General features: G+C 67.1%; 101 protein-coding genes, 1 tRNA gene and 2 pseudogenes (2 of these 104 cut by a window edge). 39 read left to right on the forward strand and 65 right to left on the reverse strand.

All coding sequences use genetic code 11. The features are described 5' to 3' along the window. From speD to speE, 6 genes are all read left to right on the forward strand, one after another. Positions 1-382, forward strand: the 3' portion of a protein-coding gene (gene speD, locus BMZ25_RS00525; RefSeq protein ID WP_092686824.1) for an adenosylmethionine decarboxylase. 128 nt of this gene lie to the left of the window's left edge; only the last 382 of its 510 coding nucleotides appear in the window; its start codon lies off the left edge, out of view; the stop codon is at positions 380-382. Between the two features lie 231 nt (positions 383-613). Further along, positions 614-877, forward strand: a complete 264-nt coding sequence (locus BMZ25_RS00530; protein ID WP_092686827.1) for a PepSY domain-containing protein — start codon at positions 614-616, stop codon at positions 875-877. 25 nt (positions 878-902) lie between these two features. After that, on the forward strand, positions 903-1,427 hold the full coding sequence (locus tag BMZ25_RS00535; protein ID WP_092686830.1) for a cytochrome b/b6 domain-containing protein: 525 nt from the start codon (positions 903-905) through the stop codon (positions 1,425-1,427). A 12-nt stretch (positions 1,428-1,439) separates the two neighbouring features. Beyond that, positions 1,440-1,949, forward strand: a complete 510-nt coding sequence (locus tag BMZ25_RS00540) for a helix-turn-helix transcriptional regulator (RefSeq protein WP_235859741.1) — start codon at positions 1,440-1,442, stop codon at positions 1,947-1,949. 44 nt (positions 1,950-1,993) lie between these two features. Next, positions 1,994-2,500, forward strand: a complete 507-nt coding sequence (locus tag BMZ25_RS00545; RefSeq protein ID WP_092686833.1) for a 2'-5' RNA ligase family protein — start codon at positions 1,994-1,996, stop codon at positions 2,498-2,500. Continuing rightward, positions 2,497-3,354: a polyamine aminopropyltransferase gene (gene speE / locus BMZ25_RS00550; protein WP_092686836.1), complete on the forward strand. Its 858-nt coding sequence runs from the start codon at positions 2,497-2,499 to the stop codon at positions 3,352-3,354. The genes BMZ25_RS00545 and speE overlap by 4 nt, the downstream gene beginning before the upstream one ends. A 93-nt stretch (positions 3,355-3,447) precedes the next feature. Here the strand turns inward: speE and BMZ25_RS00555 are convergent, their stop codons facing one another. Continuing rightward, a complete protein-coding gene (locus tag BMZ25_RS00555; RefSeq protein WP_092686838.1) occupies positions 3,448-3,717 on the reverse strand; it encodes an usg protein in 270 nt (89 codons plus the stop codon). Positions 3,718-3,908: 191 nt separating this feature from the next. On the opposite strand from BMZ25_RS00555, the gene gyrA reads away from it, so the two are divergent. The 4 genes from gyrA to gluQRS all read left to right on the forward strand — a co-directional run bounded on the left by gyrA (position 3,909) and on the right by gluQRS (position 9,622). Continuing rightward, positions 3,909-6,671 carry a DNA gyrase subunit A gene (gene gyrA, locus BMZ25_RS00560; RefSeq protein ID WP_092686841.1) on the forward strand — a complete coding sequence of 921 codons (2,763 nt, stop codon included), beginning with the start codon at positions 3,909-3,911 and terminating at the stop codon, positions 6,669-6,671. Positions 6,672-6,768: 97 nt separating this feature from the next. Further along, a complete protein-coding gene (locus BMZ25_RS00565) occupies positions 6,769-7,266 on the forward strand; it encodes a hypothetical protein (protein WP_092686844.1) in 498 nt (165 codons plus the stop codon). 40 nt (positions 7,267-7,306) lie between these two features. Next, positions 7,307-8,662, forward strand: coding sequence for a methylenetetrahydrofolate--tRNA-(uracil(54)-C(5))-methyltransferase (FADH(2)-oxidizing) TrmFO (trmFO, locus tag BMZ25_RS00570; protein ID WP_092688135.1), 1,356 nt, complete (start codon positions 7,307-7,309; stop codon positions 8,660-8,662). Between the two features lie 96 nt (positions 8,663-8,758). Then, on the forward strand, positions 8,759-9,622 hold the full coding sequence (gene gluQRS / locus BMZ25_RS00575; protein ID WP_092686847.1) for a tRNA glutamyl-Q(34) synthetase GluQRS: 864 nt from the start codon (positions 8,759-8,761) through the stop codon (positions 9,620-9,622). A gap of 7 nt (positions 9,623-9,629) precedes the next feature. Here gluQRS and hisI read toward each other — a convergent pair whose 3' ends face one another. Next, entirely contained in the window at positions 9,630-9,989 is a 360-nt protein-coding gene (hisI, locus tag BMZ25_RS00580) for a phosphoribosyl-AMP cyclohydrolase (RefSeq protein ID WP_092686849.1), read from the reverse strand. A gap of 66 nt (positions 9,990-10,055) precedes the next feature. Here hisI and BMZ25_RS00585 point away from each other — a divergent pair, with 66 nt between their 5' ends. Beyond that, the gene (locus tag BMZ25_RS00585; RefSeq protein ID WP_092686851.1) at positions 10,056-10,517 is read left to right on the forward strand and encodes an iron-sulfur cluster assembly scaffold protein; all 462 of its coding nucleotides are present in this window, start codon (positions 10,056-10,058) and stop codon (positions 10,515-10,517) included. Between the two features lie 201 nt (positions 10,518-10,718). Here the strand turns inward: BMZ25_RS00585 and BMZ25_RS21260 are convergent, their stop codons facing one another. The 5 genes from BMZ25_RS21260 to sciP all read right to left on the reverse strand — a co-directional run bounded on the left by BMZ25_RS21260 (position 10,719) and on the right by sciP (position 16,693). Further along, entirely contained in the window at positions 10,719-10,841 is a 123-nt protein-coding gene (locus tag BMZ25_RS21260; RefSeq protein WP_268874170.1) for a hypothetical protein, read from the reverse strand. A 113-nt stretch (positions 10,842-10,954) separates the two neighbouring features. After that, entirely contained in the window at positions 10,955-13,042 is a 2,088-nt protein-coding gene (gene recG, locus BMZ25_RS00590; RefSeq protein WP_092686854.1) for an ATP-dependent DNA helicase RecG, read from the reverse strand. Then, positions 13,039-15,426: an NAD-dependent DNA ligase LigA gene (ligA, locus tag BMZ25_RS00595; RefSeq protein WP_092688138.1), complete on the reverse strand. Its 2,388-nt coding sequence runs from the start codon at positions 15,424-15,426 to the stop codon at positions 13,039-13,041. Before ligA ends, recG begins: the two co-directional genes overlap by 4 nt. A 184-nt stretch (positions 15,427-15,610) precedes the next feature. Then, positions 15,611-16,324, reverse strand: a complete 714-nt coding sequence (gene ctrA / locus BMZ25_RS00600; RefSeq protein ID WP_092686857.1) for a response regulator transcription factor CtrA — start codon at positions 16,322-16,324, stop codon at positions 15,611-15,613. Positions 16,325-16,414: 90 nt separating this feature from the next. Further along, positions 16,415-16,693, reverse strand: coding sequence for a CtrA inhibitor SciP (gene sciP, locus BMZ25_RS00605; protein ID WP_092686860.1), 279 nt, complete (start codon positions 16,691-16,693; stop codon positions 16,415-16,417). Between the two features lie 129 nt (positions 16,694-16,822). Between sciP and mnmA the strand changes: the two genes are divergently transcribed. Continuing rightward, on the forward strand, positions 16,823-17,965 hold the full coding sequence (gene mnmA, locus BMZ25_RS00610; protein ID WP_092686863.1) for a tRNA 2-thiouridine(34) synthase MnmA: 1,143 nt from the start codon (positions 16,823-16,825) through the stop codon (positions 17,963-17,965). A gap of 79 nt (positions 17,966-18,044) precedes the next feature. Here the strand turns inward: mnmA and lpxB are convergent, their stop codons facing one another. The 13 genes from lpxB to pyrH form a co-directional block, all read right to left on the reverse strand. Beyond that, on the reverse strand, positions 18,045-19,184 hold the full coding sequence (gene lpxB, locus BMZ25_RS00615) for a lipid-A-disaccharide synthase (protein WP_092686866.1): 1,140 nt from the start codon (positions 19,182-19,184) through the stop codon (positions 18,045-18,047). Then, positions 19,181-20,005: an LpxI family protein gene (locus BMZ25_RS00620; protein ID WP_092686869.1), complete on the reverse strand. Its 825-nt coding sequence runs from the start codon at positions 20,003-20,005 to the stop codon at positions 19,181-19,183. Before BMZ25_RS00620 ends, lpxB begins: the two co-directional genes overlap by 4 nt. Beyond that, a complete protein-coding gene (lpxA, locus tag BMZ25_RS00625) occupies positions 20,005-20,802 on the reverse strand; it encodes an acyl-ACP--UDP-N-acetylglucosamine O-acyltransferase (protein WP_092686872.1) in 798 nt (265 codons plus the stop codon). Before lpxA ends, BMZ25_RS00620 begins: the two co-directional genes overlap by 1 nt. A 1-nt stretch (position 20,803) precedes the next feature. After that, the gene (fabZ, locus tag BMZ25_RS00630) at positions 20,804-21,256 is read right to left on the reverse strand and encodes a 3-hydroxyacyl-ACP dehydratase FabZ (RefSeq protein ID WP_092686875.1); all 453 of its coding nucleotides are present in this window, start codon (positions 21,254-21,256) and stop codon (positions 20,804-20,806) included. Positions 21,257-21,328: 72 nt separating this feature from the next. Continuing rightward, positions 21,329-22,024: an OmpH/Skp family outer membrane protein gene (locus BMZ25_RS00635; protein ID WP_092686878.1), complete on the reverse strand. Its 696-nt coding sequence runs from the start codon at positions 22,022-22,024 to the stop codon at positions 21,329-21,331. 4 nt (positions 22,025-22,028) lie between these two features. Continuing rightward, on the reverse strand, positions 22,029-24,299 hold the full coding sequence (gene bamA / locus BMZ25_RS00640) for an outer membrane protein assembly factor BamA (RefSeq protein WP_235859742.1): 2,271 nt from the start codon (positions 24,297-24,299) through the stop codon (positions 22,029-22,031). 205 nt (positions 24,300-24,504) lie between these two features. Then, positions 24,505-24,630, reverse strand: coding sequence for a hypothetical protein (locus BMZ25_RS21265; protein WP_268874172.1), 126 nt, complete (start codon positions 24,628-24,630; stop codon positions 24,505-24,507). A gap of 71 nt (positions 24,631-24,701) precedes the next feature. Beyond that, positions 24,702-26,045, reverse strand: a complete 1,344-nt coding sequence (gene rseP, locus BMZ25_RS00645; RefSeq protein ID WP_092686883.1) for an RIP metalloprotease RseP — start codon at positions 26,043-26,045, stop codon at positions 24,702-24,704. A gap of 10 nt (positions 26,046-26,055) precedes the next feature. After that, positions 26,056-27,225 carry a 1-deoxy-D-xylulose-5-phosphate reductoisomerase gene (gene dxr, locus BMZ25_RS00650; protein WP_092686886.1) on the reverse strand — a complete coding sequence of 390 codons (1,170 nt, stop codon included), beginning with the start codon at positions 27,223-27,225 and terminating at the stop codon, positions 26,056-26,058. Further along, on the reverse strand, positions 27,222-28,013 hold the full coding sequence (locus BMZ25_RS00655) for a phosphatidate cytidylyltransferase (protein WP_092686889.1): 792 nt from the start codon (positions 28,011-28,013) through the stop codon (positions 27,222-27,224). Before BMZ25_RS00655 ends, dxr begins: the two co-directional genes overlap by 4 nt. Beyond that, complete coding sequence (gene uppS / locus BMZ25_RS00660; RefSeq protein ID WP_092686891.1) at positions 28,010-28,726, reverse strand: polyprenyl diphosphate synthase; 717 nt, start codon at positions 28,724-28,726, stop codon at positions 28,010-28,012. The genes BMZ25_RS00655 and uppS overlap by 4 nt, the downstream gene beginning before the upstream one ends. Positions 28,727-28,771: 45 nt before the next feature. Further along, entirely contained in the window at positions 28,772-29,338 is a 567-nt protein-coding gene (frr, locus tag BMZ25_RS00665) for a ribosome recycling factor (protein WP_092686894.1), read from the reverse strand. A 107-nt stretch (positions 29,339-29,445) separates the two neighbouring features. After that, positions 29,446-30,183 carry a UMP kinase gene (pyrH, locus tag BMZ25_RS00670; RefSeq protein WP_092686897.1) on the reverse strand — a complete coding sequence of 246 codons (738 nt, stop codon included), beginning with the start codon at positions 30,181-30,183 and terminating at the stop codon, positions 29,446-29,448. Between the two features lie 90 nt (positions 30,184-30,273). On the opposite strand from pyrH, the gene miaA reads away from it, so the two are divergent. From miaA to BMZ25_RS00690, 4 genes are all read left to right on the forward strand, one after another. Beyond that, entirely contained in the window at positions 30,274-31,161 is an 888-nt protein-coding gene (miaA, locus tag BMZ25_RS00675; RefSeq protein ID WP_092686900.1) for a tRNA (adenosine(37)-N6)-dimethylallyltransferase MiaA, read from the forward strand. 68 nt (positions 31,162-31,229) lie between these two features. Next, positions 31,230-32,042: a helix-turn-helix transcriptional regulator gene (locus tag BMZ25_RS00680; RefSeq protein ID WP_235859743.1), complete on the forward strand. Its 813-nt coding sequence runs from the start codon at positions 31,230-31,232 to the stop codon at positions 32,040-32,042. Positions 32,043-32,153: 111 nt separating this feature from the next. Further along, positions 32,154-33,812 (forward strand): ABC transporter substrate-binding protein, encoded by a 1,659-nt coding sequence (locus BMZ25_RS00685; RefSeq protein ID WP_092686906.1) that lies wholly within the window; start codon positions 32,154-32,156, stop codon positions 33,810-33,812. A gap of 72 nt (positions 33,813-33,884) precedes the next feature. Next, positions 33,885-34,748: a DUF1206 domain-containing protein gene (locus BMZ25_RS00690; protein WP_092686909.1), complete on the forward strand. Its 864-nt coding sequence runs from the start codon at positions 33,885-33,887 to the stop codon at positions 34,746-34,748. Between the two features lie 4 nt (positions 34,749-34,752). Here the strand turns inward: BMZ25_RS00690 and BMZ25_RS00695 are convergent, their stop codons facing one another. Then, on the reverse strand, positions 34,753-35,340 hold the full coding sequence (locus BMZ25_RS00695) for a lytic transglycosylase domain-containing protein (RefSeq protein ID WP_092686912.1): 588 nt from the start codon (positions 35,338-35,340) through the stop codon (positions 34,753-34,755). 146 nt (positions 35,341-35,486) lie between these two features. Here BMZ25_RS00695 and ssb point away from each other — a divergent pair, with 146 nt between their 5' ends. Further along, positions 35,487-35,981, forward strand: a complete 495-nt coding sequence (ssb, locus tag BMZ25_RS00700; RefSeq protein WP_092686915.1) for a single-stranded DNA-binding protein — start codon at positions 35,487-35,489, stop codon at positions 35,979-35,981. A gap of 116 nt (positions 35,982-36,097) precedes the next feature. Here the strand turns inward: ssb and BMZ25_RS00705 are convergent, their stop codons facing one another. The 10 genes from BMZ25_RS00705 to chvE all read right to left on the reverse strand — a co-directional run bounded on the left by BMZ25_RS00705 (position 36,098) and on the right by chvE (position 49,406). Continuing rightward, entirely contained in the window at positions 36,098-37,753 is a 1,656-nt protein-coding gene (locus BMZ25_RS00705) for a BCCT family transporter (RefSeq protein WP_092686918.1), read from the reverse strand. A 294-nt stretch (positions 37,754-38,047) separates the two neighbouring features. Further along, a complete protein-coding gene (locus BMZ25_RS00710) occupies positions 38,048-40,225 on the reverse strand; it encodes a xanthine dehydrogenase family protein molybdopterin-binding subunit (RefSeq protein ID WP_092686921.1) in 2,178 nt (725 codons plus the stop codon). Beyond that, complete coding sequence (locus tag BMZ25_RS00715; protein WP_092686924.1) at positions 40,222-41,199, reverse strand: FAD binding domain-containing protein; 978 nt, start codon at positions 41,197-41,199, stop codon at positions 40,222-40,224. Before BMZ25_RS00715 ends, BMZ25_RS00710 begins: the two co-directional genes overlap by 4 nt. Further along, the gene (locus BMZ25_RS00720; RefSeq protein ID WP_092686927.1) at positions 41,196-41,705 is read right to left on the reverse strand and encodes a 2Fe-2S iron-sulfur cluster-binding protein; all 510 of its coding nucleotides are present in this window, start codon (positions 41,703-41,705) and stop codon (positions 41,196-41,198) included. The genes BMZ25_RS00715 and BMZ25_RS00720 overlap by 4 nt, the downstream gene beginning before the upstream one ends. A 120-nt stretch (positions 41,706-41,825) precedes the next feature. Next, the gene (locus BMZ25_RS00725) at positions 41,826-42,752 is read right to left on the reverse strand and encodes a Gfo/Idh/MocA family protein (protein ID WP_328586825.1); all 927 of its coding nucleotides are present in this window, start codon (positions 42,750-42,752) and stop codon (positions 41,826-41,828) included. Beyond that, on the reverse strand, positions 42,739-44,481 hold the full coding sequence (gene araD / locus BMZ25_RS00730; protein ID WP_092686933.1) for an L-arabinonate dehydratase: 1,743 nt from the start codon (positions 44,479-44,481) through the stop codon (positions 42,739-42,741). The genes BMZ25_RS00725 and araD overlap by 14 nt, the downstream gene beginning before the upstream one ends. A 13-nt stretch (positions 44,482-44,494) precedes the next feature. After that, positions 44,495-45,484 (reverse strand): AraD1 family protein, encoded by a 990-nt coding sequence (gene araD1 / locus BMZ25_RS00735; RefSeq protein WP_092686936.1) that lies wholly within the window; start codon positions 45,482-45,484, stop codon positions 44,495-44,497. Between the two features lie 4 nt (positions 45,485-45,488). After that, on the reverse strand, positions 45,489-46,700 hold the full coding sequence (gene mmsB, locus BMZ25_RS00740) for a multiple monosaccharide ABC transporter permease (protein ID WP_092686939.1): 1,212 nt from the start codon (positions 46,698-46,700) through the stop codon (positions 45,489-45,491). Continuing rightward, positions 46,697-48,226, reverse strand: coding sequence for a multiple monosaccharide ABC transporter ATP-binding protein (gene mmsA / locus BMZ25_RS00745; protein WP_092686942.1), 1,530 nt, complete (start codon positions 48,224-48,226; stop codon positions 46,697-46,699). The genes mmsB and mmsA overlap by 4 nt, the downstream gene beginning before the upstream one ends. 109 nt (positions 48,227-48,335) lie before the next feature. Next, positions 48,336-49,406, reverse strand: coding sequence for a multiple monosaccharide ABC transporter substrate-binding protein (chvE, locus tag BMZ25_RS00750; RefSeq protein ID WP_092686945.1), 1,071 nt, complete (start codon positions 49,404-49,406; stop codon positions 48,336-48,338). A gap of 199 nt (positions 49,407-49,605) precedes the next feature. Here chvE and BMZ25_RS00755 point away from each other — a divergent pair, with 199 nt between their 5' ends. Together BMZ25_RS00755 and BMZ25_RS00760 are read left to right on the forward strand one after the other, a co-directional pair. Then, positions 49,606-50,574 (forward strand): LysR family transcriptional regulator, encoded by a 969-nt coding sequence (locus BMZ25_RS00755; RefSeq protein WP_092686948.1) that lies wholly within the window; start codon positions 49,606-49,608, stop codon positions 50,572-50,574. Positions 50,575-50,636: 62 nt separating this feature from the next. Next, positions 50,637-52,097 carry an NAD-dependent succinate-semialdehyde dehydrogenase gene (locus BMZ25_RS00760; protein WP_092686951.1) on the forward strand — a complete coding sequence of 487 codons (1,461 nt, stop codon included), beginning with the start codon at positions 50,637-50,639 and terminating at the stop codon, positions 52,095-52,097. A gap of 33 nt (positions 52,098-52,130) precedes the next feature. On the opposite strand, the gene BMZ25_RS00765 is transcribed toward BMZ25_RS00760, so the two are convergent. Further along, complete coding sequence (locus BMZ25_RS00765; protein WP_092686954.1) at positions 52,131-53,054, reverse strand: ornithine cyclodeaminase family protein; 924 nt, start codon at positions 53,052-53,054, stop codon at positions 52,131-52,133. A gap of 64 nt (positions 53,055-53,118) precedes the next feature. Further along, positions 53,119-53,388, reverse strand: a complete 270-nt coding sequence (locus BMZ25_RS00770; protein ID WP_092686957.1) for a hypothetical protein — start codon at positions 53,386-53,388, stop codon at positions 53,119-53,121. A gap of 227 nt (positions 53,389-53,615) precedes the next feature. On the opposite strand from BMZ25_RS00770, the gene BMZ25_RS00775 reads away from it, so the two are divergent. The 6 genes from BMZ25_RS00775 (at position 53,616) to BMZ25_RS00800 (ending at position 59,703) form a co-directional block, all read left to right on the forward strand. Then, positions 53,616-54,236, forward strand: coding sequence for a CDP-alcohol phosphatidyltransferase family protein (locus BMZ25_RS00775; RefSeq protein ID WP_092686960.1), 621 nt, complete (start codon positions 53,616-53,618; stop codon positions 54,234-54,236). Next, positions 54,233-55,447 carry an ABC transporter substrate-binding protein gene (locus BMZ25_RS00780; protein ID WP_092686963.1) on the forward strand — a complete coding sequence of 405 codons (1,215 nt, stop codon included), beginning with the start codon at positions 54,233-54,235 and terminating at the stop codon, positions 55,445-55,447. Before BMZ25_RS00775 ends, BMZ25_RS00780 begins: the two co-directional genes overlap by 4 nt. Before the next feature lie 27 nt (positions 55,448-55,474). Continuing rightward, positions 55,475-57,202 carry an ABC transporter permease gene (locus tag BMZ25_RS00785; protein ID WP_092688141.1) on the forward strand — a complete coding sequence of 576 codons (1,728 nt, stop codon included), beginning with the start codon at positions 55,475-55,477 and terminating at the stop codon, positions 57,200-57,202. Then, the gene (locus tag BMZ25_RS00790; RefSeq protein ID WP_092686966.1) at positions 57,195-57,833 is read left to right on the forward strand and encodes an ATP-binding cassette domain-containing protein; all 639 of its coding nucleotides are present in this window, start codon (positions 57,195-57,197) and stop codon (positions 57,831-57,833) included. The genes BMZ25_RS00785 and BMZ25_RS00790 overlap by 8 nt, the downstream gene beginning before the upstream one ends. A gap of 74 nt (positions 57,834-57,907) precedes the next feature. Continuing rightward, on the forward strand, positions 57,908-58,873 hold the full coding sequence (locus tag BMZ25_RS00795; RefSeq protein ID WP_092686969.1) for an ATP-binding cassette domain-containing protein: 966 nt from the start codon (positions 57,908-57,910) through the stop codon (positions 58,871-58,873). Continuing rightward, positions 58,870-59,703 (forward strand): ABC transporter permease, encoded by an 834-nt coding sequence (locus BMZ25_RS00800; RefSeq protein ID WP_092686972.1) that lies wholly within the window; start codon positions 58,870-58,872, stop codon positions 59,701-59,703. The genes BMZ25_RS00795 and BMZ25_RS00800 overlap by 4 nt, the downstream gene beginning before the upstream one ends. A 134-nt stretch (positions 59,704-59,837) precedes the next feature. Here the strand turns inward: BMZ25_RS00800 and BMZ25_RS00805 are convergent, their stop codons facing one another. From BMZ25_RS00805 to BMZ25_RS00825, 5 genes are all read right to left on the reverse strand, one after another. After that, on the reverse strand, positions 59,838-60,311 hold the full coding sequence (locus BMZ25_RS00805; RefSeq protein ID WP_092686975.1) for a Dps family protein: 474 nt from the start codon (positions 60,309-60,311) through the stop codon (positions 59,838-59,840). After that, positions 60,304-60,759, reverse strand: coding sequence for a hypothetical protein (locus tag BMZ25_RS00810; protein ID WP_092686978.1), 456 nt, complete (start codon positions 60,757-60,759; stop codon positions 60,304-60,306). The genes BMZ25_RS00805 and BMZ25_RS00810 overlap by 8 nt, the downstream gene beginning before the upstream one ends. 106 nt (positions 60,760-60,865) lie before the next feature. Next, entirely contained in the window at positions 60,866-61,033 is a 168-nt protein-coding gene (hemP, locus tag BMZ25_RS00815; protein ID WP_092686981.1) for a hemin uptake protein HemP, read from the reverse strand. 177 nt (positions 61,034-61,210) lie between these two features. Next, the gene (locus tag BMZ25_RS00820) at positions 61,211-63,307 is read right to left on the reverse strand and encodes a pyrroloquinoline quinone-dependent dehydrogenase (protein WP_235859744.1); all 2,097 of its coding nucleotides are present in this window, start codon (positions 63,305-63,307) and stop codon (positions 61,211-61,213) included. 5 nt (positions 63,308-63,312) lie between these two features. Next, positions 63,313-63,687 (reverse strand): hypothetical protein, encoded by a 375-nt coding sequence (locus BMZ25_RS00825; protein WP_092686984.1) that lies wholly within the window; start codon positions 63,685-63,687, stop codon positions 63,313-63,315. Positions 63,688-64,021: 334 nt separating this feature from the next. Here BMZ25_RS00825 and cls point away from each other — a divergent pair, with 334 nt between their 5' ends. Together cls and BMZ25_RS00835 are read left to right on the forward strand one after the other, a co-directional pair. Beyond that, entirely contained in the window at positions 64,022-65,431 is a 1,410-nt protein-coding gene (gene cls / locus BMZ25_RS00830; RefSeq protein ID WP_092686987.1) for a cardiolipin synthase, read from the forward strand. Beyond that, positions 65,431-66,171, forward strand: coding sequence for an endonuclease/exonuclease/phosphatase family protein (locus tag BMZ25_RS00835; RefSeq protein ID WP_177190342.1), 741 nt, complete (start codon positions 65,431-65,433; stop codon positions 66,169-66,171). The genes cls and BMZ25_RS00835 overlap by 1 nt, the downstream gene beginning before the upstream one ends. On the opposite strand, the gene BMZ25_RS00840 is transcribed toward BMZ25_RS00835, so the two are convergent. Further along, positions 66,113-66,736, reverse strand: coding sequence for a TetR/AcrR family transcriptional regulator (locus tag BMZ25_RS00840; RefSeq protein WP_092686990.1), 624 nt, complete (start codon positions 66,734-66,736; stop codon positions 66,113-66,115). The genes BMZ25_RS00835 and BMZ25_RS00840 overlap by 59 nt on opposite strands. A gap of 138 nt (positions 66,737-66,874) precedes the next feature. Between BMZ25_RS00840 and BMZ25_RS00845 the strand changes: the two genes are divergently transcribed. The 6 genes from BMZ25_RS00845 (at position 66,875) to minE (ending at position 73,332) form a co-directional block, all read left to right on the forward strand. Continuing rightward, the gene (locus BMZ25_RS00845; RefSeq protein ID WP_092686993.1) at positions 66,875-68,911 is read left to right on the forward strand and encodes an NADH:flavin oxidoreductase; all 2,037 of its coding nucleotides are present in this window, start codon (positions 66,875-66,877) and stop codon (positions 68,909-68,911) included. Positions 68,912-68,936: 25 nt separating this feature from the next. After that, positions 68,937-70,172 carry an aromatic ring-hydroxylating oxygenase subunit alpha gene (locus tag BMZ25_RS00850; RefSeq protein ID WP_092686996.1) on the forward strand — a complete coding sequence of 412 codons (1,236 nt, stop codon included), beginning with the start codon at positions 68,937-68,939 and terminating at the stop codon, positions 70,170-70,172. Between the two features lie 5 nt (positions 70,173-70,177). Continuing rightward, the gene (locus BMZ25_RS00855) at positions 70,178-71,251 is read left to right on the forward strand and encodes an FAD-binding oxidoreductase (protein ID WP_092686999.1); all 1,074 of its coding nucleotides are present in this window, start codon (positions 70,178-70,180) and stop codon (positions 71,249-71,251) included. Between the two features lie 171 nt (positions 71,252-71,422). Beyond that, positions 71,423-72,232 (forward strand): septum site-determining protein MinC, encoded by an 810-nt coding sequence (gene minC, locus BMZ25_RS00860; protein ID WP_092687002.1) that lies wholly within the window; start codon positions 71,423-71,425, stop codon positions 72,230-72,232. Next, positions 72,229-73,047: a septum site-determining protein MinD gene (gene minD, locus BMZ25_RS00865; protein WP_092687005.1), complete on the forward strand. Its 819-nt coding sequence runs from the start codon at positions 72,229-72,231 to the stop codon at positions 73,045-73,047. Before minC ends, minD begins: the two co-directional genes overlap by 4 nt. A 3-nt stretch (positions 73,048-73,050) precedes the next feature. Further along, a complete protein-coding gene (gene minE, locus BMZ25_RS00870; protein ID WP_092687008.1) occupies positions 73,051-73,332 on the forward strand; it encodes a cell division topological specificity factor MinE in 282 nt (93 codons plus the stop codon). Positions 73,333-73,374: 42 nt separating this feature from the next. Here minE and BMZ25_RS00875 read toward each other — a convergent pair whose 3' ends face one another. From BMZ25_RS00875 to BMZ25_RS00945, 15 genes are all read right to left on the reverse strand, one after another. Then, entirely contained in the window at positions 73,375-74,526 is a 1,152-nt protein-coding gene (locus BMZ25_RS00875) for a DUF8173 domain-containing protein (RefSeq protein ID WP_092687011.1), read from the reverse strand. 86 nt (positions 74,527-74,612) lie between these two features. Further along, entirely contained in the window at positions 74,613-75,764 is a 1,152-nt protein-coding gene (locus tag BMZ25_RS00880; protein ID WP_092687014.1) for a helix-turn-helix transcriptional regulator, read from the reverse strand. A gap of 407 nt (positions 75,765-76,171) precedes the next feature. Then, positions 76,172-77,089 (reverse strand): hypothetical protein, encoded by a 918-nt coding sequence (locus tag BMZ25_RS00885; RefSeq protein WP_143071471.1) that lies wholly within the window; start codon positions 77,087-77,089, stop codon positions 76,172-76,174. Next, complete coding sequence (locus BMZ25_RS00890; protein WP_092687020.1) at positions 77,086-78,003, reverse strand: ankyrin repeat domain-containing protein; 918 nt, start codon at positions 78,001-78,003, stop codon at positions 77,086-77,088. Before BMZ25_RS00890 ends, BMZ25_RS00885 begins: the two co-directional genes overlap by 4 nt. A gap of 167 nt (positions 78,004-78,170) precedes the next feature. Continuing rightward, a complete protein-coding gene (locus tag BMZ25_RS00895) occupies positions 78,171-81,311 on the reverse strand; it encodes a DEAD/DEAH box helicase (protein WP_092687023.1) in 3,141 nt (1,046 codons plus the stop codon). Continuing rightward, entirely contained in the window at positions 81,304-82,599 is a 1,296-nt protein-coding gene (locus BMZ25_RS00900) for an EH signature domain-containing protein (protein WP_177190343.1), read from the reverse strand. Before BMZ25_RS00900 ends, BMZ25_RS00895 begins: the two co-directional genes overlap by 8 nt. 14 nt (positions 82,600-82,613) lie before the next feature. Next, positions 82,614-83,795, reverse strand: a complete 1,182-nt coding sequence (locus tag BMZ25_RS00905) for an OmpA family protein (RefSeq protein WP_092687028.1) — start codon at positions 83,793-83,795, stop codon at positions 82,614-82,616. Continuing rightward, complete coding sequence (locus tag BMZ25_RS00910) at positions 83,795-85,864, reverse strand: hypothetical protein (RefSeq protein ID WP_092687031.1); 2,070 nt, start codon at positions 85,862-85,864, stop codon at positions 83,795-83,797. The genes BMZ25_RS00905 and BMZ25_RS00910 overlap by 1 nt, the downstream gene beginning before the upstream one ends. A gap of 236 nt (positions 85,865-86,100) precedes the next feature. Next, entirely contained in the window at positions 86,101-87,351 is a 1,251-nt protein-coding gene (locus BMZ25_RS00915) for an McrC family protein (protein WP_092687034.1), read from the reverse strand. Continuing rightward, the gene (locus BMZ25_RS21020) at positions 87,348-90,044 is read right to left on the reverse strand and encodes an AAA family ATPase (protein ID WP_218142501.1); all 2,697 of its coding nucleotides are present in this window, start codon (positions 90,042-90,044) and stop codon (positions 87,348-87,350) included. The genes BMZ25_RS00915 and BMZ25_RS21020 overlap by 4 nt, the downstream gene beginning before the upstream one ends. Further along, positions 90,044-90,712, reverse strand: a complete 669-nt coding sequence (locus BMZ25_RS00925) for a HEPN domain-containing protein (RefSeq protein ID WP_177190344.1) — start codon at positions 90,710-90,712, stop codon at positions 90,044-90,046. The genes BMZ25_RS21020 and BMZ25_RS00925 overlap by 1 nt, the downstream gene beginning before the upstream one ends. After that, positions 90,709-94,023: a TM0106 family RecB-like putative nuclease gene (locus tag BMZ25_RS00930; RefSeq protein ID WP_177190345.1), complete on the reverse strand. Its 3,315-nt coding sequence runs from the start codon at positions 94,021-94,023 to the stop codon at positions 90,709-90,711. Before BMZ25_RS00930 ends, BMZ25_RS00925 begins: the two co-directional genes overlap by 4 nt. Further along, positions 94,020-96,632, reverse strand: a complete 2,613-nt coding sequence (locus tag BMZ25_RS00935) for an AAA family ATPase (protein ID WP_092687037.1) — start codon at positions 96,630-96,632, stop codon at positions 94,020-94,022. Before BMZ25_RS00935 ends, BMZ25_RS00930 begins: the two co-directional genes overlap by 4 nt. Next, positions 96,629-97,759 carry a metallophosphoesterase family protein gene (locus BMZ25_RS00940; RefSeq protein ID WP_092687040.1) on the reverse strand — a complete coding sequence of 377 codons (1,131 nt, stop codon included), beginning with the start codon at positions 97,757-97,759 and terminating at the stop codon, positions 96,629-96,631. The genes BMZ25_RS00935 and BMZ25_RS00940 overlap by 4 nt, the downstream gene beginning before the upstream one ends. A 190-nt stretch (positions 97,760-97,949) precedes the next feature. Beyond that, positions 97,950-98,948: a helix-turn-helix transcriptional regulator gene (locus BMZ25_RS00945; protein WP_092687043.1), complete on the reverse strand. Its 999-nt coding sequence runs from the start codon at positions 98,946-98,948 to the stop codon at positions 97,950-97,952. 881 nt (positions 98,949-99,829) lie between these two features. Between BMZ25_RS00945 and BMZ25_RS00950 the strand changes: the two genes are divergently transcribed. Further along, positions 99,830-100,717: a hypothetical protein gene (locus BMZ25_RS00950; RefSeq protein WP_143071472.1), complete on the forward strand. Its 888-nt coding sequence runs from the start codon at positions 99,830-99,832 to the stop codon at positions 100,715-100,717. Between the two features lie 30 nt (positions 100,718-100,747). Here BMZ25_RS00950 and BMZ25_RS00955 read toward each other — a convergent pair whose 3' ends face one another. Continuing rightward, positions 100,748-101,680: an IS5 family transposase gene (locus BMZ25_RS00955; RefSeq protein WP_092687049.1), complete on the reverse strand. Its 933-nt coding sequence runs from the start codon at positions 101,678-101,680 to the stop codon at positions 100,748-100,750. Positions 101,681-101,769: 89 nt separating this feature from the next. Here BMZ25_RS00955 and BMZ25_RS00960 point away from each other — a divergent pair, with 89 nt between their 5' ends. Continuing rightward, positions 101,770-102,138: a hypothetical protein gene (locus tag BMZ25_RS00960; protein WP_218142502.1), complete on the forward strand. Its 369-nt coding sequence runs from the start codon at positions 101,770-101,772 to the stop codon at positions 102,136-102,138. A gap of 235 nt (positions 102,139-102,373) precedes the next feature. Here BMZ25_RS00960 and BMZ25_RS00965 read toward each other — a convergent pair whose 3' ends face one another. Beyond that, positions 102,374-103,048: a hypothetical protein gene (locus tag BMZ25_RS00965; RefSeq protein WP_092687052.1), complete on the reverse strand. Its 675-nt coding sequence runs from the start codon at positions 103,046-103,048 to the stop codon at positions 102,374-102,376. Between BMZ25_RS00965 and BMZ25_RS00970 the strand changes: the two genes are divergently transcribed. The 3 genes from BMZ25_RS00970 to BMZ25_RS00980 all read left to right on the forward strand — a co-directional run bounded on the left by BMZ25_RS00970 (position 103,020) and on the right by BMZ25_RS00980 (position 105,223). Then, a complete protein-coding gene (locus tag BMZ25_RS00970) occupies positions 103,020-104,063 on the forward strand; it encodes a hypothetical protein (protein ID WP_143071473.1) in 1,044 nt (347 codons plus the stop codon). The genes BMZ25_RS00965 and BMZ25_RS00970 overlap by 29 nt on opposite strands. Before the next feature lie 363 nt (positions 104,064-104,426). Continuing rightward, a complete protein-coding gene (locus BMZ25_RS00975) occupies positions 104,427-104,819 on the forward strand; it encodes a hypothetical protein (RefSeq protein ID WP_092687057.1) in 393 nt (130 codons plus the stop codon). Further along, a complete protein-coding gene (locus BMZ25_RS00980; RefSeq protein WP_092687060.1) occupies positions 104,819-105,223 on the forward strand; it encodes a hypothetical protein in 405 nt (134 codons plus the stop codon). The genes BMZ25_RS00975 and BMZ25_RS00980 overlap by 1 nt, the downstream gene beginning before the upstream one ends. Before the next feature lie 118 nt (positions 105,224-105,341). Here BMZ25_RS00980 and BMZ25_RS00985 read toward each other — a convergent pair. From BMZ25_RS00985 to BMZ25_RS01020, 9 genes and pseudogenes are all read right to left on the reverse strand, one after another. Then, positions 105,342-105,713: pseudogene (locus BMZ25_RS00985) on the reverse strand (transposase); the annotation flags it as partial. A 49-nt stretch (positions 105,714-105,762) separates the two neighbouring features. Further along, positions 105,763-106,131, reverse strand: coding sequence for an IS66 family insertion sequence element accessory protein TnpB (gene tnpB / locus BMZ25_RS00990; RefSeq protein ID WP_092687063.1), 369 nt, complete (start codon positions 106,129-106,131; stop codon positions 105,763-105,765). A gap of 10 nt (positions 106,132-106,141) precedes the next feature. Next, the gene (locus BMZ25_RS00995; protein WP_143071474.1) at positions 106,142-106,546 is read right to left on the reverse strand and encodes a transposase; all 405 of its coding nucleotides are present in this window, start codon (positions 106,544-106,546) and stop codon (positions 106,142-106,144) included. A gap of 112 nt (positions 106,547-106,658) precedes the next feature. Next, positions 106,659-106,898, reverse strand: a pseudogene (locus tag BMZ25_RS01000) (transposase); the annotation flags it as partial. Between the two features lie 84 nt (positions 106,899-106,982). Continuing rightward, entirely contained in the window at positions 106,983-109,424 is a 2,442-nt protein-coding gene (locus BMZ25_RS01005) for an SIR2 family protein (RefSeq protein WP_092687066.1), read from the reverse strand. 247 nt (positions 109,425-109,671) lie between these two features. Beyond that, on the reverse strand, positions 109,672-109,872 hold the full coding sequence (locus BMZ25_RS20360; protein WP_143071475.1) for a hypothetical protein: 201 nt from the start codon (positions 109,870-109,872) through the stop codon (positions 109,672-109,674). Between the two features lie 281 nt (positions 109,873-110,153). Beyond that, positions 110,154-112,016: a site-specific integrase gene (locus BMZ25_RS01010; RefSeq protein ID WP_177190346.1), complete on the reverse strand. Its 1,863-nt coding sequence runs from the start codon at positions 112,014-112,016 to the stop codon at positions 110,154-110,156. Positions 112,017-112,355: 339 nt separating this feature from the next. Continuing rightward, positions 112,356-112,430 (reverse strand) — tRNA-Asn (locus tag BMZ25_RS01015). 58 nt (positions 112,431-112,488) lie between these two features. Then, positions 112,489-113,388, reverse strand: a complete 900-nt coding sequence (locus BMZ25_RS01020) for an MBL fold metallo-hydrolase (protein ID WP_092687072.1) — start codon at positions 113,386-113,388, stop codon at positions 112,489-112,491. A 44-nt stretch (positions 113,389-113,432) separates the two neighbouring features. On the opposite strand from BMZ25_RS01020, the gene BMZ25_RS01025 reads away from it, so the two are divergent. Next, positions 113,433-113,462: the start of an ATP-binding protein gene (locus BMZ25_RS01025; protein ID WP_092687075.1), read on the forward strand. It continues 1,290 nt past the right edge of the window; 30 of the gene's 1,320 nt are visible here — the first part of the coding sequence; its start codon is at positions 113,433-113,435; its stop codon lies beyond the right edge, outside the window.

The following is a 113,462-nucleotide window of genomic DNA, read 5'->3' on the forward strand; positions in this document are numbered from 1 at the left end:
CTTCATCCGCCGCGACGGCCGTGTCTTTGCCGGGACGCACCTCATCATCGAGGTGGTCGACGGCACCGGGCTCGACGACGAGGCCCGCATCCAGCAGGCGTTCCGCGACTGCGTGGACGAGTGTGGCGCGACGCTGCTGCACATCCACACGCACAAGTTCTCGCCCCAGGGCGTGAGCGGCGTGGCGGTGCTGGCCGAGTCGCACATCTCGGTCCACACGTGGCCGGAAATCGGCTATGGCGCCTTCGACGTGTTCATGTGCGGCGATGCCGAGCCGTGGCGCGCGGTCGGCGTGCTGAGCGCGGCGTTCGACACCCCCGACGTGCGCGTCAAGGAACTGTTGAGGGGCGATGGCTTGGTCGCCGAGTCCGAAGCGGCCTGACACGACCGACATTCGCAGGACATTTCCAAGGGGCCGCATCGCGGCCCCTTTTTTCGTTCCGGATCGATCACTTGGGGCAATCTGAACCGAAGTTGCAGGCAAATGAACCGGCGTCGCAGCCCGCGCCCCCTGCCACCGGGGTGCAATTCGAATGGCCCTCTCGGCATGTCAGGTCGGGGCTGTCGCCGCACGACGCGGCGCACGGTCACAGACACTGAAAGGGACCTTCTCATGCGCAAGACCATCACCGCTTTCGGCCTCGCGTCCGCCTTGCTGCTTCCCGCCGGATTGGCACTCGCCAGCGATGACGGCGTGACGCTCGACGACGCGACACGCGCGCGGATCGAAACCATGCTGACCGAGCAGGGCTACGAGGTCGCCAAGATCAAGACCGAAGACGGGCTCTACGAGGCCTACGCGAAGAAGGACGGCAAGCGGATGGAGATCTTCCTCGACGCCGACCTCTCGATCGTGCGCACCGACGTCGACGAGTGATCCCATCAAGCTGCAGGAGACGGAGATGACCCATCTCAAGGTCTGGGATCCCTTCGTGCGGTTCTTTCACTGGTCAGTCGTGGCGCTGTTCACCGCGAACTCGCTGTTCGTGGACGACGACGGCGCGCTGCACCAATGGTTCGGCTACGCGATCGGTGCGCTCGTCCTCGTGCGAATCCTCTGGGGCATCGTCGGCCCGCACTACGCCCGCTTCCGGAGCTTTCCGCCAAGCCCCGCGGGCATTCGCGGGCAGCTGACGGACATCGCGACCGGCCGGCCGCGCATCCATGCCGGCCATACGCCTCTAGGCGCACTGATGATCTACAACCTGCTGCTCACGCTGCTCGTCATCGTGATCTCGGGGTACCTGATGACGACGGACGCCTTCTGGGGCACCGAATGGACGGAAGGCCTGCACGAGGCGGCCGTCACGTGGGCTGAGATCTCGGTGCTGGCCCATGTCGCGGCCGTGCTGTTCGAAAGCGTTCGCATCCGAGTGAATCTTCCAAGGGCGATGGTGACCGGCTACAAGAAGCTGCCGGAACGGTAACGAGGGCGGCTCTTGGACAGGGCGATCAATCTTCCGCACGCGGATGCCAGGCCCTATGGCCTGGCGCTCCTGATCCTGGCGCAGGTCGTCTGCGCCGGGTTCTTCCTCTGGGACGTCGCCGAGGACTGGGCGATGTCCACCGACCCGCTCTGGCACCTATCGACCGAGATGGGCGCGACCCTGGCGCTTGCCGCCGCGATCATCTTCGAGACGCGGTCGGTGCTGCGCCTGCTGGAGCGCAAGGCACATCTCGAACGGAGCGCGTCCGTTGCGGCCAAGGCGATGACCGAGGTGATCGAGGCGCATTTCGACGCCTGGTCCCTGACACCGTCCGAACGGGACGTGGCGAACTTTCTCGTCAAGGGCATGTCGATCGCGGAAATCGCCACGCTGCGCGGTAGCGCCGAGGGGACGGTGAAGTCGCACCTGAACGCGGTCTACCGGAAATCCGGCACGCGCAACCGCGGCGAGCTTCTGAGCCTGATCCTCGAAAGCCTGATGGACCGCCCGCCGCCGGGCTGAGGCCCGCGCTTGCCGGCGGCACCGCCGGCGCCTAGATCGCGGCGATGGCCCTGATCCTGACCCTTGCATTCGATGCCGCCTCCGCGAGCCGGTTCGAGCACGCGCGGCAGGCGCACTTTCCGCCCGACCGGAATCTGATCCCGGCCCACCTGACACTGTTCCAGCAGCTGCCCTCGGACCGCATCGACGAGGTCGCGACGCGACTCGGGGCCGTGACCGCGGAGACGCCACCCCTGCCCTTCACCGTGGACGGCATCCTGGATTTCGGGCGCGGCGCGGCCTACCGGCTCGACATGCCCGGCTTCGCCGCCTTCCACGGCGCGTTGCGGGCGGCGTTCGGCGGGCTTCTGACCGCCCAGGACGACCGCCGTCGCAAACCCCACGTCACGATTCAGAACAAGGTCGACCGCGCGACGGCGGAGGCGACGCAAGCGGCCCTTCGCGAGGGCTTTTCCCCGTGGCGGGGTCTGGCGCACGCCGCGCTGCTCTGGCACTACCGCGGCGGCCCGTGGGAGGCCGCCGGAGAGTTCCAGCTGGAGGGACAGCGATGACCGACATGACCGGATGGAGCGTCGAGCGCCTGCACGACGACCACAGCCAGGCCCTGCGCGAGACGCGCGTGCTTTACGACAGCCAAACCGACCACCAGCGCTTGCGCGTCTTCGAGAATCCGACCTTCGGGCGCGTGCTGACACTGGACGGCGTGGTGCAGGTCACCGAGCGCGATAATTTCATCTACCACGAGATGCTCACCCACGTTCCGATCCTGGCCCACGGCCGCGCGCGGCGGGTGCTGATCGTCGGCGGCGGCGATGGCGGCATGGCGCGCGAGGTCCTCAAGCACCGCAGCGTCGAGAGCGTCACGATGGTCGAGATCGACGGCGGCGTCGTGGAGTTCTCGAAGGAATACCTCCCCTCGATCTCGGCCGGCGCGTTCGAGGATCCGCGGCTCGACCTCGTGATCGCCGACGGGGCGGCCTTCATGCGCGAGACCGAGGGCGGGTTCGACGTGATCATCGTCGATTCCACCGATCCCGTGGGTCCGGGCGAGGTGCTTTTCACCGATACGTTCTACGACCATGCGCGGCAGGCGCTGACAGAGGGCGGCATCCTGGTGACGCAGAACGGCGTGCCCTTCATGCAGGGGGACGAGCTGAGCGGCACGATGCGGGCGTTCCGGGCACTGTTCGAGGACTGGACCTGCTATCTCGCCACCGTCCCCACCTATGCCGGCGGCCCGATGGCCTTCGGTTGGGGCAGCACGGGGACGGCGGCCCGCCGCACGGACGCCGAGACGCTGCGGGCCCGGTTCGAGGCCGCGGCGATCGAGACCGACTATTACACGCCCGAGGTCCATCTCGGCACCTTCGCCCTGCCGCCCTATGTCAGCCGGCTTCTGCCATGACGCCGCGGCTGACGCCGCGACACGATCATTGCGCCGCCCTCCGGGCGGCGCGGTGCCTCCGGCGGGGATATTTCAGGGGCCGAAGAGGACCGGTCAGTGACAGGTGAATTCGCCGGTGACATTGCGCCATTCCCCCGGCCCGATCTGCCGGCGGTGGACGAAGCGCACGGAGTGGAGCGGCCCCTCGATCTCGTCGTGCCAGAACTCGATGAACCGGAACAGCCGCGGGTGGTCCGGCGCGAGGTCGTAATCCTGCCAGATGAAACTGTTGAGGACGCTCTGGTAATCGGGCATGCGGTAGAACATCTCGGCCGTGGTCAGGCCGTAGCCCTGCAGCATCAACTCGGTCTCGGTCATACTCATCGAAGGCTTCCTTTCCTCACCCATTGGTAAAGGATGCGCCAATCCGGCGAGTATGCAACGAAAACAGTGTGTTAGCACTCGCGGCCTGTGGCTGCCGGGTTGTGGCGGCGCCCCCCATTGCACGCTATATCCACGACAGTGTATAGTCGGTCCAACAATATATAGATGCGCAAGGCAGAGGACACGTCCAGGTGAGCGATACGCCCGAACCCCCTGAGAATGATGACGAAATGGGCGGACAGCCGCCCTCGGCACCATCGGGACCGTCGATTTCGATCTCGGACGAGATGCGGAACTCGTTCCTCGACTACGCGATGTCGGTCATCATCAGCCGGGCGATCCCGGATCTGCGCGACGGGCTGAAGCCGGTGCATCGCCGCATCCTCTATGCGATGCACGAGACCGGGAACACCCACGACAAGGCGTACCGCAAGTCGGCCCGGCCCGTGGGCGACGTGATGGGCAAGTACCACCCCCACGGCGACAGCGCGATCTACGACGCGCTGGTGCGGATGGCGCAGGATTTCTCGATGTCGCTGCCGCTGCTGGATGGCCAGGGCAATTTCGGCTCGATGGACGGCGACAACCCGGCGGCCATGCGCTATACCGAGGTGCGGATGGACCGTCCTGCACAGTCGCTGCTGGCGGACATCGAGAAGGACACCGTCGACTGGCAGGACAATTACGACGGCAAGGACCTGGAGCCCAGCGTCCTGCCCGCGCGGTTTCCCAACATGCTGGTCAACGGCGCCGGCGGCATCGCCGTGGGCATGGCGACGAACATCCCGCCACACAACCTGGGCGAGGTCGTCGACGCGACCCTGGCGCTGATCGCCGATCCGGACCTGTCCAGCGAACGGCTGATGGAATACGTGCCGGGGCCGGACTTTCCCACCGGGGGCATCCTGCTGGGCCGCTCGGGCGCGCGGAAGGCCTACATGGAGGGCCGCGGCAGCGTCACCATCCGCGCCAAGACGCGGATCGAGGAGATGCGCAAGGACCGCTATGCCATCGTCATCGACGAGATCCCCTATCAGGTGAACAAGGCGGCCCTGGTCGAGCGCGTCGCCGACCTTGTGCGCGAGAAGAAGATCGAGGGCATCTCGGGCGTGCAGGACGAGTCCGACCGGGTCGGCGTCCGCGTGGCGATCGAGCTGAAGAAGGACGCGACGCCGGACGTCGTGCTGAACCAGCTCTACCGGTTCACACCGATGCAGACCACGTTCGGCTGCAACATGCTGGCGCTGCATGGCGGCCGGCCCGAACAGCTGACGCTGCGCGATTTCCTCACCCATTTCATCGCCTTCCGCGAGGACGTGGTCGCCCGGCGCACCGCGTTCGAATTGCGCAAGGCGCGCGAGCGCAGCCACATCCTGTGCGGCCTCGCCGTGGCGGTGTCGAATGTCGACGAGGTCGTGGCGACGATCCGGGCCTCGACCGACGCGCCGGAGGCGCGCGAAAAGCTGATGGAGCGGCGCTGGCCCGCGGCCGACATCGCGCCCTACATCCGGCTGATCGACGATCCGTCGCACACGATGAACGACGACGGCACCTACAACCTGTCCGAGCGGCAGGCCCGCGCGATCCTGGAGCTGCGGCTGCAGCGCCTGACCCAGATCGGCGTGAAGGAAGTCACAGACGAGCTCGAGGAGCTTGCCGCGAAGATCAAGGACTACCTCGACATCCTGCGCTCGCGCGAGCGCATCATGGAGATCATTTCGGACGAGCTGACCGAGGTTAAGACGAACTATGCCGTCGCCCGCCGTACCGAGATCGTCGACTGGGCCGGCGACACCGACGACGAGGACCTGATCGAGCGCGAGGACATGGTCGTGACGGTCACCCAGTCCGGCTATATCAAGCGCACCCCGCTGGACGAGTTCCGGGCGCAGCGCCGGGGCGGCAAGGGCGTCGGCGGCATGGGGATGAAGGACGACGACATCGTCACCACCCTGTTCGTCGCGAACACGCACACGCCGCTTCTGTTCTTCACGACCGACGGCATGGTCTACAAGCTCAAGACCTGGCGCCTGCCGGTGGGCTCGCGCACGGCACGGGGCAAGGCGATCGTCAACATCCTGCCGATCCCGAGCGGCGTGTCGATCGCGGCGATCATGCCGGTGGACCGCGCCGAGGAGGATTGGGACGAGCTGCAGGTGGTCTTCGCCACCTCGGCGGGCGACGTCCGGCGCAACGCCCTGTCGGACTTCACCAACGTGAAGTCGAACGGCAAGATCGCGATGAAGCTGCCCGATGACGTGAGCCTGGTGAATGCCCGCATCGCGTCCGAGGACGATGACGTGCTCCTGGTGACGGCCGAGGGCCGGGCGATCCGGTTCCGGACCACCGAGGTCCGGATCTTCAAGGGACGCGATTCCACCGGCGTGCGGGGCATCCGGCTGGCCAACGGCGACCGCGTCGTCTCGATGGCCGTCATCCGCCATTTCGAGGCGACGCCGGAAGAGCGCGCGACCTATCTCAAGATGCGCCGCGCGATGGCCGGGCTCGCAGACGATTCCGATGCCGACGACGAGGACGGCGCCGGCGAGGACCGCGATTTCAGCCAGGAGCGCTATGTCGAGATGTCGGCGGCCGAGGACCTGATCCTGACGATCACCTCGAAAGGGTCCGGCAAGCTGAGCTCGAGCCACGACTACCCGGTGCGGGGCCGCGGCGGCCAGGGCGTGCGCGCGATGGATGCGGCGATGCGGGGGGGCCCGCTGGTCGCCAGCTTCCCGGTCGAGACCGATGACCAGATCATGCTGGCGACATCGAAGGGCCAGTCGATCCGCGTGCCGATCGACGGAATCTCGTTCCGCTCGCGTGGGGCCGGCGGCGTGAAGGTGTTCAACACCGGTCCCGGGGAAGAGGTCGTCTCGGTCGCGTGGATCGCCGACCAAGGCAACGCCGAAGATCTGAGCGAGGACGACGACGGCACGACGCCGGAGGAATGAGCGGGCGGGCGTGCCGCGCCCGCGTCGCCGTCCTGCCGCGATTTTGCCCAACCCGGCTGCGAGCGTGATCCGACGCGACTCGCAGCCGGAGCCCCCGATGCCCTTTCCGTCCCATGCCGATCCCCGCCTGCGGCGCACCCTGACCGGTGTGCGGATCCTGATCGCCTCGTGCTTTCTCGCGGCGACGGGGCTGATCGGGGACGCGTCCCTCAGCCTTTCCAACCTGGCGGACATGCCGGTCGCGACCGCCGAGCTTGTGGTCGGAACGGCCGTCTATGCCGCGGCCATTGCCACCATGCTGGGCTGCATGCTGCGTCTCGCCGCGGTGGCGCTCGCGCTGCTGGTGGTGGTGTCGGCGCTGGGGCTTCCGGCCGAGGGGATGGCCGGGCTCTGGAACGATGCCGCGCTGTCGGTTGCGGTGGCGCTGATCTCGATCGCGCCGCAACCGTGGGCCAAGCCGACCGCGACGTTCCGCAGCTCTCGCGGCACCGACCGTCGGCCACCGGCGGGACGCCACCGGACGCTGTCTTCCCTTGCCGAGGCGGGGGACAGCGCCGAGGACCGGAACATCTTTCACGACGTGACCACGGCCTGACCCTCTTTCAAAGCGCCGCGCACGCGGTTACATGCCCGGCATGAGCGAAGAACTTCACATCGTCGGCGGCGGCATGGCCGGGTCCGAGGCCGCGTGGCAGGCGGCCGAGGCCGGTGTGCCGGTCGTGATTCACGAAATGCGGCCCAAGGTCGGCACGTTCGCCCACCACACCGGCAATCTGGCCGAGATGGTGTGCTCGAACTCGTTCCGGTCGGACGACGATACGTCGAACGCCGTGGGGCTCCTGCACTGGGAGATGCGCGCGGCGAACGGGCTGATCATGTCAATGGCCGACCAGCACGCGCTGCCCGCGGGCGGCGCCCTGGCCGTGGACCGAGAGCCCTTTGCCGAGGCCGTGACCGCCCGGCTGCGGGCGCATCCCAATGTCCGCGTCGAAGAGGGCGAGATCACCGCCCTGCCCGACGACGGCCGTTGGATCATCGCGACCGGCCCGCTGACCTCGTCGGCCCTGGGTCAGGCCATCGCGGCCGAGACCGGGCAGGACGCGCTGGCCTTCTTCGACGCCATCGCGCCCATCGTCTACACCGAGACGATCGACATGGAGAAGGCCTGGTACCAGTCGCGCTACGACAAGGGCGAGACCGAGGAACAGCGCAAGGCCTACCTGAACTGCCCGATGGACCGCGACACCTACGAAGCGTTCATCGACGCGATCCTCGAGGCGGACAAGACGGAGTTTCACGAGGGCGAGACGGCGGATTACTTCGACGGATGCCTCCCGATCGAGGTAATGGCCGCGCGTGGGCGCGAGACGCTGCGCCACGGTCCGATGAAACCGGTGGGCCTGACGAACCCGCACCAGCCGGACGTGAAGGCGCACGCCATCGTGCAGCTGCGCCGGGACAACGCGCTCGGCACATTGATGAACATCGTCGGGTTTCAGACCAAGATGAAGTACGGCGCGCAGAAAGAGGTCCTGCGGATGATTCCGGGGCTTGAAGAGGCGCACTTTGCCCGGCTCGGCGGCATCCACCGGAACACGTTCCTCAACTCGCCGCGCCTGCTGGACGAGCGGATGCGCCTGCGCTCGCGGCCGAACATCCGCTTTGCCGGTCAGATCACCGGCGTCGAGGGGTATGTCGAATCCGCCGCCATGGGGCTGTTGGCCGGACGCATGGCCGCGGCCGAAATCGCGGGCCGCGACCTGCCGGCGGTGCCGCAGACGACGGCTATGGGCGCCCTCGTCCACCACATCACCGGCGGCGCCGACGCCAAGACGTTCCAGCCGATGAACGTCAATTTCGGGCTGTTCCCGCCGGTCGAGGGGCTCAAGGGCGGACGTCGCGGGCGCAAGGATCGCTACCGCGCCTATACCGACCGGGCAAAGACCGACTGGCAGGGCTGGATCGCCGCGACGGCGCCGGAGCCGGCCTGAGCGTCGGACCCGGCGGGTGAGCCTCGCAGTCCATACGCGGACGGCCATGTCCCGAGTGGCGCACCCCTGCCATCCAGTCACGCCGATGTGTCAGCCGTGACCCTCGTCACCCGGTTCGCCCCCTCGCCCACCGGGCCACTGCATCTGGGCCATGCCTTCTCGGCCCTGACCGCCCACGACCTTGCGCGGGACGCAGGCGGCACCTTACTGCTTCGCATCGAGGACATCGACCGCGCCCGCTCGAAGCCCGAATGGGAGACTGCGATCCACGAGGACCTGCGCTGGCTTGGCCTGCGCTGGCCCGAGCCGGTGATGCGACAATCGGATCGGCTCGACCTCTATCGCCAGACGCTCGACCAGATGTGGCGGGAGGGACTGCTCTTTGCCTGTTCCTGCACGCGCCGCGACATCCGCGAGGCGCTGTCGGCCCCGCAGGAGGGCGCGATGGGGCCGGACGGGTTGATCTATCCGGGCACATGCCGCGCTGAGACGGTCCACCGCCATCCCGTCCCGCCCGACGGCACGGCCCTGCGGCTCGACATGGGCCGCGCGTGGGATCGGCTGGGCACCGACACGCTGACCTACGACGAGACCGGGCCCGAGCGACGCGGCCGGCACACGATCTCGCGAGACGCGGCCGTGATGGGGATCGGCGACCCGGTGCTGGCCCGAAAAGACATCGGGACGTCGTATCACCTCTCGGTGGTGCTGGACGACGCGGCGCAGGGGATCACGGAGGTCGTGCGCGGGCTCGACTTGTTCGACGCGACCGGGCTGCATGTCATCCTGCAGGCGCTTCTGGACCTGCCGCGCCCGCGCTATCACCATCACCGCCTGATCCGCGACGACGCGGGTAAGCGTCTGGCCAAGCGCGACGACGCGCGGGCCATCGCCGCCTATCGTCACGACGGGCTGAGCCCGGACGACCTGCGCCGGCTCGTCGGCCTGCCCGCGCGATGACGACCCATTATGCCTCGGGCGTTGCGATCTCCACCGCCTCGCCGTCGCGGACCGCGGTGTAGAAGCACGAGCGGCGGCCGGTATGGCAGGCCGGTCCCTCCTGCCGGACCAGCGCCAGCAGGCAGTCGGAATCGCAGTCGATGCGCAGCTCGACCAGGTGCTGGAGATGTCCGCTCGTCTCGCCCTTGACCCAGAACGCCGCGCGGGAGCGGGACCAGTAGGTCACCCGCCCGGTCTCAAGCGTGCGGCGGACCGCGTCGGCGTTCATCCAGGCCATCATCAGGACCTCGCCGGTCTCGGCCTCCTGCGCGATGCAGGGGATCAGACCTGCGTCATTGTATGACAGGCTGGCGGGATCGAAGGACATCGCTACTCCTTTCCAACGGACGCGCACGGGCCTATCTATTCGGGACGCGACGAATGGGAAAGACCGATGTCCGACAGCGACCTGATCAAGCTCTACTCCGGCCGGATTCTCGAACTGGCCGCCGATCTGCCGCTGACGGACCGGCTGGAGGCGCCGGACGCGACGGTGCGCAAGCGCTCGCCGCTGTGCGGATCAACCGTCACGGTGGACCTGTCCGTGACCGATGGACGGATCAGCGCCTATGGGCAGGACGTGAAGGCCTGCGCGCTGGGACAGGCCGCGGCATCCGTTGTCGGGTCGAACATCATCGGCCGCACCCGGAGCGAGGTCGAGACGGCCCGCGATCAGCTCAAGGCGATGCTGAAATCCGACGGGCCGGTACCCGACGCGCCGTTCGACGGTCTCTCCGTTCTCGAGCCTGCGCGGGACTACAAGAACCGCCATGCCTCGATCATGCTGACGCTCGACGCCACGGCCGAGGCGATGGCCCAGGCCGAGCGCGCCGCCGACCTGTCGCACCACGGCTGATTTCCGCCTTTTATACATAAAAAACCGCCGCACATCCCGAAGGATGGCGGCGGAAGGTGCGTGTCTGTGGGGCGACCGGAGCATCCGGGGATGAGGCAGACCGGATGCAGGGGACAGGGATGCGACGCGGGCCGAACGTTGGGGACAGGGACCGCGCGCCGCTGGTCGGGTACAGACCGCAGGCAGAAACGGGGTCGGGCGTCAGAACAACCCGGGCAGATACAATCCGCCGATCAGAAGAACCACCAGCGCCGCGGCGCCGACGAAGTCCTGCGGCAAGGTGTCGGACGAGCGGTGTATCACGGCTTTGACGTCGGTGATCATGTCGGCGGCTCCCTATGGTGTTCTTCGTGTTGCTCCTTTGTTCTCACAAGGATGCCGGTGAGTAAAGAACTTTTTAGGAACATCCGGGAACAGGCGCGAACACTGGGCGCGAGTTAGCCCACCGAGATCAGCCGTATCGCCTTGTCCTGCTCCATCAGCCAAAGAAGCGTGCGCGCTGCCGCGCCACGCGTTCCGGTCAGTTTTGGGTCGTCGGCCAGCAGGCGCCGGGCGTCCGATTGCGCCAGCGCCATGAGTGCCGATTGCCGTTCCACGTCCGCGATGCGAAACCGCGGCAGGCCGGACTGCGCCACGCCGATCAGGTCGCCGGCGCCGCGCATGGCAAGGTCCTCTTCGGCGATGCGGAAGCCGTCCTCGGTTTCGCGCAGGATCTCCAGCCGGCGGCGTCCCGTGTCGTTCAGCGGCGGCTGGTACATCAGCAGGCAGGTCGATGCCTCGGACCCGCGACCGACCCGGCCGCGCAGCTGGTGCAACTGGGCAAGGCCGAAGGTTTCGGCCCGTTCGATCACCATGATCGACGCGTTGGGCACGTTGACGCCGACCTCGATCACCGTGGTCGCGACAAGCACCCCGGTTTCCCCCGCGACGAACCGCGCCATCGCGGCATCCTTGTCGGCGGGCGGCATCTGGCCATGCACCAACCCGACCACGCCGTCACCAAGCGCCGCGCGAAGCCGCTTGAAGCGTTCTTCCGCCGCGATCAGGTCCGAGGTCTCGCTTTCCTCGACCAGCGGGCAGACCCAATAGGCCTGCCGCCCCTCGGCCACGGCCTTCCTCAGGTGATCGACAACCTCGTCCATCCGCCCCGTCGACACCAGCGCCGTCTTGACCGGCTTGCGCCCCGGCGGCTTCTCGTCCAGCACCGAGACATCCATGTCGCCGTATTGCGCCAGCGCCAGGCTGCGCGGGATCGGCGTGGCGGTCATCACCAGCACATCGACGCCCTGCCCCTTCGCGCCAAGTTGTAACCGCTGGCGCACGCCGAAGCGGTGCTGTTCGTCGACCACGGCAAGACGCAGGTCGGCGAAGGCCACGTCGTCCTGGAACACCGCGTGCGTGCCCACGAGGACCTGGATGTCGCCCCGTGCCAGCGCGTCGAGCTTTGCGCGCCGCTCGGCGCCCTTGTCGCGGCCGGTCAGCAGCTCCAGCACGACACCGGCGCTTTCGGCCAGGGGTTGCAGCCCGTCGAGATGCTGCCGCGCCAGGATCTCGGTCGGCGCCATCATCACCCCCTGCCCGCCCGATTCCACGGCCGCCAGCAGCGCCATGAAGGCCACCAGAGTCTTGCCGGCCCCGACATCGCCCTGCAGCAAACGGTTCATCCGCTCCGGCCGCGCCATGTCGGCGGAGATCTCGGCGATCGCGCGGGTCTGCGCGCCCGTCGGCGCATAGGGCAACGCGGCCAGAACGCGCTTGCTCAGCTGTCCCGTGCCCTCGGACACCCGCCCCTTTGCGCGCCGGCGTTCCAGCCGCGCCAGGCCCATGGTCAGCTGGTGGGCCAGCAGTTCGTCATAGGCCAGCCGCTGCCGCGCCGGCGCGGTCGGCGCCAGCTCGGACCGGCCAAGCGGAGCGTGAGCCGTGCGCACCGCCTCGTCCCAGGCGGGCCACCCCTCGCGCGCCCGCAGGTCGGGATCGATCCATTCCGGCAGATCCGGCAGATGCTCCAGCGCGCTGGCGACCGCCTTGGACACCTGGCGCTGCGTCAGGCCCGCGGTCAGCGGATAGACCGGCTCGAACGGCGGGATCGCGGCGGCCTCGTCGACGGGCAGGATGTGGTCGGGATGCACCATCTGCGCCATGCCGTCGAACATCTCGACCTTGCCGGACACCACTCGCCGCTCCCCCTCGGGAAGCTGCCTCTTCAGCCAGTCCGACCGGGCGTGGAAGAACACCAACTGAAACGTCGTCTCGGCATCGCTGACCTCGACGCGGTAGGGCCGGCCCTTGACCGCGTTGGGGATGTGGCGGCCGACCACGACCTCGACCGTGGCCATGTCCGGCGGCGCGATCTCTCGGATCGAGGCGCGGCGCGAACGGTCGATGCCGGAATGGGGCAAGGTGAAGATCAGATCGCGGGGCCGCTCGACGTCGAGCTGCGCGAAATGCTCGGCCGTCTTCGGGCCGACCCCGGCGAGGCCGGTCAGCTCGGCGAACAGCGGATACAGGACCTCGGGCCGGCTCATGCGTCTCCGACGAGCGCCAGCCAGCCGTCCTCGTCCAGTGTCTCGATCCCCAGCTCCGCCGCCTTCTTCGCCTTGGACCCCGCGCCCGGCCCCGCGACGAGGATGTCGGTCTTGGACGACACGCTGCCCGAGACCTTCGCGCCAAGCGCCTCGGCCCGCGCCTTGGCCTCGGCGCGGGTCATCTTTTCGAGCGTGCCGGTAAAGACCAAGGTCTTGCCGGCGACGGGGCTGCCTTCGGTGTCGGGGCGTTCGACCCGCTCGACCCGCAGATGCGCGGCGAGGCGGTCGATCGACGCGCGCTCGCTGTCCTGCGCGAAGGCGGCGACCAGTGCGGCGGCGGCGATGGCGCCCAGCCCGTCGATCCCGACGATATCCTCCCACGCGGCGCGTGCCTCGGCCGAGACGGGATCCTCGTCCCACACCTTGCGGCGGGTCTCGGTCACGCGGGCGCGTCGGCCCTCGTCGGCGGCGGCGCGACGCTCGGCCTCGACAGCGGCGTCGGCCTCCTGGTGGCGACGCTCGGCGGGTCGGGCGGTATCGACGGCCTTCGTCAGCGCCTCCCAAGTGCCGAAGTGGCGGGCCAGGTCGCTGGCCGCGACTTCTCCGATATGCCGGATGCCGAGGGCGAAGATCAGCCGGTCGAGCGGGATCGTGCGGCGGTCCTCGATGGCGGCGAAGAGGTTCTGCGCGCTCTTCTCTCCCCAGCCTTTGATCCGGGCGAGCGGCTTTTCGGCGAGAAAGCGGATCGCCTTCACCAGCTCGTCCGCGTCCGTGCCGCTGACCGGGATCTCGACCGACCGCAGCAGTTCGGCGTATTTCTCGGCCGTCTCCTCGCCCCGTCCGGGGCGTTGCAGCTGGCCATGCACGAAGGCGGCGAGACCGTCCTTCAGCTTCGAGCCCGCCGCGTCCCGTTCCGGCAGGGTGAAGATGTCGGCCGGCTCTTCGATCCAGTGGAGAAAGTAGAACAGCTCGACCTGCTTGCCGCCGAGCCCCTCGATGTCGAAGGCCGCGCGCGAGACGAAATGACGAAGCTTCTCGACGGCCTGCGCGGGACAGATCAGCCCGCCGGAACAGCGCCGCGCGGCGTCACCTTCCTCGCGGATCGCTTCAGAGCCGCATTCGGGGCAAGTCGTCGGAAAGGCGTAGGGCGCGGCGTCGGCGGGCCGCTTGTCGAGATCGACATCGGCCACCTTGGGGATCACGTCGCCGGCGCGATAGACCTGAACCCAGTCGCCCTCGCGGATGTCCTTGCCGTCGCGGATGGGCTCGCCCCTGGCGTCGCGCCCGGCGATGTAATCCTCGTTGTGGAGCGTCGCATTGGAGACGACGACGCCGCCCACGGTCACCGGCGTCAGGCGCGCAACCGGCGACAGCGCGCCGGTGCGGCCGACCTGGATCTCGATCTTCTCGAGCCGCGTCCAGGCCAGCTCGGCCGGGAACTTGTGCGCGATGGCCCAACGGGGCGTGGTCGAGCGGAAGCCAAGGCGGCGTTGCAGGCCGAGGTCGTTGACCTTGTAGACCACGCCGTCGATGTCATAGCCGAGCGTCGCGCGCTGCGCCTCGATCTCGGCGTAATGGGCCAGCATCTCGTCCGGACCGTCGCAGAGCGCGGTCAGCGGGTTGGTCACGAAACCCAAGGCGGAAAGCCGCTCGATCGCCGCCATCTGCGTCTCTGCCAGCGGCGCGGTGTGGACGCCCCAGGCATAGGCGAAGAACCGCAGCGGGCGGCGTTCGGTGATCCGCGAGTCGAGCTGGCGCAGCGAGCCGGCGGCGGCGTTGCGCGGGTTGGCGAAGGTCTTGCCGCCCTGCTCCGCCTGCCGCTCATTGAGCGCGGCGAAGTCGGCATGGCTCATGTAGACCTCGCCCCGCACCTCCAGACGATCCGGCGCGCCGTCGAGCCGGTGGGGCACGTCGTCGATGGTCCGGGCGTTCTGGGTGACGTCCTCGCCCACGGCCCCGTCGCCGCGGGTGGCCGCGCGGATCAGATCGCCGTTCTCGTAGAGCAGGGTCAGGGACAGGCCGTCGATCTTGGGCTCGGCGGTATAGGCGAGCGGGGCGTCGTCGGCGAGGCCCAGGTAGCGCCGGATGCTCTGGTCGAAATCCTGCACGTCCTCGGGTCCGAAGGCGTTGCCGAGCGAGAGCATGCGCACCTCGTGCGCCACCTTGGCAAATCCCTCGGCGGGGGCCGCGCCGACCTGTTCGGTCGGGCTGTCGCTGCGCTTGAGCTTCGGGAACAGCGCCTCGATCTCGGAATTGCGGCGCTTGAGCGCATCGTATTCCGAATCCGGGATCTCGGGCGCGTCCTGCCGGTAGTAGGCGACGTTGGCCCGGTTCAGCTCGGTGGCGAGACGGGACAGTTCTCGCCCGGCTTGCGCCTCGTCCATCTGGTCGGGGCGCAGTTCACCCGCCTCGGCCGAATCCGTGTCCGGGCGTCCCGCTGACTTGTCTTGTGCCATCCATCCCTCCGCCGGACCGTTTCCTCGTGTGATAGGAGCGGGTCCGGCGCAGGTCCAGCCGTGAGTGGGCTTTGGGGTGCTGCCGCATCCCCGCGGCAGCTTGGTCGTCTCGTCAGGCCGTCGCCGCCACCGGCTCGGCCTCTTTCCGATCATCGGGGTCGCGCAGGACGTAGCCGCGGCCCCAGACCGTTTCGATGTAATTGTCGCCGCCGGTCGCCTGGCTGAGCTTCTTGCGCAGCTTGCAGATGAACACGTCGATTATCTTCAACTCGGGCTCGTCCATCCCGCCGTAGAGATGATTCAGGAACATCTCTTTCGTCAGGGTGGTGCCCTTCCGCAGGCTCAGAAGCTCGAGCATCTGGTATTCCTTGCCGGTCAGGTGCACCGCGGTGCCATCGGCCTCGACCGTCTTGGCGTCGAGATTGACCACGACCTTGCCGGTGCGGATGACCGATTGCGCGTGCCCCTTCGACCGGCGGATGATCGCGTGGATCCGCGCAACGAGTTCCTCGCGGTGGAAGGGCTTGGTGAGGTAGTCGTCGGCGCCGAAGCCGAAGCCGCGAATCTTGTGCTCGGTGTCGTCGTCGCCCGAGAGGATCAGGATCGGCGTCTCGATCTTGGCAAGGCGGACCTGGCGCAGCACGTCGTAGCCGTGCATGTCCGGCAGATTCAGGTCGAGCAGGATCAGATCGTAATCATAGAGCTTGGCGAGATCGACGCCCTCCTCCCCCATGTCGGTACAATAGACATTGAGGTTGGCGTGCGTCAGCATCATCTCGATGCTGCGCGACGTCGTCGGATCATCCTCAACAAGAAGCACTCGCATCACAAACTCCGGATTTCGATATCGTCGGTACTAGAAATTGACCAAAAGGGTTAAGCCGACGTTACTAGGAGAGCGGCCGCCCCTGTCAATCTAAAGTTGTCGATATTTCTGTAATCGGGTCGCCTTCAGCGCCGCCTCACCGTGGACATCGACGGCCGATCGCCAGCTGCGCAGCTCTTCGGCGCTCAGCCCATACATCTCCAGCGCCTCGTCCTCGGTGATGAGGCCAGCGGCGACGGCCCGGACCACCGCGGCCTTGCGGCTGGCCACCCACCGCATCGTGCCCTGAGGCGGCAGATCCGCACGCGTCATCGTGCGGCCGTCCGGCAGCCGGACGGCCCGTTTTCCGTTCACCTTCTTCAGATACATTCCCGCAACCCCTTGCGTTTCCCCGGGGACGGACAATGACCGTAGCCGCTTAAGGGCCGATGAAACGACGCCTTGTGAATATGGGCAATTTTCCTATATTGGCGGCACATTCTCCCGAAGGTTCAGAAGATGCCCCTCGACAGCACAACCAAGCTGAATTCGCTCGGCTTTGCCAAGGCGCCGTCCGAAACCCGCGTCGTCGTCGCGATGTCCGGCGGTGTCGACAGTTCCGTCGTCGCGGCCGAACTGGCGGCGCAGGGCTATGACGTGGTCGGCGTCACGCTGCAGCTTTACGACCACGGCGCGGCCCTGGCCAAGAAGGGCGCCTGCTGTGCCGGGCGCGACATCCACGACGCGCGCCGCGTGGCCGACGAGATGGGCTTTCCCCACTACGTGCTCGACTACGAGAACACGTTCCGCGAGGCGGTGATCGACGAATTCGCCGACAGCTATCTTGGCGGCGCGACGCCCGTGCCCTGCATCCGCTGCAACGAGCGGGTGAAGTTCCGCGACCTTCTGGAGACGGCGAAGGATCTCGACGCCGATTGCATGGCGACCGGCCACTACATCCAGCGCAAGATGGGTCCGAACGGGGCCGAGCTGCATTGCGCCGCCGACGACGCCCGCGATCAGTCGTATTTCCTGTTTTCCACCACGCAGGAGCAGCTGGACTACCTGCGGTTCCCGCTGGGCCACCTGCAGTCGAAGTCCGACACCCGCGCGCTGGCCGCGAAATACGGGCTGGGCGTGGCCGACAAGCCCGACAGCCAGGACATCTGCTTCGTCCCCGACGGCGACTATGCCAGCGTGATCGAGAAGCTGCGCCCCGGCGCCGCCGAACCGGGCGAGATCGTCCATGCCGACGGCCGGGTCCTGGGCACGCACAAGGGCGTCATACACTACACGATCGGCCAGCGGCGCGGTCTGGGCATCGGCGGGCTGGACGAGCCGCTCTACGTGGTGAAGCTCGATACCGAGAACTGCCGCGTCATCGTCGGCCCCAAGGAGATGCTGGCGACCCGCGTGGTGCCGGTGCGCGAGATCAACTGGCTGGGGGACGCGGACTTCCATGACGGGCCGCACGAGATCTCTGTCAAGGTCCGCTCCACCCGGCCGCCCCGCCCGGCGATCCTGCGGCCGCTACCGGATGGCGGCGCCGAGGTCGAGTTGCTGACGCCCGAGGAAGGCGTCTCTCCGGGGCAGGCCTGCGTGTTCTACGAGACGGGCACGACGCGCGTTCTGGGCGGCGGCTGGATCTGGCGCGGGGCCTGAGCGCGGGACGGTGATCCGGCGGGGCTGCCCTTGGCACTCGTCGGAGCCTCCGGCGGGGATATTTTCAGGACCAAAGAGGTCAGAGGCGTGCGAGGATGGCTTGGGCCGCTCGCAGGCCCGGCGGAGCGTCGTGCAGGCCCAGGCGCTCCATCGTGAGGCGGGCGGCGGCCTGTTGCGGCGCGCGCGTCTCGGGGTTGCGCAGGAGGTCCTGGAGCGCTGGCGCGATGAGGTCGGCGCGGCACCTGGCACCGATGAACTCTGGCACGGCGCGGGTCTCCGAGACGAGGTTGACCAGCGTCACCGTGTCGATCAGCGCCATGGCGGTGATGATCTTGCGGCTGAGCCAGGCCATGTCGTAGGCCACGATCATCGGCACGCCGGCGCGCGCCAGTTCCAGCGACACCGTGCCGGAGGCCGCGAGGGCGGCGTCGCAGGCGCCGAAGGCGGCCCATTTCCGTGACCTCTCGCCCGCGTCGATCAGGACCGGCTCCAGGGGCCAGTCCTTCGTCAGCTCCTTCATCGCGGACATGAGGCCCGGTGCCACCGGCACGACGGCGGCGAGGTCGGGCATGGTCCGGGCGAGGTCGGCGAGGGTGCGGCCGAAGACGGGGGCCAGGCGGGCGATCTCGCCCTGGCGCGATCCGGGCAGGACGCAGAGCGCGGGGCCTTTCAGCGCGTGTTCGTCGCGGAACGCCGCGATCTCGTCCGGAGTGGCGACGGGCTCGGAGACGACGGGGTGGCCGACGAAATCGCAGGCGACGCCGGCGGCCTCCATGTAGGGCGGCTCGAACGGCAGCACCGCGAGCACCTGGTCGACGCGACCCGCCATCCGCGCGGCCCGTCCGGGCCGCCACGCCCAGACCGACGGCGCGACGTAATGCACGATGCGAGTGGGCGCGCGGGCGCGGACCAGCCGCGCGAGGCGGAGGCAGAAATCCGGGCTGTCGATCGTGACCAGCAGGTCCGGCGCCTCGGAGACCGCGGCGTCGGCAGCCTGGTGCAGGCGCCGGCGGAGATGGGGGTAGCGCGGGATGATCTCGGCCAGCCCCATCACCGACAGGTCGGACATGGGAAAGAGGCTGTCGAGCCCTTCGGCCTGCATCAGCGGGCCGCCCACGCCGCAGAACCTCATATCGGGCCGGAGCTCGCGCAGCCCCGCCATCAAGGCCGCGCCGAGCCGGTCGCCCGACGCCTCGCCCGCCACGAGGAAGACCTTCACGGTACATGCCCCCAGAGGAACAGGCCCGCGGCATCGCAATCGGCGCACACACGGTCGCGGTCCAGGACGAGCACGCCGCCCGCCTCGACGGCGAGACCGGAGAGGCCGGCGCGCAGGGCGCCCGCCACGGTGTCGGGCCCGATCGTCGGAAGGTCGACCCGGTGGTCCTGCCCCGGCTTCGGCGCCTTGTAGAGGATGCCGCGCCCGGCGGCGGGATCGGGGCGGATGTCGGCGAGGCCGGGCAGCGTGGCGAGCATCCGGTCGGTGCCGGGCAGCGCCTCGACCGCCAGCGCCTGCCCCTGGGCCACGACGCAGGACTGGCCCACATCCGCCGCGCCGAGCGCGCCGACGATCCGGGCCGCGCGGTCGATGTCGGCGCGGTCGCGCACGGAGGGTTCGGCGCGGGTCAGGCAGCCGGGTTCGACCAGGAGGTCCGGCCTGAGCTCGTGGGCGGCGCGGGGCGTCAGGCCGGCCTCTTCGAACAGGGCGAGGACGGTACGCAGGGTCGTGTCGTCGCCGTCCTTCATGGCCTGGGAAAGCCGCGGCACGAGGGGGGCGGTGGCGGCGTCGATGGCGGTGGGGTCGATGTCGGGACGTCGGACGGCGCCCGCGAAACAGACCTCGGTCGCGCCCTCCCGCCGCAGGTCCTGCAGGAACGTGCCCAGCCGCTCGATGCGGAAACTGCGGCACTCGCGGCCCGCGTCCGGAACGGTGCAGGGCGCGCCCTCCATTGCGCAGAGGAGCCACGGCGCGCTGCCCGCGTCGAGCGTGTCGGCCAGGAGTTCCGGCAGGCGTCCCTGCCCTGCGATCAGCGCCAGCATCAGCGCGGCGTCAGGAAGCCGCGGTCGCTCTCGGCCAGGACGAAGTCGACGATGTCGCGGACATAGTCGCTGCCGGTCTCGGACGAGAGGCGGCGGGCGCGATCCTGGAATGCGCCCTCGCCCTGCTTGAGCGTCTGGAACGCGGCCCGGAGTGCCGTGATGTCCTCGCGTCCGACGCCCTTTCGCTTGAGCCCGACGAGGTTGAGACCGTCGATCTCGCCCCGCGGCCCCTGCACCAGCGCGTAGGGCATCACGTCGTGGGTGACCATGGTAACGGCGCCGATGATGGCGCCCTGCCCGATGCGGACCCATTGGTGCACGCCAGAGAGACCGCCGAGGATGACATTGTCGCCGAGGACGCAATGTCCCGCCAGCGCTGAGTTGTTCACCAGGATCACGTTGTCGCCGACCTGGCAGTCGTGGGCGACATGGGCGCCGGCCATGAACAGGCAGTCGTCGCCGACGCGCGTGACGCCGCCGCCGCCCTCGGTGCCGGTGTTCATCGTGACGTGTTCACGGATGCGGGCGCGCTTGCCGACGATCAGGCGCGTCTCTTCGCCGGCGAACTTGAGGTCCTGCGGGATCTCTCCGATCGTCGCGAAGGGAAACACCGTCGTGCCTTCGCCGAGCTCGGTGCGGCCGGTGATGACGACGTGGCTGCGAATCTCGACATCCGCGGCGAGGGTCACGCCCCCCCCGATCAGGGCGAAGGGACCGACGACCGCGCCGGCGCCGATCTCGGCGCCGTCCTCGACCACGGCGGAGGGATGAATCCGGGCTGTGTGATGGATCGCCATCTCAGGCGGGCAGTTCCATCATGGCGGTGAACTCGGCCTCGCAGGCGAGCTCTCCGTCCACCGTGGCGCGTCCCGAGAACTTCCACACCTTGCCGCCGCCGCGCTTGGTCGTGATGGCCATCTCGAGGACGTCGCCGGGCACGACCTTGCGGCGGAACTTGCAGCTGTCGATCGCCATGAAATAGACGCGGAACTGCTTGTCGGCCAGGTCCTGCGCCACACCGACCATCACCGCGGCGGTCTGGGCCATCGCCTCGACGATGGTGACGCCCGGCATGATCGGGGCGCCGGGGAAGTGCCCCTGGAAGTGCGGTTCGTTGAACGACACGTTCTTGAGGCCCACGGCCGATTTCGTGCCGTCGATGTCCCGCACCCGATCCACCAAAAGGAACGGATAGCGGTGCGGAATGATCCGCTGGATCAGGTCGATATCGGCGGTGGCGAGGTCGGTCATGGGCGTCGTCCGCAACTGTTCTGGCTTGTGCCGTTGCCTAGCAAGCGGGGCGTGGCGGCACAAGCGCGGGCGCTATTCCACCGGATCGGGCCGGTCCTCTTCGAGCTCGGGCATCGCCGGTGCCGGCGCGGTGCCGTCGTCCTGCGTCTGCGGATCAGCGGTGTCGGAGGCGTCCGGGGCGTCGGGGGACTCGACGATCGGCTCGGCCAGGATCGTGTCGGTGAGCAGGTCACCGCCCTCGCCGATCGCGTCGTCGATCCGTTCGATCGCCTCGTCGGTGATGTCGATGGCGTCGGCAGACAGGAAGATCGCACGCCGGTCCAAGATGGCGACGGCGCCGCGGTCGCGCACGACCTCTTCCAAAACCCCGGCGATCTGCGACAGGAACACCTGCTGCGCCTGCTCGCGCAGCCGCGTGACGTCGCGCACCTTGGAATCCTGCCGATCGCGGAGACGCTGGACCTTTTCGTCGAACGCCTCGGCCAGTGGCGCAAATTCCTCGGGCGCCAGCGTGGCGCGGCGCTCGGTCAGGTCGCGCTCTTCGGCGATCAGCTCGTTCTCGATACGGCGGTTCTCGGCGGCCAGCGCCTCGGCCTTGGCCTCGATCTCGGCGGCGATGCGGCGGCCGAACGCGGATTCCGAGAACAGGCGGTCCTGATCGACCGTCAGGATCGGCGACGGGACGGTGACCGGCGCACCCTGCTGCTGGGCCACCGCGCAGAGCGGCGCGGCCAGCGCCAGGACGCAGGCCATCAGCAGGGCGCGCATGGTCTCAGAACCGGGTCGAGATGGTGATCGCGAACTGTTCTTCCTCGTCATAGGTCTCCTTCTGGAGCGCCTTCGAGAAGTTGAAACGCAGCGGACCGATCGGCGTGGTCCAGAACAGCGACACGCCCACGACCGAGCGCAGGTGGAAGTCATCGTCGACCTCGACCCCGTTGGCGCCGGACGTGTTGTCGAGGCTCCAGACCGACCCCGCATCGGCAAACACGCCGCCGGTGATGCCGTATTCCTCGGGCACGCCGATCGGGAACTCGGCCTCGAAGCGGGCCACCGCATAGACGTTGCCGCCGAGCGCGTCCTCGTTCTCGGCCTCGAGATCGCGCGGGCCGAGGCCCTTGGAGCCGAAGCCGCGCATCTGGCGCGAGGACAGGAAGTAGCGGTCGGTCACGCGGCTATCGCCGTCGAGCATGTGGATCGCGCCGCCCTCGATCGTGGCGCGCAGCGTCACTTCCTCGTTGTAGACACGGGTCTGTGCCGAGGCGAGCGCGCGGGTCTCGATATACTCATTGTCGCCGCCGACGCCGGCATAGGTCTGGCCGAATTCCAGCAGGACGCCCGCGTTGGGGTTCAGGCCGGTGACGCGGGTGTCGTAGCTCAGCTCGTAGCCGAGCGAACTGGTCACCTTGCTGCCCTCTTCCGCCTGGATGATCGGCGAGGTGTCCTCGCTCACGTCCGAGATTTCGGCCTCGGCCAGGCGATAGGTCAGACCGAGACGGCCGTTCTCGCTGATCGGGAACTCGAACCCGGTGCTGAAGCCGAGGATCTCGGTATCGTAGTCGGCCGCGTCGTTGTCGGTCGTGTTGTAGAACGCGCTGAAGCGATATCGCAGGTCACGGCCCAGGAAATACGGCTCGATGAAGGTAATCGACGAATCCGCCGAGTCGGTTCCGGTATTGTAGCTGAACGCCAGCGTCTGCCCGCGGCCGAGGAAGTTGCGCTCGGAGAACGACACGGACAGGCCGGGCCCGTTCTCGAGCGAATAGCTGGCACCGAAGGAAAGCGAGCCGGTCGGTTGCTCTTCGACATTCACGTCGACGACCACTTGGTCCTCGGCGGAGCCCTGGCTGGTCTCGACATCAACGTTCGAGAAGTAATTCAGCGCCCGGATACGCTCGGCCGCCTGGCGGATCTGGCGCGGGTTGAACGGGTCGCCCTCAACCGTGCGGAACTGCCGGCGCACGACGCGGTCCAGCGTGGTCTGGTTGCCCTCGATGTCGATGCGCTCGACGAACACGCGGGGGCCGCGCGTCAGGCGGTAGTTCACGTCGAGCGTCAAAGTGCGCTCGTTCCGCGAGATCTGCGGCTCGACCCGGACGAAGTTCAGGCCCTTCTGGATCGCCAGCCGCTCCATCCGCGCGACGTCGCGTTCGATCGCGGTCGGGGTGTAAGTGCTGCCGGCGCGGGTACGCGCGACATTGAGGAATTCCTGCGCGTTCACTTCCGCCAGATCCGACGACGCGGTAATCTGGCCGAAATCGAATTGCTGGCCTTCCTCGATGTTGAACTGAATGAAGAAGGCGCCGCGGTCGCGGGCGAATTCGCTGCTGACATTCGTGATGCGGAAATCGGCGTAACCGCGCGAATTGTAGAAATCCGTCAGAAGCTGGCGGTCATATCCGATCCTATCGCTGACGAACGTGTCGCGCTGGATGATCTGACGCAGAAGGCCGGCCTGTTTCGTCTCCAGCACGCCGCGCAGGCGACGGTCGGAATAGGCGCGGTTGCCGACGAACGAGACGCGCTCGATCTCGCTGACGCCGCCCTCGGCGACCTCGAAGACCAGGTCGACACGGTTGTCCGACCGCTCGATGATACGGGGCGAGACAGACGCCGCCACTCGGCCGGCCTGCTGATAGGCGTTGGTGATCGCCGCGGCGTCCGCTTCGGCCTGCGTCGGGTTGTAGACGCGGCGCGGCGTGGATTCCACCAGCGGGCGCAGCTCGTCGTCGCTGAGCCGGTCGTTGCCCTCGATGTTGATGCGGTTGATCGTCGGGTATTCCTCGACCCGGATCACGAGCGTGCCGCCCTGCGGCTCGATCTCGACCGAGCGGAACAGGCCGGAATTGACGAGCCGCTGGTAGGCGTCGTTCAGCGTCGCCGCGCCGACCGCCTGCCCCTGCGGGATGCCTGCGATCGAGGCGATCGAATTCGGCTCGATCCGCTGGTTCCCCTGGATCGCCACGTTGGAGAAACTGTAGGTCTGCGCGTGCGCCACCTGCGGCAGCGGCGCGGTGGCCAGCATGGCCGCGACACTGGCCATTCCGATGCCGCGCCCGACCGCTGCGGCAGCCCCTTTCCGACGCGCTGCCACGCCACTGTCCCGATTGCTCATGCGCCCCATTCCATATTCGGTCGTCTTTGCGAAATGGGTACTGGGAATGGTGCGCCTTGTCAAAACGCGAAGGCCCGCCTCCGGTTCGCGAAGGCGGGCCTTGTGCAAGCCGGACACGCCTGTCCGGACGGCGTCAGAGAGAGCCGACGAACGCCCCCAGTCCCAATGCGCCGATGATCGTCGCCACGTACAGCAGCCGGTCCCAGTTCAGATCGAACAGGAGCGACAGGCTATTCGCGCCGTCCTGAAGTTGATTCATGATTCCGTTCCCGTTTGGACGGGTCCGCGGATAGGCCCCGAATATGGCGCGAGTTGGACGTCAAGAAGGCGTCAAGGGCAGAACAGGTCGTTCGTCAGCGCGAACACCATGAGCGCGCCGATCAGCGCCAGGCCGATTCCCATCAGGACGCGGAGCGCGCCGTCGCTGGGCGGCCGGCCGGTCACCGCCTCGTAGGCGTGAAAGACCAGATGTCCGCCATCCAGCACCGGGATCGGGAACAGGTTCATCAGGCCCACGGCGGTCGACAGGACCGCGATGAACCAGATGAAGCTGGTCGCCCCCTGGCTGGCCGCCGCGCCCGAGGTCTGGGCGATGCCGATCGGGCCGCTGATGTTGCACGAACTGATGGCGCCGACGGCCATGTGGTAGATGCCCGACAGGCTCGACTGGACGATATAGGCCGTCTGCGACGCGCCATAGCTCAGCGCCTCGAACGCGCCAGGCGTCTGCGAGGCCGGCTCGAAGAACATGCCGCCGGTGATCCCGATCAGCCACCGCGTCTCGAATCCGCCCCCCTCGGTCGGCAGGTCCATCCGCTTGGGCGTCAGCGACAGCGTCTCGGTGCCGGCGTCGGGACCGCGCCAGACATCCAGCGACAGCGCCTGCCCGTCCGAGCCCGCGACCTTCGTTCTGAGCTGATCGAAGGCGAAGACCTCGTCTCCGTCCACGGCGACGATGACGTTCCCCACCTCCAGATCCGCCTGCATCGCGGCCGATTGCGGGGTCACCCCGGCCACCAGCGGCGGGAACGGATGCGGGCCCTGCACGGTGATGACCTCGTCCCCGCGGCGCACCTCGTAGTCGAGCACCGGCTCAACGGGCAGCGTGTCGATGTAGCCGTTCATCTCGTCCAGCGGCGGCGTCGGCTCTCCGGCGATCGACAGGATCTCGTCGCCCGACTCAAGCTGCTGCACCTCGGCGGGAACGGGGCGGATCTCGTCCACCGTCAGCGGATCGCTCGCCACGCCGCGGAACAGGATGACGACGGCAAAGACGGCGACCGAGAGGACGAAGTTGAACACCGGTCCGGCCGCCACCGTGGCCGCGCGCGCCCAGAGCGGCGCACCGTGCATCGTGGCGCGGCGGTCCTGCGGGGTCAGCGCCTCACCGGCATCGACCTTGCCGACACTCGCCGCGTCGGCGTCGCCCGCGAACTTTACGTAGCCGCCGAAAGGCAGGGCAGCGAGCTGCCAGACCGTGCCGCGCTTGTCGCGCCGTTGCCAGATGACCGGGCCGAAGCCCAGGGAAAAGACGTCGGCATGGATGCCCGACCAGCGGCCCACGATGTAGTGGCCGTATTCGTGGACCGCGACGATGACGCTCAGCGCCACCACAAAAGCCACGACTGTGTAGAGGAAGCCGCCGAACGACGGGATCAGTCCAATGATATCCATGTAACCGCTTTTACCGTTGCAGCGTGCCGATGATGTCGGCCGCCGCGGTCCTTGCCAAATGATCAGTCGCGAGGATGGTATCAAGATCGAAGGCGGCGACAGAAAGGCGTTCGTCTGACAATCGCGTCAGCACCTCCTCGACGACGCGGCTCATATCGAGAAAGCCGATGCGCCCCTCGATGAAGGCGTCGAGCGCGCTTTCCTTCGCGGCGTTGAACACCGCGCCCGACAGGCCGCCCTCTTCCATGACCGCCCGCGCGAGACGCAGCGCGGGATACCGGGCCTCGTCCGGCGCACGGAACGTGAGCTGTCCGATCCGGGCGAGATCGAGCCGCTCGACCGGGATCGACCGCCGCGCGGGCCAGTGGAGCGCATAGCCGATCGCGTGGCGCATGTCCGGCGGCCCGACATGGGCCATGAGCGCGCCGTCGTTGAAGCCGACAAGTGCATGCATCAGGCTTTCGGGATGGACCAGCGCTTCGATCTTGCTCGGCGCGAAGCCGAAAAATTCTTTCGCCTCGATAAGTTCCAGCGCCTTGTTGAACAGGCTGGCGCTGTCGATGGTGATCCGCTGGCCCATGTCCCAGTTCGGATGGGTCGCGGCCTCGGCCGCCGTGGCCTGAGACAGACGCTCGAGCGGCCAGTCGCGGAAGGCGCCGCCCGAAGCGGTGATGATCAGGCGCTCGACCGAGCTGATGTCCTCGCCCACGAGGGCCTGGAACACGGCGGAATGTTCGCTGTCCACAGGCAGGATCGTCGCGCCGTGGAACGCCGCCCGCGCCATCATGAGCGGACCCGCGCAGACCAGGCTTTCCTTGTTCGCCAGCGCCAGGGTCGTGCCCTGCTCCAGCGCCGCCAGTCCAGGCGGCAGTCCCGCCGCGCCGACGATGGCCGACATGATCCAGTCCGCCGGCCGCCGGGCGGCATCGCAGAGCGCCGCGTCGCCCGCGGCGGCCTCGATCCCGGTGCCGGACAGGGCCGCGCGCAGCTCGTCCAGACGGTCCTCGTGCGCCGTCACCGCCAGCGCCGCGTCGTGCCGCCGGGCCTGTTCGGCCAGCAGCACCACGTTCGCCCCGCCGGTCAGCGCGACGACCTCGTAGTCCCCCGGTGCGCGGGAGACGAGATCGAGCGTGTTCACACCGATCGAGCCGGTCGAGCCCAGCACGCTGACGCGCTTCATACGACCCCCGGCGGAAAGTCGATCAGGGCCGAGATCAGCAATAGAAAGACCGCGCCCCCCAGCATCCCGTCGAACCTGTCGAATACGCCGCCATGTCCCGGCAGCAGGGTCGAACTGTCCTTGACCCCCACCCGCCGCTTAACGGCGCTTTCGGCGATGTCGCCCAACTGGCTCGCCATCGAGACCGAGACGGAAATGCCGGCCAGCTGCAGGTCCGCCCCGGTCCAGAGCGCCATCGCCACGCCGACGATCGCCGCCCCGATCCAGCCCGCCGCGGTGCCCGACCAGGTCTTCTTGGGGCTGACGCGCGGCCAGAACTTCGGTCCGCCGATATACCGGCCCGCGAAATACCCACAGACATCGGTGACGATCACCACCGCCAGCAGCCAGCCGAGCCAGAGGAAGCCATAATTCGTGCGCAGCGTGTAAAGCCCGAAGCCCGCCAGCAGGATCAGCACCGTGAAGATGGTGAACGACGCGCGGCGCCGCGGCAGTTGACCGAAGCCCACCAGGGCCGGCGCGATCAGCAGCGGCAGCGCGAAGCCCGGCGGCAGGAAGTTCGCCACCGTCAGGCACAGGGCCGCCACACCGGCCATCGCGATTGCGGGACTGTCGGGATCCAGCATCCTGGCAAGTTCCCAGACCATGACGGCGCAGACCACGACCGTCAGGACGAGGAAGGCGATCCCGCCCGCCCAGCAGCCCAGCACGCCGATGACCGCGATCACGACGCTGGACACCAACCGGACGTTCAGGTCGTCCCACCGACCGGCGGGCCCGGAACTCATGCGGTCACGGCACCGAATCGCCGCTCGCGCGAGCCAAAGCGCGCGACGATCGACGCGAACTCCTCGGCGCGGAAGTCCGGCCAGAGCGTGTCACAGAACTCGTATTCGGCATAGGCCGACTGCCACAGCAGGAAGTTCGAGATCCGCGCCTCGCCGCTGGTGCGAATGACGAGGTCCGGATCCGGCAGGAAGCAGGTGTCGAGGAAGCTGGCGAGCGTGGTCTCGTCCACGCGTGACGGATCGAGCCGACCGGCCGCGACCTCGTGCGACAGGCGCTTGGTGGCGCGCGCCACCTCGTCGCGTCCGCCATAATTCAGCGCGATGGTCAGGTGGACGCGGTCGTTCTTGCTGGTCAGCAGCTCCAGCTCGTCCATCAGCCGGACGAGCTTTTCGTCGAGCTTGCGCCGGTCGCCGATGAAGCGGACTCGCACGCCCTCGGCCAGCAGATCCCGCGCCTCGCGCTGGATGTAGCGGCGGAACAGGCCCATGAGCCCGGCCACCTCGGCCTGCGTGCGTCTCCAGTTCTCGGTCGAGAAGGCGAAAATCGTCAGGTACTTCACCCCGTGGTCAGGACAGGCGCGCACGATCTCGCGGACCCGTTTCGCGCCGGCGTGATGTCCGAACAGACGCGGCTTGCCGCGGGCCTCGGCCCAGCGACCGTTCCCGTCCATGATGACCGCCACGTGCTGCGGCGATCCCTGGCTCTTGCTCATTGCGTCCACGCCTTTCTCTTGCCCGTCCGAACCGCGAAGGCGGTCTCAGACCTGCATGATCTCTTCCTGTTTCGTCTCGAGCGCCTTGTCGACCGCGCCGATATACTTGTCCGTCAGGTCCTGCACTTCGTTCGACCACATCTTGTGGTCGTCCTCGGGCATGCCGTTCGACTTGGCCTTCTTCAGCTGGTCCATGCCGTCGCGCCGCACGTTGCGGATCGCCACGCGGGCATGCTCGGCATAGGTGCCGGCGACCTTGGCCAGCTCTTTCCGGCGCTCCTCGTTCAGCTCGGGGATCGGCAGACGGATGGTTGTGCCGTCGATCACCGGGTTGATACCGAGGCCGCTTTCGCGGATCGCCTTTTCGGCCTTTCCGAGCAGCGACTTGTCCCAGATATTGATGGTGACCATGCGCGGCTCGGGCACGTTGATCGTGCCGACCTGGTTGATCGGCGTCTGCTGACCATAGGCCTCGACCGTGATCGGCTCCACCATCGAGGCCGACGCGCGGCCGGTGCGGAGCGAGGCGAATTCCTGCCGGAGCGAGGTCATCGCGCCGTCCATGCGGCGCTTGAGGTCGTCGAAATCGATGTCCTGGTCGGTATCGGCCATGTGCTCACTCGTTCTCGTGGGCTGCCACGGCGGGCAGCTCTGCTATTGTTTTCATCGCGTTCTACACGCTTACGGCAACGCGTGCCAGCCCGCGCGTTCCGCCGGGGTCACGCATGAACGGTGGTGTAGGTTCCTTGTCCGGCAAGAATTCCGCGGAATCCGCCGGGCTCGTCGAGCGAAAAGACGACGATCGGCAGCCGGTTGTCGCGCGCCAGGGCGATGGCGCTGGCGTCCATCACGCCGAGGTTCTTCTGCAGCACCTCGTCGTAGGTCACGCGATCATAGCGCTTGGCGTCCTCGAACTTGGTCGGGTCCTTGTCGTAGACGCCGTCGACCTTGGTGCCCTTGAAGATCGCCTGGCAGCGCATCTCGTTCGCCCGCAGCGTTGCCGCCGTGTCGGTGGTGAAATACGGGTTGCCCGTGCCGGCGGCAAAGATGCAGACCCGCTTCTTCTCAAGGTGCCTCACCGCGCGGCGCCGGATGTAGGGTTCGCAAATCTGATCCATCGGGATCGCGCTGATGACACGGGTGTAGATGTCCAGCGCCTCGAGCGCGGATTGCATCGCCAGCGCGTTCATCACGGTGGCGAGCATCCCCATGTAGTCGGCCGTGGTCCGCTCCATCCCCTGTGCGCTGCCCTGCAGGCCGCGGAAGATGTTGCCGCCACCGATCACCATGCAGATCTCGACGCCGAGCTCGTGCACAGACTGCACCTCTCGGGCGATCCGCGCCACCGTCGGCGGATTGAGCCCGTAGCTCTGGTCGCCCATCAGCGCCTCGCCGGAAATCTTGAGAAGCACCCTGTCGTAGGTGCGCGACCGGCCCGGTGCCGAACTGTCGTCCATCGCCTGAATCTCCGCTGCCTGCCGCCGATTTTGCGTCGCGGCGGAAAATGTCGCAAAAGCCGGAAAGGTTCAATCCGGCAAGAGGCGCAAATGACTCCCGAGCAGGCGATCGCCGCCGCAGGGGCCGACAGGCCCGTCCTGATCGCGGGACCGACGGCCAGCGGCAAGTCCTCTCTCGCCGCCCGGATCGCCGCGCAACACGGTGGACTCATCGTCAACGCCGACGCGCTGCAGGTGTTTTCGGACTGGCGCGTTCTGACCTCGCGCCCGACGGTCGAGGACGAGCGTGCGCTGCCGCATCGGCTGTACGGTCACGTCCCCGGCGACACGCCCTATTCCACCGGCGACTGGTTGCGTGACGTGGTGCCGCTGCTGGAGGGGTGCCGCCCAATCATCGTCGGCGGTACGGGCCTGAATTTTCGTGCATTGACAGAAGGGTTGGCCGACATCCCTCAGGTTCCACACGAGGTAAAGCAGCAGGCGCGGGAGAGGCTTGAGACCGAAGGTCACGCGGGGCTGCTGGCCGAACTCGACGCCGAGACGGCCGGCCGTATCGACTGCGCGAATCCCGTCCGCGTGCAGCGCGCCTGGGAGGTTCTGGCGACCACCGGGCGCGGGCTGGCCGCTTGGCAGGACGACACCGGGCCCCCGGCCCTGCCCCTCTCGCGGACCCTGCCGCTTGTCCTCGATGCCGACCGGGACTGGCTGAACGACCGGATCGGCCTGCGTTTCGACCAGATGCTCGAAACCGGGGCGCTGGACGAGGCGCGCGGGAACCTGCCGGGCTGGTCGTCCGACCGCCCCTCGGCCAAGACCATCGGCGCGGCCGAGCTGATCGCTCACCTCAGGGGCGAAATGACGCTGGGCGCGGCGCGCGACCGCGCGGTGACCGCGACGCGGCAATACGCCAAGCGGCAACGGACGTGGTTCCGCGCCCGCATGCGGGACTGGCATCCCGTCGAGCTGCCAACAACCTGAGCGATTCTCCTTGCCCGCGCGGGGCGTCCCGATCACGATTACCCAAGGTCACCATCGGGAGGCCGCCCGTGACACAGCCCACGACAGCCCCGGATTCGACAGCAGGCTACCAGGTCGCGCCGATCCAGCGTGCGCCGACGGCCGCGCAGTGGCGCACTGCGGCCATGCGCAGCTATGGTCGCGGCGTGCTCTACTGGTTCAACCGCGGACAGGGGCGGATCACGATGCAGGGGGTGACGCGCGGCTATGGCGCCAACAACGCCATCTTCCTGCCCCCGCGGACGATGCACGGGTTCGAGATGATGGGACAGGTCAACGGCACGGCCGTGTTCCTGCCCGACGAGCCCGACCTTCTCTGGCCCGAGACGATCCTGCACCTGCGCGTCCGGGACGTGCAGCATCAGGCGGAACTGACGGCGATGGTCGACAACCTTCGGCGCGAGATCTCCCGCGACGACCCGGCGCGGGCGCGGGCGCTCAGGTATCACGCAGGGCTCTTGTCGGTGTGGCTGGAACGACAGGCGGCGACCTCGGGGCAGGAAGAGGTCGAGCCCAGGCGCGCCGCCGACCGACTGGCCGCGGCGTTCACCGCACTGGTCGAGCGCGACTTCCGCAACGGGGCGGGTGTGGCCCACTATGCCGCGCGGCTCGGCGTGACGCCCACCCATCTCAGCCGCGCCTGCCGGGCCGCCTCGGGACGGCCGGCCTCGGCCCTGTTGCAGGACCGCGTGCATTACGAGGCGCGCTGGCTGCTGGCCGAGACACGCTCTCCGGTCAAGAAGGTGGCCGAACAGCTCGGCTTTCGCTCGGCGGCCTATTTCACCCGCGCCTTCCACGCCCATACCGGACAGACCCCGTCGGAGTTCCGCAAGCACGGCTGACACGCCATGTCACACGGAACCGTGTCGGCGGGACGCACGCGACAGACCGGCTCGAACGTTGACGATCTTGTCGGGAACATGCGCAATACGCGGGCATCGACGGAGGCACGCATGAACAGACCCGGACCCGCCGACACCCACCCCGCCGCGCGGATGTACGCGGCGGAGTATCGCGCGGGACAGATGGACCGGCGCGAATTCCTCACCCGCGCCACATCGCTCGGGCTGAGCGTCGGTGCCGCCTGCGCGATGGCCGGCCTCACCCAGCCTGCAGTGGCCCAGTCCGAGGCGGCCCCCGGCGGCACCCTGCGAATCCAGATGGATGTGCTGGAACAGAAGGATCCGCGGGTCTGGGATTTCAGCCAGCTCGCCAATGTCTGCCGCGGGCACCTGGAATACCTGGTGCAGTACAACACCGACGGCTCGATCGCCCCGATGCTGCTGGACAGTTGGGAGGTCAGCGAGGACGCGACCGAGTACCTTCTGCGCATCCGCGGGGGCGTCACCTGGACGAACGGCGATGCCTTCACCGCCGAAGACGTCGCGCGCAATTTCCGCCGCTGGTGCGACGGCACGGTGACCGGCAACTCGATGGCGACGCGCATGGGCTCGCTCGTCGATCCCGCGACCCGCAAGGCGCGGCCGGACGCGATCACCGTGGTCGATGACATGACCGTGCGCCTGTCGCTCGCCACGCCCGACATCTCGCTCATCGCCGGCGTGTCGGACTATCCCGCCGCGGTCATGCACGGCTCGTACGACGGGGGCGATCCGACCGAAGCCGTCGGCACGGGACCCTTCAGGATCACCGAATACGTCGTCGGCGACCGGGCCGTGCTGGAACGGACGACCGACCACACCTGGTGGGGCGAGGATGTGTTCGGGCCGGTGCAGCTGGACCGGATCGAGTTCCTCGATTTCGGCACCGACCCCGCGACATGGCTCGACGCGTTCCGCAACGACGAAATCGACATGCTCTACGAGAGCGTCGGCACCTTCATCGAGGTCTTCGACGATCTCGGCTTGGTGAAGTCCGAGACGCTGACCGCCGCCACCATCACCATCCGCGGCAACCAGAACGCCGAGGTCGAGGGACAGCGCATCTACGCCGACCGCAATGTCCGGCGGGCGCTGCAGCTGGCTTGCGACAACGCCATCCTGCTGGAGCTGGGATATTCCGACCGGGGCGAGGTCGCGGCCAACCACCATGTCAGCCCGATCCACCCCGAATACGCCGATATCGGACCGTCCGAGGTGAACACCGACGAGGCGTTCCGGCTGATGGACGAGGCCGGGCTCGCCGATTTCGAGCATGAGCTGATCTCGATCGACGACGACTGGCGGCGCAACACGGCCGACGCCGTCGCCGCGCAGCTTCGCGATGCCGGCCTGCAGGTGCGCCGCCGCCTCCTGCCCGGCTCGACCTACTGGAGCGGCTGGACCGATTTTCCGTTCAGCACGACCAACTGGAACCAGCGCCCGCTGGGCGTGCAGGTCTATTCGCTGGCCTACCGCTCGGGCGAGGCCTGGAACGAGACCGGATTTGCCAATGACGAGTTCGACCGGCTGCTCGCCGACAGCCTCGCCATCGCGGAGGCCGACGAGCGGCGCGCGCTGATGGAGCGGATGGAAACGCTGCTGCGCGACGAGGGGGTCGTGATCCAGCCCTACTGGCGCGCGCTCTACCGGCATTACACCGATCGCGTGGTCGGGGCCGAGATGCACCCGACCCACGAGATGCACCTCTACCGCTACGCGCTGCGCTCCTGATCGGGATTGTCACGGAACCTCACGGCGCCGTGCACCATTGGCCTTGCAACACCGAGCCATTGGGAGAGCACGATGTCGTCGAATTCACTATCCTGGGCGATGCCCGTCATGCGGACCGGATACGCGGGGCGCGGGCTCGTCTACGTGGTTGTCGCCGGCTTCTCGCTCTACGCCATCTGGCAAGGCGGCGATGCGCAAGGAACCTCCGAGGCGCTGAGCCAGCTCGAGACCTCGACGGGCGGTGGCATCCTGCTGATCCTGATCTTCCTGGGGATGCTGTGCTACATGGTCTGGCGGCTGCTGGATTCGGCCTTCGACCTCGAGAATTACGGCAGTGACGGCGAGGGAACGATCGCCCGCATCGGGATGATCGTGACCGGCCTGATCCACGGCGCCCTCGGCGTGCTGGCCCTGACCGTCCTCCTCGGCAGCGGCGGACAGAGTGGTGGCGGCGGCGGCTCGACCATCGGGCGCACGACCGGCTGGCTTCTGTCGCAGCCCTTCGGCCCCTACCTGGTGGGCGCGATCGCGCTGGTGACGATCGGCGCCGGTCTATACTATCTCAAGAAGGCGTTCGCCGAGGATTACCGCAAGTTCCTGCGCGCCAACCATTTCACGATGAACTGGAACTGGGCGCTCAAGGCCGGCGTCGCCGCTCAGGGCGTCGCGGTAACGGTGATCGGCGGGCTCTTCATGGCCGCCGCGCTGCAGGCGGATCCCAGCAAGGCCGGCGGCGTCGGACAGGCGTTCGAATGGATCTCCGGCCAGACCCATGGACGGCTCCTGGTCAGCGCGCTGTGCCTGGGCCTCGCGGCATTCGCGTTCTTCTGCTTCGTCAACGCCGCCTACCGCATCGTGCCGAAGGTGGCCGACGAGGATGTCGAGACCCTCGCCGTCAAAATGAAGGAAAAGGCCAAGCAGAAGGCGGCCGGCTGACCGCCTACTGCCCCCAGATCGCGAGGACGTAGTTCTGCGTCTCCTGGTACGGCGGTACGCCGCCGTGCTTCTGCACCGCGCCCGGACCCGCGTTGTAGGCCGCCAGCGCCAGCCGCCAGGACCCGAACGTGTCGTACTGGCGGCGCAGGTAGCGCGCCCCGCCCTCGAGATTCGCCGACGGATCGTGGGGATCGACGGCAAGGCGCCGCGCGGTGCCCGGCATCAACTGCGCCAGGCCGATGGCACCCTTGTGCGACACCGCCGTGACGTTCCAAGCGCTCTCGCGCTGCACCAGCCGCAGGAACAGGTCCTCTGGCACGCCGTGCCGGCGGGCGGCGCTTCGCGCGACCTCGATGTAGGGCCCCGCATAGCCGCCGTTGTAGCGCGGCGTCGACAGGTGCTGGGGCACCTTCACCTTGTCCGGTCTCAGCCGCTCCGACCCGGAATATTGCGAGGCGGCCCGGCCATCCAGAAGCTTCGTCTGCGTGGCGAAGAGCTGCCGGCGGTTCTTCGAAGATACAGAGAGCGCATCTGCCATGGCCCCGGAGGCAACGAGCCCCAAGGCGGCGCTCAGCGCGATTGCGTGACGCATCGATCAGACCTGCACTGTCCCAACTGAGCGCACCCTAGCCGCGGTTGTCGCCACGATCAATCTTTCCGCGTTTGGCTTCTGTTAACCGTGTTTAACAGAGTGTCCGCCGCGTATAGGGTCCGAAAATCAAGAATCGGAGGCGACACATGGCAGGCTCGGTCAACAAGGTGATCCTGATCGGCAATCTGGGGCGCGACCCCGAAACGAGAACCTTCCAGAATGGCGGCAAGGTCTGCAACCTGCGCATCGCCACGTCCGAGAACTGGAAGGACCGGAACACCGGCGAGCGCCGCGAGAAGACCGAGTGGCATTCCGTGGCCATCTTCTCGGAGCCGCTGGCGCGCGTGGCCGAGCAGTACCTGCGCAAGGGCTCGAAGGTCTACATCGAGGGTCAGCTCGAGACGCGCAAGTGGCAGGACCAGAACGGCCAGGACCGGTATTCCACCGAGGTCGTGCTGCGCCCCTACAAGTCCGAGCTCACCATGCTCGACGGCCGTGAAGGCGGCGGCGGTGGTGGCGGCATGCCCGAGGACCGCGGCGGCTATGGCGGTGGCGGCGGCCAGCAGGGCGGCGGCTACGGTGGCGGCTATGGCGGCGGCGGCGGTGCCCCGTCGGACATGGACGACGAGATCCCGTTCTGATCACCGCGTCGGACACATGATGCCCAGACACGAAAACGCCCGGAGAAATCTGGGCGTTTTCTTTTTTGCCGTGAGTGAAGGGACCACCGGCGCCAATCGCGCCGGTGGCGGTCGTTCTATTCGGCCGGCGCCCGCTCTCCCGCGCGCGACGGCGAGCGCGGCGAATCCGATCGCCCGATGACATCGCCCGGCGGATCCGTGGGCAGGTTGTGCTCGGCCTCGTTGTCGTCGCGGAACCGTTGGCGGTGACGGTGCACCATCAGCCCGTCCCACCGCAGCGCGCGGTAGAGCCCGATCGCGATCAGCGCCAGCACGATGGCGAACGGGAACCCCGCGACCACCGCCGCCGCCTGGAGCGCGTTGAGGCCCCCCGCCAGCAGCAAGACCGACGCGACCGCGCCTTCGGTCACGGCCCAGAAGATGCGCTGGATCTTCGGCGGATCTGGGTCCCCGCCCGACGTGAGCATGTCGATCACGAAGCTGCCCGAGTCGGAAGATGTCACGAACCACATCACGATCAGCACGATCGCGAAGACCGAGGTCAGACTGGACAGCGGGAAGTAGTCCAGAAGGGCGAACATCGTGTCGCCGTAGCTTTCCTTCGTCGCCTCCACCAGCGTCGGGTCCCCGCCCATCGAGATGTCGATGGCGGTGCCGCCGAAGGCGGTGAACCAGAAGAACATGATCGAGCACGGCAGCAGCATCACGCCCAGCATGAACTCGCGCACCGTACGGCCGCGGCTGATGCGGGCGATGAAGACGCCGACGAACGGCGCCCAGCTGATCCACCATGCCCAGTAGAAGATGGTCCAGCTGTTCTGCCAGCTGCCCCCGGTCCACCCCTCGTTCCAGGTCCCGAGCGAGACGAACTGGTTGAGGTAATTGCCGTAGTTGTCGACGTAACTGTCGATGATGAACATCGTCGGGCCGACGATCACCATGAACGCCAGCATCACCATGCTGAGGTTCACGTTGAGGTTGGACAACCGTTTGATGCCACCGTCCAGGCCCGCGACCACAGACATCGTTGCCATCGCCGTGATCCCGGCGATGATGAGGATCTGCACGAACGGGGATTGCGGGATTCCGAACACCGTGCCGAGGCCCGAGTTGATCTGCATCGCGCCAAGCCCGAGCGAGGTGACGATGCCGAACATCGTGCCGAACACTGCCAGCACGTCCACCAGGTCGCCCCAGAAGCCCCAGATCTTCTCACCGATCAACGGATACAAAGCCGAGCGGATCGTCAGCGGCAGGCCCTTGCGGAAGTGGTAATAGGCCAGCGCCAGCGCCACCACCGCGTAGACCGCCCAGGCGTGGAAGCCCCAGTGCATGAAGCTGATCGCCATCGCCTGCGTCGCGGCTTCCTGCGTCTCGGGCTCGGCCAGCGGCGGCGAGAAGTAATGGTACATCGGCTCCGCGACGCCCCAGTAGATCAGCCCGATGCCGATCCCCGCCGAGAACAGCATCGCGGTCCAGCTGAACAGGCCGTATTCCGGATCCTCGTCCATGCGGCCCAGCCGGATGTCTCCGAACGGCCCGAGTGCGAGGAACAGGACGAAGACGAGAAGGACATTGACCTCGATGATCAGCGCCCAGCCGAGATACCCGGCAAGCCAGCTCTGCATGCCGCTGAAGATCGTCCCCGCGAGTTCGCTGAAAAGGCCACCGAAGATGATGAACCCGACGATCAGTACCGCCGAGGCGGCAAAGACGGGTCGGTTGACCTTGGGGAAGATCCACAGCGGCTGCTGCGGGATCTTGTCATGCATGTTGTGTCTCCCTGTCGGAGCGTCCGGCAGTGGTATGCTTGGACGATCACCGGCCTACCGGACACAACGAGCAACCGCCCGCCGGCCGAACATCTGCCCGGTCGGCGAAGTTGAGCGTAAACTAGAGGCCGTGCGACAAATGGCAACAGCTGTCAGCGGTGCCGGTCGGACCGCGTCCTGGGCCGTTGCACCCCCGCCCCGGACACAACATGTCGTATTGACAAGAAAAAGGGCGGCACCCGGTGTCGTGCCGGATGCCGCCCCGCGGTGAATTTTGTTCGATAGAACCTGCGCTCAGAGCGCGGCGAGGATCTTGTCGGGCGTCGCCGGGTAGTCGCGCACCCGCACGCCGCAGGCGTTGTAGATCGCGTTGGTGATCGCCGCGCCGACGCCGGAGAGGCCCAGCTCACCGATGCCCTTCGCCTGGATCGGGCTGGATTCGTCGTCCCGTTCCTCGATCAGCATCACGTCCAGGTCCGGCACGTCGAGGTTCACCGGCACATGGTACTCTGCAAGGTCGCGGTTCACGATGCGGCCATCGCGCGGGTCGTGCTGCAACTCTTCCGTCAGGGCCGTGCCGATGCCCCAGATCATGCCGCCGTGCCCCTGCGAGGTGGCGGTCCGCTGGTTCAGGACACGCCCCACCGCAAAGGCCGACAGCATGCGCCGAACACGGACCTCGCCGGTGACCTCGTTCACCGCGACTTCGGAGAAGTGCGCGCCGTAGCCGGCCTGCGAATGGCTCTCCGCGGTCTTGCCCGGCTCGAGATGACCGTGCCCGACCATCGGGGCGTCGATCAACTCGGTCAGCGCGGTCTTGCGGTTGTCGGCCACGGCGTTGCCGTCGCGAAGGGTCAGGTCGTCGTCCGCGCAGTCCAGCTTGCGGGCGATCTCGGCCCGGATTTCCTGCGCGGCGAGGTACACCGACGACCCCGCCGAGGCGGCGCCGAACGACCCGCCGGACCCCGAGGCCGGCGGCATCGCGCTGTCGCCCAGATCGACCTTCACCTTGTCCATCGGCAGGCCCAACATCTCGGCCGCGATCTGCCCGAGGATGGCATAGGACCCTGTGCCGATATCCGTCATGTCCGTCTCGACCAGGGCGGTGCCGTCGGGATTGAGCGTCACCCGCGCCTCGGACTCCATGATGAAGTTCGCCCGCGCCGCCGAGGCGACGCCCATGCCGATCAGCCACTCGCCCTCGCGCCGTTCGCCCGGCAGGCCACGCTCGGACCAGCCGAAGCGCTCGGCGCCGTCGCGCAGGCACTCTGCTAGCGACCGCGCCGAATAGGGTACGCCGCTCTCAGGATGAGTGTCGGGAATATTGCGAAGCCGCAGGTCCACGGGATCGACGTGCATCGCCTCGGCCAGTTCGTCCATCGCGTTTTCCAGGGCCAGCATGCCCACGGCCTCGCCCGGAGCGCGGACCGAGCCCGCGCACGTCCTGTTCACGCGCGCGATCTCTTGCACGTAGCGGCGGTTCTCGCCGCCGTAGAGGAAATGCGTCGCCTGCACCGTCGGCTCGGCGAAGCTTTCGCCGGGCAGGTTCGAGACGCGGTCCTCGTGCCCCAGCCCCGTCAGCACGCCATCGACGCCGGCGGCCAGCCGGACGCGCTGCCGCGTCTCACTGCGCCGCATCGTCATCTCGAACACGTCCTGCCGCGCCATGGCCACGCGGACGGGGCGGCCCAGTTCCTTCGACGCGATCGAGGCCGCCACCGCCTCGGGCGCGATGCCCAGCTTCGAGCCGAAGCCGCCGCCCACATAGGGCGCGTGGATGCGCACGTTCTCGGGCGGGATGCCCAGGCTGTCGGCCAGCTCGTTCACGTTGTACTTCAGCATCTGGTAGCTGCCGTGCACGACCAGGTTGTCGCCCTCCCAGGCGGCCAGAGCGGCGTGGGGCTCCATCGGAGCGCTGGAGTGACCCGGCGTGGTGTAGGCCGCGTCGATGCTGTAGGCGGCGCTGTCCATCGCCGCCTCGAGGTCGCCCTGATCCAGCCCCTCGGCCGTCTCGACGGTGGCCGCGGTGTCGGGGTCGGGTTCGGCGTTGGAGGGCGCATAGGCGATCTTGAGCGCCTGCCCCGCCGCGCGGGCGTCCTCAAAAGTTTCCGCCACGACGACCGCGATGGGCTGGCCGTAATAGGCGACCTTGTCCCCCGGCTGCACCGGTGCCGCGTTGGCGGTGCCCTGCGCGGGGTTCCGCAGCATCTTGCCGCCGTGCCAGACCCCCAGAACGCCTGGCATCGCCATGACCTCGGAGGTGTTCATCCCGGTCACGCGTCCCGCCGGGATCGTCGCGCGCACCAGCACGCCGACGGCCATGTCGGGCATCGTGACCTCGGCCGCATAGCGCGCGCGGCCCGTGACCTTCAGCGGCCCCTCGGGCCGCGGCAGCGGGGTCGACAGGACGCCCTGCCCGGTCTCGTCCAGAAGCCGCGCCTGCGGCTCGTCCATTCTGAGATGGCGTGTCATGCGGCCTCCTTCAGACCCGTCGCCTCGGCCAGCACCGCCTTCATCGTGCGGCGCGCCAGGACGATCTTGAAATCGTTGCTGCCCTGCCCGACCGCGTCGGCCAGAAGAACGTCGGCAGCGGCATCGAACAGCTCGGGCGTCGGTTCGGCGCCTTCGAGCGCCCGGTCGACCGCCGGGTCGTGCCAAGGCTTGTGCGCCAGACCGCCGAAGGCCAGCGTCGCCGCTGCGATGCGGCCATCCTGCACGTCGACGATCGCGGCGACCGAGACGAGCGCGAAGGCATAGGAGGCGCGGTCGCGCACCTTGCGGTAGACCTGCCGGCCCTTCGGCGGCGCAGGCAGGATGACGGCGGTGATCAGCTCTCCGGGCGCGAGGACGGTCTCGATGTGCGGCGTGTCGCCCGGCAGGCGGTAGAACTCGCGGATGCTGACCCGCCGGGTCGCGCCCGTCGTCTCCTGGATCTCGATCTCGGCGCCGAGCGCCTGCATCGCGACGGCCATGTCGCTGGGATGGGTGGCGATGCAATGCTCGGACGCGCCGAGGATGGCGTGAAGCCGCGTCTGCCCGCCGATGGCGGCGCAGCCCGAGCCCGGCTCGCGCTTGTTGCAAGGCTGCGCGGTGTCGGTGAAATACGGGCACCGCGTCCGTTGCAACAGGTTGCCGCCGGTGGTGGCCTTGTTGCGTAACTGGCCCGAGGCCCCGGCCAGCAGGGCGCGGGACAGGACTGGATAATCGCGGCGGATGCGGTCGTCGGCGGCCAGGTCGCTGTTGGTCACCAGAGCGCCGATCCGCAGGCCGCCCTCGTGGTCCTCGATGTGGTCGAGGTCCAGTCGCGTTATGTCCACCAGCCGATCGGGCGACATCACCTGCAGCTTCATCAGGTCCAGAAGGTTCGTGCCGCCCGCGATGATCGTCGCGTCGGCCCGCGTTGCGTCGTCCGGCGCGGAGGCTCGCAGATAATCGAAGGGCTTCATGTGGTCTCCTTGTCCGCCGTGTCCTGGATCGCGGCCACGATGCCGGGATAGGCCGAGCAGCGGCACAGGTTGCCGCTCATGCGCTCGGCGATTTCGTCGCGGCTCATCTTCGGGGCCGAGACGAGGTCGTCCGAGACGTGGCTGGGCCAGCCTTCCTTCAGCTCGGATAGCATCGCGGTGGCCGAGACGATCTGCCCCGGCGTGCAATAGCCGCATTGAAAGCCGTCATGGCCGACGAAGGCTTCCTGCATCGGCGACATCGCCTCGGGGCTGCCGAGGCCTTCGATGGTCGTGATATCGTCGCCCTCGTGCATGACGGCGAGCGCCAGGCACGAATTGATGCGCCGGCCGTTCACCATCACGGTGCAGGCGCCGCACTGACCGTGATCGCAGCCCTTCTTGCTGCCGGTCAGGTCGAGATGATGGCGCAGGGCGTCGAGAAGCGTGGTGCGGGGATCGACGTCGAGATCGTGCGTCGTTCCGTTGATTGAGAGAGAGATGTTCATTCGGTCGCCTCCTGTCGTGACAGAAGGCGCGTGGCGGCGGCAGAGTTCCCGGTCGAAGTTGTCGCGGCGGGATGACGCCGCGATATCCGCCGGGGACTCGCCGCCGCCAGGATGCGGCGCCTAGTCGTGGAACGGCGCGACGATCTTGCGACGGCCCAGCATGAAGGCATCCGCGACATGGACGAGCGGCGACAGATCGACGTCCCGTGCGCCGGTGTCGAGCAGGCTGGAGAAACGGGCGTAGAGCGCGTCGTATTCGCCGGTGTCACCCACATCCTGCGGCGCGCCGTCGACGTACATCTCACTGCCGCCCTTCGACAGGCGCAGCGTGCCGTCGTCCGTCTCGACCTCGATGTCCCAGGTCGGCGGATCCTCGTGGTTCCAGTCGAAGTTGGCCAGCACCGACAGGCCGCCGTCGCCCTTCAATTCGAGACGCGCGGTGATCGGCGTCTCGCAATTCTCGGGAAACTCCAACTCGGCGGCGCCGACGCGGACGGGCACCGGCAGGATCTCGGTCAGGATCGACAGCGCGTTGATGCCGGGATCGAATACGCCGACGCCTCCGGCCTTCCAGATCCAGGCCTGTCCGGGATGCCAGTTGCGCACGTCCTCCTGCCACGTGATCCGCGCACGACGCGCGGTGCGCCGGGCGAGCCAGGCGCGCGCCGGTTCGACCGCCTGGGCATAGCGCGAGTGCCAGGTGGCGAAGAGCGTGAGGTTCCTCTCGGTCGCCAGCCGGTCGAGTGCCTGCACCTCGGCAACGGTCGCGCCCGGAGGCTTTTCCAGCATCACGTGCCGCCCGGCGGCCAGAGCCGTTCGCGCCGCCTCGTACCGCGACTGCGGCGGCATGCAGAGCGCGATAGCGGGGATGTCCTCGCGCGCCGCCAGCAGGTCGTCGAGCGTGGCGTGGTTCTCGACCCCCTCGACCCCGCCCGAGCTGCTGACCGTGGCGGCCAGCCGGAAGCCGGGGTGCTTTTCGATCGAGGGGATGTGGGCGTCTCTGGCGATCTTGCCGACGCCCATGATGGCGATGTCAGTGACTGTCACGGGGGACTGCCCTTCCGCGTTGTCCAATGAGAAAGTCGAAGTCTGCGCCGGTATCCGCGCCGCGCACATGGTCGTGGAACAGCCGGTCATAGCCGCCCTCGGGCTGCTCGACCCGCGGTGTCCACGCCTCGAGGCGGCGCGAGATCTCGTCGTCGGAGACATCGAGATGCAGTCGGCGTCCTGGCACGTCGAGCTCGATCATGTCACCGGTCCGGACGATGGCCAGCGGTCCGCCGACGGCCGCCTCGGGGGCGGTATGCAGGACGACCGTGCCATAGGCGGTGCCCGACATGCGCGCGTCCGAGATGCGGATCATGTCCGTGATCCCCTTGCGCAGCACCTTAGGCGGAAGGCCCATGTTGCCCACCTCCGACATGCCGGGATAGCCCTTCGGTCCGCAGTTCTTGAGCACCATGATGCAGGTCTCGTCGATCTCCAGCGCATCGTCCGCGATGCGCGCCTTGTAGTCGTCGATGTCCTCGAAGACGACCGCCCGACCGCGGTGTTGCATCAGGTCGGGAGAGGCCGCCGACGGTTTCAGCACCGCGCCGTCCGGTGCGAGATTGCCCCTGAGAACGGCGATCCCGCCCGACGCGGTCAGTGCCCGGTCAACGGGCAGGATGACGTCCTCGTTCCAGTTGACCGCGTCCTTCACCTGGTCCCACGCGGTCTCGCCCGAGACGGTCAGCGCGTCGTTGTGCAAAAGCCCCGCCTCGCCCAGCCGTTTCAGGACGACCGGCAGGCCGCCGGCATAGAAGAACTCCTCCATCAGATATTTGCCCGACGGCATAAGGTTGACGATCGTGGGAATATCGCGGCCCAGCCGGTCCCAGTCGTCGAGCGTCAGGTCGACGCCCACGCGCCCGGCGAGCGCGAGCATGTGGATCACCGCGTTCGTCGAGCCGCCGATCGCGCCGTTGACGCGGATCGCGTTCTCGAACGCCTCGCGGGTCAGCACGTCCGACGGCTTGAGGTCGTCCTTGACCATGTCGACGATCCGCCGGCCGGTGAGCTGCGCCATCACCCGGCGCCGCGCGTCCACCGCAGGGATCGCCGCGTTGCCCGACAGCGCCATGCCCAGGGCCTCGGCCATGCTGGCCATCGTGCTGGCCGTGCCCATCGTGTTGCAGGTCCCCGACGAGCGGCTCATCGCCTGCTCGGCCTCGAGGAAATCGTCCTGCGACATGCGCCCGGCCTTGATGTCCTCGGACATCTGCCACAGCGCCGTGCCCGAGCCCACGCGCTCGCCCCGGAACCAGCCGTTCAGCATCGGCCCGCCTGTCACCACGATCGACGGGATGTCGGTCGAGGCCGCGCCCATCATCAGGCTCGGCGTGGTCTTGTCGCAGCCCACCATCAGGACCGCGCCGTCGATCGGCTGGGCGCGCATCGTCTCCTCGACCGCCATCGCGGCGAGGTTGCGGTACATCATCGCCGTGGGGCGGTACGTGTTCTCGGACGCCGAGAACACCGGCACCTCCAGCGGGAAGCCCCCGGCCTCCCACACGCCGGCCTTCACCTTCTCGGCAAGCTCGCGCAGGTGGCCGTTGCAGGGCGTCAGCTCGGACCAGGTGTTCAGGATGCCGATCACCGGGCGGCCGTCGAACAGGTCGTGCGGGTAGCCCTGGTTCTTGAGCCAGCCCCGGTGATAGATGCTGTCGCGCGACGTGCCGCCGTACCATTCCTGGCTGCGAAGGCGGCGCGGCCAGTCTGCCTTCCGGAAAGTCATTTTGTTCCCCTCGTCACAATGCGCGCACGGTGGTGCGCGGCTCGGGCCGCGTCTCGGGGCCGCCCGTCAGCGTGTTGCGCAGCGGCAGGCCGAACTGCGGCGCGACGATCTCGAACATGTCGCCCGGCCGCGTCTCGATCCCTTCGGCGAAGGACAGCGTCGCTGTGCCGAACATGTGCAGGTGCACGTCCCCCGGCTGCCGGAAGATCTCGTACTTGAAATGGTGATGCTCGAGATTGGCGATCGAGTGCGACATGTTCGCTTCGCCCGACAGGAACGGCTTTTCGAACACCGTCCCGCCGTCGCGCAGGATGCGCGAGGTGCCCTCGACATGCTCGGGCAGCTCCCCGATCAGCAGCTCCGGCCCCACCGATGCCGGCCGCAGCTTGGAATGGGCGAGATAAAGGTAGTTCTGCTTCTCCATCACGTGATCCGAGAACTCGTTGGCCAGCGCGAAGCCCAGACGGAACGGCGTGCCGTCCGGCCCGATCACGTAGAGACCGGCGATCTCGGGTTCTTCGCTGCCGTCCTCGGCGAAACCGGGCGACACCAGCGGACCGCCAGGCGCGACCAGCGCCGCGCCGGTGCCCTTGTAGAACCACTCGGGCTGCACCCCGGCGCCACCGTTCGCGGGCTTGCCGCCCTCGACGCCGAGCCGGAACATCTTCATCGAGTCGCTCTCGTCCTCGCTCTTGGCGTGCATCGCGTTGCGCGCCGATGCCGAGCCCAGATGCGTCAGCCCGGTCCCGGTCAAGTGCAGGTGCGCCGGATCGGGATGGGTCAGCGGCGGCAGCATCCGCCCCTCGGCATAGAGCTTCTCGAGGTCTACGGCGGCGTCGAGGCCGAGCGCGGCGATCCGGTCGACCAGCCGCTCCCCGGTAGTGGCGCAGTGCATGGCCAGGTCATAGACGCTGCTCGCGCCGCGCACCTCGTAGGCCTCGGTGCCCTCGCGGGCGACGACGGCCAGGCCGCCCTGCGCCGTGCGGATTTGGGACAGGAGCATCGTTTCACCCTTTCTTCTTGTTCAGGACGTCGAAGATCACGGCCGCCAGCAGGACGAGGCCCTTGATGACCTGCTGCCAGTCGATGCCGATGCCGAGGATCGACATGCCGTTGTTCATGACGCCCATGATGAAGGCGCCGACCACCGCGCCGACGACAGTTCCGACACCGCCCGACATCGACGCGCCGCCGATGAAGACTGCCGCGATCACGTCGAGCTCGAACGTCGCACCCGCCTTAGGCGTCGCGGTGTTCAGCCGCGCCGCAAAGACCAGCCCCGCCAGCGCCGCCAGCATGCCCATGTTGGCGAAGGTCAGGAAGGTCAGCCGCTCGGAGTTGATGCCCGACAGCTTCGCCGCCTTCTCGTTGCCGCCGATGGCATAGATGCGCCGGCCGATCGTGGTGCGCGCCGTGACGAAGGAGTAGATCGCGATCAGCAGCGCCATCACGATGAACACGTTCGGCAGGCCCCGGAACGTCGCCATCAGCCAGCTCATGTAGATCAGCGCGATGAAGATCAGCGCGTTCTTCGCGGCGAAGAAGGCAAAGGGCTCATCCGCGGTGCCGTTCCTGATCTGCCGGGCACGGGTACGCACCGCCAGCCCCAGAAGCGCCACGGCTACGACCACGCCCGCGGCCAGGGAGAACAGGTTGATCTCTTCCCCGCCCAGGAGGTCGGGCACGAAGCCGGCGGCGATCAGCTGGAACTGCGGAGGGAACGGTCCGACCGACTGCCCGGCCAGCAGCCACAGCGTCAGCCCCTTGAAGACCAGCATACCCGCCAGCGTCACGATGAAGGACGGGATCTTGAAATAGGCGACCCAGAATCCCTGCGCCATGCCGATGATCGCGCCCACACCGAGGCACAGGATGCCGGCGACGAGATAATGCACGTTCCAGTTCACGATCATCACCGCCGCCAGAGCGCCGATGAACCCCAGGACCGAGCCCACGGACAGGTCGATATGACCGCACACGATCACCAGCAGCATGCCGATGGCCATGATGACGATGTAGCTGTTCTGCAGCAGCAGGTTGGTCAGGTTCACCGGGCGCAGCAGGATGCCGCCCGTGGCGATCTGGAAGAACGCCATGATGGCGATCAGCGCGAACAGGATCCCGTATTCGCGCAGGTGCCCGCGCAGGAAGTTCCAGCTTGCCTTGGCCTGGCCGGCCGGCACGCTGTCGTTCGACGAATTGGTGGTCGTCTGGCTCATGTCCTCGCCCCCGACTTGATGATCAGCGACATGATCTTTTCTTGCGACGCCTCGGCAGTGGGCATCTCGCCCACGAAGCGGCCTTCGTTCATCACGTACAGACGGTCGGTGATGCCCAGCAGTTCAGGCATCTCCGACGAGATCACGATGATCGACTTGCCGGCCTCCGCGAGGTCGCGGATCACGGTGTAGATTTCGAATTTAGCGCCGACGTCGATGCCGCGCGTCGGCTCGTCCAGGATCAGGATGTCCGGATCGGCGAACAGCCACTTCGACAGGACGACCTTCTGCTGGTTGCCGCCCGAGAGGTTCACCGTCTCCTGCTCGATGGACGAACTCTTGACGTTCAGCTTGCGCCGGTACTCCTCGGCGACCTCCGCCTCGCGGTCGTGGTCGACGACCATGTTGCGCGCCACCGCGTCCAGCTTGGCCAGCGGCACGTTGCGGCGGATCGACTGGTCCATCACCAGGCCGTAGGTCTTGCGGTCCTCGGTGGCGTAGGCCAGCCCGGCATTGACCGCGCGGCGCACGCTCGACAGGTCCGCGGGCTTGCCGTCGATCGTCGCTTCGCCCGAGATGTCGCGCCCGTAGGACCGGCCGAACAGGCTCATCGCCAGTTCGGTCCGGCCCGCGCCCATCAGCCCGGCGATGCCCAGCACCTCACCCCGCTTCACGTGGAAGCTGACGTCGTCCACGACCTTGCGCTCGGTGTGGAGCGGATGGTGCACGGTCCAGTTGCGGACCTCCATCACCGTCTCGCCGATGCGCGGATCGCGGGCGGGATATCGGTCGTCCAGCGACCGGCCGACCATGTCGCGGATGATGTCGTTCTCGCTGACGCCCTGGCGGCAGTCCAGCCGCGCCACGGTGGCCCCGTCGCGCAGGACGGTGATCGTGTCGGCGACCTTCTCGACCTCGTTGAGCTTGTGCGAGATCAGGATCGAGGTCAGCCCCCGCGCCCGGAACTCGATCAGCAGATCCAGAAGCTTGCCGCTGTCGGTCTCGTTCAGCGACGAGGTCGGCTCGTCCAGGATCAGCAGACGCACGTCCTTCGACAGCGCCTTGGCGATCTCGACCAGCTGCTGCTTGCCGAGGCCCAGATCGTCGACCAGCGTCTCGGGGTTCTCCTTCAGGCCCACGCGTGCCAGCAGCTCGGCGGTCCGGCGGTTCGTCTCTTGCCAGTCGATGATGCCGTTCCGGGCGCGCTCGTTGCCCAGGAAGATGTTCTCGGCGATCGACAGCAGCGGGACCAGCGCCAGCTCCTGGTGGATGATGATGATCCCCTCGCGCTCGCTGTCGTTGATGCCGCGCAACGTCTTGACCTGGCCGTCATAGACGATGTCGCCTTCGTAGCTGCCATGGGGATAGACCCCGCTCAGCACCTTCATCAGGGTCGACTTGCCCGCGCCGTTCTCGCCGACGAGCGCGTGGATCTCGCCCTCCTCGACGGCGAGATTGACGTCGTCAAGCGCCTTCACACCGGGGAATTCCTTGGTGATGCCGCGCATCTCTAGGATGGTGCCCATCGCACGCTCCCACATTCCTCAGGGAAAAAGGCCCCCTGCCCGCCCGCGATACGGCGCGGCCAGGGGACGGCTCGGTCGGGGCCGCCATGCCGGCCCCAACCCTCCAAGATCACTCGATCTCGCTGCGCTCGTAGTAGCCGCTCTCCAGCAGGACATCCTCCCAGTTCTCGGAGGTCACCGGCACCGGTTCGAGCAGGTAGGACGGCACGACCTTGACGCCGTTGTCGTAGGTCTCGGTGTCGTTGATCGGCGGCTCGTCCCCGCCGAGGACCGCGTCGACCATCTGGACCGTGACGCCGGCCAGTTCGCGGGTGTCCTTGAAGATCGTCGAGTACTGGTCGCCGCGCAGGATCGCCTTGATCGACGGGATCTCGGCGTCCTGGCCGGTGACGATGGGCATCTCCATGTCGCCCGAGCCATAGCCGACGCCCTTGAGCGACGAGATGATGCCGATCGACAGGCCGTCATAGGGCGACAGCACGCCGTGCACCCGCATGTCGCCGGTGTAATTGGCCGACAGCAGGTTATCCATCCGCGACTGCGCGACCGAGCCGTCCCAGCGCAGGGTACCCACGGTGTCCATGCCGCGCTGGCCCGAGACGACGTTGATCTTGCCCTCCTCGATCAGCGGATCGAGCACGCTCATGGCGCCATCGTAGAAGAAGTAGGCGTTGTTGTCGTCGGGGCTGCCGCCGAACAGTTCGACATTCCAGGTCTCGGCGTCGGGGAAGCGCTGCTTGAGCCCGTCGACCAGGTTCGTCGCCTGCTGCACGCCCACCTGGAAGTTGTCGAAGGTGGCGTAATAGTCGACATGCTCGCTGTCGCGGATGAGCCGGTCATAGGCCACGACATCGATCCCCATCGCGTCGGCGTTGGCCAGCGCGTTCGACAGTGTGGTGCCGTCAATCGCCGCGATCACAAGCACGTCGACGCCCTTGGTGATCATGTTCTCGATCTGGGCCAGCTGGTTGGGAATGTCGTCCTCGGCGTATTGCAGGTCGGTCTCGTAACCGGCCTCCTCGAACTGACGCACCATGCTCTCGCCGTCCGAGATCCAGCGGGCCGACGACTTGGTGGGCATGGCGATGCCGACATAGCCCTCATCCTGCGCCACGGCGGGCGCGGCGAACGTCCCGGCGACAAGCGCCGTCGTCGCGAGGCAGCGAACGAGTGTCTTCATTGAAATGTCCTCCCGGCCGCCCTCGTCCCCTTTGGCGGGGTGGGTGCGGCTCATGGTTTTTCGTTTCCTCCCGGACAGCACGGGCGAAGCCCCGGCTGCCACCGACACCGAAGTGTCTGCGCAGGACGTTAGCGACCGGTAGCCATGCAGTACAAATACCTTTACAGAGGATGGATATATCAAAAAGAATATATCGGACATGCCGGGCGACGACCGTGACTTCCTGATCCGCCAGGGGCTCAAGCTGCGGCACCTTCGGCTGATGGCCGCGCTGGAGGAAACCGGGCAGATCAGCGCCGCGGCCGCGTTCCTGAACATGACGCAGCCCGTGGCCTCGCGGCTGCTGGCCGATCTCGAGCGTCTGCTGGGCGCCTCGCTCCACGATCGCCACCCGCGCGGCATCACCCTGACGCCGACGGGGCGGCTCTTGGCCGCGCGGGGCCGGCGGCTGCTGTCCGAGCTGGACGAGACGGGCCGCGAGATCGCCCGCCTCACCGCGGGCACGCGCGGTCGGGTCCATGTCGGGTCGGTCACCGGCCCCGCGCTGGAGCTGGTTCTGCCGGCGATCCGCGAGGCCCGCGTCACCCTGCCCGAGATCGAGATCGCGGTTCAGGTCGGCACCAGCGACGAGCTGGGCGAACGGCTGCTGTCGGGCGAGCTGGATTTCTACATCGGCCGGCTGCACGATTCGATGGATGCCCGCGCCGTCACCCTGCGCCCCATCGGGCCCGAACCGATCAGCCTGATCGTGCGCACCGGCCATCCGCTGACCCGCCGACCCGGCGCGGACCTGTCGGACTGCCTGCGCTATGACTGGGTGATGCAGCCGCCCGGCGGCCTGTTGCGCCGCACCGCCGAGGCCTACCTGCTCGAACGCGGCCTGCCGGTGCCCGACCGCATCGTTTCGACCTCGTCGCTGCTGCTGACGCTGGCGATGATCGGCGGCTCGAACGCCGTGGCGCCGGTGGCCCGCTCCGTCGCGCGCTTTCACGGCGGCCGCGACGGGATGGACGGGCGCATCGTGCAATTGCCCATTGCCACCGACATGGCCGTGGTGCCGTATGCCCTGGTTCAGCCCGCAGACCGCGCGCCGTCGCCCGCGGCGCAGACATTCCTGGGGCTGATCGAGGCCAAGCTGTCACCCCCGGCCGCGCGCGCGGGCCCTTGAAACCCGGCACCATTCGCCACCACACTCAGCCCAACGATCCCGAAAGCAACGTGGAGGGCGCAATGGCGTTCGAAGATCTCGTCGCCGACACGGACCTCGTCCGGTCGAAAGCCTATATCAACGGCCAGTGGACCGACGGCCGCGGCACCGACACCTTCGAGGTGCGCGATCCCGGCACCGGCAATGTCATCGGCGAGGTGTGCAGCGCGACGGTCGACGACGCGACCGACGCGGTGGGCGCGGCGCACGGCACCTTCGCCACCTGGTCGCGCACGCTTCCGGCCGAACGCAGCGCGCTCTTGAGCCGCTGGTACGACCTGATGATGGAGCACCGCGAGGACCTGGCCAAGATCATGGTGCTCGAACAGGGCAAGCCGCTGTCCGAGGCTCGCGGCGAGATCGACTATGCCGCCAGCTTCGCCGACTTCTACTCGGAAGAGACGAAGCGGATGAACATCGAAAGCGTCACCTCGCACCTGCCCGACGCCGAGATGGAGCTGTGGCGCGAGCCCGTGGGCGTGGCCGCGCTGGTGACGCCGTGGAACTTCCCCGCCGCGATGCTGACGCGCAAGGCCGCCGCCGCCATCGCCGCCGGCTGCACCACCGTCGTCCATCCCTCGCGCGAGACGCCGTATTCCGCCCTCGCCCTGGCCGAGCTGGCCCACCGGGCGGGCTTTCCCGAGGGGCTGTTCAACGTCGTCCCCGGCGAGGCGTCGGCGATCGTCAAGCAATGGACCGACGATTCCCGCGTCCGCGCGCTGTCCTTCACTGGCTCGACCGAGGTGGGGCGGCTGCTCTATCGCCAGTCCAGCGACACGATCAAGCGCCTGATCATGGAGCTTGGCGGCCACGCCCCGCTGATCGTCTTTGCCGACGCCGATCTCGACCGCGCCGTCGACGAGGCGGTGAAGGCCAAGTTCGCCACTACCGGGCAGGACTGCTTGGGCGCGAACCGCATCTTCGTCGAACGCTCGGTCTACGAGGCGTTCTGCGACAAGTTCGTGCGCAAGGTCGAGGGCATGAGCCTGGGGTACGGGATGGACGACCCCGATCTCGGGCCGCTGATCCACGACCGCGCCGTCGCCAAGCAGGACGAGCACGTCAAGGACGCGCTGGCCAAGGGCGCCACCCTTCGCACCGGCGGCAAGCTGCGCGAAGAGGGCAGCCTCTACTACCTGCCCACCGTGCTGACGGACGTGCCGCGCGACGCCGTCATCATGCAGGAAGAGACCTTCGGCCCCGTCGCGCCGGTCATGCCCTTCGACACCGAGACCGAGGTCGAGGAGGTCGCCAATTCCACCGAATACGGGCTGGTCGCCTATCTGCACACACTGAACCCCAGCCGCATCTACCGGCTCAGCCGGTCGCTGCAGTTCGGCATGGTCGCGATCAACCGCACCAAGATCACCGGCGCGCCGATCCCGTTCGGCGGCATGAAGCAATCCGGCATCGGGCGCGAGGGCGGCCGCTATGGCATGGAGGACTTCATGGACATCAAGTACGTCTGCCGCGACTGGTCCTGACGCCATCGGCGGGGCGGCCCCGCGCCGCCCCGTCTATTTCTGGCGGGCGATGTAGTCTGCGATCATCAGGTCCAGATGCGCGCCCCCGCCGTTCTTGAACACGGTCACGTCCGACGCGTCCCGCCGCCCGGACGCGCCGCCCACGAGATCGTAGAGATCGCCCAGCACGTCGGCCTCGCCGATCACGCCGTTCGCCAGCGGGATCGTCAGTTCCCCGATATGGCCAAGCGTGGTGGCGCGGCTGTCGACGAACAGCCGACCCGTCGAGATCAGTGCATCGTCGGCCTCGCGCATGTCCGCCTTGAACGCGCCGATCAGGTCCACATGGGTGCCGGGCCGCACATGCGCGGCATGCAGCACCGGCTCCCGCGCCATCGTCGCGGTCGACACGATGTCCGCCTCGTCCAGAGCCGCACTCAGGTCCGGGGCGACGCTGACCGGAACCGCCGCCGCCTCCTGCGCCGCGCGGAACGCCTCGGCCTTGGCCGGGTCGCGCGCCCAGACGAGGATCCGCTCCAACCCTGTCAGCACGGCGGGATAGGCCCGGACGAGGCTGGCCGCCACCGTGCCCGCGCCGACGATCAGCAGGGTGCGGCTGTCGGCCCGCGCCAAAAGTCGCGCGCCCAGCACGCTGTCGGCGGCGGTCTTGAACTCGGTCACCAGCCGGCTGTCGATCACCGCGCTCAGGTGGCCGTCCTCGGGTGAAAACACGAACATGCCCCCCTGCACCGTGGGCAGCCCGCGGTCTGCATTGCCCGACATCACCGTCACCGCCTTGACGCCGTATCCCAGCCCCGCGATATGCGCCGCCCGGTTCAGCAGCGTCGCGTCCGAGGGCCCGAGAAACAGGTCGTCGACCTCGGCCCGCGCACGCCTGTGACCGGCCTCCAGCGCATCGACGGCCGCCGCCCAGGACAGCCGCGGCGCCATCTCGTCGTAGCCGATCATCTCCGTCATCGCGTCCCCCCCCCAGTGCACCTCACGCGACCCTAGCCACCGGGCCGCGCCGCCACAACGGGCCTCAATGCGGGCGGCTGGCATCCTCGGGGCCGGGCTGGTCCAGCCGGTCGGCCATCTTCAACAGCTCCACCGCCCGGCTCAAGAGATGCTCGACCACGTTGCTACCGCGTGACGAGGCCAGCTCGAACGCCGCGGATTCGATCAGGTGACTGGCGCAGATCAGGGTCCGCCGCGGCGTATCGCACGGATCCGCGCCGGCAAGCTCGCCCTTCAGCGCCTCCAGCGTCTCGAGCGAGGCGAGCACGGCTTCGGAGCGGGTCATGTCGGTCATGGCTGTCTGCCTTCTTGTCCGGGCATTTGGTGGCTGTGAGCCGAGTGGCGCATCGCCACACGCGAATCCAGATGCTAAAAAGTTGTAATGCCGGCGGCGCCGGATGTGGACCGCTCTTTCTGCAACCGTGTCCTGCAAACCTCGCTCTGCTCTCACTTTCCCGTCAGGGCGATTGCCGAACGCGGCCCGCGGCAGCATTGATGAGTGCAGATCAGGGAGGTCCGAGAATGCTCGACGCCGGAGCGCGCCGGATCATCGATCCGCCGCTGAACATGCTGGGGCGCCACGTCGCCAGGACGGGTATCGGCGCCAACGCCGTGACGCTCGCGGGCCTCGCGCTGGGCCTGGTGGCGGCGGGCCTGATCTATGCCGACCGCCCGTGGCTCGCGCTTCTCTTCCTCGCAATCTCGCGACTGGCCGACGGGCTGGACGGCGCGGTCGCCCGCGCCACGGCCAAGACCGATTTCGGCGGCTATCTCGACATCGCGGCGGACTTCCTGTTCTACGGCGCGGTTCCCCTCGCCTTCGTGCTGAACGACCCCGCGGCCAACGGGGCGGCCGGGGCGTTCCTGCTGGCGTCGTTCTATTTCAACGCGACCAGCTTTCTCGGCTACGCCATCCTGGCCGAGAAACATGACATGGAGACCGCCGCGCAGGGCTCCAAGTCGCTGTATTTCTCGAACGGCATCCTCGAAGGGACGGAAACGATCGCCTTCTTCGTCCTGCTCTGCCTGCTGCCCGGCCTCTTCGCGCCGCTCGCATGGGTGTTCGGGGCGCTCTGCTACGCCACCGCGCTGCTGCGCATCGCCGCCGCGCACCGCATCTTCACGACCACGGAGTCCCCATGACCAAGCTCTCGACCGCCCTCGCGCTCTCGGCGGCCTGCCTGCCCGGCGCGGCCCTCGCCACCGACGCCCCCGATCCGTCCGACTGGCAGGCCGTGCTGGACGCGGCCGAGGGGCAGACCGTCTACTGGCACGCCTGGGGCGGCTCGACGGCGACGAACGACTTCATCGCCTGGACCGGCGACCGCGTCGAAGAGCGCTTCGGCGTCACCGTCGAACACGTCAAGCTCGCCGACACCGCCGACTCCGTCACCCGCGTCCTGAGCGAGAAGCAGGCCGGCGAGGACGCGGACGGCGCGGTCGACCTGATCTGGCTGAACGGGCCGAACTTCGCCCAGATGAAAGAGGCCGACCTGCTCTGGGGCCCGTTCGCCGAACAGCTGCCGAACTGGCAATACGTCGATACCGAGGACAAGACGGTGCGGACCGACTTCACCGTCCCGACCGAGGGGTTCGAGGCGCCCTGGGCGATGGCGCAGGTCGTGTTCATGTACGACACCGACGACATGGACGGCGCCCTCGGCAGCGCCGAGGAGATCCTCGACTGGAGCGCGGCCAATCCCGGCCGCTTCACCTATCCCCAGCCGCCGGATTTCCTGGGCACGACCTTTCTCAAGCAGGTGCTGATCGACATCACCGACGACAACGAGGTGCTGTCGCAGCCCGTGTCCGAAGCCGACTACGACGCGATCGTGGACCCGCTCTGGGCCTATCTCGACGAACTGACGCCGACCCTGTGGCGCGACGGCCGCGCCTATCCCGCCACGGGCCCCGCGCAGTTGCAGCTGATGGCCGACGACGAGATCGACCTCGCCATCTCGTTCAGCCCCGGCGAGGCCTCGACCGCCATCGCCGACAACCGCCTGCCACCCGCCGTGCGCACCTTCGTGCTGGACGACGGGACGCTGGGCAACGCCTCCTTCGTGGCCATCCCCTACAATTCGGGCTCCAAGGCCGGGGCGATGGCGCTGGCGAACTACCTCATGTCGCCCGAGGCGCAGGTGCACGCCCAGGACCCGGATGTGCTGGGCTATGGCACGGTGCTCGACATGGACAAGCTGTCGGACGAGGACCGCGCCGCGTTCGAGGCGCTCGATCTCGGCGTCGCCACGCTGTCGCCGGACGAGCTGGGCGAAGTCCAGCCCGAGCCGCATCCCAGCTGGATGACCCGCATCTCCGAGGAATGGACCGCGCGCTACGGCACCGGCCAGTAACCGGCGATGGCGACGCGGGCCCACCGCATGTCCGGCCGCGTCGCCCCGTCGGGGCCGTCCGCGCACGCCGCGCCGCCCCTGCTGGCCGCGATGCCGGCTCTGACGCTGATCGCCATGCTCGGTCCCGTGGCCGCCGGCCTTGCCGGGACCCTCCTGCCGGCGCTGGGCTACCTGCCCGCCGCCGGCCTCACCGACTGGTCGACCGACGCCTTCGCCGCGCTCTGGGCCTGGCCGGGTCTGGGCGCCGCGACGCGGCTGTCGCTGACCACCGGCCTTTTCGCCACCGCGGGCGCGCTGGGCATCGTGACGCTGATCCTCGCCGGCTGGTCGGGGACCCGCAGCTTCCGGCTGCTGGAGCGGCTGCTCTCGCCGCTGCTGTCGGTCCCCCACGCGGCGACGGCGTTCGGGCTGGCCTTCCTGATCTCGCCCTCGGGCTGGCTGGCGCGGCTGACCTCGCCCTGGGCGACCGGATGGGACAGGCCGCCCGACCTGCTGATCGTGCAGGACCCCTGGGGCCTTGCGATGACCGCCGGCCTCGTCGCCAAGGAGATGCCGTTCCTGTTGCTGATGGCGCTGGCCGCGCTGGGACAGGCGGATGCCGCGCGGCGGATGCGGGTGGCGCGGTCGCTGGGTTACGGGCGCGTGACGGGATGGCTCAAGACCGTGTTCCCTGCGGTCTACGCCCAGATCCGGCTGCCGGTCTACGTGGTGCTCGCCTATTCCATGTCGGTCGTGGACGTGGCGATGATCCTCGGCCCGTCGACGCCGCCGCCGCTGTCGGTGCAGATCGTCATCTGGATGGGAGATCCGGAGTTGCAGCGCCGGCTGGTGGCCGCGGCCGGGGCACTCCTGCAGCTTGGGCTCGTCGTCGGCGCGCTGGCCGCCTGGCGGCTGGGCGAGATGGCGGTGGGACGCCTGGGCTGCCTTTGGGCAATGAACGGGGGGCGGGGCCGCCGCGACGCGGGCCTGCGGTATGCCGGCTTCGCGTTCGGAACGCTGGCGGCGCTGGCGGTGCTGGCCAGCCTCGCCTGCCTGGGGCTCTGGTCGGTGGCGGGCTTCTGGGGCTATCCCGCGCCGCTGCCCGACACGCTGGACCTGCAAAGCTGGACGCGCCACCTGCCCGGCATCGCCGCGGCGGGGGGCACCACGGCGCTGATCGCCTTGGCGGCGACGCTGGCGGCGCTGGTGCTGGTGACCGGCTGCCTCGAAGCCGAGCACCGCAGCGGCCGCGCCATCACACCGCGCGGTATGTTCCTGATTTATTTACCTTTGCTCGTGCCGCAGACCGCGTTCCTGCCGGGGCTCCAGACGCTGCTGCTGACGCTCGGCGCCGATACCGGGCTGTTGCCGGTCATCGCCGCGCATCTGGTGTTCGTGCTTCCTTACGTGTTCCTGTCGCTGGGCGATCCTTGGCGGGCCTGGGACGGCCGCAACGCGACCGTCGCGGCGGCACTCGGCACGAGCCCCGCGGGCGTCCTGTTCCGCATCCGCCTGCCGATGCTGCTGCGCCCGATCCTGACGAGCGCGGCGGTGGCCATCGCCGTCTCGGTGGGGCAATACCTGCCCACGCTGCTGGTCGGCGGCGGCCGCGTCTCGACCCTGACGACCGAGGCCGTCGCGCTCGCCTCGGGCGGGGACCGGCGGGCGATCGGGGTCTGGGGCGTGGCGCAGACGGCGGCGGTGTTCCTGCCCTTCGCCCTGGCGTTGGCCCTGCCCGCGCTGATCTGGCGCCACCGGAGGGGATTGCATGGCTGACGGATTGCAGCTCGACCGCGTCTGCATCGAACGCGACGGCACACGGTTGATCGAGATCGACCGCACCGTCGCACCCGGCGAGGTGCTGACCGTGATGGGCCCCTCGGGTGTGGGCAAGTCCACGCTGCTGGCCTTCATCACCGGCACCCTGCCCGCCGGCTTCTCCGGTCACGGCACCGTGCGGCTCGACGGAACCGACATCACCCGCCTGCCGCCCGACCGGCGGCGGGTCGGAATCCTGTTCCAGGACGACCTGCTGTTTCCCCATCTCAGTGTCGGCGCGAACCTCGCCTTCGGGCTATCGGAAAATGTTTCGCGCGCGAAACGCCGCGAAAAAGTCCAGCATGCGTTGGACGAAATCGGCCTGCCGTCGTTTTTCGACCGGGATCCGGCCACCCTGTCGGGCGGTCAGAAGGCGCGCGTCGCGCTGATGCGGATGCTGTTGGCCGACCCCCGCGCGCTGCTGCTGGACGAGGCGTTCTCGGGCCTCGACGCCGCGCTCCGGGCGCAGATGCGCGACCTCGTCTTCGCGCGGGCGACAGACCGGCGGCTGCCGGTGCTGATGGTCACCCACGACGCCGAGGACGCCCGCGCGGCCGGGGGCGCGGTGATCGAGCTGGGTGCCGCCTGAGCCGGCCCGTTTTCCGCGTTCCGTCCGCCCCGTCCTGTGCTACGACAGCGGCGTCATCATTGGAGGCGGAGACGATGACCGATGCGGCACCCACTCCCGCGATCGAGGCGCGCGGATTGCGCAAGAGCTTCGGCGGCGTCGAGGCCGTGGCCGGGATCGACCTGATCGTGCCACGCGGCGCGATCTTCGCCGTGCTCGGCCCCAACGGCGCGGGCAAGACGACGATGATGCGGATGCTGGCCACGCTCGCCACACCGGACGCGGGCCGCGCGACGATCATGGGCCACGACCTTTCCGCCGATCCCCAGGGCGTGCGCGCGGCCATTGCGATGACCGGGCAGTTCGCGTCGCTCGACGAGGATCTCACCGGGCGCGAGAACCTGGTGATGCTGTCACTGCTCTGGGGCTTCGGCTGGCGCGGGGCGCGGCGGCGGGCGACCGAGCTGCTGGCCGCCTTCGACCTGGCCGACGCGGGCGGCAAGCGGGTCAAGGATTATTCCGGCGGCATGCGCCGGCGGCTCGACATCGCCGCCTCGCTGGTGGTGACGCCGGGGGTGCTGTTCCTCGACGAGCCGACGACGGGCCTGGACCCCGGCGCGCGGCAGAAGGTCTGGCGCATCATCCGCGGCCTCGCCCGGTCGGGCGTGACCATCCTGCTGACGACGCAATATCTCGAAGAGGCCGACCAGCTGGCCGAGCGGATCGCCGTCATCGACCGCGGCCGCAAGATCGCCGAGGGCACCAGCCGCGAGCTGAAGGCGGCCATCGGCTCGGGCATGCTGCACCTGACGCTCGCCGATCCCGCCGTGCTTGATCAAGCCTCGGCGCTGCTGGCGGCACGGCTGGGCGAGAGCGTCCAGCGCAGCCCAGAGGGCGGCAAGCTGTCGGTCCCCGCCCGCAGCAGCGCGGCGGCGGCCGCGGCGCTGACCGCGCTGTCGGAGGCCGGCATCGAGGTCGCGGATTTCTCCCTCGGCTCGCCCAGCCTCGAAGAGGTGTTCTTCGCCCTCACCCATGACGAAACGCGGGAGGCCACGGCATGAGCGAAGCGACGACGGACCGTTCCGCGCGCGAAACACCCGCGCTGGGGCAGGTCGAGCGGGTGGAGCGGCCTCGCCGGCCCTCGGCGGGGCAGAACGCGCTGGTCTTCGGCTGGCGCGCGGTGCTGAAATTCGTCCACGTGCCCGAGCAGCTGTTCGACCTGATCACCACGCCGATCATGTTCACGCTGCTGTTCACCTTCGTCTTCGGCGGCGCGCTGGCCGGGACGCCGCAGGACTACCTGCAGTTCTTCCTGCCGGGCATCCTCGTGCAGACGGTGACGTTCAACGCGGTCTATTCCGGCATGGGCCTGTCGACGGACCTGGAAAAGGGGTTGTTCGACCGGTTCCGGAGCCTGCCGATCTGGCCGCTCGCCCCCTTCGCCGGCCTGATGGTGGGCGACATCCTGCGCCACCTGATCGCCGGGCTGATCATCCTGACGATCGGGCTGGTGCTGGGCTATCGCCCCGAGGCGGGGGTGCCGGGGGTGGTGGCAGCCTTTTCCCTGCTGATCGTGATCGCGCTGGGATTCGGCTGGATCTTCCTGGTGCTCGGACTTCTGGTGCGGACGCCGATGACGGTGATGACGCTGGGGTTCAGCTTTCTCTTTCCGCTGGTCTTCGCCTCGAACGTGATGGTGCAACCCGATACGATGCCGGGCTGGCTGCAGACCATCGTCGCCGTGAACCCGGTGAGTCTGATCACCACGGCGATGCGCGGGCTAATGGCGGGATCGGCGAGCTGGGGCGATCTGGCGCTGGCGCTGATCGCGCCGGCGGTGCTGACGGTCACGCTGGCGCCGGTGGTGCTGGCGCTCTACCGGCGGCGCTGAGCGCTGGCGATCGGAACGGCGCGCCCTGACGGGCGCATGCGATGTCTGCGGCGGCCTCCGGCCGCCGCGTCTGGCCGCCCCGCCGGGGCGGCGCCTCCGGCGGGGATATTTTTAGGCAGAAGAAGCGCCCGCACTCAGACCTGCAGGTGGGCGCGGAGCATCCAGGCGAATTTCTCGTGGATGCGGCCCCGCTCGATCGCGAGGTCCTCGGTCAGGGTGTCGCCGTTGCCGGCCGCGACGTGACCCAAGCCCGCGAGCGTCGAGGCGATCTGCTCTTCGGCCTTGGCGAGACGGTCGACCATCTCGCGGTCGGTCTGGTGGCCGTCGGCCTCGTCCACCTTGGAGCGTTCGAGCATGCCGGCGAGATTGCCCTCGGCATGGCAGTCGAGGGCGCGGAGACGCTCGGCGAGGTCGTCCTGGCCGGCGAAGTGATCCTCGTAGATTTCCTGGAACAGCGCGTGCAGGGGGCCGAAGGCCATGCCCTTGACGTTCCAGTGGAAATTCTGGGCCAGCATGGTGGTGACCACGGTTTCGGCGACAGACTGGTTCAGCGCGTCGGCGATCGCCTCGAGGGCGGAGGGTTCGAGGGTGCGTGCGGTCTCAGCCATGATGTGTCCTTTCCTTCGGATCGTCGTTCTCTTCCCACATAAGGCGTGCCAGCCGGGCCGCAAGGAAGCCCAGCGACCGGCGGGCGCCATGCACCAGGCGGGAGTTCAGCAGGAAGGTGGCCGAGGCCTCGTCGCCGCGGCGGAGGGCGGCCACGAGCGAGATCAGCCAGCGCTCGTCGAAACTGAGGTCCGCCGCGCCGGGGCGGTATAGGATCGGCCGGCGGCCGAGCCCCTGGTCGAGGGTGCGGACCAGCGCCTCGGCGAAGGCGGGCGCGCCGGCCTCGGGGTCGGTCCCGAGGAGCGCGCAGGCCTGGAACAGGTCGGTGCGGGACGCGGCGCGGCAGCGCAGCGCCGAAAGGCGCAGGCGGTTGAGGAGCGCCCGGTCGGCCTCGGGCAGCGCGTGCGCGCCATGGGGCGCGGTCGTGTCGGGACGGGGCGTGGCCGTCATGGCGGGTCCGTGATCGTTGTGTTGCGGGGGCGCGGCCAATCCTGACCGCTTCACTCGGAAATGGGCGCGGGCTGTGCCGGGGTCAATGCCGGCGCGTAGCCACGCCTCATTTCGTGAGGATGAGTTTCCCCGCCTTGGTGATCCGGAGATAGTAGGTCTGGCCGTCGAGCAGGATACGGGCCTGGGTGCCGGCGCCGGTGACGCTGCGCGCGTCGTAGGTGGGCATGTCGCTGGCGGAGGCGTGGAAGACTTGAGGGTCGGGGCTGTGGGTCATGGCACGGTCTCTCAGACTCTGTCGGGATGGCCCGAAACCATCGTGTCCGGACACTGAGAGTATTCCTGATTAAAATGGTAGGTCTTGTCAACTCTCCCGGCGGGCGGGGCGCGCGGGATCGTCGTTCAGTGCCGGTCAAGGCGGCGGGGCGACGTACGGGACGCCCCGCCGGAGGGATCATTCGGGCAGCGCGTAGACCGCCACCTGGTCACCGACCTGGTCCTTGAGGATCGTGTTGCCGCCCGCGACGAAGGCCACGTATTGCCGGCCCTCGTATTCGTAGACCGCGGGGTTGGCGACGGCGGGGGCCATCGCCTGATCCTCCCAGAGCTCTTCGCCGGTCTCGAGCGAGTAGGCGCGCAACTTGGCGTCCATCGAGGCGCCGATGAAGATCACGCCACCTGCCGTCACGGCCGGACCGCCGATCGTGGGCGAGCCCCAGCTTTCGGGCATGAAGAAGCCGTATTTCTGGCTCGCGCCCACGGGCTTGCGCCAGTCGATTTCGCCCGTGGTCATGTCGATCGCCACCAGCTCGCCGAAGGGCGGCTCCCAGCAGGGCATGCCGAGCCAGTTCAACGCGGTGCCGAGCTGCATTCCGTAGGGCGCACCCTCCTGCGGCGAGAACCCGGTCTTGTTGCCCGAGCCGCTGTCGGCCTCTTCATAGGCCTCGCGCTCGTAGAGCTGGATGAACTGGGTGATGTGAGAGGTGTTCACCACCGCGACCTGGCTCTCGGCGTTGAAGGCGACGCCGCCCCATTGCACGCCGCCAGCGCTGTCGGGGTAGGCGAGCGTGCCCTCGCCCTTCGTCGTGGGCGGGGTATACATGCCCTCGTACCAGAGGTTGTCCCACAGCCGCGAACATTCGCCGAAGCCCACGAGGTCGGCCAGCCACCAGACATCGGGCTTTTCGGCCTGATCCAGCAGCGGTTCGGGCCGGGTCGGGACCGGCTGCGTCTCGGGATAGACCTCGCCCTCGACGGTGCCGTCGCCGCGCGGGACCTCGCGTTCCTCGATGGGCCAGACATCCTCGCCCGTCTCGCGGTTCACGACGAAGAGATAGCCCTGCTTGGTGCCCTGGATCAGCGCCGGGATCTCCTCGCCGTCGACGGTGATGTCCATCAGCGTGGGCGCGGAGTTGGTGTCGTAGTCCCAGATGTCGTGGTGCACCCACTGGCGGTGCCAGACCTCTTCGCCCGTCTCGATGTCGACGGCGGTGGTCGAGGTGGCGAGCGGCGCCTCGCCGGTGCGGTTGCCGCCCCAGTAGTTCGGCGAGGGCGAGGACACCGGCAGGTAGACCAGCCCCAGTTCCTCGTCCGCCGACATGTGCGTCCAGACATTGGCGGTGCCGCTGTCCTCGCGCATCTCTTCGGGGAGCGTCTCGAAGGTCCATTCCAGTTCACCCGTGCGGGCGTCCAGCGAAAACACCGTGCCCGGCGGGGCCTGCTCGAACGCCCAGTCCTTGCCGGCCCAGCCGAGGACAAGGTGGTCGCCGACAACTGTCGGCGGTTGCAGCAGCGACAGCGGCCAGCGGTCGTTGGTGTCGTTCCACTGGTTCACGTCCAGGACGCCGGCGTCGCCGAAATCGGCGCAGGGTTCGCCCGAATCGGCGTCGACGGCGAAGAGCCGCGCGTCCATCGTGCCGATATAGACGATCTTCTGGCAGCTCTCGCCCTCGACCGGGTCGTCGGCCTCCCAATAGGCGACACCGCGGTTCTTGAGCGCGGGCTGGGTCAGCGCCTGGAGCCTGGACTGGGTGTCGAAGCTCCACTTCTCCTCGCCCGTGGCCGGGTCGAGCGCCAGGATGCGGTAGAACGGGGTGCCGATGTAGAGCGTGTCGTTGGCGAAGACCGGGGTCGCCGACCAGACTGTCGCGGGCAGGTCACCCGACCCGTCGGAGACATCGCCGGTATGCACCTCCCATACCTTTTCGATCCGGTCGACGTTGTCGGCGGTGATCTGGTCGAGGGGGCTGTATTTCTGCGCGTTGAGCTGACCGTGGAAGGAATCCCAGGTCGGCGTCTCGGGCACGAGCGGAATCGGTTCGGCACTGGCCTGCGTCTCTTCCGCCGCCGCGTCGTCGTCGCCGGCGTCGGTCGGTTGCTCGGCGGCCGTGTCAGCGCCGTCGTCGCCGGACGGCGCGGACGCCTCGCCGGTGCTCGCGCCTTGGTCATTCTGCGACGGCGCCGGGTCGGCCTCCTGCGCGAGTCCGCCGGTCGCGGTGAGGATCAGGGGTAGCGCGGTGGCGAGACCGCGCGTCATCGGGTGTCGGATCATGGGGATCATCCTTTGGTGCGGGTCGGGTCGGCCGCGCGGGCGGGGCGCGTCATGTCGAGGAAGATGCCGATCAGGCCCAGCACCATCGCGACTCCGACGAACCAGCGGTGCAGCAGCAGCCCCGCCACCAGTGCCGCGAGGAGGCCGGCGAGGATCACGAGGCGCAGCACGTTGCGCCCTGCCCGCCCCCGGAGCGCGGGCAGCACCAGCGCGGCGAGCGCCAGGACCAGCGTGCCGATCACCAGCCCGAGGGCGCCGAGGGTGCCGTTCACCCCGGTCAGCGGTGTCAGGTAGGCGTAGAGGGCCAGCACGAAGGCCGCCACCGACCCCGCGAACACGAGGATCGCGCCGAGTCGGTAGGATGTGGGAGAAGACGTCATTCAAAGCTCCTTGGGTCCGCCGGAGCGGCAGCGCCGGACCGACGGGTGTTCGGGACAGGCCACGTGGCGCGGACGGCAGGGCCCGCGCACGGGCGTCGCGGCGTCGCCGTATCGGGTCGACTTGTCAACGAGGGGCAATTGCTACGGGCAACATCGAACGAACGGCCGGGACGACGGCCAAGTTCCCGAGTTTCCGGTGAAAATCCGACCTTCCGGGCGACAAACCTCGCGGCCAACCTGTCTCTTGGCGCGAGCCGTGTCCGGTTTTTGATTGGCGCCCGCCGCGCCCGCGCGGTAACCCGTGAAGCCGGGACGAATGTGGGAAAGGCCCTCGATGACAGCCATCTGGCCCCTTCTCCTCGGTGTCGCGGCACTCGGGATCGTGGCGTTCTGCAGCTGGCGGGCCGTGGCCTCGGCACGGACGCCGCAGGGCGCCATCGCCTGGGTGATCTTCCTTTTGGCGGCGCCGTGGTTCGGTGTGCCCGCCTATGTCATTTTCGGCCACCACAAGCTGCGCGCCTATACCGAGGCGCGGCGCCGCAGCCGCGAGCTGACGCGCCAGCTGGCCGCGCAGGCGCAGGATTATCCGCCGCGGGACGACGCGCGGCAGCGGCTGATCGCGTTCGCGCGGATGGGCAAGATGCCAATCGTCGGCGGCAACGATGCCGGACTGCTGATCGACGGGGAAGAGACCTTCGAGGCGATCTTCGAGGCCATCGAGGGCGCCCGGCGCTATGTCTGCGTGCAGTTCTACACGATCGTCGACGACGCGGTCGGACAGGCGCTGGCCGACCGGCTGGTCGCCGCCGCCGAGCGCGGCGTGACGGTGCGCGTCATCTATGACGGCGTCGGCAGTTACGGCCTGTCGCGCGGCTATCGCCAGCGACTGACCGACGCCGGCATCCGCATCCTCGACCCGCGCGCCGCGCGGGGGCCGACCTCGCGCCTGCAGATCAACTTCCGCAATCACCGCAAGACGGTGATCGTGGATGGCGAGACCGGGTTCATGGGCGGGCTGAACGTGTCGGAAACCTATCTGGGCCGGAACCCAGCCTACGGTGTCTGGCGCGACACGCATCTGCGGTTGCGCGGGCCCATCGTCAGCCAGCTGCAGCTCGTCTTTGCCGAGGACTGGCACTGGGCGACCGGAGAATCGCTGGCCGATGCGATGGGCTGGCATCCGGGGATCGACCCCGCCGGGATGACCGGTCTGCTGGTGCCGATGGGGCCCGGCGACGACATGGACACGGGCGCGTTGTTCTTCTTCAGCGCGATCACCGGCGCGCGGAACCGGGTCTGGATCGCGTCGCCCTATTTCGTGCCGGACATCGACACGCTGACGGCGTTGAGCGACGCGGCGCTGCGCGGCTGCGACGTACGGCTGATCGTGCCGGATACCGTCGACCACTACCTGCCCTGGCTGGCCGCCTTCGCCTTCTTCGACGAGGTGCGCCGGGCCGGGGTCAAGGTGCACAGGTACCAGCAGGGATTCATGCACCAGAAGGTCGTGCTGGTGGACGACGACATCGCCGCCGTGGGCACGGCGAACTTCGACAATCGGTCGTTCCGGTTGAACTTCGAGACGATGGCCGTGATGCACGACGCCGCCTTCGCACGCGAGGTCGAGACGATGCTGACCGCGGATCTCAAGGAATGTACCCTGCTGGAGCAAAGCCTCGCGGAACAGCCCCTCCCGATCGCGATCGGCGCACCGCTCGCGCGGCTGCTGGCACCGGTGCTGTGATGGAAGTGAAGATCGTCAGCTACAACATCCGCAAGGCGGTGGGGCTGGACCGGCGCCGCCACCCCGAGCGGATCCTGTCGATCCTGGGCGGGCTCGATGCGGACGTGGTGGTCCTGCAGGAGGCCGACCGGCGGCTCGGATCGCGCCCCACCGCCCTGCCCCGGTTCCTGATCGAGCAGGAGACGGATTACCGCGCCGTCGACCTCGCCCGAACGGATGTCAGCCTGGGCTGGCACGGCAACGCGGTGCTGGTGCGGCGGGGCCTGAAGATCGACGCGACGGCGCATTTCGACCTGCCGGGGCTGGAGCCGCGGGGCGCGGTGATGGTCGGGCTGGGCGGGCTGCATGTCGTTGGCGCCCATCTGGGCCTGCTCCGCCGCTGGCGGTTGCGTCAGATGCGCGCCATCCTCGATCACCTCGGGCCGAAGGCGCGGCACGCGATCGTCTGCGGCGATTTCAACGAATGGTCGCGCGACGGCGGCTTCGAGCCCTGGAACGACGTTCTGCGCGTGGTCTCGCCCGGCGCGACCTTTCACGCCGCCCGGCCCGTCGCCCCGCTCGACCGGTTCGCCCATGGCCCCGGCGTGCAGCTGCGCGAGACCGGCGTGCTGCGACAGGGCGCGGCGCGGATCGCCTCGGATCACCTGCCGGTCTGGTGCGTCGCCGATGCCGCCGCCGGGCTCAGCGATGGCGCGAAAGAAAGCGTTCGAACTCCCCTCGGGTCGGCGCGAGGCCGGTGAACGCCTCGACATAGCCGGGCATCCGCGAAAGGCGGGTCTTGCGCGGCTCGACCGTGGTCATCGAGATATAGCCGACCTGCGTGAGATATAGTGTGCGCGCGCGGATGTCGGCGGTGTCGGTGTCGAACCCGAAGCGGCCGAACATCGCCTGTAGAGCGGCGATGCGCGTCTCGTCCGTGCGCAGCAGTTCGGACTTGAGGTCGGGATCGGCCTGCGCCCAGTTGCGGATCGCGAAGTCGAGCCGGCTGTCGAACAGCTCTTCGTCGATCCAGCAGTCGAACACGTTCAGCACCGCCTCGGCGATCGTCTCGGCGTAGAGACCGCTCTGGCGCACGAGGTTGCCGGTGTTCTTGTCCTCCCACTGCCGGATCAGCGCGGCCAGCAGCGCCTTGCGGTCCGCGAAGTGCCAGTAGAACGAGGTGCGCGACAGGCCCAAATCGTCGGCCAGTGTGCCGATCTTAATATAGGCCACGCCGCGCTCGACCAGGATGCGATAGGCTGCGTTCAGCCACGCCTCCGCCGATCCGCGCCAGCCCGTCCTCGTCTCGATCTCGCCCTGCGTCATGGTCCCCTCCTAGCAGCCTGTCACCGGTGTCGCAAAGAAACTCGACGGCGTCGTTGTCCGACACGACATAGGTGTCGAGTTTTGCGACAATAGTGTCGACAGGGACCATCTTCCCCTCGCCAGCAAGGAGAGCGCGCGATGTCGACCGATCCGCTGTTGCAGCCCTATCGGCTGAAGCACCTGACCCTGAAGAACCGGATCATGACGACCAGCCACGAACCCGCCTATCCCGAGGACGGGATGCCAAAGGCGCGCTACCGCGCCTATCACGCGGAACGGGCCAAGGCCGGGGTCGCGCTGACCATGACCGCCGGGTCGGCGGCGGTGTCGCGGGACAGCCCGCCGGTCTTCAACAACATCCTCGCCTACAAGGACGAAGTCGTGCCGTGGATGGCCGAGTTGACGGACGCCTGCCACGAACACGGCTGCGCGGTGATGATCCAGCTGACCCATCTTGGCCGGCGGACGCACTGGAACAAGGGCGACTGGCTGCCCGCGGTCTCGGCGGGTCACGAGCGCGAGCCGGCCCACCGCGCCTTTCCCAAGATGGTCGAGACTTGGGACATCGCCCGCATCGTGCGCGACTATGCCGACGCGGCCGAACGCATGCAGGCCGCGGGGCTCGACGGGATCGAGCTGCAGGCCTACGGGCACCTGATGGACCAGTTCTGGTCCGAGCGGACGAACGCTTTGGACGGCGCGTATGGCGGGACGCTGGACAACCGCCTGCGCTTCACCTTCGAGGTGCTCGACGCGATCCGCGAGCGGGTCGGCGCGGACTTCCTCGTTGGGCTTCGCTACACGGCCGACGAGATGGCCGAGGGCGGCATCAGCGTGGCGGAGGGGCTGGAGATCTCGCGCAAGCTGGCCGATTGCGGGCAGGTCGATTTCCTCAACGTGATCCGCGGCCATATCGAGACCGACCCCGGCCTGACGGACGTGATCCCGGTGCAGGGCATGAAGAACGCACCGCACCTCGATTTCGCAGGCACGATCCGGCGCGAGACCGGGATGCCGACCTTTCACGCCGCCAAGATACCGGACGTGGCGACCGCCCGGCACGCCGTGGCCGAGGGTCTGCTGGACATGGTGGGGATGACGCGGGCGCACATGGCCGACCCGCATATCGTACGCAAGATCACCGAAGGGCGCGAGCACGACATCCGCCCCTGCGTCGGCGCGACCTACTGCCTCGACCGGATCTACCAGGCGGGCGACGCGCTGTGCATCCACAACGCGGCCACGGGGCGCGAGCTGTCGATGCCCCATGTCGTGCCCGCCGCCGACACGCGCCGCCGCATCGCCATCGCCGGTGCCGGCCCTGCCGGGCTGGAGGCCGCACGCGTCGCGGCCGAGCGCGGCCACGAGGTCGTGGTGTTCGAGGCGGCGGCGGATCCGGGCGGACAGATCCGGCTGACGGCGCAGAATCCACGGCGGCGCGAGATGATGTCGATCATCGACTGGCGAATGTCGCAATGCGCGGCGCGGGACGTCGAATTCCGGTTCAACACATGGGCCGAGGCAGAGGACATCGCGGCCCTCGCGCCCGACGCGGTCATCGTCGCCACCGGCGGCCTGCCCCATACCGAAGTGCTGCGCGAGGGGAACGATCTGGTCGTGTCGGCTTGGGACATCATCGCGGGCGACGTGGCGCCGGGCCAGAACGTGCTGGTCTACGACGACGCGGGCGACCATGCCGGCCTTCAGGCGGCCGAGGTGATCGCCAATGCCGGCGGCCATGTCGAGGTGATGACCCCCGACCGCAGCTTCGCGCCCGATGTGCCGGCGATGAACCTCACGCCCTACATGCGGTCGCTGCAAAAGCGCGACACCACCTTCACCGTCACCTACCGGCTGACCGCCGTGCGCCGGGACGGCAACCGCCTGAAGGCGATCATCGACAGCGATTACGGCCCGCTGGGCCAGGAGCGCACGTTCGACCAGATCGTCGTCAACCACGGCACCCTGCCGATGGACGACCTGTATTTCGATCTGAAGCCCGATGCGACGAACCTGGGCGAGGTCGACCACGACGCGCTGCTTGCCGGACGGCCGCAGGCGGTCGTCACCAATCCCGACGGCGCCTACCAGCTGTTCCGGATCGGCGACGCCGTCTCGGCCCGCAACACCCACGCCGCGATCTACGACGCCCTGCGACTCGTGAAGGACCTCTGATCCTCTGGCCCCAAGGAGCCATGCCATGCTTCGTGACGCCGACATGCTGTCCCACCTGATGCGCCGCAGGCCGCGCCATTCGTTGCCGCGGGACCTTTATACCGACCCGGATCTCTACGAGGTCGACCTGCATCGCATCTGGTACGCGGACTGGCTCTTCGCCCTGCCCGCCTGCGAGATTCCCAAGACCGGCAACCACGTGACGCTGCAGGTGGCCGATCACTCGGTCATCGTGGTGCGCGGCGCCGACGGCACCATCCGCGCCTTTCACAACACGTGTCGCCACCGCGGCTCGCGGCTGTGCAAGCCGGGCCGGAGCTCGTCGCCCAAGATCGTCTGCCCCTATCACCAGTGGACCTACGAGCTGGACGGGCGGCTTCTGTGGGCGCGCGACATGGGGCCGGATTTCGATCCGTCGAAACACGGGCTGAAGCCCGTCCATTGCCGCGACGCGGGCGGGCTGGTGTTCATCTGCCTCGCCGAGACGCCGCCGCCCTTCGACGCGCTCGCCGCCGCGGCCGAGCGGTATTTCGGGCCGCACGGGCTGGACCGCTGCAAGGTCGCGCACGAGAGCAGCATCGTCGAGCAGGCGAACTGGAAGCTGGTGATGGAGAACAACCGCGAGTGCTATCACTGCTCGGGGGCGCACCCGGCGCTCTGCGTCAGCTTCGACGACAATCCCAACATCGCGGGCAACGGCGACGGCATGACCGATCCGGCGATCGAGGCGCACCTGGCCAAGTGCGAGGCGGCGGGCCTGCCATCGCGGTTCCACATCGCCCCCGACAACAAGTGGCGGATGGTGCGCGTGCCGCTTCTGGGCAAGGCTGTGAGCTATACGATGGACGGCAAGGCGGCGGTCTCGCAGACCGTCGGCGACGTGCCGATCCGCGACGCCGGAACACTGCTTTTCTTCCACTACCCGAACACCTGGAACCACTTCCTGTCGGACACCGTGATGCTGTTCCGGATGCTCCCCCTCGGCCCGCAGGAGACCGAGGTCACGACCAAGTGGCTGGTGCACGAGGACGCGGTCGAGGGGCGGGATTACGACCTCGACCGGCTGACCGAGGTCTGGACCCTGACCAACGACGAAGACCGCGCCATCGTCGAGGAGAACCAGAAGGGCATCAACTCGCCCGTCTATGAACCCGGACCCTATTCCGAGACCCAGGAAAGCGGCGTGATCCAGTTCGTCGACTGGTACGCCGACACCATGACCGAGCGCCTGACCGGCCGGGCGCTGCACGCGGCGGAGTGACGGATATGGATGGCACCACCTCCCGCCGCGCCGGACCCTGGCAGGAATCCGAACCGCTCGAATGTGTCATGGTAATCCCCGAGGCGCCCGACGTGGCGACCTTCGCCTTCCGCGCGCCGTCAGGGGCATGGTTCGACTATCTGCCCGGCCAGTTCATCACGCTCGAGCTGCCGGTGCCCGGCGGGCCGGTCCAGCGGACCTACACGATCTCGGCCAGCCCGTCGCGGCCGCTGACGATCTCGGTCACGGTCAAGGCGCAGGCCGACAGCGTCGGCAGCCGCTGGATGCTGGACCATCTGCGGCCGGGCGACACGATCCGCGCCTGGGGGCCGGCGGGCCTGTTCACCCTGCCCGCCCGGCCCGATCGCAAGTACCTGTTCATCGCCGCCGGCTCCGGCATCACGCCGATGATGTCCATGGCCTCGTACCTGTACGATTACGGCGACCAGCCTGACGCGCGCCTGATTGCCTGCGCGCGCCGCCCGTCCGAGCTGATCTTCCGGCAACGGCTGATCCACATGGCCAGCCGGGTGCCGGGGCTGCGCCTATCATTCGTCGTCGAAGAGGAAGAACCCTACGCCGTCTGGACGGGCTATCTGGGCCGGTTCAACCAGCTGATGCTGAGCCTGATGGCGCCGGATTACCTTGAGCGCGAGGTCTATTGCTGCGGGCCCGCGCCCTTCATGCAGGTCGTCCGCGACAGCCTGAACGCGCTGGGCTTCGACATGGATCACTATCACCAGGAAAGCTTCGTCGCGCCGGTCGAGACGCCTGCCGACGAACCGCCGATCGACGACGTGATCCCGCAGGAGGCCGCCGACGCCGAGATCGACTTCGCGCGCTCGGGCGTCTCGATCGCCTGCCACGAGACCGACACGGTGCTGGCGATCTCTCGTGCGCAGGGGGTGCGAATCCCCTTCGGATGCACCTTCGGGGTCTGCGGCACCTGCAAGGTCCGCAAGCTGTCGGGAGAGGTGCACATGGTCCACAATGGCGGCATCTCCGAGGACGATATCGCCGACGGCTACATCCTCGCCTGCTGCTCGAACCCGATCGGGCCGGTGAAGATCGACGCATGACGCGGCACGGGCCACGTGCGGGGCCGAAAATGCCGGCACGACTTTGCCGAAGGCCTTATTTCGCGACAAGAATGGTGGACCGCGACGGCCGAGAGTCATAAGGAGGAAAAATGAAACAGAGGCCCGGTCCTGAAGCCGGGCCCGGACCTGATCAGAGGCGCAGATTCGAGCGTGAAGCACGATGTCGCAAGCGACAGCGGAGTAAACGTCGCAACGACGGTACGTCCGCTAGAGATCCGTGGCCGGTTCCTTACGGCGGTTGCCGTGCGGCTGGCCGGAGCCCCCGACGACCAATTCTATGAATCCCTCGACGTGCGCCTTCAGCAGACGCCGCACTTCTTTTCCGACGCGCCGCTGATCATCGATCTCGATCAGGCGGCGGATCTTGTCGACCCGGCCGATCTGCAATGGCTCGTCGACAATCTGCGTCAGCGCGACCTGTCGGTGTTCGGGGTGCAGAACGCCACGGCGGATCAGGCGGAGGCCGCCCGCGCGGTCGGCCTGATCTCGCTTTCGGGCGGGCGCGACGCGCCGCTGCGCGGCTCGCGCCGCGAGGAAGAGCGCAAGCCCGATCCCGCGCCGGAGCCCGAGGCCGCCGCCCCGCAGGCAGCACCGCCGCCGCGCACCACGACGAACAAGCTGGTCAGCACGCCCGTCCGCTCGGGCCAGACGGTCATCGCGGACCGGGGCGATCTGGTCATCGTCGGCCCCGTCAGCTCGGGCGCCGAGCTAATCGCGACGGGCAACATCCACATCTACGGCCACATGCGGGGACGCGCCATGGCCGGGATCAACGGAGACGAGACCGCGCGCATCTTCTGCCAGAGCCTCGACGCCGAATTGCTGGCCATCGCCGGGCTCTACCGGACAAGCGAGAACCTCGGCGCCGAGCTGCGCAGGAAATCCGTGCAGGTCTATCTCGAAGGCGAGCGGCTTCGTGTGGACCCGCTCGACAGGACACAGAACAGGAGCGGCCAGTGAGCAAGGTCATCGTAGTCACATCCGGCAAGGGCGGCGTCGGCAAGACGACGTCGGCCGCCGCCATCAGCGCGGGCCTCGCGCAGCAGGGCCACAAGACGGTCGTCATCGACTTCGACGTCGGCCTACGGAACCTCGACATGATCATGGGCTGCGAGCGGCGCGTGGTGTTCGACTTCATCAACGTCATCCAGGGTGACGCCAAGCTGAAGCAGGCGCTGATCAAGGACCGCCGGCTCGACACGCTGTCGATCCTGCCGACCTCGCAGACGCGTGACAAGGACGCGCTGACCAGCGAGGGCGTCGAGAAGGTGCTGGAAGAGCTGCGCGAAGAGTTCGACTACATCGTCTGCGACAGCCCGGCCGGCATCGAGCGCGGCGCGCAGCTGGCCATGTACTATGCCGACGAGGCGGTGGTGGTGACCAACCCCGAGGTCTCGTCGGTGCGCGACAGCGACCGGGTGCTGGGCCTGCTCAACAGCAAGACCAAGCGCGCCGAGGAATCGGGCGCCGACCCGATCAAGTCGCACCTGCTGCTGACGCGCTACGACGCCAAGCGGATCGGAGAAGGCGAGATGATGAACGTCGAGGACGTGCTCGAGATCCTCGCGATCCCGCTGCTCGGCGTGATCCCGGAAAGCACCGCGGTGCTGCGCGCCTCGAACGTGGGTCTGCCGGTCGTGCTCGACGACAAGTCGCGCGCCGGCAAGGCCTATGAAGAGGCCGTCGCCCGGCTCACCGGCGAGCAGATCGAGATGCGGATCGAGTCCGAGGAACGGCCCGGCCTGTTCCAGCGGCTCTTCGGACGGACGGCGTAACCCATGTTCGGATTCTCGTTCAAACCCCGCAACAAGGGGAAGTCCGCGCAGACCGCCAAGGAGCGGCTGCAAATCCTCCTCGCCCATGAGCGCGGCGGCAACGGGTCGAGCCCCGATTACCTGCCGATGCTCCAGCGCGACATCCTCGAGGCGATCAAGAAGCACGTCCATGTCGAGCGCGACGCCGTCGACATCCGGATGGAGCGCGACGACGAGCTGTCGAGCCTGGAGATCAACATCGAACTGCCCGGCGGCCGCACCGTGCAGTCGAGCGCAAGCAGCTGACACGCGCGGCCCGCGCCACGGCGCGGGCCCGCTTTAGCCCCCTCAGACGCGTCCGGCCCCCGGCCGCCCGCGCAGCAGGGCTTCGCCGAGCGCGGCGGTAATCGCGCCCAGCCCCAGCAGCACCAAGGCCACGTTCAGCATCCAGCCGAGAAACGGCACGAAGTTGAGCAGCACGGCTACCACCAGCCCCGCCAGCAGCGCCAGCACCCGGACGGCCATTCCCTGCGGCGCCGTGCCCTCGCGGAACGCATCGACCACGCGCATCGCCACCGAATAGACCCCCAGCAGATACCCCAGCGTCCAGGCCAGTACGAGCGCCAGCAGAACCAACGGGATCAGCGGCAGCCCCACGATCGTCAGGGCGCTGACCGGCACCAGACCGAACAGCGCGCTGAGCCCCAGCACGCCCATCAACAGCGACAGCCCCGGCCGCCCGGCCGCGCGCTGCCGCAGCGCCTGCACCGTCACCGGCATGAAGGCGATCAGCACGGTGCCCAGCACCAGAAGGAACCCCAGCGTCGTCGCCACGCCCGCGACAAAGGCGAACGGTCCCGGCGTGGGCATGTCGCGGGTCCAGCGCTCGGCCGTCTCGCGGCCCTCGCCCACATCGAGCGGGACATAGGTGACATCCGACGCGGCGATCACGGTGTCGGGGACCTCGACCTGGGACGGCGCGGCATAGCGCAGCGTGCCGTCGATCCGCGCTCCGGACCCGAACCGCAGGCTCCCGGCGGCGATCCAGACGTCGCCCGACACCGGCGCATCCAGTGTCACGTCGCCTCCCGACAGCACCAGCGCGCCCGCGACTGGTCCCCCGACCCGGACCGTCCCGCCGCTGAGACGGGCATTGCCATCGATCCGCCCCTCGGACTCGGTCTCGACAGAAAAGCCCGCGACGGTCGCGTCCGCGCCGATCGGCGCGGCGAGGCGCAGGCTGCTGCCGACGGCATAGAGGTTGCCCTCGACCGGTTCGGAAACGGTGACGGAAAATCCCGCCAGATGCGCGTCCGCCCCGACCGGCGCGCCCACGCGCACCCCGAAGCCTGCGGCAAAGAGATCGCGCGCGGCCTGCTCGGTGCCGTCGGCGTCGGACCCCGACAGGTAGACATCCTCGCCGGCCGAGAACCGGTCGGCCCGCGCCGCGGTCGCGACGAGCAGAGCGCACAGGACGGAAAGAACAAGCGTCTTGAGCATAACGGACTCCCCCGCATGAAACCTGGAAACCCTAGCCGCGCAACCGTGGCGGCACCTTGACGAGGATCAAGCCGACCCGCGGCCCCTCAGCCCGGATCCCGCCGGACCGGGGCGCTCGTCATCATCGCGAGGCGAACCAGGTCCAGCCGGTTGCGGCAGGCGAGCTTTGCGGTGATGCCGTCGATCCGCGCCGCCGCGGCGCCCGGCGTGGTGTCCTGGCTTCGCGAGATTTCGGCGGCGCCGGCGCCCTGCACCAGCATGTCGCAGATCGCGAGTTCCTCGGGCGACAGGATCCCGAAGGCCGACAGCCCCTCGCTCGTCAGGATGCCCCGCCGCTCGACGTCGAAGACCAGCAGAAGCGCAAGCGGCGCGTCGACACCGGTCTGCGCGTCGCGCAGCGGCAGGGTGCGGGCGACGAAAGGCACCCCCTGCGAGCGGCGCCGCAGGCTCATGATCAGGTCCTCGGGGCGCGCGGCGGGCCGGGTCGCGCCATGGATGATGCCCCGCATCCGCGGCCGGTCCTCGGGATGCGTGGCCCCGGCGATCCCGCCGACGTCGGTCAGCCCGTCCCTCTCGGCGGCGAGTTCGCCGAACTGGCGGTTCGAGACGACGATGCGCCCCTCCGCATCGCAGAAGGCCGCACCGAAATCGAGCGTATCGAAGAAATCGAGCATCGCCTGATAGCTCCGCACGAGTCTGCGGATCACCCGCCCGGTTTCGAGCGACTTGCCCACGACGCTGAACAGCACGTCGACATTCGCGCGGATGTCGGCGGGCAGCTCTGCGGTGGGACCGCCCAGATGGCCGCTGGCGATATCGATGACCGGGCCGAAATCGTTGAGCCGCCCGCCGAACCGCCAGCGCGCGCCGGTCACGTTCAGGATGGCGTCGCGGATCGCATTCGGCGGCAACGCATCATTCGCGCCGAATCCCAGCACCTCGTGCTCGAAGCTGTGGCGATAGGGCGGCAGATCGACGAGCTGCCCGTAGAGCTCGGTCTCGGCCTGGGGCGCCCGGCCGCCGATCAGGTCGTCGACCAGGTCCATGCCGCCCTCGCGGATCGCGCGGGACAGATGCATGATCGGGACCTGGCTGTTGGTCGAATCGTACTCGAAGATGAAGAAGGCCGGAAAATCGCTGCTGGCCACGATCCGGTCGCAGACGCCGTCCCATTCCTGGGGCCGGACCGCCGCGTCGATTGCACTGCGAAGAATCTCCGCGAATTCGGCACCCCTCATGCCACCCCTCGTCCTTGCGCCCCGCAAGGAAACTGCGGCACACCGCCGCGCCGCGCAACCCGCATGCGCCGCTCTACGTTCGAAGAGGAATGCTCAACACGGATCGTTCACGCTGCCGAACCGAAAGAAGCATCACTGACGAAAAGTCAGTTATTTCAGGTAGCTAGAGAATTTTGGCTCCGGCGGCAGGGGCCGGAGACGGAGCCTCGAAGCACTGAAAACGCGACGCTTTTGGAGATCGATTCCTGTCCGACTCCACAATGTGACATCAGAAGTGCCGTAACTTGTGCCCCGGCGCAAGAGCGCTGCGAGACGAGGATTGTCGGATCATCGCGACCCTGCTGTTCGGGGCGCATTTAGGTGCGCGACGGCCGGCACGGACAGCCCGTTCCCAGGGTCTGTGCCCGTCATGGCAGCGGAGTCTGATCCGGCGGCTCCTCCGGCTCGGGCACTGGACAGCCGTCGGGAAGCTCGAGACAGTCGCACTGCTCGTCGACCTTCCGCCCCGCGGCCTCGCCCAGCCGCACGCGCGTCTTCGCGGCTTGGTCGCGACACTGCTGGATCGTCATTTCGCTCGGGAGCTTTCTCTGCTCCACCACGTAGGAGCAGGCTCCGGAGACGATGCCAGGGACCGCGGGCTGGATGCCCGACCTCTCCCGCAAGGTCTCCATGTCCGATGCGGTGCGGCACGCATCACGCAGCTCCAGGGCCGTGACCCCCAAGATTGTCGCTACGCCGAGTATGGGCACGCTCTCCAGAGGGATCGCCCCCACATTACGGGCCGCATTGGTCGCGGCACGCCGCGTTATCCGAGCCGTCACCCGGTCGACGCGACGCATCTGCGTCGCGAGGTGGTCTTCAGCCGTGCGGAGTTGGCTGCCGAGGCGCCCGACCCTGTCCGACAATTCGTCGTTGGCGGCGGAAAGTCCCCGAATTCTGATGGCACGATCCGCTGCCAGCTGTTCAGCGCGACGCGCCCGATCCTCGATCTCGACCTTCTCGGCCGAAAGCTTTCGATTCTCCTGCGACAAACCGTCGATCCTGACCGCACGCGTCTCTGCCAGTGTGGAGAGCCGGCGATTTTCGGTGTCGAGGTCGGTTAGCTTCGTCCGGAGCGTCGAAAGTTCCGACGGCGTGGATACCACGGCGTCCAGCGGCATGAGTCTCGTGAGGCTCAGCATCGCCTCCGCGATCGGCTCCACCGCGAAGGAGAGGATATTGAAGACCAGGAGCGCCAGTATCACGAGCAGGATAGAGGCCCGCCGGGCCAGCGTCGTCACGGCACGCGCGAGTTTGACCACGGCGCCGTCAGGACGCCGGGTCACTCGGCGCACCTCTCATGCAGGTTCCAGTATCGCGCATCCTTCACAAGCGCAGCGTTGCGCTCGTAGAGCATGATCACGGAACGGCCACGCTCGTCTTCGTAGCAGGGCTCGCTCGACGCACCGAGAAGGCTGTTGAAGACCTCCGGCGACTCCGTGTAGGCCGTTGCCAGCAGGAGCGGCGTTACGCCTTCCTCAGCGCGGGCGTCCGGCGAAGCACCGGCGTCGAGAAACGCGGAGACAGTTTCGGGCGAGGCGTTCGGGAGTCGCGTCAATTCGTGCAGAGGTGTCTCGCCGTCCTCGTCGGTCGCGTCGACATCCGCTCCCGCCTGAAGCAGCAGGCGGACCTCGGCGAGCCCGGCATTCTTCGCAGCCAGATGCAGCGGGGTCTGAACCTGCTCGTTCACCGAACCGACCTCGGCCCCTCCAGCGACAAGTGCCGCCATGATCGCGGCCCCGTCCGGGCGCCGCGCCGCGAGGTGCAATGAAGTCTCCGCACAGGTCCGCAGCGGAAGGCGACAGCTATCCGTCGACAGTCTCGCGTTCGGATCGGCCCCCCAGACGATCAGGTAGGATATCACCGCCGCGCTGCTGCCTTCCGCCGCCGCCGTCGCAAGCGGCGTGCGGTTCTCGGCGGTCGTCAACGCGACATCGGCCCCCTCGGCAAGGAGCGCGCGGACGAGCTCGGCGCCATTGCCATGCGCGGCGGCCAGGTGCAGGGGCGTCTCGCCCGTGCCGGTGCGCTCGTCGAGCCCGCGGCCGGCGGAGAGGCAGCCGCGAACGTCGCCGGCCGTGGCCGAGCGGTAGAAATCATCGGAAAGCCACCCCCGGCATTCATCCGACGCCTCTTCGGCCGTGCAGACCAGGGGCAGAAACAGGAGGGGCAGACTGAACAGGACGCGTCGGAATGCTGGCATGATACCTTTGCAGCTGGTTGTCCCGACAGAGCAATTCCGCTGAGCCCGATTGTCAATTCCTCCGGGTCGAATCGCGGCAATCGCCCCGCCAGCATTCAGCGCCGTGCGATCACGGGCCCCACGCTCACCTTGGTCGGGTGCCCCGTGAGCCGCAGCGAACCACCTTGTCAGGCGACGACGTATGCGCCGGAGGAATCCGGCGGCGAGGCCGCCAGACCATCGCGCTCGAACAGCCTGCTCATGGTGTCGGCAACGATATCGCCGCTCCGCCGGTCGTCGCCCTCCTGGCCGAGGCCGGTCTGGAGACCGGCAAGATCCTCGCGCGTGTCGCCCATCGGCCAGAGCGCCCGGGAGGCCATGCGGCGCTTGCGCTGCATCAGGCTCTGGAGCAGGCAGTCGAAGGAATGTTCCCGGTAGCCGGGATGGATCGCCAGCGGGACGTGCACCGTGACCGGCCGCGCCTGCCCGATCCGGTGCACCCGGTCGTTGCACTGCTCCTCGACGGCCGGGTTCCACCAGCGCGACAGGTGGACCACGTGCGTCGCGGCGGTGAGCGTCAGGCCCGTGCCCGCGGCCTTGGGGCCGAGGATCAGCACATCGAACCCCCCGCCGTCGCCGGTGAGATGCTGCTGGAAGCGGTCGACGATCGCCTGTCGCCGCGGGATCGGCGTGTCGCCGTTGATCACGTCGACGCGGTTCAGGCCGAAGAAGTGCCTAAGGAGCTCCGCGAACCGGAACTGCATCTCCCGGTGCTCGATGAAGACAAGTGCCCGCTCCCCGGCCGCTGCGACCCGCTCCAGGATGCCGATCACCGCTGCCAGACGGGCGCTCATCTCGACGAATTCCCGCGGCGGCGCGACCTGGTGGAGGGACGGGTGCACGGATACCGAGCGTATGTGGTGCAGCATCTTCAGCGCTGCGCCCGGCCCTCCGCTGGCGAGTTTCGCCCGCGCCTCATCGTAGGAACTGGACTGCGCCGGCGGCATGAGCCGCGGATGCATCAGCCGGGTCTTCCCGGGAAGATCCGTCGCGACCTCGTCCTTCAGACGCCTGAGGCCGAGCGGTGGCAGATCCCCACGTGACTGGAACACCCGCGCGTGCAGCTCGGCCATGTTTGCGACATCCGGCGATCCGTAGCGGCGCCGGAAGTCGGCGCCCGCGCCCAGGGCCCCGGGCGCAAGCCTGTCCATGATGGTCCAGAGATCCATCGTCGAGTTCTCGATCGGCGTGCCGGTGAGACCGATCCGGAAGTCGGCATTCATCGCCTCGGCGGCCTTTGAGGCGATGGTATCCCGGTTCTTGATGTTCTGGATCTCGTCCATCACCAGCGCCGAGAAGCGTATTCCGCCCAGGGAATGCTGGTAGTTGGCAAGCGTTGTGTAGGTGGTCAGTAACCAGTGGCGATGCGCCCTCCCCTCCCTGACCGCCTCGTCGAGCCAGTCCAGGTCCAGCAGCGGCAGGCCGTTCACGGTCTCCGTCCCTCGCGCGGAGGCGACCTTGTGGCCGCCGAGAAACGAGCCGTAAAGGCGCGTCAGGTGCCCGAATGATCGCGGCGCAACATGACGTTCGACCTCCGCTTCCCACGTCTTCAGCAGCGACGTCGGCGCGACGACGAGGATCGGGCCGCGCTCGGCCGCGATTGACGTCCGCATGTGCGTCTGAAGCCAGGCGAGAAAGGCGATGGTCTGGAGCGTCTTGCCCAGCCCCTGCTCGTCCGCGTTCAGGATGCCCGGAAGGCCGCCGCACCAGGCGCGCGTGGCCCAGTCGAAGCTGTCGATCTGGTGCGGCCTGAGCGGGGTCACGATCGTGTCGGGCACATTGCAGGCGACGCCCGGTATCCTCGACGCAAGCTTGGCGCGCCAGGCGACCTCCTCGAAATTGTCGAGCGTGTCGAGGATGATCGGCCGCGATTGCTCGGTCTCGGGCTCCTCGCCGGGCGTGTCCGGGCTGTCCGGTTCCGCCTCTTGCCGCGACTTCAGAACCGCCTCGACGGCCGCCAGGCGCTCCGGCGTCACCTGGACCTGCTCGGTCCCGACATGCGCCGGCACATCGCTCCCCGCCACCAGCGTGGCCGCCATGTCGTCGCGCAACGCCTCGAGATCCGGCGTCGACATCTCCCCGATCGCTTCGGCCACGGCCGCGCTGAACACTTCGGGCAGCCAGGCGGTGCCGCTTCCCTCGATCGGGGTGGCAGGCCGCTCGTAGATCGTCGTGCCGGTCACCCGGTCGGAATATTCCCGGCTCTCGACGAAGCCCGCCTGCGCCACGCCTGCGGTCATTTCCTCCTGTCCGGCCTCGTCAACGCCGTCGAAGGCACCTTCCGCCGCCAGGTTCCGGGCGACTGCCTCGGTGATGAAAGCTCGCGGGTTCCGGATGAAGGCCTTGCGTTCCTCGCGCTCGGCCCGCTGCACCCGCGCGAGTTCCTCGAGCACCGGCCGGCTGCTCGGGTCGACCACCAGGTAGGCGTTGTTGCCCAGCTGATAGGCCGCACGCGCCCCGGTCTGGGCGAACCGATACTGGAAGACGGCCAGGGCCTCGCCCGAGAGCTCCGCATCCGACTCGCGGACCTCGCCCTCCGCCACGCCACGATCGTCGAGACTGCGCGAGGAATACGGGACCACTTCGAACTGTCCGAGCCCGTGATCCGGCGCGATGGAGAACCTGTTCGCGATCCGGACCTCAAGCCCGCGCAGGAAGGCGGTCATCGCCAGGTTCGCCGCCGGCCGGCTTTCTCCGGGAGCGTCAGTCTCCCTCTCGTCCGGCTCAAGCGCGCGGCGGAACGCGGCGAGGATACTCCAGTGCTCCTCGACCGGAGCGGCCGGGTCGAGGCCGTCGGCAAGATCCAGTGCCCGTTTCATCCAGAGCGGCAGGCGTCGTTCCCCGTCGGCCGTCGACAGGAACGCGCCGTTCCGTGGCGGCACGACCCGCCGCCCCGCGTCGCTCCACTCGTAGGCGAGGCGGAAATCCGGCCTGCCAAGCGTTCCGGTCACATCCGTGCGCAGCGTCAGATGGACGTCGTCGGGCAGTCCGAGGGCCCGTGCCGAGGCGGAGGACAGGCTGGCCACGGCATCATGCGACGCGCGAATCCGGTCACCGGCGATGTCCACCGCCCCCTCGTGCATGTCGCCCCATGCCCGCAGATCGCCGATCGCGAAGAGCAGATCGCGCTGATCCTCCGGCAGGTCGTGAAACGACGTTCGTCTCGGGGCACTGCCGACCAGCCTGGACAGGAGCCCGCGCCGCGCCTCGGGAAAGCGGATCACGACATGCTCCTGCGTGGCGCTGAAGTGCAGGCGATCATCAGACATTGCGCGTCACCCAGTCGGCCCAGGCGGGGATGGAACTGTGTGATTTCGCGTTCCTGGAGCGTCGCATGATCCTGTCGCAATAGTAGTGCTGACCGTAGAGCGCGGGTGCATCCGGGTCGTCCCGCCGGAAGATGTGCGTTCTGTAGCTGTGGCAGCCGTCGACGACGATCTTGTTGCCGATCCGCATGATCAGCAGCGAGGTGCTCCCGCCGCGGTCATGCTGGCGGCCGAAGCGGCGGTTGATGTCCGTCGCGCCGGAGCGCAGGAGGTTGCGCTGCGCGTAGTCGCGAGCGGAGCTGCCGAAGGCGACCCAGGCCTCGTCGATGCGACCGTCTTCGTAGAGCCCGAGCCAGAAATTGCGGCGCGGCGCCCACATGTGGCTGGTCTGGGTTGCCGTCACCATGTCGCAGAAGAAGAGCATGTCCTGCTTGGTCAGCCAGCGCAGGAAGATCGCCTTAAGGGTCGCATCGAACGCCGACCAGATTCCGCCCTGATGCGTGCGCGGATCGTTGTAGACGGAAACGACGAACTCGGTGATCTCGCCGCGGACTTCGTCCGGCGGCATCCTGTCGCCCCAGGCGCGAAGCAGCGCTTCGACGGCCAGGCCCGCCCCGGCCTGCAAGACGGAATTTCGCGACGGCGCCAACCAGGCGAAAAGCTGGCGCCGCGCGTCCGCATCGCGCAGCTTTGGGGCCAGCAGACGCAGGAAATCCCTGTGGGCACACCGTGCCAGGCCCATCGCATGCGGTGACCGGAACCCAAGCGCCTTGAGCGCCGCGTAAGGGTCCTCCGCCGCGAGCATCACCTCCGCCACCGCTCCCGGGGCACGCGCCGGCGCGAACAGATCCGGCAAGGCCTCGAGCAGCGCGGCGGAGCGGCGATCGAAGTCCGACCTGCGTCGAGACAGGGCGTCGGCAAGCATGGTCGTGTGCGGCGATCCCGGGTCGAAGCTTTCGAGGTAGATCTCGACCATGCCCTTCAGGAAGGTCGGGCTGTCCGTGAGACCCGTCTCTTCGCGATAGAAGGCCCGCACCGGGGCCAGGTCCGGCCGGTCGCGGCGGTCCGCGTCGAACACGGCAACGGCGGCGCTCATGACGCGGGAGAGCTTCACGTCGGTCCAGGACCAGCGTGTGACCCGCAACAGCATCTCCATGGCGAGAGCCTCGCGATCCTTCGCTTCGGGCACCGCGACCACGTCCGGCCATCGCGCGACGATGCGCGCCACCGCTCTGTCGAGCGACGTGAGCGGTGGCATGACGCGGGAGGTCAGCGGCGCGCGCTGGCGCATCGCCTCGGAGCCTCTCATGGTTCTGCCTCGCCCGAATTCTCCAGCGCCCGCCGGATGGCCGCAATTCCGTCGGTGTCCTGCGGCGTCACCATGATGAACCTCAGATCGATCCGACGATTTGTCGCCCGGCCCTGCGCCGTATCGTTGCCGGTGACCGGCCGGTCGGGACCATAGGCCGCGACCGACAGGACCGGCTGTCCCTTCAGGTTGCGGTGGTCCATGAGACCGCCCGCTGCGGCGGTCATGGCGAAGAAGGTCGTGTTCGCGCGCGCGGTCGAAAGGTTCCGGTTGACGAAATCGCTTCCGACATCGTCGGTATGACCCTCGATCTGGACCGCCTCGATCAGGATCGCGTGGGCATTGCACTCCTTGTCGAAGCGGGACCGCGGGCCGAGCGTGAAGCACGGCAGTACCTCGTCCAGGCGTTCCGCCAGGCGCGAGACGATGGCCTGCTTGTCCGCCGTGAGCGACGAGCGGCCGGAGACGAAGAGCCCTTCTCCCTGGAAACGAAGGGCGTCGCTCTCTTCGCTCAACTCGACCTTCAGCTCCGGGAAGTCGAGCAGGATCGCATGTCGCAGACGGAGCAGGATGATCCGCCGCGTCTCTGCCACCCGCGCGAGATAGGCTTCCAGCGGATCGATTGCCGTGAGGTCGGCGATCCTGGCTTCGAGCTCCGCGATCCTGGCTTCGAGTTCCGCGATCCGGTCGTCGCGTTCTCTGACGTCCTCCGTCAGACGCGCTATCTGTGCTTCCAGCTCTGCCCTCTCGGCAAGGAGCGCCTGCAATCGATCCTGTAGTTCCGCCACCCGGGTCCTCAGCGTGTCGCGCTCAAGCTGAAGTGCCGCGATATTGGCCATGAGAGCATCCAGGCGCGCCGAAAGCCGGGTCAGCATCTCCTGCGCCTCGGCCAGGTCGCGGACCAGCGCGTCACGCGTCTCGATCAGCCTGGCCTTCTCTTCTTCCAGAACGGCGATCCGGTCCGCGCGGTCCGCCGCAAGCGTGCGCCACTCGTCGCGCTCGGCCACCACCGCGTCATATGTCACGCGCTCGACCACATCCTGGGTGCGCACCTGACTGGCAAAGAACACCAGCAGGATCATGATGATGAAGAGGAACCCGACGGTCATGTCGGTCATAGAGACGAACGCGCTCTCCTCTTCCTCCTCCTGGGTGGTTCGGCGGGCTTGCGCGCGCATCACGCGCTCCGCCGCTGCGCGGGCAGGAAGCTCTCGGCCTGTTCGACAACGCCTTTCAGCGTGTCGAGGCCCGGAGCCAGCGTATCGCGCATCTGAACGACATGATCCTGCGCGGTCCCGAGTGCCGCCTCGAGCTGGCTGCTGTAGGCGGCCAGCGCGCGGCCGAGCATCTCGTCGATATCGTCGAGCCTGGCGGCTTCCTCCGAGAGCTGGCGCAACGTGTGACGCGTGGCCTCCAGCGATTGCGCGATCCCTTCCCGCTCGTTGCCGAGAGCGGTCTGGGCCGTTCGCAGGACGTTGCCGGCATCCTCGGCCATCTGGCGGGAATTCATCGTCAGTGCCTCCGATACCCTCTCGACGGTGCCGTCGAGGCGTCGCAGCCCCTGCTCGATCTGGTCATGCGAGGTTCGGAGCGGTTCCGTCGCCCCGACGAGGGTTCTGCTCGCTGTATCGAACGTGGTCGAGGCACCGGCAATGGAGCGAGCGCCGTCGGACAGCCCGCTCGCCGCGGACTGGGCTTCGGCCGCGCCCCGCTCGATGGCGCGTGCCATCTCCTGCAACTGGTCGCTCACCGTTTCCAGCTTCGACAGGATCTCACCGCTCACGCTGTCCCCGACCTCAGTGCCGAGTTGCGCGATCTGCCGGCTGGTAGCCTCGAACGCGGTCAGCAGCGACGTCCCCGCGCCGGTGATCGCCTGTCCCGCTTCCTCGGACGTCTCCGCCATCCGGCCCTGCACCGCGGCGGTGCCGTCCTCGACGGCGGCCGCCAATTGCTGCCGGAACCCTTCGGCCGACTTGCGAAGGTCGTCGGCCGCCGCGCTCATCGCGCCCGCACCCTCGGCGGTGTTGTCCCTGATCCCGGTGAGGGTCTCGTTCATGACGGCAAGCAGTTCCTCGGCTCCCTTGGTCATCGCCGATGAGGCCGCGGTGCCGGTGGCGGACACCTCCTGCCGCAGGTCCTGCAAGGCGCCCGACAACTGGCCGAGAGCCGTCTGCAAGCCCTCGCCCGCCTGCGCGTTCGATGCGTTCATCCGGTCGACCATTTGCCCGATCCGGTCCGAGGCTTCGCCCAGGGACTCGCTTGCGCGGTTGAGAGAATTCCCAACCGAATGACTGAGTTGAGATGAGAGATCGCCCACCAGGCCTTCGACGCTGGACGCTCCCATGGAGCTGACCTTCTCGAAAATCGGGTCCATCCGCTCCGCGATCGACGTCGTGATCTGCTCCGGAAGGGCCTCGAGCGGCTTGCGAAGCTCGGCCACCATGGCGAATCCGATCTCGCGAAGGTGCTCGCGTTGCTCCGTGGCCGCCTTGAGCTGGCGGAATCCGAGATCTTCCAGGCTCACGAAAACGAGCCGACGCTCAATCGACAGACAGAGCTTGTGCAGCGCGCGGTCGATCCGACTAAGCCTCTGACGCAGCAGCATGGTGAACAGGATCGAGCAGAACAATCCGACCAGGGACATCACGAACTTGGCCGAGGCGATCTGCATGAAGTTCGTCATGGCCATTTCGAGGCCAGCGTCAGACCCCGGCCCGGCCGCAGCCATCGAATGTGAGAAATCGAATAGAGCCGCAACCAGGCCCAGAAAGGTCAGCAGGAGGCCGACGGAGACGAACAGATTGGGCAATATTCGATAGAACCCGGGCCCGAATCCCAGATCTTCGGCATTGATGAAGGAGGAGGGGCGGATCGAGTTTCGCAACCGGAGCGGACCGTCGACATCGTCGGGAACGATCGTTTCCGCATATTCGTCCCAAGCCTGCCAGAGATCGAACGACTCGCGGGACCGGCGGCACTGCGTCTTGAGGTCTGACCGGAATGTCTCGAACCCCTCGGCGAATTCCGGGATACCGGCGTAGCCGTCCAAGATCGACTGCATGCCCTGTATCGCTCTCTGCTGTCTCCATGTTCGCCAGAAAAAGGCAGCGCCGCAGAAGATCAGGCAGGCGACCAAGAACATTGCCACGAGACCCGGGGAGCTGTCGGACTTCGTGAGGCGTTGCGCTATGCCGATGATGAAGCTGACGACCGCGTGGCCATAAGATTGCAGGTGTTCAATGAGCATCTCAGAAATCTGTCCGTCTCTTGGCGGCTTGAAATTCGTTCCGCCGCATCACTGAGCTACAAAGCTCGGCAAATCCGACGTCTTCAAGTGGCGTGATTGCGTAGTGCAGCAGCTCGGCGCGGCTGTTGCAGTTGCGCATTTCACTTTGCAGCGAGGGTGACGAGATTGCGACTGAAATCCGGCACTGCCGCAGCGTCGCTACACTTCGGATTCCGCCGGCTGTTGCGGCTTGGGGTTCATGCTGAGCAAATGCTCTCACGAATGGCGTGAAGGTTTCGCAGTCCTGAGATAACGGATGCCCGATCCGCGACCTCAAGCGCCACGATATCCAGCGGCATCTCCGAGCCTTGGACGTTCCAGGACGCCTTCGCGCCCCCCTCTCCAGGCCGCGCAGGGTAAGCGAGGACCAGGCGAAGATCGCGTCCTTGCCGACGATAGGCGTGGCCATAGGCAAGCATCTGATAGGCGTCTGCCGGCGCTATGTTGAGCCGGTGATGCGCCGGGTCCAGCGTCTTCCACTTGGTGTCAAGGATCACCGTCTGTTCCGGCAATTCGATCACCAGGTCCGGAATGAGACGGAACCGATTGCACGAGGTCACCCAATGGCGGCTGTCCTGAACCCGCGCCTGCATCCCGAAGACGCTTCTGGCGAGACGCGCAACGAAGGATTCGAAGAGTTCGTGCATCGGGAAGAGCAGCGCGAAGCCGCGCCCTGCCCCCGCATGCGTTCCCTGGTGCGAACTTCGCAGCAGCAAGCGCGCCAGCGCGAGCACCTCGCGCCAATGCGCGGTGCTCCGGTCTAAATGCGCCCGTAGAGCAAGCGGTTGGCGAGAGACGGTGACCTCCTCGTAGTGAACGAGCGCTTCGTCGAAGAGGCGCTGCGTGACGTTGGTCCTTGCGTTCTTGCACCCTGTCCGAATGGCGGCCGCGATGATCATGTTCAGCGGAATGTCGGGGGACAGCTCGTCGAAGCGGCACGCCACGCGATCAGGGCGCGCCGCATGGCGGGTCAACTGCCGCGTCACGTCGAGCGCGCCCCGAAGCAGCGCCAAGTCCTCGCGATGCGCGACGTAGGCGCGTGGCACGCCTCCCTTGAGCGCAGCCAGGACGCGGCGGGCAAATAGACGCAAGACAACTTCCAGCAGGTCGTGTTGCTCGTTCGAAGTTTCTGCGAGCTCCGCTCCGGAAAGTCGCACGTCCTCGGCGACGGCCAGCATCCGGATCAAGGTGCTCCGACCATCAGTTGCATCGAGCGCGATCTTTGGCAGGATCTCCACAGTCGTGCCAGGGACCGAGACGATGCCGCAGACCTGACCGGACTTGAGCGCCCCGTGTCCGCGGACGAGAACGTCGTCCGGACCAAGTCGGAGATGTCGCGCCTGCCGCCGTGCAGTGGCCGCCAAGGCATCCGCCACTGCAACGGGGACACCACCACGACCGATCTCCAGCGCGTCCCATTCGGTCATGCTGTAGACCGCGCGGGTCATGCGGCCCGTTCCTCGTCCTCAGCGTCTGACATGCCGGCATCGTCGTCCTGGCCCGAGACGAGTTCGTCATAGGCGGACCAAGCATAGAACTCGTCCTCATCGAAGCGGTCAATGTAGCGCCACCGTTCATCGGCGTATCCATCCTCCAGCCCGGGAGGCACCGGCAAGCGCTCGCGCCGCAGGAAACCGTTTCCGCCGCCCAGAACCGCGCGCACACGGCCGAGATCCTCGTGGAAGTATTCACGCAGCAGCGGGATGACCTTGTGCGCCATGACCTCATCGAGATCATCGCCGTTCCGGATCTTCATGAACCAACCATGCCCGACGAGATGATCCGGGCCGAGAAGCCATTCGATTCGTTGATTGATCGCAGCGAGCACAGCCGCAAGTTCCACACGGACACCTTCGCCACGTAGATTGGGTCTTTCCCGACGCTGCCAATCGGCAAGCGCAGCGCCGTCAGGGGCGAGATGTTCGAACCGGAACCTTCTGCGGAGTGCAGTGTCGAGCAGCGCGATCGATCGGTCGGCGGTGTTCATCGTGCCGATGATGTGCAGGTTCCCGGGCAGCGTGAAACGGTCACCGGAATGCGGCAGCGTCACCGCCAGTTCGTTCTCTGCGCCCGCGCGCTTGTCCTCTTCGAGGAGCGTGATCAGTTCCCCCATCACCTTGGAGATGTTGGCGCGATTGATCTCGTCGATGATCAGCACATGCGCCGGCGGGGGCGCATCGGACGGCTCGGCCAGAAGCTCTTCCAAGGCCGCCTTGTTGAGCTTCTCATCGACGAGTCGATAGAGCGTATTCCGCCGAAATGCGTGCTGGTAGATGTCGGTGGCGGGGCGCGGAGTCTCGGTTGTCCAGACCCATCTCACCTTGCGCCGGAGCGTCTTGTCGTCGATCTGGCGGTCGGGATCGTATTCGCAGGGGCCGGTGACAAGGCCGATAGCCTGGAAGGCCGTCGTGCCTGCGCTCGCAATGATGACATCCCCTTCGCGCATCGCGACCCGCAGCGTGAAGGGCCCGACGATTGCGGCGGAATTGCCATGGGTCCCGGGGTTCAGCCGATTGTAGTGCTCGAAGATGCGGTCATAGCTGTCGAAGGACGGGTCCGTCCAATCGAAGTTCTCTGGGTTGCCGAGGCGGATGACGCCGTCCTCCAGGCACTCGTCGCGCAGGTAGAACTCGTCGTCCCGATTGCGGCCGAGCGACATCTTGAAAACCCGTCGACCGTCAAGCGAAGGACCCGGCGTAGCGCCGCGCGCAGACGAGGCGCGCGCGGCGATGCGCTTCAACACGCCATCACGTGCGACGAGACGGAACCCCGCCTCGCCATCCGCGTCCTCTCCGGTCTCCGGACGAAGACCCTCTACGAATTCCTCGTAGCCGTAGCTCTGATGGAAGGTCACGAACTCGATACGATGCCGAGTGCACAATTCCCGATAGCGCGCCATGACCGCCTCGCGATCACCGAGCTCGGCCGCGGGATCGCATATCGCAACGGCGCGTTGCGCGGTCTCCCACGTTTTTCCGGTCCCCGGAGGGCCGTAGAGGATGGTGTTCAGCGGACCCGACGGAATCGTCTCTCCCGCATTGCCTAACTGCTCCTCGGCGTTCCCGTCCGTCATCGTGTCATCCTTGTAGCTGTGCACGACCCAGAGGGCGCTCTGCACGTCGATCATGTCGCGAGGGTGCAATCCTCGCGTGGTGAGCGCCGCTTGCACGGCTCGCATGAAGCGATGTTCGTTTCGATAGATTGAGGCGATATCCGAGTTCACCGGAAACCGTTGCCCGGTCGCTTCTCGCCACAGCTCCTCCCGGACGGTATGTCGAATGAAGATTCCCTGGTTGGGAGACAGATGCATCAAGAGGAATTCACCGATCTGGCGAGCACTATCTGTCTGGTTGCCGGGGACCGCGGACGTCCACTCGGCCACGAACCTCGCGAGCGCCTCCGCATGCGACTCCGCTTCTCCCAAGGCCGCCTCGGCCATCGCGAGGAGAGCGGGATCGGTTTGGCTGCGGTCCGCGTCGCCGGTGGGCGTCAGCGGAGCTGTGACCCGCCAGTTGAGCAAGTTGCCGGAACTCAGCGCCTTGATGATCCCGGCGACGCGCTCCTCCGTCTCCCGTTGAACGAGGGCTCGGTGCAGCGCCTCGGCAGTTGCCAGTTTATGATCCCGTTCGGACTCGTCGAAATCGTTGTCTGGCTGGTCGAATCTTTGAAGACCCGGGAATTGGCGAAGCAGTTTCGCGACCCAGCGGTCGACCACATCGGGCCGCAGGCATAGGTCGTCCGTCATCTCGAGCACCTCCTTGGCGAACCTCTCCAACTCCTCCGCATCGGCGATACGGACCGCAATTGCGTCATCCTCCCCGAACGACCACTCCCGGCTGAGAGCGCTGTGACGGCCTCCATCCTTCATGCCGTCGATGAAGGGCCTCTGCCCGACATCGTAGCCGGCGTTCCGCGCGCGCTCGGTGCGATCGGCGCTCAGGAACATCGTGTCTGCGCGTCCCTCGATGTTCCACAGAAGGCGGGCACCATCTGGCAGAGCAAAGGCGACCATTTTCTTGGTCGCGTGGCTCGGCACCAGGCCCAGTTCCTCCAGCTTTCGTCTGAGAGCATGCCGCAGCGGCACCGGCGCGCCATCATCGGCCTCGTTGTCGGCGATCCGCCGATCCACGTCATCCCACATCACCCCTCCACCACTGGATACATCGGCTCGCCCCAATCCTCCTCGGGCGCATCCATCATCAGGTCGACCATGACCGAAACGAAGCTGCCAAGGATCGCACTTCCGTCACGCAACTGATCGCGATTGACCGCAGAATTCCAGGTCGATCCGCCATGCATCACCTGGTTGCGCAGCACATAGAGGCGGTCAAACAACATGGAGAGAATGGTGACGGTCTCCCGCTCCCCGAGCGCTCGGTGAAAACGTCTCCGAGCCGCCTCGAACCTCTCTTCCCAATCCGCGGCGTCAGCTTCCCCATGATGGTGCCGCCAGAATGGTGCGAAAACGTAGCGGTTTTCGAGAAACAGGCGAATGGGCCCGAGAAAGCGAGACCAGACGATTCCGTAAAGGCGACCTTGCGCGTCCAAGCGTTCGAGGCGACGGAAGAAGACGTCGAAGTCGTTGCGTGCGCCAAGATCGGATCGCTCACCGCCATAGGCGGCATTAAAAGCGATCCAAAGAAACAGGAACGCGGCGGCGGCGTCCTCTGTCTCGTGCTCTGCCCGCCCGATCCAGCTGATCGAGCGATGAATGCGCAGTGCGAAGTCATTGGGCCACTCGTCCCGGATCGCCCGTTGTCGCTTCTTGAGGCTCTCAAAATCCGGGACGGTCTTGGGATCGGCGCTCATTCCTGCTCCTCGATGTCGAACCTCGTCAGAGCGCAAACGGCATTGACGAGGCGCATCTGCTCAACGGTCGAGCAAGCGGTCTCCGTCAACCGCGGCGAGGCGAAGACGAGACTTAATGCCTTGCCGCGGCTGATGGCGACATTGAGGCGTTCCCGTGCCAGCAGGAAGTCGAGCCCGCGCGACGTCTCTTCGGCCGACGACGCGGTCATCGACACCAGCGCCACCGGCGCCTCCTGCCCCTGGAACTTGTCCACCGTCCCGACGCGGATGCCCGGCAAAGCCTCGGCAAGCGCATTGACCTGCACATTGTAGGGCGCGACGACGATGATGTCGGAGTGCAGCAGCGGGCGGGTCGTGCCGGCGCGGTCCGTCCATGTGCCGTCGAGAAGCGAGGCGGCCACGCGTCGGATCGCCTCGATCTCCTCGGGGCATTCCTGCGCGCGGCCCTCCTGCGCGACGGGAACGAGAAATGCGCCCGTGGCGGGAAGACCCGCGGCGGCAATCCGCTGCCGCGACGTGCTCTCGTGCGCGGTGAGGCGGTCTTCATAGAACTGGCTCGAGATGTAGCGACAGATCTCGGGGTGCATGCGGCGGGTGACCGGCAGGAACAGTCCCCGGTCGGACGGCACGGTGATTGCACCGTCCAGAATCCAGTCGAGACATGAGAGATTCGCGGGATGCGGATGCGCCCCCTGGATCACCTGCGGCAATTGGTTCGGGTCGCCCACCAGCACCACGTTGCGCGCGGCGTTCGTCATTGCGAGCAGGTTCGCGAGAGAAACCTGACCGGCCTCGTCGACGAAAAGGTAGTCGAAGGCGCCGGCCATCTCGTCGCGCGCGAACAGCCAGGAGGTGCCGCCGACCACGTCCGCCGCTGCGAGTTCCGGATCGCCATTGTCACGCGCCAGGTGAATCCGGTCATAGGGCGGATCGAGCGGCGCATCCTCGCGCTTTCCCTTGTGAGCGAGCGACGCATAACCCGTGGCGAAAGGCAGCTCGCCATCCTCCAGAGCGTCGACGCAGCCCATGAGCACATTCCGGATGGCCTCGTGCGAATTCGAGGCGACCGCCACGCGCTTGCCCTGCCTCACCAGGTTCAGGATGGCGCGGGCTGTGACGAAGGTCTTGCCCGTGCCGGGCGGTCCCTGGACAGGCAGGATAGTTGCATCCATCGCGCTGGTTGCCGCGATCATCGCCTGCACCGGATCCGTGTCGTCGCCGACAGACAACGGCGGGATGCCGGAGAAGCGCGGCGCGCGGCGCGCGAGCAGGTCGTCTGCCGCGCGGTTCGCCCGGTCCCCGAGCTGATCCTCGACGATCTTGCGGATGGCAGAGGGAATCGGCGCGGCGCCGATCGCGAATGTGGGGAGGAGATCGAGACGGTCGGGCATCCTGTCGCCCTGGCTGGGCCCCATCTTGATGGTGACCTGCCCCCGGCGGCGGTCGAGCTCGATGACCGAGACCTTGGCGATGCCGCCGTCCAGCGCGATGCAGGCCTCCCTGCCCGTGCGAAGTTTCGTCTCCTGGGGCGGGAAGCGGTAACTCCGCCTCAGGGAGCGTTTCTCCGGCTCCTGTGCTCCCGTCGCGATCAGCCCCCCGAGGCAGTCCATGTCCTCGCACAGCTCCTCCGAGGTGCGTGCCGCGGCGTCGAACACCGCCCAGGCGGCCGGCTTGGCCTCGCGCGCGTGGAACTGCGTGAGATCGAACAGCAGCTGCCCGCGCCCCTCCGGAAGTTCTGCCGAGAGGAGGCGATCGCGCAGTGCGTCTTCTTCGGCTTCCCGCTCGTCATATGTCTCTGCCTGCGGCGACGCGGGCTCGGGCCAAGGTTCGTCGGGCCGCTGCGCCACGAGCCAGTCACGCAGTTCCCGGGTCGAGATGCAGTCCAGCCGGTTGTAGTCCTCGATCTCGGCGAGAATGTCCGCGTCACCCGTCTCCCGCCAGGCTTCATAGGCCACAACCGAACCGCCGGCCGTCTTCACCTCCCCCGTGCGAGCGAAACCGTAGAGCGCCTCCATGTCCTTGATCGAGTAAGACGTCTCGGACGCCGCGATGCCGCCTCGGACGACGGCATAGAGGTCGCAGAACCGTCGCTCTCGCAACAGCCGATCCAGCAGCGCCTCGCCGACGCCATGCCGGGTGCAGAGCCTGCGGAGCGCGGTGATCTCGTAGGGGGCGTAGTGGTAGATATGGGCGCGCGGATGAGCCTTCATCCGAGCCTCGAAGATATCGAGCAGCCGGATGAGCGCGTCACGTTCCTCGCGATGGTCGTGCGCCCAGAGCGCGCTGAAGCCGGAGCCGTCCCACAGGCCGTGCAGGTATTCCAGCCCGTCCGCAGCGCCCTCCGCATAGAACGGATCGCCTTCGATATCGTAGAACAGGTCCCCGGGGTCCGGCTCCGGGAGCAGGTGGAAACCCTTGCCCTCGACGGCCGGGCACAGGACGTGGTGCGGCCCCTTCTGCGCCCGGTCCGACTGTAGCCGCGCTTGCAGCCGGAGCCGCTCAAGCGTGGGCTCGGCAAGTCGCGGGATACGCCGGTCATGCGCGGCGAGACCTGCCATGGTGGTGATCCCGGCCGCTTCGATCTTTCCCACCTGCGAGCGGCTGATTCCCGCGATCCGGTGCAGGCTGTCATCCGCCTCCCACTGACCGGCACAATGCTCGCGCCAACGGCAAAGGTCGCAGGCCGCACACGGAACCGGCCGGGTCGGCCAGGGAGCGGCCACGAAGCTCTCCAGCCGCGCACGTGCGCCGCGGGCATAGGCGGAATACTCGGCCAGGCGGAAGGAGGCGCGCCTGCCGTCGCCCAGCAGGACATGAGCGTGTTCCGGTGCCCGGGCCTGTAGCGGTGCCAGCAGGTCGGAATAGAGGACGAGCTGGAGCAGGTGCGACGGCGAGGGCTTTCGCTTCAGCTTGGTGTCTGCGACCTCGTAGGAAAACGGTCCGAGACCGGAAGGGGTCTCGACGCGCTCCAGGAAGTCCGACCATCCGCCCCAGACACCCCCCTCGAGTGCCCCTTGGAAGACGATCGGCGCGCCGGACCTGAGCGCCGCGCGGGTTCCATTCACCGCGTCGGCGAACGTCTGGTCGCGATCGATCTCGACCACGCCGCCGAGGGCCCGAAGACTCGCCAGGTGCTTTTCCTCGTGCGCGTCGCCGTGCCGCTGGAGCAACGTCGCGTCCTCGCTGTCCTCCCCCGGCTCCGGGCCTCGTCCATGCAGCCGTTCGAGGTCGAGGAAACTGGCATGTGAGCAGGCCATGAACCGCATCAAATCGGAGGCCGACAGACGGATCTCGCCGTCCCTCCACATCATGCCGCATTCTCCTCGACGCCAGTCGCCGTCAATCTCAGCACGTGCCCGCCAAGATCGCGAAACGCCCGCTGGCGACATGACAACACGAGGATCTGAAGGTCGCCGGCCTGCCGGTGCAGCGCGTCGAACATGCGCTCGATGCGATCGTCGTCGGTAAAGACCAGGGCGTCGTCGAGGATCACCGGGGCATGCCGACCGGCCCGTGCCAGCATCCGGGCGAAGGCGAGCCGGACCAGAAGCGCCACCTGCTCCTGCGTTCCGCCGGAGAGGATCTCGAGGGGCTCCGGCCTGCCCTTCCGAACCAGGGCATCGGGCAGCAGCGTCTCGTCACCCCAGGTGAGATCGGCCTCGGGCCAGAGCAGACGGAGAAGCGGCTTCAGTTCAGCCGCGATCGGAGCGAAATACCGCTCGCGCGCCCCAGTCTTTGCCGCCTCAAGCGCGGTCTCCAGACGCCGAAGGACTGCCACCTCGTGCTCGATCCGGTCGAGGTCAACCCGGGCCGCGTCCAGTTCCTGAGCGGCCTCGGCGAGACGTTCCTCCACTGCGTCTCCGGAACCGCGCGAGATCCGCTCGTCGAGCATGGCGATCTCCGGCTTCAGCCGGGCAACCACACTGCGCGCCTCCTCCGCGACCGACCTTGCCCGCTTCAGCGACGCCTCGGCGGCGGCCAGGTCCGGAGCGCTGCGGGTCATCTCGGCGTGGACCGCCTCGGCCGCCCGCAGTGCGGTAGAAGCACGATCGAATTCGGTGGCGAGCGCGTCCTCCATGGTCCCTTCCTGTCGCTCCAGGGTTGCACTTGCGCGCGCCAATCTGTCTTCGGCGCCGGCGGCGGCCGTCTCGGCGCGCGCAAGGGCGGAACGGGCATCCGAGAGCCGCTCCGCCGCGGTATCTCGGGCCGACTGAGCGGCGATCCGCGCCTCCTCTGCCGTCGCGACCGCCGCCTCCGCCTCTGGCAGGTCCGGACCCTCGTCTTCTGCGGCCTCCGGGATGGCCGCGAGCGCCGCGCGCAGCGGATCGATTCCGTCCGGCGCAAGGCTCTCGAAGACGGCCTGCGCCTCGCGTCGGCGCCGTTCGGCCTCAGCGCGCGCCTCGGCGGCCAGGCGCGCCGTGGCGAGATCGGGTGCACCTGCGGCATCGAGCGCGTCGTGCAGTCTCCGCTCTGCGGTTTCTACGGACGTTCCGTCCTGCTCGGCAGCACCGGGGGAGACTTCCAGTTCGCCCACGCCCTCGATCACGAGGCGGGCCCGATGCGGCACTGAGACCAGGCGACTATCTGGCACCGGCGCACCATCGAGCCGGATCGCACCGTCTCGCCCCTCGCTGTAGCGCACGATGATCTTTGTGGCCGCCGCGTCGCGCGCGGCGCGGACCGCGGCGACGTCCGATGCGAGCGCCTCGAGATTGCGCAGCGTCTTCGCATCCGGCCCGAGCAGCGCCGCCGCCGCGGCCTCCTCCATTGCCTGCCGCGCAGCCTCCGCCTTTCCGATGCGATCGCTCAACTCCGCCCGGCGCGTCGCCCCATCCTGAGCCGCCTTCCGGCGCTGTGCTGCGCGCCGCGCCACTTCGGCGGCCTTGAGGCGGTCCAGCGCGACATCGAGCGCGGCCTGGGCGTCATCGCGCGCGGCGAGCGCCGTCGCGTTTTCACCCTGTGCGGTCTCGGCGGCACTGCGGGCCTCACACGTCTGCGCACTCGCCGCCTCGTGTTCGGCCAGCACCGCGCGCAGCGTCTCGAGCCGCCCCTGCGTGTTTGCAACCGCGAGCCGCGCGGCCTCGACCTTGCGCGCCGCGAACTCCACCGCTTCGGCATGGCGCAAAGCGGCTTCATGCGCCTCGCCCGCCTCCTTCAGGCGCAACTCCCGCGCCGCGGCCGCCTCCGGCGCCTCCAGTTCGGCGAGATCGCGGCGCCGCCGCTTCCGCATCTCCAGCGCCTCGTGCAGCATGTCGGCTGTTGCGGAGAGTTCCGCGTGCCGCGCCTCCAGGGCCTCAACACGCTCCTGGGCAGCCTTCCAGGAGCCGCCGGTCCGGGGCCGGCCAGTTCCGGTGGCGTAGTCGCTCAACTCCGATCGACACCGCGCGAGCGCGTCGTCCATGCGTCGACCACCGGTCATCGCCTCGACCTCGTGACCGACCGAGGACATCAGGTCGCGCCGCGCCGCGAGCGCCGCTTCCTGATCCTTTTTCGATCCTCCGCCGAGCGCCGTCATCCCCTGACGCACCCAGACCAGCCCGGACGGCCCGCCATCGCCGCCTCCGAGAAGCCGGCCGATCCACGCCTCCGCTTCGTCCGCCTGCGCGACGAGCCGTCCCTCCTGCGTCACCGTGACCGACGGTTTCGAGAGCCAGCGCTTGGCGATGACGAAACGATCCTCGTCGATCTCCACTTCGACCGTGACCTCCGGCGCACCGCCGGCATGCGGTCGCAGCGCCTTCACCTCCCGGGTCTGCGAGCCGTGTGCGACGAAGAACAGCGCCTGGATGGCATCGAACAGCGTGGACTTGCCCTGCTCGTTCGGTTCGCAGAGCAGGTTAAGACCGTCGCCGATCCCGTCGATCCGCGTCACGTCCGTGAAGCGGCGCACGTTATTGAGAGTGATCGACCGGAGTTTCATTGCGCGACCTCCTTCACGAAAGCATAGAGACGGGCGAGCGCGTCGGCGGCGACTTCGCGTTCGCGACTGTCCTGCGCGACGTCCTCGGCCTCGGTCAACAACGCCTCGGCCGCCAGGCGCAATGCCCCGGCCCGATCGATCTCGTCGAGATCGGCCTGCTCGTAATGGGTGCCCAGAGCGGCTGTGACGAGCTCGAAATATCCGAATTGCGGGCCGCGCCGTTCGGCGGCGCGACGCAGATCGGCCTGCTCGGGCAGCCCCGACCATCCAGTTGCCCGCACTCTGATCAGCGTGTCACGCGGATGTTCAGCGGGCAGAAGGGCTTCCAGGGCGTCCGCCGCATCCTGCCGCGGGCCGAGCGCAAGCTCCGCTTCGGTCCAGAGAAATTCTCCGGTCTCGATCTCCTCGACGCGCGGGCTCGCCCCGACGCCATCCATCGTCACCGCAAGGCAGACGCCTCGACGTCCATGCTTGAACCGGTCCTGCTCCGGGCTGCCGGGATACTGCACGCGTGGACCGACCTCCATCCGCCCGTGCCAATCCCCGAGCGCAAGATAGTCGAGCCTCGCCGAGCGGTCCCGGTCCGGAGGGATGCTCTCGCCCGTCTCCGTGAAATCGGTCACGCCGCCATGAGCAAGCCCGAGCCGCAGCGCTCCCTCGTCGCTCGGCATCGTCACCAGCGCCTCGCTGGCATCGCGGCCCGCAGAGCGCCAGGCAATGGGACAAGGCAGCAGCGTTGCGCCTTCGTCCAGCTCCACCGGCATCGCCTCGATGACCGGATGGACGTTCGGCGGACAGTCGCGTCGGATCGCATCCCACAGCGGCTCTGCGTCGCGCAGATTGTCGTGGTTGCCGGGGAGCAGCCACCACTGCATATCCCCTGCCCCGGCCATCGCGGCGAGCGCCTGCCGAAGCACACCCGCCGAGGGTGTCGGGGTGTCGAATGTATCGCCCGCCAGCAGCACATGGGTAGCGCCGTGTGACCGGGCGGCCCTCGCAAGACGGTCGATCGCCCCGTGACGGGCCTCCATCAGCCGGCCCCTGATGTTGTCGTCGGGCGGCTGAGGGATGTTTGCGAACCGTCGGCCGAGATGCAGGTCCGAGCTGTGGATGAAGCGGAATGTCATTGGCGACTCCGTAAAAAGGGCATGCAGCGCCGGCAGCGGCCGGATGTCCCAACACTTGGTTACTGACCGCGACAGAACCTGTCGCCCCCTCGCCGGAACATATCGGGAGGCATCGCGGGACGATCCGTCGGATGCTCGCCGGCAGGATGTTCGGCCGGGACGATTTCCGCGGTCTCGCGGCAAGGACGGGCTAAGGCGGAGATGGAAAGTCCGACCTCCGATGCGCAGCGACCATCTCGGCGAGCCGCGGCGGCGCCAGCACCTCCACCCGATCGCCCCATTGGTAGAGATGCCAGGCCATCTCGAGGAGACCCGACGCGAAGAACCGAACCGTCAAGGCGCCGTCCGGCTCCTCGGTGAGCGCCTGATCGGGATGAAACACGAAATCGCGCGCGATCGCCGCGGCCTCCGGACGGAACCGCCACACCACCTCTCCGTATTCGCCCGCCTCATGGTAGGAGCCAAAACCCTCCGCGGCATGGGCCGCCAGGTCGAAATCCGGATCGCGCGAAAAGCTCTGACCGTCGACCCGCGCGCGCTGCATCCGGTCCAGCCTGAATCGTCTCAGGCTGCCGTCCTCCCCGACCGGCCGCGCAACGAGATAAGGCCGGGTGCCGAGCAGCAGCCCGTAGGGCTCGACCCGCCGTTCCCGAGCGGCTCCGTCGCGCGCTCCCTGGTATAGGAAAGTCAGCCGGAACGGTGCGCGCAGCGCTTCGGTGATGGCGTCCAGCAGCGTCGGATCGGCGCGCACGCGCGGGCCGGGCCGGGAAGCGAATCCTTGCGCCTCAAGCAGCGCCTCGGCATCGGATTCCGCCCTTCGCGCATGAGGTGACGGCATCATCGACAGCAGGCGCTCCCGCAGCGTCCGCAGGCTCGCAGCGTCCTTCTCGATACCGTCCCGCTCCGCGCGGCGGATCGCCATGTCGAGCGCCACCAGCTCGCGATCCTTCAGGCCCTGCGCGTGCGCGAGACGGATATCGGAGGTCCGAACCTTCCAGTATTTCCGTTGCGCCTCATCGATAGAAATCTGGACGATGGGGAAGAAGTCCTCGATTGCTTTGGTCATCCGTTGCGCTGTGCGACGATCGACGCAGAACTCTTCCTCGATGTCCTGAAGCGCAACGCCGCGATGCCGGGCTGCGGACATTTCGGCGAGGCGAAGAATCTGAAGCGCTTTTGTGAATGACATCTGACAACGGATCAACTTGTCTGGGCACAATTCTCCAGACCGTCTTCGCGGTCAATCGAAGCGAGACAACCATTGCAGCCTTGAGGCCCAATGCGGCGCCGTTGGGGGAATCTGATCACACAGGCCAGCACTTCGCGATGCCGTGATCCAGCCTCGGGCGTGTTCGCACACGAGGCCACCGGCAGCACTGCGACGACGACCGTCGGCGCGCCAGTTTCGCTCCTGCTTTCGGTCCTCGGAACGAAGGGCTCACCGGGGTTGCTCTTGAGGAACTCGCCACGGACGCGTCCGAACATTGTGACGAGGCTGCCGTCGTGCGGCGCGTCGCGGGTTAGCACCAGCGGGCATTTGCCCTAACGTCACCGCGCGCCTCCGAGCTCGGGCCGTCAGATTCCCAAGCGTGGGGCCGCCCATCGAGTCCCGTCTTGACCGCTTCACGCGCCACTCTGGGCATCGCTTCCAAGGTTCGCGCGTTGGTTTTGCGGAGTCCATAGCAAGTAGACCCTCGGTTCGAACGGTGGCGGGATCGATGAGCCGGGTGGCGGTAAAGTCGTGGAACTCGCACTCTCAGTTCCACGCAGCCAGCGCGTCCATCGACCGGGAAGCTGCGGGTAGACGATCAGCAGGAAGAGCGCACCGCCTCGGTGACATGAAATGGATATTGCGCGATCAGTCCGCCGGAGTCATGCTGACAACATACCGATTGTGAAAGGAAATTCTTGTTTCTCCGCCTCCTGATCGTCTGCGTCGCATCACTCCTGCCGGCGGCGCTCCCGGCCATGGATTTTTCGCTCGAGCGCCTCGACCTTCGGCCTATCCGCCCTCCCACGCTGCACCTCACCGCCACCGGCGAGATCCGGAGCGGCGACACGGAAAAACTGATGGCACTCCTCGCTGGCGCCGACAAGAGCGACGTGCGCGATGTCCTTTTCCTCTTCGACAGCCCCGGCGGCTCGCTGATGGAGAGCCTCAGGATGGGGAACTACATCGCCGACATCCCAGCGATCGTCTCGGCCCAGGTCGGCGGCTCGGACATGCCGGACGCGATCTGTGCCAGCGCCTGCGTCTATGCCTACATCGCCGCGGACTACCGCTACCTCTCCGGCTCGGGGCGCATCGGCATCCACCAGTTCGGCATGTCGGAAGGCACGCTCGACGGCACCGAGGGGCTGGCAATCGGCCAGTCGCTCTCGGGGCTGCTCTCGGGCTATATCCGCGCGAACCGGACCGAGCCGGAACTCTTCGAGGCGATCTCCGCGATCGACCATGACGACATCCTCTGGGTGCCGCGCGAGGAGCTCGAGGACTGGCGGGTAGTGACCAACGACGTCTATGACGAGGAGGCTGGCTACATCAATCTCGACGGCAAGATCGCGCTGCGGATGAAGCACGTCTCGATCAACGGCGACAGCTTCCTCACGCTGTTCTGCACCGGCAACGGGATCGCGGGGCTCGCCGACCTGCACGAGCCCGACCTCGCGGCCTACGGCCAGTTCGATCTCGGCATCGACGGCGACTGGGTCCCGGCCGACACCTGGGACGTGGTCGACCGCAGCAACGGCCGGGGCCGCATCCTCTTCGAGATGCCAGCGGATTTCGCCCGCGCCGCGCTCACCGCCCGCAAGATCGGCGCGCGCATGGTCGCCCCGAGCGGCGACATCTTCTTCGGGTTCCAGCAGACCCTGCGCGACGGGCTTGTGGCGGAGATGATCCGTGGCTGCCCCGGCGCGACGGAGGCGCCCGCCGGCTTTGTTGCGCAAAGGGCGTGAAGCCCGGACCTCCCCTTTCCCCGGACTTACTTATCCTACGGGCTCTGTGACAGGTATGCCGAGCGCGGTGTAGCCGTTCAGCACGGCGGCTCGGATCTGGAGTTCGGCGACCTGACGATCGAAATCGCGTGCCGTGAGGCTCTGCCCCAAGAGCTTCACGCAGTGCATCTTCGTCTCGGCGCGGCTTCGGCGGTGGTATCCGCTCCACTTTCGCCAGATTGCCCGACCGAGGTACTTCGCTGCGCGCAGCGCCTCGTTCCGGGCAATGGCGCCAGCAGTAGATGGCTTCCAGGGTTTGGCGTTCCTGCGCGGCGGGATGACGGCATGGGCGCCTCGGTCTGCGACGGCGTCGTGGCACCTGCGCGTGTCGTAGGCTCCGTCTGCCGTGACCGAGGCGATCTCCACATCGGTGGGGACCTGGCTGAGCAGCTCAGGCAGCATGGGCGCGTCACCGATGTTGCTCCCGGTGATCTCGATGGCGCGGATCTCCAGCGTCTGTTCGTCGACGCCGAGGTGGATCTTGCGCCATAGACGGCGTTTCGCGCCACCATGCTTGCGGGCATGCCACTCGCCTTCACCCTCTGCCTTGATGCCGGTGCTGTCGATCAGCAGGTTCAGCGGCCCGTGCGAGCCACGGTAGGGAATGGACACCGCCAAGGTCTTCTGGCGTCGGCTCAGGGTGCTGAAATCCGGCACCGCCCAGTCGAGGCCGACCAGACGCAACAGACTCTCCACGAACCCTGTCGTCTGCCGGAGCGCCATGCCGAAGAGGACCTTCGTCGTCAGGCATGTCTGGATCGCGGCATCGCTATATTGCGGCTGCCGGCCTCGCTTGCCGGTCGGCGGCGGCACCCAGGCCATGTCCGGATCGAACCAGATCGTCAGGGAGCCGCGCTGCTTCAGCGCTTCGCTGTAGGCCGACCAGTTCTTGGTCTTGTAGCTCGGCGGGATAGGTCTGCTCATGCCGACCAGCTACCACGTTGGATTCACGAGATGAATCCACCACACGGCCTTTTGCGCAACAAAGCCATAGCCCAGGGGTAAAGGCGAATGTGCTGTTCTTCGACAAGAAGCCTGCATCGCGGGAAATTCAGACGAAAGAGCTATGGGTCTACGACTACAGGACGAACGTCCACAAGACTCTGAAGACAAAGCGCCTGGTGCGATCCGATCTCGATGATTTCGTCGCGTCCTACCATGCGCGTGTCGAGACTGAACGATTCCGCAGGTTCACCTACGAAGAGATCGCCACACGTGACAAGCTGAACCTCGACATCTTCTGGATGAAGGACGACAGTCTGGAAGACTTGGACAGCCTACCGAACCCGGATGTCATCGCGGCAGAAATCGTGGAGAACCTCGAAGCAGCGCTGGAACATTTCCGGGGAGTTCATGAGGAATTGCCCGACGAGGCCACCTGACACTTCTCGCACCTTCGCTGAAACAGGTTCCGAACTCACGAATGCAACGATTTCGCTGCCTTCCTTGGGACAAGAGCCTACGATCAGCGCTTTGTGCCGGTGACGTCCGATAATACAGCGCGAAGCTCCTCTCGGACCGGTTGGTTATCCTGCGTTTTTGGAGTTCCCGCAGCGGCTACCCAACACGAAAAACGGCCGCCCGAAGGACGGCCGTCTTCCTACTCGAGGTTCCGAACTACTGAGTCGCGGGCGTTCCCCGACTTGCGACAATCTCCGTCAGCGCAGCGCGAACACCATCGCGGTTCTTCGGATCGCGCAATTCGGCCAGCAGGTGGTCGAGACCGGTCGGCTCACTGCTGAGCCGCTCGACCTCGGCCTGGGCGACGCGAAGCGTTTTCTGGCTCTCTGCCAACTCTTCCGCCATTTCGTCCCGCTCACGCGCAAGCGTGTGACATGCCTCCTTTGCTTCGGCGAGGCATCCTTCGAGATCCGCGATGCGATGCTGCGCATTACGCTTGTCGGCACGGAGTTCCTCGCACGTCTGGTCGGCGACTGCTTGGGAGACCGCGTGCTGACGGGCAAGAACCAGCAGCAATTCCCGACCTGCGGCTGCTGCCGCCTCATCCACCGCGGCCGCGATGCCATCAGGGAGAGCCTTGAGCAGAGCTTTGTTCTCCGCGTCGACGATCTCTGCGTGGGCCGCAGCGACCAGGCTTTCGAGGGCCTCCTGCCGGATTGAGCCCTTGACCCCATGGTCGTTGCACAGCTTCTCCTTGACGTAAGGAGCGTCAAGCTCGGCGGCGGGGAGACCGGCGGCAAGGCCCGCCTCGATGATCTCGCACACGAAATTGGGGTCGTAGCTCAGTGGACGACCACCGGCGTTGATCCTGGTCTGCTTGGGTTTCGTCATGGGGAGTTTGTCTTTCGGTTTGTCAAACCGGGTTAGACAAACCCGGCATGAATGTTGCGATCGTCAGGTCGCTGTCGACATCACGCCCTCGAGCATCCGCACCAAGCTCCGGGAGGACCAGGCTCGCGTCGAGACCGGCGATCGTCGTATCGGCGGCGTTGCTATCGCCGTGGGCAGTCTCGCGGGCTTGGCTACTGCGCTCAGGCCGGAGCGGTCTTGGGAATGGTTGAAGACTACGCGAGATCGCCTGAAGAAACTTGCCAAGTCTCACGGGTCCAGGAACGCCTCGCGCGCGGTGAATGCTGCGGAACTGAGGGCTGCCGGCCAGCAGCTTCTCGCGACGGCTGATGCAGCCCACGCGGCCGCACGAAAACGGAGGGAGTTCGTCGCGGCGCACACGAAGGCGCGAACGGCGCTCACCATGATCCTGCTTTCCGAAGCTCCGATCCGGATCACCAGTTGCGCTGAAATCGAACTCGAGAGCACGCTTCTCGGAGATCTTGCTGGCCTGTTCCTCGACGCCTCCAGCACCAAGGAAGGCGCGCGAGACCGGCGCGCCTTCAGCACAACGCTGGTCGATGCGATCGGCCGATATATTCGCCTCCATCGCGCCGTCGTCGCGGCTCCGGGTGAAACCCGTTTATTCGTCGGCGACCGCGGTGGTCCGATCTTGCCCGGCCGGCTCTCGGAATGCCTTGGGGATTTCACCGAGCCGGTTTTCAAGGTTCGAGTCACGCCGCACGCGATCCGGCATTCGGTCGGCAACTTCATTGTCGCCTCGGCGCCTGAGGAAGCGGCACTCGCCAGCATCATCCTCAATCACCGGGGCGACGCGGTGACACCGGTCTATCACCAACGAGCAGATCAGATCGTGGCATCCAGGCGGTTGGGGGCAGCGACCGAGAGCGCCGCCGCCGCCTTGTCGGTCGACACAACACCGACCCGCAGGCGGCAGGGCAAGGTAAAAGCGCGTCCGCATCCGAAAACTCGCCGGAGAATGAAGAGCACTGTCTAAACGCTGCAATGAATAAGCCACAGCAGCGTTGTGGTTTGGGCCACTCATCGCCCAATCCGACGACGTCCCAGTTCTGGTTCTCTCCACCTCGCGTTCCGTGGGGAACGAACATTCCGATCGGGCGAACTAATTTTCGCCCGAAGCGAAGCCGATGATCGGCGGATGACGTACGGGAAATCTCAGCAGAGCGATGCTGAATGTGGACCTGCTTGATCCGCGCCCCTCGGGTGAGGGCGCGGACAAGACGGCCACCAACGGAAGACATGGGAGATGAGAGGAGGCACCCCGCGATACTATCGGACCGGAAGCGCGGTCCGAGCTTGACGGGTCATCGGGACCCGGAGTTCTCGAAGGAGATTCACCATGAACTACGATATCCACGACATGCGCGCCTCGCTTCGGGCGGCTGAGCAACGCCGCGAATTCATTGCCTGGCTTCGAGCCGACGCGGATCGTCTTGTCTCGTCAGCCGAGCTTCTCGGCGGAAAGGACTGGGAGACCCGCTCACGGGCAGTGGCCGAGGCGATGGCGCGTGGGGACGTGCCCGAGGCGGTGGAGGAAGAACTGAAGGACCTGCACCGACTTCTGACGCTGGAGTTCACTGATGACATCGAAAGCGAAGAATCCGCCCGCTTCGCTGCCTTGCATCCAGACGACCCTCGCGCCGATGATGCGCGCCTATGCGCCGAGGCGTTGGAGAGGGGGATCGATGCGTTGCGCGCCTTCGCTGCCGTGGCAGTCAAGGAGGTGGCGTGATGGACAGGATCGCTGAGATTGTCGCCGACGCGCTCGGACAATCCCGCCTCGTGCGGAAGTGTCTCGATGCGAAGATCATTCCGATACTCGATCCGCGGCATCGGAGCTTCGCCGGCGACATCAGCCGGCGGATCTCATCGCGGAACATCGTGAACGAGGCCTTCCTGCGCGACATCGAGACACTGATCGTTCGCATTGGCGAGGAGGCCGAAAGCGAGACCTCCTACGCTTGGCGCGGCCACGAACACGATCCGGAGTGCGGCTATGCCGTGCCCCTCCGCACAGAGCGTGCGGGAGCGCTTCAACTCGTGCAGGACGAGCTTGTGGAGCTCGCGACGCTCGTGCAGGCGGCACTCGACGCCGCCGAGGCCTGCGTCATCGCCAACGCTCTCTTCGACACGTGAACCAAGCGGCGCATCGCCAGATGCGCCGCCTTGACCGCACGACCCCGAGCTGCCTGCGACCAAAGGCGTCTTCTCCATGTCGACGGTGTTTCAGGTCGGGTCTCAAAAACCACCTTTGCAGCCCCATCGCCTGCACCAGATCGTCCACCCGGCGAGTCGAGACGCCACCGATCCAAGCCTCCTGAATGACAGCGACCAGCGCCTTCTCCGAGGTCCTGCGTGGCTCGAGAAAGCCGGGAAAGTAGGAGCCCTGCCGTAACTTCGGCACGCGCAGGTTCAGTGCCCCCAGCCGGGTGTCGCGCGCCCGGTCGCGATAGCCATTTCGGTAGCTGGTCCGGGCCTCCGCCCGTTCGTGGCGCCCGGCGCCGATCACGCCTTCGACGTCGGTTTCCATGATGAGCTGAAGAACCGCCTCGGCGACGGCGCGGAGGAAATCACCCTCGTCGTGCTTCTCAAGCAGATCGGTGAGGGACATGCTGGACTTGGTCATCGGGATCTCCGTGAGGGCGTGGTCGAAGTCGGCAAACTCCACCGCGACCTTACACCTCGATGGCCAACCCACTTACACCGCGGCGACACGCGGGATTTCTACCACCTCCTCGGACACTAACCTCCAGGAGATAGCCCATCTGAGCCGCAGAGATCTGAACGACGTGGCCAGTGAGGCTAACCGGCCAGATGAACTTCCCCGCCTCGAGCCGCTTTGTATAGAGCGACATGCCGACCCCATGGTGCCAGATCAGTTTAATCAGGTCGCCTTTGCGCCCACGGAAACAGAAGATCTCACCGGCATGGGGATCGCGCCCCAGCCCTTCCTGAACCTGCAAGGCTAGCGTGTTCATTCCCCGACGCATGTCGGTGACCCCACCCGCGATCCAGACCCGCACGCCGGCCGGAAACGCGATCATGCCCGCTCCACTACCTGGATAAGCCGCGCAAGGACAGAGGCCTCGGTAGCGGCGGCGGCCACAAGCCGGCGCCCGTTCGCCAGGATGATCTCGACCCGGTCATGCCCCGCGTCTTCCGCCGGCCCCCGCACATCGGTGACACCGGCCCGAGCGCGCGGTCCGGTGTCACGGCAACAGGCGAAAAATGCGTGCGATCTCCATCGCCGATCAGCAGGCCCTCCCGCACCTCGCGACGCCATCGCGTCAGAAGCGAACGAGAAATGTCGTGCCGCCGAGCCGTCGCCGCAGCCATACGGGGCGCGGCGTAGCTTTCCTCCACGATCCGCACTTTTTCTGCGTCCGTCCAACGACGTCGCCGGCCAGTATCCGTGACAGAGAGAACCTCTACCTGGGACATGAAGCTATGGTCTACCATAGCTTCAGGGTCTTAAGCGACATCCAAGCCCGTGCTCAGGCGGCGCTCACCGCAGGTTTACGTTGGAGCGGATTCTACCTCAAACTGGAGGAAGAAACGGGTCTCAGGTCACCTTGCACAGCCGGCGTTCCGACCTGATCCCCATCACATAGCCGATGACGAGCATGCGAATGATGAGTTCCGGGTCGATCGACGGCCGCCCGGTGTGACTGTAAAAGCCGCGAAGACCTGCATGCAGTTCGCGGAGATCGAGGAAGCGGTCGATCCCGCGCACGAGGTGGTTCTCCGGAATATGCGTCTCGAGATCGAACTCGTAAAACAGCCGCGCATGCACCTTTTGAGTTCCCAGCATTCCGTGCCCTCCCGCTCCCGTAAACAAAGGGAATCAGAAGCTTCGGCCCCGGCAAGCCTGGAGTTTTTCAACACTCATCAGCCCCTATCCGACCTTGTCGAGCGCCGATTGGGCCTTGTCCCTTTGATATCCGAGAGGAACCACGCCAACTCGCTTACGTGCATATGTTGTAAGCTCATCAAGCCACTTTTGGATTACCTCAATATGCCCTTCGTCCATGCGGTAACCCAACACGCCAAAGCTACGCACGACATCTGCAAGGGTCTCGAACGGATAGTACTGCGGGTTGTCCTGGCGTAGAGTTTTGGCGGTCAATTCTATCGCAGTTTTGAAATCTCTGAACAAGTCGACCCCAGCGCGGTTGGTTTTTTCGCCTCGCAACATCAGGAACTTTGCGCGCCGGTCGTCGAGCTGTCGCCGGTCGAAAGTGATTCCGGTGCGGTATTCGAATTCGTTGGCTTCACGATACCCCTGATCAAGTAGCTTTTCAGCCACAAGAATTTCGCCAGCCGCACATTTGGCCATATGCCATTGCATCCAAAATAGCGGCATTCGCCGGATTTGCGGCGCCTGCTTATTTTGCTCAAAGAATCGATCTATTTCATTACTATTGGTGACCAAATCGGAAAGAATGGAGAATCGCATTAATTGAGTGAACATGCGCTGCTCGAAAGGAGTGCGATAAATCGCTGCGAGGCTCTTTAGTATTGGAGAGATGACGTCGACGACCTCGGCATCGCTGAACAGGTTTTGTAGGATGTTCTGAGCCCCAATCGAGGGTACCGTCTGGATCATATCACCGGTTCGACGCACAATCCGGAAAGTATCAGTGCCGATTCTCGCATTCAGCCCGTCGATTATCGAGCCATAATCCGTCTCCATCGCATTGCTGAGGAAGGACACCGGCGCATTCTCTCCGATATGGCTGACATAGAGTGCGGTTATGATCGCGGCGCGCTCAGTCCGGCTGAGCGATATTTTATTGAACTCCTCACGATACCGATCAGTAACGTAGTCAGACCTAAGCAGCCGCATTAGGAAGTGCGGTAGGCTTGCTTGGCAGCTACTCTGGATGAAACGAAGACGCGCACCAGCGTCAAGCGCGCGAAAATCACGCCACCCGGCGATCTGATCGGCAAGGTCGCTCAGGGTGCTCGCCTCGTGCTCGTCAAGACGAACAAGGGGCATTTTTCGGAAGCTACCGAACCGTTCCAGCGATGCGAGGCCAACAGGGCTCGCATCTACCGCCACGGACCGGCTGGTGAGGATCAAGATACCTTCCTGCGCATCGAACTGACGCGCGATACTGGCAAGTCGGTCTGCTTGTAAATCAAAGCAGTTCTCGATGATCAGCACCGCATTTGGCGCATGATGGAGAATGTCTGCGACCTCGTTCAGGACGTTTTCATAAGCTTGGCGCATCCGATAGACAGGCCGCGCACCCGACAAGCGGTAGGCAAGATCTGTTGTGAGCAGGGTCTTCCCATCGCAAGGATATCCCTCAAGAAGAATTATCCGAGTGTCACCTGCAATCGCGGCCAGAGTGCCCTGTATGGCGCCGCGCTGAATGTGATATTCAGAAATGTCGTTGGAGGCATCTCGCGCAAGTTGCGAGTGGTCCACCTTGCCGTACAGAAACAAATCTTCTATTTGTACTTGAGTGGGCACCGCAGCCGAAGGTTCTTCAGGCGTGTATTTCGTGAAGCTGGCAAGGCGAGGCTCTTTCGGTGCGTCCTCGGCCAGAAGCCGTCTGATAGTATCGGCAAGCCCGGCTCGGCCGTTGAAGAACGGTGTGCCAAGTTTCTTTTGGGCGGCGGTGACATCAGGGTCGGCTTCGGCAGTCGGTCGATTGATAAAAAATGCCTTTTCACGCAAGCCAGTCAGATCGTTGATTGCTTGATTGAGGTGGAAATCGCCGGCATTAAAGCCGACGAACACCACGATTTGAGCCTGATCAATGTCGCGCCGAAAGCGGTCGAGCCACTTATTTACATAGGTAAGCCTCGAGTAGCTATCGGCGCCGAGCACACAACTATCCTGGATATTGTGTATGTCCCATTTCTGCACATAGCCGTGCAGATGGATGATTGGAAGATTCGGCGTCGCCGTCTCGGGATCGTCGGTGTTATTGAGGGCCTCTACCGGTTTATGCGCGGCCTTCGCCGCAAGCTCGAGCGCATCGTCGTAATTTGTTGTGTAGGCGGCCTGCCAAGGATAGCTTAGCAGATCGGTCATATCGGCGGTTACGTTGGATACGGCAAACCGGTCTTTCAGGAGTTTCATCATGCCGTTGTCGGCAATCTGTTCCTGTAGGGCGTCCGCGGCGTTTCGCAGATCCTTGTATGGCGGCTCTTGACGGAGTTCGCTATTGAAGAGATCAAGCAGCTGGGCGCCTGTGCCAAGAGTTTCATCCGGCTTGAAATTCAGGCAATCAGCGGAAAATCCCGCACCGCAGAACAGGACAGCCCCCCCGTTGCGAGCCATGTTAAGACGCTTCTGGAATTCAACAGTAGAATTGTCTTCCATAGGTTCAAACTCCTGATATGAAATTTTCCTTTGTCAAGATTTGACGGATTTTAGCCTGCGATTATCCCTTTATAAGGTTCGCAGGGCGGTTATAAGGTAGCCTTACGCTCCCTTCAACCGGCTACTCTCTCTCAGTGCCGTCTTGCCGTCCTCTTATTTATTATACCAGAGAAGTCCATCTTGGCTCGGGCCGCGAAGGGTAGTTCTTGTCTCAAAAGTTGGCTTCCCAGCATGGTGGTAATTTCGCTCAACGGATTTTCGACACCCAGGACAGCCGGCTTATACTGAACGTTTCGGGCGGATCGGAAGCAGGCGTCCTCGTGGCCAAGTCGAAATCTCGCGATGCTTCGCCAACTTGAGCGCGGCAATGACCTTCAGCATTTCGCGCATTACCGGCATTCGTTTCTGACGCAGCGAAGGTCAGCTTCTCGCCCTTCGTGTCGATCATCCCGGAACCGCTCGGCACAGCGCGGCTGAATGTCCGGTTCTTCGGCTGGTCTTGGATGCGCTCGCGCCGGCGGCGAATGTCGGCTCTCCGCCCTATCTTCGGCGGCGTTCGCGGACGCGGCGAGCATCGAGCAGACGCAGCGAGCGTTAGGAAGGTCCGCATACCCGACCACCACGCGTTGCGGACACCCCCTATTGTTTTCCGCGTAATCTCTTACTGCTGCCACATGGTGCCGGCGCCGGCAAACGAGATGGTTACCTGCGAGACGCCGGAACCACGCATCACGCGAAGGTCTTGGCGCGGTGAGAGCCCAGGTCCGTCACGCTGGCCGAAGCGACGTCCCCGAACGGCGAGCGGATCATCGAAACATCGATCACCACGGCATTCACGCAGTCCCTCAGCGTGGTCATGGAGAAACCGCCCGGGTTGTAGTTGGTGATGCCCACATCGCGTTCCACGTGCCCCATCAGCGCCCGTCGGTGCGAGTCCTGGCGTTCGGCCTGAATCAGGAGGTGGTTGAACGTGGTGCGGAAGCTGTGGAAGTCCCGCTGCGCGTCATAGATCCTGTGCTCGTGGCGATACCTGGTGAACCGCTTGGAGAAGGTTTCGGTATAGGTCTTCTTGGTCTTGCTGCGCTCGAGCCAGGGGAAAAGACGGGGTTCCCCTGCCCTTTTCAGCATCGCGACGAGTTGCATGAAACCGAGTTTCAGCAGGTTGTCATGGATCGGAATTGTCCGACGCGAGGCCTGGCTCTTGAGGCTCTGGCCCGGCCCCTGCTTCAGCACGATGCACGGGATATCGTCGATGACCTGGATGTCGTCGACATGGAGTTGAAGGACCTCCTCGCTCCGAAGTCCCATGTGGACCGCTACGAGGGGCGCCCAGAACATCGGATCACCCACGTCGTCGAGCTTGTCCTGGAAGATCGGCGTGCGGAAGAGCCCATCGAGCTTGCCGCACCAGGTCTGGCGCTCGTTGTCCTCCTGTAGGATCTCTCGGCGTTGGTATTCCGCCTTCTCCCAGATGTGATCGGCCATGATGTTGGTCGACAGATGGCCCTTCTTCACCAGGAAAACAGTGGTGCGCTGGAAGTCTTGCATGTGGCGGTAGATCGTCGCGGCCCGCAAGCGCGCGATTCGATCCTTCAGAAGCTCGGATTCGATCTTGCCCGGGCTGGCTCCCTGTTTCTCGAGCCTGGCGCGCGTGATCTCCCGGTTGCGCCTCTCGGTCGCATCCGCGTCGTCGGCCGCCTCCTGGGGCGACAGCTTGCTGGTCTTGGCCTGATAATTCCTGGGCAGCCGTGGCATCAATTCCCAAATCATCTTCAGTTCGTCATCTTCGATTTCGTCGAAGCGCTTGTTGCCGATAATCCGCGCGATCAGCACACCGGTCGAGCGGACGTTCGGCCCGGAATTCCGGGCCCAGCTCGCGCCGGCTTTCTCGTCCGCCTGTTCGGTCGGCTTGAACGATTTGTATCCCCGGCTGCGAGCGGCGACGTAGAGTTCCGTCGCCTCCGTAATCTTGGGGCATGGATTGCCGTTGCTGCACGGCTCTGGCGCTGGAGGGACTTGTGGGATGAGATCGTGCGCGGGAGCCGCAGTTGGCACGCTTGCAGGCGCAACCGGCTGCGTCACGGGCGCCGCTGGCTGCGATGCCGCGGCGCTGTCGCTTCCCGGCGGCGCCACCGGCAGCACGACCGCATTGGGGCCGGGAGTTGAACCGAATGTCGCCGACGTCGGCGCACTGCTGATCGGGACCGTGCCATCGACGAGCGGCCGGGCGGCCTGGAGGGCGGCACAGGGCCCCTGAAATTCACCACGATCCCGACGGAGGTTCTCCTGTTCCGCCTCGAGCATGACTCGCAGCGCGCGGAACGCGAGCCGCTGCCAGTCGGGATCGGTCTCGTCGAGGGGGATGCCGAGGCGTGCGGCAACCTCTCGCAGCGGGTTGCGGGCCCGCTCGCGGTCGCGGGTCGCGATCGCGTGGCGCAGCGTCTCGACAGCCGCATTGGCACAGGCAAGATCATAGGCCGCAACTTCAGGCGTCCGCAGGGGGGCCATTTCGCGCGCGACGTCGGCCGCCTCGATCAGGAAGCGGCAGAGCTCCACGAGGAGCCTTTCGATGATGTCGGGCGCGATCGCCATCGTTCTCTCCGTCACTCCGGCGAAGGCGATGTCGCTCAGAAGCGTAAGCTTCTGAGCGAGGGCCTTCGCGTCGGGGAGGACGTGGGATCGAAGGGAAAACAGGAGTGAGATATTTTTCGATGGGGTGCAGATTCTCAGGACGCGGCGGGGCCAGCGCCGGCGCCAGTGGTAGCCCGTCGGCCGGTATTCGAGGTGCAATTGTGCCGAGACCCATGACCGCATGTCTTCGACTCCTGTGCCAGCGTTTGTGCCGAGCGCGGTGACAGGAATCGTGCCATATCGGGCAGTCTGCGACTCTCAGCGCAGATTACCCAAGGATTTCAGGGCTTTTGAGAATTTTGGCTCCGGCGGCAGGGATCGAACCTGCGACCAATTGATTAACAGTCAACTGCTCTACCGCTGAGCTACGCCGGAACACGGAGCGGCGTATAGCAACAGTGGCGGGGGGCGTCCAGAGGGGGATGGAAGAAAATTACACGAGCATGAAGGTGGCGTCGGGAGACAGCCTCGGGATGGCGCCGACGCGGCCGCGGCCGGTCAGGTCGACGAGGTGCGCGAAGACGTTCCGCTGCGCGGCGGCATGCAGTTCGACCGGCGTGTCGGAATAGAGCGCGGCGGTCAGTTCGGACGGAGTGCGCGGCGCGTGTGACAGCGCGTCGAGGATCTGCGCCTCGCGGTCGCGGCGGTGCCCGATCAGCCAGTCGAGCCGCTCTGCCGGCGCGTCGATCGGGGCGCCGTGGCCGCTGTGAAAGACCTCGGCGTCGAGCGTCTGCAGGTACGCGCAGGAGGCCATGAAATCCGTCAGGTCCCCGTCGGGCGGCGACACCAGCGAAGACGCCCAGCCCATGACGAGATCGCCGGTAAAGACCGCCCCTTCCCACGAGAAACACAGGTGATTGCCGAAATGGCCCGGCGTCCAGTGCGCGGTGAGCGTCCAGTCCTCGCCGGAGACCACTACCCCGTCGGCCAGCGTCTCGTCCGGGGCGAAGGCGGCATCGACGCCCTCGCCGCCGCCCGCGAGTCCCTCGGCCGCGAGGCGCTGCATCACCTCCGAGCGTCCCGCCCTGGGCCCGCCATAGGCCAGGACCGGCGCCCCGGTCGCACGCGACAGCGGCCGTGCCAGGGGCGCGTGGTCCAGATGGGCATGGGTGACGAGGATGTGGCTGATGCGCCCTGCCCCCGCGGCACGCAGGATCTCGGCCATGTGGCCGGCATGGTCGGGGCCCGGGTCGATCACCGCGACCTCCCGCTCGCCCACGAGGTAGGTGTTCGTGCCCCAGTGGGTCATCGGCGACGGGTTTGGCGCGAGAATCCGTCGCAGGCCGGGCGCGAGCGTCTCGGCGTGGCCCGGTTCGGGGGCGGATGTCGTCATCTTCGTTCTTCCTCTCGACCGGCCGGGCGGGATAGGGATTTCACATGTCACGTCTGACCCTTAAACACTACATG

This window comes from Tranquillimonas rosea, from assembly GCF_900111315.1.
Taxonomy (GTDB): Bacteria; Pseudomonadota; Alphaproteobacteria; order Rhodobacterales; family Rhodobacteraceae; genus Tranquillimonas; species Tranquillimonas rosea.

Excerpts from the sequence above, each read along its gene's own strand:
- BMZ25_RS00690 (WP_092686909.1), top strand. The coding sequence starts at position 33,885 with ATGTCGTCGAATTCACTATCCTGGGCGATGCCCGTCATGCGGACCGGA.
- BMZ25_RS00935 (WP_092687037.1), bottom strand. The coding sequence starts at position 96,632 with ATGAAACTCCGGTCGATCACTCTCAATAACGTGCGCCGCTTCACGGAC.
- BMZ25_RS00535 (WP_092686830.1), top strand. The coding sequence starts at position 903 with ATGACCCATCTCAAGGTCTGGGATCCCTTCGTGCGGTTCTTTCACTGG.
- fabZ (WP_092686875.1), bottom strand. The coding sequence starts at position 21,256 with ATGACCGACCTCGCCACCGCCGATATCGACCTGATCCAGCGGATCATT.
- ssb (WP_092686915.1), top strand. The coding sequence starts at position 35,487 with ATGGCAGGCTCGGTCAACAAGGTGATCCTGATCGGCAATCTGGGGCGC.
- sciP (WP_092686860.1), bottom strand. The coding sequence starts at position 16,693 with ATGTATCTGAAGAAGGTGAACGGAAAACGGGCCGTCCGGCTGCCGGAC.
- BMZ25_RS00775 (WP_092686960.1), top strand. The coding sequence starts at position 53,616 with ATGCTCGACGCCGGAGCGCGCCGGATCATCGATCCGCCGCTGAACATG.
- BMZ25_RS00880 (WP_092687014.1), bottom strand. The coding sequence starts at position 75,764 with ATGAGGGGTGCCGAATTCGCGGAGATTCTTCGCAGTGCAATCGACGCG.
- BMZ25_RS00635 (WP_092686878.1), bottom strand. The coding sequence starts at position 22,024 with ATGCGCGCCCTGCTGATGGCCTGCGTCCTGGCGCTGGCCGCGCCGCTC.
- BMZ25_RS00980 (WP_092687060.1), top strand. The coding sequence starts at position 104,819 with ATGGACAGGATCGCTGAGATTGTCGCCGACGCGCTCGGACAATCCCGC.
- rseP (WP_092686883.1), bottom strand. The coding sequence starts at position 26,045 with ATGGATATCATTGGACTGATCCCGTCGTTCGGCGGCTTCCTCTACACA.
- cls (WP_092686987.1), top strand. The coding sequence starts at position 64,022 with ATGACAGCCATCTGGCCCCTTCTCCTCGGTGTCGCGGCACTCGGGATC.
- BMZ25_RS00555 (WP_092686838.1), bottom strand. The coding sequence starts at position 3,717 with ATGAGTATGACCGAGACCGAGTTGATGCTGCAGGGCTACGGCCTGACC.
- araD1 (WP_092686936.1), bottom strand. The coding sequence starts at position 45,484 with ATGCTCCTGTCCCAAATCCGCACGGCGCAGGGCGGCCTGGCCGTCGTC.
- BMZ25_RS00995 (WP_143071474.1), bottom strand. The coding sequence starts at position 106,546 with ATGGTAGACCATAGCTTCATGTCCCAGGTAGAGGTTCTCTCTGTCACG.
- BMZ25_RS00820 (WP_235859744.1), bottom strand. The coding sequence starts at position 63,307 with ATGATCCGACACCCGATGACGCGCGGTCTCGCCACCGCGCTACCCCTG.
- BMZ25_RS00940 (WP_092687040.1), bottom strand. The coding sequence starts at position 97,759 with ATGACATTCCGCTTCATCCACAGCTCGGACCTGCATCTCGGCCGACGG.
- dxr (WP_092686886.1), bottom strand. The coding sequence starts at position 27,225 with ATGAAGCGCGTCAGCGTGCTGGGCTCGACCGGCTCGATCGGTGTGAAC.
- BMZ25_RS00845 (WP_092686993.1), top strand. The coding sequence starts at position 66,875 with ATGTCGACCGATCCGCTGTTGCAGCCCTATCGGCTGAAGCACCTGACC.
- trmFO (WP_092688135.1), top strand. The coding sequence starts at position 7,307 with ATGAGCGAAGAACTTCACATCGTCGGCGGCGGCATGGCCGGGTCCGAG.
- mmsA (WP_092686942.1), bottom strand. The coding sequence starts at position 48,226 with ATGGGCACCATCCTAGAGATGCGCGGCATCACCAAGGAATTCCCCGGT.
- BMZ25_RS00715 (WP_092686924.1), bottom strand. The coding sequence starts at position 41,199 with ATGAAGCCCTTCGATTATCTGCGAGCCTCCGCGCCGGACGACGCAACG.
- BMZ25_RS00795 (WP_092686969.1), top strand. The coding sequence starts at position 57,908 with ATGACCGATGCGGCACCCACTCCCGCGATCGAGGCGCGCGGATTGCGC.
- BMZ25_RS00790 (WP_092686966.1), top strand. The coding sequence starts at position 57,195 with ATGGCTGACGGATTGCAGCTCGACCGCGTCTGCATCGAACGCGACGGC.
- uppS (WP_092686891.1), bottom strand. The coding sequence starts at position 28,726 with ATGAGCAAGAGCCAGGGATCGCCGCAGCACGTGGCGGTCATCATGGAC.
- BMZ25_RS00955 (WP_092687049.1), bottom strand. The coding sequence starts at position 101,680 with ATGAGCAGACCTATCCCGCCGAGCTACAAGACCAAGAACTGGTCGGCC.
- BMZ25_RS00965 (WP_092687052.1), bottom strand. The coding sequence starts at position 103,048 with ATGACGAAACCCAAGCAGACCAGGATCAACGCCGGTGGTCGTCCACTG.
- BMZ25_RS00755 (WP_092686948.1), top strand. The coding sequence starts at position 49,606 with ATGCCGGGCGACGACCGTGACTTCCTGATCCGCCAGGGGCTCAAGCTG.
- BMZ25_RS00925 (WP_177190344.1), bottom strand. The coding sequence starts at position 90,712 with ATGAGCGCCGATCCCAAGACCGTCCCGGATTTTGAGAGCCTCAAGAAG.
- BMZ25_RS01020 (WP_092687072.1), bottom strand. The coding sequence starts at position 113,388 with ATGACGACATCCGCCCCCGAACCGGGCCACGCCGAGACGCTCGCGCCC.
- ligA (WP_092688138.1), bottom strand. The coding sequence starts at position 15,426 with ATGGACGAGGCGCAAGCCGGGCGAGAACTGTCCCGTCTCGCCACCGAG.
- BMZ25_RS00785 (WP_092688141.1), top strand. The coding sequence starts at position 55,475 with ATGTCCGGCCGCGTCGCCCCGTCGGGGCCGTCCGCGCACGCCGCGCCG.
- BMZ25_RS00950 (WP_143071472.1), top strand. The coding sequence starts at position 99,830 with ATGGCACTCCTCGCTGGCGCCGACAAGAGCGACGTGCGCGATGTCCTT.
- BMZ25_RS00875 (WP_092687011.1), bottom strand. The coding sequence starts at position 74,526 with ATGCTCAAGACGCTTGTTCTTTCCGTCCTGTGCGCTCTGCTCGTCGCG.
- BMZ25_RS00810 (WP_092686978.1), bottom strand. The coding sequence starts at position 60,759 with ATGACGGCCACGCCCCGTCCCGACACGACCGCGCCCCATGGCGCGCAC.
- BMZ25_RS00585 (WP_092686851.1), top strand. The coding sequence starts at position 10,056 with ATGTCCGACAGCGACCTGATCAAGCTCTACTCCGGCCGGATTCTCGAA.
- BMZ25_RS00900 (WP_177190343.1), bottom strand. The coding sequence starts at position 82,599 with ATGCGCCAGCGCGCGCCGCTGACCTCCCGCGTCATGCCACCGCTCACG.
- BMZ25_RS00760 (WP_092686951.1), top strand. The coding sequence starts at position 50,637 with ATGGCGTTCGAAGATCTCGTCGCCGACACGGACCTCGTCCGGTCGAAA.
- BMZ25_RS00695 (WP_092686912.1), bottom strand. The coding sequence starts at position 35,340 with ATGCGTCACGCAATCGCGCTGAGCGCCGCCTTGGGGCTCGTTGCCTCC.
- BMZ25_RS00895 (WP_092687023.1), bottom strand. The coding sequence starts at position 81,311 with ATGTCTGATGATCGCCTGCACTTCAGCGCCACGCAGGAGCATGTCGTG.
- BMZ25_RS00685 (WP_092686906.1), top strand. The coding sequence starts at position 32,154 with ATGAACAGACCCGGACCCGCCGACACCCACCCCGCCGCGCGGATGTAC.
- bamA (WP_235859742.1), bottom strand. The coding sequence starts at position 24,299 with ATGGCCAGTGTCGCGGCCATGCTGGCCACCGCGCCGCTGCCGCAGGTG.
- BMZ25_RS00850 (WP_092686996.1), top strand. The coding sequence starts at position 68,937 with ATGCTTCGTGACGCCGACATGCTGTCCCACCTGATGCGCCGCAGGCCG.
- BMZ25_RS21265 (WP_268874172.1), bottom strand. The coding sequence starts at position 24,630 with ATGAATCAACTTCAGGACGGCGCGAATAGCCTGTCGCTCCTGTTCGAT.
- BMZ25_RS00905 (WP_092687028.1), bottom strand. The coding sequence starts at position 83,795 with ATGCGCGCGCAAGCCCGCCGAACCACCCAGGAGGAGGAAGAGGAGAGC.
- chvE (WP_092686945.1), bottom strand. The coding sequence starts at position 49,406 with ATGAAGACACTCGTTCGCTGCCTCGCGACGACGGCGCTTGTCGCCGGG.
- BMZ25_RS00805 (WP_092686975.1), bottom strand. The coding sequence starts at position 60,311 with ATGGCTGAGACCGCACGCACCCTCGAACCCTCCGCCCTCGAGGCGATC.
- BMZ25_RS00655 (WP_092686889.1), bottom strand. The coding sequence starts at position 28,013 with ATGAGTTCCGGGCCCGCCGGTCGGTGGGACGACCTGAACGTCCGGTTG.
- speE (WP_092686836.1), top strand. The coding sequence starts at position 2,497 with ATGACCGACATGACCGGATGGAGCGTCGAGCGCCTGCACGACGACCAC.
- hemP (WP_092686981.1), bottom strand. The coding sequence starts at position 61,033 with ATGACCCACAGCCCCGACCCTCAAGTCTTCCACGCCTCCGCCAGCGAC.
- BMZ25_RS01010 (WP_177190346.1), bottom strand. The coding sequence starts at position 112,016 with ATGGCGATCGCGCCCGACATCATCGAAAGGCTCCTCGTGGAGCTCTGC.
- lpxA (WP_092686872.1), bottom strand. The coding sequence starts at position 20,802 with ATGGCGATCCATCACACAGCCCGGATTCATCCCTCCGCCGTGGTCGAG.
- BMZ25_RS00710 (WP_092686921.1), bottom strand. The coding sequence starts at position 40,225 with ATGACACGCCATCTCAGAATGGACGAGCCGCAGGCGCGGCTTCTGGAC.
- BMZ25_RS00835 (WP_177190342.1), top strand. The coding sequence starts at position 65,431 with ATGGAAGTGAAGATCGTCAGCTACAACATCCGCAAGGCGGTGGGGCTG.
- mnmA (WP_092686863.1), top strand. The coding sequence starts at position 16,823 with ATGCCCCTCGACAGCACAACCAAGCTGAATTCGCTCGGCTTTGCCAAG.
- frr (WP_092686894.1), bottom strand. The coding sequence starts at position 29,338 with ATGGCCGATACCGACCAGGACATCGATTTCGACGACCTCAAGCGCCGC.
- BMZ25_RS00975 (WP_092687057.1), top strand. The coding sequence starts at position 104,427 with ATGAACTACGATATCCACGACATGCGCGCCTCGCTTCGGGCGGCTGAG.
- BMZ25_RS00780 (WP_092686963.1), top strand. The coding sequence starts at position 54,233 with ATGACCAAGCTCTCGACCGCCCTCGCGCTCTCGGCGGCCTGCCTGCCC.
- BMZ25_RS00705 (WP_092686918.1), bottom strand. The coding sequence starts at position 37,753 with ATGCATGACAAGATCCCGCAGCAGCCGCTGTGGATCTTCCCCAAGGTC.
- BMZ25_RS00545 (WP_092686833.1), top strand. The coding sequence starts at position 1,994 with ATGGCCCTGATCCTGACCCTTGCATTCGATGCCGCCTCCGCGAGCCGG.
- mmsB (WP_092686939.1), bottom strand. The coding sequence starts at position 46,700 with ATGAGCCAGACGACCACCAATTCGTCGAACGACAGCGTGCCGGCCGGC.
- recG (WP_092686854.1), bottom strand. The coding sequence starts at position 13,042 with ATGAGCCGGCCCGAGGTCCTGTATCCGCTGTTCGCCGAGCTGACCGGC.
- BMZ25_RS00915 (WP_092687034.1), bottom strand. The coding sequence starts at position 87,351 with ATGACCCGCGCGGTCTACAGCATGACCGAATGGGACGCGCTGGAGATC.
- BMZ25_RS00765 (WP_092686954.1), bottom strand. The coding sequence starts at position 53,054 with ATGACGGAGATGATCGGCTACGACGAGATGGCGCCGCGGCTGTCCTGG.
- BMZ25_RS21020 (WP_218142501.1), bottom strand. The coding sequence starts at position 90,044 with ATGTGGGATGACGTGGATCGGCGGATCGCCGACAACGAGGCCGATGAT.
- BMZ25_RS00825 (WP_092686984.1), bottom strand. The coding sequence starts at position 63,687 with ATGACGTCTTCTCCCACATCCTACCGACTCGGCGCGATCCTCGTGTTC.
- BMZ25_RS00840 (WP_092686990.1), bottom strand. The coding sequence starts at position 66,736 with ATGACGCAGGGCGAGATCGAGACGAGGACGGGCTGGCGCGGATCGGCG.
- minE (WP_092687008.1), top strand. The coding sequence starts at position 73,051 with ATGTTCGGATTCTCGTTCAAACCCCGCAACAAGGGGAAGTCCGCGCAG.
- BMZ25_RS00930 (WP_177190345.1), bottom strand. The coding sequence starts at position 94,023 with ATGATGTGGAGGGACGGCGAGATCCGTCTGTCGGCCTCCGATTTGATG.
- BMZ25_RS00770 (WP_092686957.1), bottom strand. The coding sequence starts at position 53,388 with ATGACCGACATGACCCGCTCCGAAGCCGTGCTCGCCTCGCTCGAGACG.
- pyrH (WP_092686897.1), bottom strand. The coding sequence starts at position 30,183 with ATGGACGACAGTTCGGCACCGGGCCGGTCGCGCACCTACGACAGGGTG.
- BMZ25_RS00530 (WP_092686827.1), top strand. The coding sequence starts at position 614 with ATGCGCAAGACCATCACCGCTTTCGGCCTCGCGTCCGCCTTGCTGCTT.
- BMZ25_RS00890 (WP_092687020.1), bottom strand. The coding sequence starts at position 78,003 with ATGCCAGCATTCCGACGCGTCCTGTTCAGTCTGCCCCTCCTGTTTCTG.
- araD (WP_092686933.1), bottom strand. The coding sequence starts at position 44,481 with ATGACTTTCCGGAAGGCAGACTGGCCGCGCCGCCTTCGCAGCCAGGAA.
- miaA (WP_092686900.1), top strand. The coding sequence starts at position 30,274 with ATGACTCCCGAGCAGGCGATCGCCGCCGCAGGGGCCGACAGGCCCGTC.
- BMZ25_RS00620 (WP_092686869.1), bottom strand. The coding sequence starts at position 20,005 with ATGCTGGCGCTGATCGCAGGGCAGGGACGCCTGCCGGAACTCCTGGCC.
- ctrA (WP_092686857.1), bottom strand. The coding sequence starts at position 16,324 with ATGCGAGTGCTTCTTGTTGAGGATGATCCGACGACGTCGCGCAGCATC.
- BMZ25_RS20360 (WP_143071475.1), bottom strand. The coding sequence starts at position 109,872 with ATGATCGACACGAAGGGCGAGAAGCTGACCTTCGCTGCGTCAGAAACG.
- BMZ25_RS00855 (WP_092686999.1), top strand. The coding sequence starts at position 70,178 with ATGGATGGCACCACCTCCCGCCGCGCCGGACCCTGGCAGGAATCCGAA.
- BMZ25_RS01005 (WP_092687066.1), bottom strand. The coding sequence starts at position 109,424 with ATGGAAGACAATTCTACTGTTGAATTCCAGAAGCGTCTTAACATGGCT.
- hisI (WP_092686849.1), bottom strand. The coding sequence starts at position 9,989 with ATGTCCTTCGATCCCGCCAGCCTGTCATACAATGACGCAGGTCTGATC.
- BMZ25_RS00565 (WP_092686844.1), top strand. The coding sequence starts at position 6,769 with ATGCCCTTTCCGTCCCATGCCGATCCCCGCCTGCGGCGCACCCTGACC.
- BMZ25_RS00720 (WP_092686927.1), bottom strand. The coding sequence starts at position 41,705 with ATGAACATCTCTCTCTCAATCAACGGAACGACGCACGATCTCGACGTC.
- BMZ25_RS00945 (WP_092687043.1), bottom strand. The coding sequence starts at position 98,948 with ATGTCATTCACAAAAGCGCTTCAGATTCTTCGCCTCGCCGAAATGTCC.
- BMZ25_RS00910 (WP_092687031.1), bottom strand. The coding sequence starts at position 85,864 with ATGCTCATTGAACACCTGCAATCTTATGGCCACGCGGTCGTCAGCTTC.
- BMZ25_RS00800 (WP_092686972.1), top strand. The coding sequence starts at position 58,870 with ATGAGCGAAGCGACGACGGACCGTTCCGCGCGCGAAACACCCGCGCTG.
- tnpB (WP_092687063.1), bottom strand. The coding sequence starts at position 106,131 with ATGATCGCGTTTCCGGCCGGCGTGCGGGTCTGGATCGCGGGTGGGGTC.
- BMZ25_RS21260 (WP_268874170.1), bottom strand. The coding sequence starts at position 10,841 with ATGATCACCGACGTCAAAGCCGTGATACACCGCTCGTCCGACACCTTG.